At 59.8% G+C, this 112,482-nt stretch carries 107 protein-coding genes (2 of these 107 cut by a window edge); 53 read left to right on the forward strand and 54 right to left on the reverse strand.

Annotated features, from left to right (window positions below):
* From ACM6J5_RS22900 to ACM6J5_RS22915, 4 genes are all read right to left on the reverse strand, one after another.
* Nucleotides 1–34, reverse strand: the 5' portion of a protein-coding gene (locus ACM6J5_RS22900) for a DUF1120 domain-containing protein (RefSeq protein ID WP_414929394.1). Its footprint begins 1,109 nt before the window's first position; only the first 34 of its 1,143 coding nucleotides appear in the window; its start codon is at nt 32–34; its stop codon lies beyond the left edge, outside the window.
* Nucleotides 35–44: 10 nt separating this feature from the next.
* Nucleotides 45–2,528 (reverse strand): fimbria/pilus outer membrane usher protein, encoded by a 2,484-nt coding sequence (locus ACM6J5_RS22905; protein WP_414929395.1) that lies wholly within the window; start codon nt 2,526–2,528, stop codon nt 45–47.
* A gap of 109 nt (nt 2,529–2,637) precedes the next feature.
* Nucleotides 2,638–3,354: a fimbria/pilus chaperone family protein gene (locus ACM6J5_RS22910; protein ID WP_414929396.1), complete on the reverse strand. Its 717-nt coding sequence runs from the start codon at nt 3,352–3,354 to the stop codon at nt 2,638–2,640.
* A gap of 156 nt (nt 3,355–3,510) precedes the next feature.
* The gene (locus ACM6J5_RS22915) at nt 3,511–4,137 is read right to left on the reverse strand and encodes a DUF1120 domain-containing protein (protein WP_095943802.1); all 627 of its coding nucleotides are present in this window, start codon (nt 4,135–4,137) and stop codon (nt 3,511–3,513) included.
* Nucleotides 4,138–4,519: 382 nt separating this feature from the next.
* On the opposite strand from ACM6J5_RS22915, the gene ACM6J5_RS22920 reads away from it, so the two are divergent.
* The 4 genes from ACM6J5_RS22920 to ACM6J5_RS22935 all read left to right on the forward strand — a co-directional run bounded on the left by ACM6J5_RS22920 (nt 4,520) and on the right by ACM6J5_RS22935 (nt 7,108).
* Nucleotides 4,520–5,146, forward strand: coding sequence for a response regulator transcription factor (locus tag ACM6J5_RS22920; RefSeq protein WP_095943803.1), 627 nt, complete (start codon nt 4,520–4,522; stop codon nt 5,144–5,146).
* Between the two features lie 106 nt (nt 5,147–5,252).
* The gene (locus tag ACM6J5_RS22925; protein WP_095943804.1) at nt 5,253–5,723 is read left to right on the forward strand and encodes a nuclear transport factor 2 family protein; all 471 of its coding nucleotides are present in this window, start codon (nt 5,253–5,255) and stop codon (nt 5,721–5,723) included.
* 40 nt (nt 5,724–5,763) lie between these two features.
* Complete coding sequence (locus ACM6J5_RS22930) at nt 5,764–6,084, forward strand: GIY-YIG nuclease family protein (RefSeq protein WP_095943805.1); 321 nt, start codon at nt 5,764–5,766, stop codon at nt 6,082–6,084.
* A gap of 88 nt (nt 6,085–6,172) precedes the next feature.
* Nucleotides 6,173–7,108, forward strand: a complete 936-nt coding sequence (locus tag ACM6J5_RS22935) for a glutathione S-transferase family protein (protein ID WP_414929397.1) — start codon at nt 6,173–6,175, stop codon at nt 7,106–7,108.
* A gap of 98 nt (nt 7,109–7,206) precedes the next feature.
* On the opposite strand, the gene ACM6J5_RS22940 is transcribed toward ACM6J5_RS22935, so the two are convergent.
* Both ACM6J5_RS22940 and yejK read right to left on the reverse strand, forming a co-directional pair.
* A complete protein-coding gene (locus ACM6J5_RS22940) occupies nt 7,207–7,557 on the reverse strand; it encodes a glutaredoxin family protein (protein ID WP_095943807.1) in 351 nt (116 codons plus the stop codon).
* Nucleotides 7,557–8,561: a nucleoid-associated protein YejK gene (gene yejK / locus ACM6J5_RS22945; protein ID WP_008018580.1), complete on the reverse strand. Its 1,005-nt coding sequence runs from the start codon at nt 8,559–8,561 to the stop codon at nt 7,557–7,559. Before yejK ends, ACM6J5_RS22940 begins: the two co-directional genes overlap by 1 nt.
* Before the next feature lie 396 nt (nt 8,562–8,957).
* Between yejK and ACM6J5_RS22950 the strand changes: the two genes are divergently transcribed.
* A complete protein-coding gene (locus ACM6J5_RS22950) occupies nt 8,958–9,239 on the forward strand; it encodes an HU family DNA-binding protein (RefSeq protein ID WP_007905514.1) in 282 nt (93 codons plus the stop codon).
* A gap of 186 nt (nt 9,240–9,425) precedes the next feature.
* Here ACM6J5_RS22950 and rlmF read toward each other — a convergent pair whose 3' ends face one another.
* The 5 genes from rlmF to ACM6J5_RS22975 all read right to left on the reverse strand — a co-directional run bounded on the left by rlmF (nt 9,426) and on the right by ACM6J5_RS22975 (nt 17,346).
* The gene (gene rlmF, locus ACM6J5_RS22955; protein ID WP_414929398.1) at nt 9,426–10,448 is read right to left on the reverse strand and encodes a 23S rRNA (adenine(1618)-N(6))-methyltransferase RlmF; all 1,023 of its coding nucleotides are present in this window, start codon (nt 10,446–10,448) and stop codon (nt 9,426–9,428) included.
* A 246-nt stretch (nt 10,449–10,694) separates the two neighbouring features.
* Nucleotides 10,695–13,541: a valine--tRNA ligase gene (locus ACM6J5_RS22960; RefSeq protein ID WP_150672393.1), complete on the reverse strand. Its 2,847-nt coding sequence runs from the start codon at nt 13,539–13,541 to the stop codon at nt 10,695–10,697.
* Between the two features lie 168 nt (nt 13,542–13,709).
* Entirely contained in the window at nt 13,710–15,026 is a 1,317-nt protein-coding gene (locus ACM6J5_RS22965; protein WP_414929399.1) for an MFS transporter, read from the reverse strand.
* A gap of 262 nt (nt 15,027–15,288) precedes the next feature.
* Entirely contained in the window at nt 15,289–16,521 is a 1,233-nt protein-coding gene (locus tag ACM6J5_RS22970; protein WP_414929400.1) for a transporter associated domain-containing protein, read from the reverse strand.
* 12 nt (nt 16,522–16,533) lie between these two features.
* Nucleotides 16,534–17,346 (reverse strand): inner membrane protein YpjD, encoded by an 813-nt coding sequence (locus tag ACM6J5_RS22975; protein ID WP_056726163.1) that lies wholly within the window; start codon nt 17,344–17,346, stop codon nt 16,534–16,536.
* A gap of 210 nt (nt 17,347–17,556) precedes the next feature.
* Between ACM6J5_RS22975 and ffh the strand changes: the two genes are divergently transcribed.
* The 5 genes from ffh to rplS all read left to right on the forward strand — a co-directional run bounded on the left by ffh (nt 17,557) and on the right by rplS (nt 21,174).
* The gene (gene ffh / locus ACM6J5_RS22980) at nt 17,557–18,933 is read left to right on the forward strand and encodes a signal recognition particle protein (RefSeq protein ID WP_095943812.1); all 1,377 of its coding nucleotides are present in this window, start codon (nt 17,557–17,559) and stop codon (nt 18,931–18,933) included.
* A gap of 296 nt (nt 18,934–19,229) precedes the next feature.
* Complete coding sequence (gene rpsP / locus ACM6J5_RS22985; protein WP_007972721.1) at nt 19,230–19,481, forward strand: 30S ribosomal protein S16; 252 nt, start codon at nt 19,230–19,232, stop codon at nt 19,479–19,481.
* 5 nt (nt 19,482–19,486) lie between these two features.
* On the forward strand, nt 19,487–20,023 hold the full coding sequence (gene rimM / locus ACM6J5_RS22990; RefSeq protein WP_008014731.1) for a ribosome maturation factor RimM: 537 nt from the start codon (nt 19,487–19,489) through the stop codon (nt 20,021–20,023).
* Nucleotides 20,005–20,778 carry a tRNA (guanosine(37)-N1)-methyltransferase TrmD gene (trmD, locus tag ACM6J5_RS22995; protein WP_414929401.1) on the forward strand — a complete coding sequence of 258 codons (774 nt, stop codon included), beginning with the start codon at nt 20,005–20,007 and terminating at the stop codon, nt 20,776–20,778. The genes rimM and trmD overlap by 19 nt, the downstream gene beginning before the upstream one ends.
* Before the next feature lie 45 nt (nt 20,779–20,823).
* Nucleotides 20,824–21,174 carry a 50S ribosomal protein L19 gene (gene rplS / locus ACM6J5_RS23000; RefSeq protein ID WP_003175895.1) on the forward strand — a complete coding sequence of 117 codons (351 nt, stop codon included), beginning with the start codon at nt 20,824–20,826 and terminating at the stop codon, nt 21,172–21,174.
* Nucleotides 21,175–21,400: 226 nt separating this feature from the next.
* Here rplS and ACM6J5_RS23005 read toward each other — a convergent pair whose 3' ends face one another.
* Nucleotides 21,401–23,209 (reverse strand): cation:proton antiporter, encoded by a 1,809-nt coding sequence (locus tag ACM6J5_RS23005; RefSeq protein WP_414929402.1) that lies wholly within the window; start codon nt 23,207–23,209, stop codon nt 21,401–21,403.
* 107 nt (nt 23,210–23,316) lie between these two features.
* Between ACM6J5_RS23005 and xerD the strand changes: the two genes are divergently transcribed.
* The 6 genes from xerD (at nt 23,317) to ACM6J5_RS23035 (ending at nt 29,941) form a co-directional block, all read left to right on the forward strand.
* Complete coding sequence (gene xerD / locus ACM6J5_RS23010; protein ID WP_414929403.1) at nt 23,317–24,213, forward strand: site-specific tyrosine recombinase XerD; 897 nt, start codon at nt 23,317–23,319, stop codon at nt 24,211–24,213.
* A 159-nt stretch (nt 24,214–24,372) separates the two neighbouring features.
* Nucleotides 24,373–25,104 (forward strand): bifunctional protein-disulfide isomerase/oxidoreductase DsbC, encoded by a 732-nt coding sequence (gene dsbC / locus ACM6J5_RS23015; protein WP_095943815.1) that lies wholly within the window; start codon nt 24,373–24,375, stop codon nt 25,102–25,104.
* A gap of 133 nt (nt 25,105–25,237) precedes the next feature.
* Nucleotides 25,238–26,542: a homoserine dehydrogenase gene (locus tag ACM6J5_RS23020; RefSeq protein WP_150672390.1), complete on the forward strand. Its 1,305-nt coding sequence runs from the start codon at nt 25,238–25,240 to the stop codon at nt 26,540–26,542.
* A 66-nt stretch (nt 26,543–26,608) separates the two neighbouring features.
* Nucleotides 26,609–28,018 (forward strand): threonine synthase, encoded by a 1,410-nt coding sequence (gene thrC, locus ACM6J5_RS23025; RefSeq protein WP_056726157.1) that lies wholly within the window; start codon nt 26,609–26,611, stop codon nt 28,016–28,018.
* A gap of 118 nt (nt 28,019–28,136) precedes the next feature.
* The gene (locus ACM6J5_RS23030) at nt 28,137–29,492 is read left to right on the forward strand and encodes a transporter substrate-binding domain-containing protein (RefSeq protein ID WP_414929404.1); all 1,356 of its coding nucleotides are present in this window, start codon (nt 28,137–28,139) and stop codon (nt 29,490–29,492) included.
* A gap of 161 nt (nt 29,493–29,653) precedes the next feature.
* Nucleotides 29,654–29,941, forward strand: a complete 288-nt coding sequence (locus ACM6J5_RS23035) for a DUF3509 domain-containing protein (protein ID WP_095943818.1) — start codon at nt 29,654–29,656, stop codon at nt 29,939–29,941.
* Between the two features lie 169 nt (nt 29,942–30,110).
* Here the strand turns inward: ACM6J5_RS23035 and ACM6J5_RS23040 are convergent, their stop codons facing one another.
* Entirely contained in the window at nt 30,111–31,079 is a 969-nt protein-coding gene (locus ACM6J5_RS23040; RefSeq protein WP_095943819.1) for a TIGR02285 family protein, read from the reverse strand.
* Nucleotides 31,033–32,232 carry a CaiB/BaiF CoA transferase family protein gene (locus ACM6J5_RS23045; RefSeq protein WP_095943820.1) on the reverse strand — a complete coding sequence of 400 codons (1,200 nt, stop codon included), beginning with the start codon at nt 32,230–32,232 and terminating at the stop codon, nt 31,033–31,035. Before ACM6J5_RS23045 ends, ACM6J5_RS23040 begins: the two co-directional genes overlap by 47 nt.
* Nucleotides 32,233–32,378: 146 nt before the next feature.
* Between ACM6J5_RS23045 and ACM6J5_RS23050 the strand changes: the two genes are divergently transcribed.
* The 3 genes from ACM6J5_RS23050 (at nt 32,379) to ACM6J5_RS23060 (ending at nt 36,080) form a co-directional block, all read left to right on the forward strand.
* On the forward strand, nt 32,379–32,921 hold the full coding sequence (locus ACM6J5_RS23050) for a YaeQ family protein (protein WP_095943821.1): 543 nt from the start codon (nt 32,379–32,381) through the stop codon (nt 32,919–32,921).
* Nucleotides 32,922–32,987: 66 nt separating this feature from the next.
* Nucleotides 32,988–34,697, forward strand: a complete 1,710-nt coding sequence (gene recJ / locus ACM6J5_RS23055; RefSeq protein ID WP_414929405.1) for a single-stranded-DNA-specific exonuclease RecJ — start codon at nt 32,988–32,990, stop codon at nt 34,695–34,697.
* 276 nt (nt 34,698–34,973) lie between these two features.
* Complete coding sequence (locus tag ACM6J5_RS23060; RefSeq protein ID WP_414929406.1) at nt 34,974–36,080, forward strand: NADH:flavin oxidoreductase/NADH oxidase; 1,107 nt, start codon at nt 34,974–34,976, stop codon at nt 36,078–36,080.
* 67 nt (nt 36,081–36,147) lie between these two features.
* Here the strand turns inward: ACM6J5_RS23060 and glpD are convergent, their stop codons facing one another.
* From glpD to ACM6J5_RS23080, 4 genes are all read right to left on the reverse strand, one after another.
* Nucleotides 36,148–37,686 carry a glycerol-3-phosphate dehydrogenase gene (gene glpD / locus ACM6J5_RS23065; protein ID WP_150726796.1) on the reverse strand — a complete coding sequence of 513 codons (1,539 nt, stop codon included), beginning with the start codon at nt 37,684–37,686 and terminating at the stop codon, nt 36,148–36,150.
* 314 nt (nt 37,687–38,000) lie between these two features.
* On the reverse strand, nt 38,001–38,756 hold the full coding sequence (locus ACM6J5_RS23070; protein ID WP_007971301.1) for a DeoR/GlpR family transcriptional regulator: 756 nt from the start codon (nt 38,754–38,756) through the stop codon (nt 38,001–38,003).
* A 95-nt stretch (nt 38,757–38,851) separates the two neighbouring features.
* Nucleotides 38,852–40,357, reverse strand: coding sequence for a glycerol kinase GlpK (gene glpK, locus ACM6J5_RS23075; protein WP_095943824.1), 1,506 nt, complete (start codon nt 40,355–40,357; stop codon nt 38,852–38,854).
* 74 nt (nt 40,358–40,431) lie between these two features.
* The gene (locus ACM6J5_RS23080) at nt 40,432–41,283 is read right to left on the reverse strand and encodes an MIP/aquaporin family protein (protein ID WP_414929407.1); all 852 of its coding nucleotides are present in this window, start codon (nt 41,281–41,283) and stop codon (nt 40,432–40,434) included.
* 348 nt (nt 41,284–41,631) lie between these two features.
* Between ACM6J5_RS23080 and ybaK the strand changes: the two genes are divergently transcribed.
* Nucleotides 41,632–42,102, forward strand: coding sequence for a Cys-tRNA(Pro) deacylase (ybaK, locus tag ACM6J5_RS23085; RefSeq protein WP_007971306.1), 471 nt, complete (start codon nt 41,632–41,634; stop codon nt 42,100–42,102).
* A gap of 106 nt (nt 42,103–42,208) precedes the next feature.
* On the forward strand, nt 42,209–42,991 hold the full coding sequence (locus ACM6J5_RS23090; protein WP_414929408.1) for a PhzF family phenazine biosynthesis protein: 783 nt from the start codon (nt 42,209–42,211) through the stop codon (nt 42,989–42,991).
* A gap of 117 nt (nt 42,992–43,108) precedes the next feature.
* Here ACM6J5_RS23090 and ACM6J5_RS23095 read toward each other — a convergent pair whose 3' ends face one another.
* Both ACM6J5_RS23095 and argF read right to left on the reverse strand, forming a co-directional pair.
* On the reverse strand, nt 43,109–44,218 hold the full coding sequence (locus ACM6J5_RS23095) for an ABC transporter ATP-binding protein (protein WP_095943827.1): 1,110 nt from the start codon (nt 44,216–44,218) through the stop codon (nt 43,109–43,111).
* Nucleotides 44,215–45,135: an ornithine carbamoyltransferase gene (gene argF, locus ACM6J5_RS23100; RefSeq protein WP_095943828.1), complete on the reverse strand. Its 921-nt coding sequence runs from the start codon at nt 45,133–45,135 to the stop codon at nt 44,215–44,217. Before argF ends, ACM6J5_RS23095 begins: the two co-directional genes overlap by 4 nt.
* A gap of 474 nt (nt 45,136–45,609) precedes the next feature.
* Here argF and ACM6J5_RS23105 point away from each other — a divergent pair, with 474 nt between their 5' ends.
* Both ACM6J5_RS23105 and grxD read left to right on the forward strand, forming a co-directional pair.
* A complete protein-coding gene (locus tag ACM6J5_RS23105; RefSeq protein WP_414929409.1) occupies nt 45,610–47,718 on the forward strand; it encodes a molybdopterin oxidoreductase family protein in 2,109 nt (702 codons plus the stop codon).
* A 97-nt stretch (nt 47,719–47,815) separates the two neighbouring features.
* Nucleotides 47,816–48,157: a Grx4 family monothiol glutaredoxin gene (grxD, locus tag ACM6J5_RS23110; protein ID WP_064679482.1), complete on the forward strand. Its 342-nt coding sequence runs from the start codon at nt 47,816–47,818 to the stop codon at nt 48,155–48,157.
* Nucleotides 48,158–48,354: 197 nt separating this feature from the next.
* Here grxD and bfr read toward each other — a convergent pair whose 3' ends face one another.
* Complete coding sequence (bfr, locus tag ACM6J5_RS23115; protein ID WP_008053519.1) at nt 48,355–48,831, reverse strand: bacterioferritin; 477 nt, start codon at nt 48,829–48,831, stop codon at nt 48,355–48,357.
* 198 nt (nt 48,832–49,029) lie between these two features.
* Entirely contained in the window at nt 49,030–49,248 is a 219-nt protein-coding gene (locus tag ACM6J5_RS23120; protein WP_095943830.1) for a bacterioferritin-associated ferredoxin, read from the reverse strand.
* Between the two features lie 312 nt (nt 49,249–49,560).
* On the opposite strand from ACM6J5_RS23120, the gene ACM6J5_RS23125 reads away from it, so the two are divergent.
* A complete protein-coding gene (locus ACM6J5_RS23125) occupies nt 49,561–50,163 on the forward strand; it encodes a peroxiredoxin (protein ID WP_095943831.1) in 603 nt (200 codons plus the stop codon).
* A 195-nt stretch (nt 50,164–50,358) separates the two neighbouring features.
* On the opposite strand, the gene rnt is transcribed toward ACM6J5_RS23125, so the two are convergent.
* Both rnt and pyrC read right to left on the reverse strand, forming a co-directional pair.
* Nucleotides 50,359–51,036: a ribonuclease T gene (gene rnt, locus ACM6J5_RS23130; protein WP_007997489.1), complete on the reverse strand. Its 678-nt coding sequence runs from the start codon at nt 51,034–51,036 to the stop codon at nt 50,359–50,361.
* On the reverse strand, nt 51,033–52,079 hold the full coding sequence (pyrC, locus tag ACM6J5_RS23135; RefSeq protein ID WP_008053524.1) for a dihydroorotase: 1,047 nt from the start codon (nt 52,077–52,079) through the stop codon (nt 51,033–51,035). The genes rnt and pyrC overlap by 4 nt, the downstream gene beginning before the upstream one ends.
* Nucleotides 52,080–52,238: 159 nt before the next feature.
* Here pyrC and ACM6J5_RS23140 point away from each other — a divergent pair, with 159 nt between their 5' ends.
* Both ACM6J5_RS23140 and ACM6J5_RS23145 read left to right on the forward strand, forming a co-directional pair.
* On the forward strand, nt 52,239–53,144 hold the full coding sequence (locus ACM6J5_RS23140) for a flagellar protein MotY (protein WP_095943832.1): 906 nt from the start codon (nt 52,239–52,241) through the stop codon (nt 53,142–53,144).
* A 129-nt stretch (nt 53,145–53,273) separates the two neighbouring features.
* Nucleotides 53,274–54,491, forward strand: a complete 1,218-nt coding sequence (locus tag ACM6J5_RS23145) for an argininosuccinate synthase (protein WP_007985864.1) — start codon at nt 53,274–53,276, stop codon at nt 54,489–54,491.
* A 144-nt stretch (nt 54,492–54,635) separates the two neighbouring features.
* Here the strand turns inward: ACM6J5_RS23145 and ACM6J5_RS23150 are convergent, their stop codons facing one another.
* Nucleotides 54,636–55,334, reverse strand: coding sequence for a hypothetical protein (locus ACM6J5_RS23150; RefSeq protein WP_095943833.1), 699 nt, complete (start codon nt 55,332–55,334; stop codon nt 54,636–54,638).
* A gap of 542 nt (nt 55,335–55,876) precedes the next feature.
* Between ACM6J5_RS23150 and ACM6J5_RS23155 the strand changes: the two genes are divergently transcribed.
* On the forward strand, nt 55,877–56,503 hold the full coding sequence (locus tag ACM6J5_RS23155; RefSeq protein ID WP_008053528.1) for a response regulator transcription factor: 627 nt from the start codon (nt 55,877–55,879) through the stop codon (nt 56,501–56,503).
* An 80-nt stretch (nt 56,504–56,583) separates the two neighbouring features.
* On the opposite strand, the gene ACM6J5_RS23160 is transcribed toward ACM6J5_RS23155, so the two are convergent.
* The 8 genes from ACM6J5_RS23160 to metG form a co-directional block, all read right to left on the reverse strand.
* Nucleotides 56,584–56,763, reverse strand: coding sequence for a PA3496 family putative envelope integrity protein (locus ACM6J5_RS23160; protein ID WP_007972325.1), 180 nt, complete (start codon nt 56,761–56,763; stop codon nt 56,584–56,586).
* 106 nt (nt 56,764–56,869) lie between these two features.
* Complete coding sequence (nth, locus tag ACM6J5_RS23165) at nt 56,870–57,508, reverse strand: endonuclease III (protein ID WP_095943834.1); 639 nt, start codon at nt 57,506–57,508, stop codon at nt 56,870–56,872.
* A 25-nt stretch (nt 57,509–57,533) separates the two neighbouring features.
* Nucleotides 57,534–58,118 carry an Rnf-Nqr domain containing protein gene (locus ACM6J5_RS23170; protein ID WP_414929410.1) on the reverse strand — a complete coding sequence of 195 codons (585 nt, stop codon included), beginning with the start codon at nt 58,116–58,118 and terminating at the stop codon, nt 57,534–57,536.
* Entirely contained in the window at nt 58,111–58,722 is a 612-nt protein-coding gene (locus ACM6J5_RS23175) for an RnfABCDGE type electron transport complex subunit G (RefSeq protein WP_414929411.1), read from the reverse strand. The genes ACM6J5_RS23170 and ACM6J5_RS23175 overlap by 8 nt, the downstream gene beginning before the upstream one ends.
* Nucleotides 58,719–59,705 carry an RnfABCDGE type electron transport complex subunit D gene (locus ACM6J5_RS23180; RefSeq protein ID WP_414929412.1) on the reverse strand — a complete coding sequence of 329 codons (987 nt, stop codon included), beginning with the start codon at nt 59,703–59,705 and terminating at the stop codon, nt 58,719–58,721. The genes ACM6J5_RS23175 and ACM6J5_RS23180 overlap by 4 nt, the downstream gene beginning before the upstream one ends.
* Complete coding sequence (gene rsxB, locus ACM6J5_RS23185) at nt 59,692–60,705, reverse strand: electron transport complex subunit RsxB (protein ID WP_150672381.1); 1,014 nt, start codon at nt 60,703–60,705, stop codon at nt 59,692–59,694. The genes ACM6J5_RS23180 and rsxB overlap by 14 nt, the downstream gene beginning before the upstream one ends.
* Nucleotides 60,702–61,271, reverse strand: coding sequence for an electron transport complex protein RnfA (locus ACM6J5_RS23190; protein ID WP_095943839.1), 570 nt, complete (start codon nt 61,269–61,271; stop codon nt 60,702–60,704). Before ACM6J5_RS23190 ends, rsxB begins: the two co-directional genes overlap by 4 nt.
* A gap of 221 nt (nt 61,272–61,492) precedes the next feature.
* Nucleotides 61,493–63,544, reverse strand: a complete 2,052-nt coding sequence (gene metG / locus ACM6J5_RS23195; RefSeq protein ID WP_150672379.1) for a methionine--tRNA ligase — start codon at nt 63,542–63,544, stop codon at nt 61,493–61,495.
* Between the two features lie 186 nt (nt 63,545–63,730).
* Here metG and apbC point away from each other — a divergent pair, with 186 nt between their 5' ends.
* Nucleotides 63,731–64,825, forward strand: a complete 1,095-nt coding sequence (apbC, locus tag ACM6J5_RS23200; protein WP_095943841.1) for an iron-sulfur cluster carrier protein ApbC — start codon at nt 63,731–63,733, stop codon at nt 64,823–64,825.
* A gap of 121 nt (nt 64,826–64,946) precedes the next feature.
* Here the strand turns inward: apbC and ACM6J5_RS23205 are convergent, their stop codons facing one another.
* Complete coding sequence (locus ACM6J5_RS23205) at nt 64,947–65,705, reverse strand: SDR family oxidoreductase (RefSeq protein WP_095943842.1); 759 nt, start codon at nt 65,703–65,705, stop codon at nt 64,947–64,949.
* A 163-nt stretch (nt 65,706–65,868) separates the two neighbouring features.
* On the opposite strand from ACM6J5_RS23205, the gene ACM6J5_RS23210 reads away from it, so the two are divergent.
* The 4 genes from ACM6J5_RS23210 to groL all read left to right on the forward strand — a co-directional run bounded on the left by ACM6J5_RS23210 (nt 65,869) and on the right by groL (nt 69,380).
* Entirely contained in the window at nt 65,869–66,600 is a 732-nt protein-coding gene (locus tag ACM6J5_RS23210; protein ID WP_095943843.1) for a HugZ family protein, read from the forward strand.
* Nucleotides 66,601–66,666: 66 nt separating this feature from the next.
* Nucleotides 66,667–67,143: an FxsA family protein gene (locus tag ACM6J5_RS23215; RefSeq protein ID WP_414929413.1), complete on the forward strand. Its 477-nt coding sequence runs from the start codon at nt 66,667–66,669 to the stop codon at nt 67,141–67,143.
* A gap of 247 nt (nt 67,144–67,390) precedes the next feature.
* Complete coding sequence (locus ACM6J5_RS23220; RefSeq protein ID WP_095057064.1) at nt 67,391–67,684, forward strand: co-chaperone GroES; 294 nt, start codon at nt 67,391–67,393, stop codon at nt 67,682–67,684.
* Between the two features lie 49 nt (nt 67,685–67,733).
* Complete coding sequence (gene groL / locus ACM6J5_RS23225; protein ID WP_095943845.1) at nt 67,734–69,380, forward strand: chaperonin GroEL; 1,647 nt, start codon at nt 67,734–67,736, stop codon at nt 69,378–69,380.
* Between the two features lie 192 nt (nt 69,381–69,572).
* Here groL and ACM6J5_RS23230 read toward each other — a convergent pair whose 3' ends face one another.
* A complete protein-coding gene (locus ACM6J5_RS23230; protein WP_414929414.1) occupies nt 69,573–70,316 on the reverse strand; it encodes a phosphatase PAP2 family protein in 744 nt (247 codons plus the stop codon).
* 218 nt (nt 70,317–70,534) lie between these two features.
* On the opposite strand from ACM6J5_RS23230, the gene colR reads away from it, so the two are divergent.
* The 5 genes from colR (at nt 70,535) to ACM6J5_RS23255 (ending at nt 74,252) form a co-directional block, all read left to right on the forward strand.
* Nucleotides 70,535–71,218: a two-component system response regulator ColR gene (colR, locus tag ACM6J5_RS23235; RefSeq protein WP_007985839.1), complete on the forward strand. Its 684-nt coding sequence runs from the start codon at nt 70,535–70,537 to the stop codon at nt 71,216–71,218.
* Complete coding sequence (locus ACM6J5_RS23240; RefSeq protein WP_414929415.1) at nt 71,208–72,482, forward strand: sensor histidine kinase; 1,275 nt, start codon at nt 71,208–71,210, stop codon at nt 72,480–72,482. The genes colR and ACM6J5_RS23240 overlap by 11 nt, the downstream gene beginning before the upstream one ends.
* Before the next feature lie 153 nt (nt 72,483–72,635).
* Nucleotides 72,636–73,304, forward strand: a complete 669-nt coding sequence (locus ACM6J5_RS23245) for a class I SAM-dependent methyltransferase (protein WP_095943867.1) — start codon at nt 72,636–72,638, stop codon at nt 73,302–73,304.
* Between the two features lie 4 nt (nt 73,305–73,308).
* The gene (locus ACM6J5_RS23250; protein WP_095943848.1) at nt 73,309–74,022 is read left to right on the forward strand and encodes a lipopolysaccharide kinase InaA family protein; all 714 of its coding nucleotides are present in this window, start codon (nt 73,309–73,311) and stop codon (nt 74,020–74,022) included.
* Between the two features lie 2 nt (nt 74,023–74,024).
* Entirely contained in the window at nt 74,025–74,252 is a 228-nt protein-coding gene (locus ACM6J5_RS23255) for a hypothetical protein (protein WP_080925402.1), read from the forward strand.
* Nucleotides 74,253–74,453: 201 nt separating this feature from the next.
* Here the strand turns inward: ACM6J5_RS23255 and ACM6J5_RS23260 are convergent, their stop codons facing one another.
* The 7 genes from ACM6J5_RS23260 to ACM6J5_RS23290 all read right to left on the reverse strand — a co-directional run bounded on the left by ACM6J5_RS23260 (nt 74,454) and on the right by ACM6J5_RS23290 (nt 86,382).
* Nucleotides 74,454–77,480 carry a multidrug efflux RND transporter permease subunit gene (locus ACM6J5_RS23260; RefSeq protein WP_095943849.1) on the reverse strand — a complete coding sequence of 1,009 codons (3,027 nt, stop codon included), beginning with the start codon at nt 77,478–77,480 and terminating at the stop codon, nt 74,454–74,456.
* Nucleotides 77,481–77,493: 13 nt separating this feature from the next.
* Nucleotides 77,494–78,642 (reverse strand): efflux RND transporter periplasmic adaptor subunit, encoded by a 1,149-nt coding sequence (locus ACM6J5_RS23265; RefSeq protein WP_095943850.1) that lies wholly within the window; start codon nt 78,640–78,642, stop codon nt 77,494–77,496.
* A gap of 199 nt (nt 78,643–78,841) precedes the next feature.
* Nucleotides 78,842–79,942 carry a DUF1513 domain-containing protein gene (locus tag ACM6J5_RS23270; protein ID WP_095943851.1) on the reverse strand — a complete coding sequence of 367 codons (1,101 nt, stop codon included), beginning with the start codon at nt 79,940–79,942 and terminating at the stop codon, nt 78,842–78,844.
* Nucleotides 79,943–79,956: 14 nt separating this feature from the next.
* Nucleotides 79,957–81,021 carry an imelysin family protein gene (locus tag ACM6J5_RS23275; RefSeq protein ID WP_095943852.1) on the reverse strand — a complete coding sequence of 355 codons (1,065 nt, stop codon included), beginning with the start codon at nt 81,019–81,021 and terminating at the stop codon, nt 79,957–79,959.
* Between the two features lie 27 nt (nt 81,022–81,048).
* Nucleotides 81,049–82,476: a di-heme oxidoredictase family protein gene (locus tag ACM6J5_RS23280; RefSeq protein ID WP_095943853.1), complete on the reverse strand. Its 1,428-nt coding sequence runs from the start codon at nt 82,474–82,476 to the stop codon at nt 81,049–81,051.
* A gap of 281 nt (nt 82,477–82,757) precedes the next feature.
* Entirely contained in the window at nt 82,758–84,107 is a 1,350-nt protein-coding gene (locus ACM6J5_RS23285) for an imelysin family protein (protein ID WP_095943854.1), read from the reverse strand.
* Nucleotides 84,108–84,330: 223 nt separating this feature from the next.
* A complete protein-coding gene (locus ACM6J5_RS23290) occupies nt 84,331–86,382 on the reverse strand; it encodes a putative bifunctional diguanylate cyclase/phosphodiesterase (protein WP_095943855.1) in 2,052 nt (683 codons plus the stop codon).
* Between the two features lie 729 nt (nt 86,383–87,111).
* On the opposite strand from ACM6J5_RS23290, the gene ACM6J5_RS23295 reads away from it, so the two are divergent.
* On the forward strand, nt 87,112–87,375 hold the full coding sequence (locus tag ACM6J5_RS23295) for a DUF6124 family protein (RefSeq protein ID WP_095943856.1): 264 nt from the start codon (nt 87,112–87,114) through the stop codon (nt 87,373–87,375).
* A gap of 176 nt (nt 87,376–87,551) precedes the next feature.
* Here the strand turns inward: ACM6J5_RS23295 and ACM6J5_RS23300 are convergent, their stop codons facing one another.
* The 3 genes from ACM6J5_RS23300 to ACM6J5_RS23310 form a co-directional block, all read right to left on the reverse strand.
* A complete protein-coding gene (locus ACM6J5_RS23300; protein ID WP_008022038.1) occupies nt 87,552–88,148 on the reverse strand; it encodes a superoxide dismutase in 597 nt (198 codons plus the stop codon).
* Nucleotides 88,149–88,312: 164 nt separating this feature from the next.
* Nucleotides 88,313–88,915 carry a LysE/ArgO family amino acid transporter gene (locus ACM6J5_RS23305; RefSeq protein WP_095943857.1) on the reverse strand — a complete coding sequence of 201 codons (603 nt, stop codon included), beginning with the start codon at nt 88,913–88,915 and terminating at the stop codon, nt 88,313–88,315.
* A gap of 6 nt (nt 88,916–88,921) precedes the next feature.
* Complete coding sequence (locus ACM6J5_RS23310; RefSeq protein WP_150673675.1) at nt 88,922–89,323, reverse strand: ACT domain-containing protein; 402 nt, start codon at nt 89,321–89,323, stop codon at nt 88,922–88,924.
* A 96-nt stretch (nt 89,324–89,419) separates the two neighbouring features.
* Between ACM6J5_RS23310 and ACM6J5_RS23315 the strand changes: the two genes are divergently transcribed.
* The 4 genes from ACM6J5_RS23315 (at nt 89,420) to ACM6J5_RS23330 (ending at nt 93,287) form a co-directional block, all read left to right on the forward strand.
* Nucleotides 89,420–90,313, forward strand: coding sequence for a LysR family transcriptional regulator ArgP (locus ACM6J5_RS23315; RefSeq protein WP_056726114.1), 894 nt, complete (start codon nt 89,420–89,422; stop codon nt 90,311–90,313).
* A gap of 54 nt (nt 90,314–90,367) precedes the next feature.
* Nucleotides 90,368–91,360, forward strand: coding sequence for an NAD-dependent epimerase/dehydratase family protein (locus ACM6J5_RS23320; protein WP_095943859.1), 993 nt, complete (start codon nt 90,368–90,370; stop codon nt 91,358–91,360).
* A gap of 116 nt (nt 91,361–91,476) precedes the next feature.
* Nucleotides 91,477–92,349 carry an ATPase gene (locus tag ACM6J5_RS23325; protein ID WP_414929416.1) on the forward strand — a complete coding sequence of 291 codons (873 nt, stop codon included), beginning with the start codon at nt 91,477–91,479 and terminating at the stop codon, nt 92,347–92,349.
* 89 nt (nt 92,350–92,438) lie between these two features.
* Nucleotides 92,439–93,287, forward strand: a complete 849-nt coding sequence (locus tag ACM6J5_RS23330; protein ID WP_414929417.1) for a cache domain-containing protein — start codon at nt 92,439–92,441, stop codon at nt 93,285–93,287.
* 123 nt (nt 93,288–93,410) lie between these two features.
* Here ACM6J5_RS23330 and ACM6J5_RS23335 read toward each other — a convergent pair whose 3' ends face one another.
* Nucleotides 93,411–94,928, reverse strand: a complete 1,518-nt coding sequence (locus ACM6J5_RS23335; RefSeq protein WP_414929418.1) for an MDR family MFS transporter — start codon at nt 94,926–94,928, stop codon at nt 93,411–93,413.
* Between the two features lie 78 nt (nt 94,929–95,006).
* The gene (pobA, locus tag ACM6J5_RS23340) at nt 95,007–96,191 is read right to left on the reverse strand and encodes a 4-hydroxybenzoate 3-monooxygenase (protein WP_172435345.1); all 1,185 of its coding nucleotides are present in this window, start codon (nt 96,189–96,191) and stop codon (nt 95,007–95,009) included.
* A 190-nt stretch (nt 96,192–96,381) separates the two neighbouring features.
* On the opposite strand from pobA, the gene ACM6J5_RS23345 reads away from it, so the two are divergent.
* On the forward strand, nt 96,382–97,278 hold the full coding sequence (locus ACM6J5_RS23345) for a helix-turn-helix domain-containing protein (protein WP_095943864.1): 897 nt from the start codon (nt 96,382–96,384) through the stop codon (nt 97,276–97,278).
* A gap of 9 nt (nt 97,279–97,287) precedes the next feature.
* On the opposite strand, the gene ACM6J5_RS23350 is transcribed toward ACM6J5_RS23345, so the two are convergent.
* A complete protein-coding gene (locus ACM6J5_RS23350; RefSeq protein ID WP_007978514.1) occupies nt 97,288–97,464 on the reverse strand; it encodes a hypothetical protein in 177 nt (58 codons plus the stop codon).
* A gap of 205 nt (nt 97,465–97,669) precedes the next feature.
* Nucleotides 97,670–98,575 carry a LysR family transcriptional regulator gene (locus ACM6J5_RS23355; protein ID WP_414929419.1) on the reverse strand — a complete coding sequence of 302 codons (906 nt, stop codon included), beginning with the start codon at nt 98,573–98,575 and terminating at the stop codon, nt 97,670–97,672.
* A gap of 215 nt (nt 98,576–98,790) precedes the next feature.
* Between ACM6J5_RS23355 and ACM6J5_RS23360 the strand changes: the two genes are divergently transcribed.
* On the forward strand, nt 98,791–99,666 hold the full coding sequence (locus ACM6J5_RS23360; protein ID WP_414929420.1) for an MBL fold metallo-hydrolase: 876 nt from the start codon (nt 98,791–98,793) through the stop codon (nt 99,664–99,666).
* Nucleotides 99,667–99,712: 46 nt separating this feature from the next.
* Nucleotides 99,713–100,327 carry an NAD(P)-dependent oxidoreductase gene (locus ACM6J5_RS23365; protein WP_414929421.1) on the forward strand — a complete coding sequence of 205 codons (615 nt, stop codon included), beginning with the start codon at nt 99,713–99,715 and terminating at the stop codon, nt 100,325–100,327.
* A gap of 130 nt (nt 100,328–100,457) precedes the next feature.
* Here the strand turns inward: ACM6J5_RS23365 and ACM6J5_RS23370 are convergent, their stop codons facing one another.
* A complete protein-coding gene (locus tag ACM6J5_RS23370; RefSeq protein ID WP_095942822.1) occupies nt 100,458–101,339 on the reverse strand; it encodes a LysR substrate-binding domain-containing protein in 882 nt (293 codons plus the stop codon).
* 159 nt (nt 101,340–101,498) lie between these two features.
* Here ACM6J5_RS23370 and ACM6J5_RS23375 point away from each other — a divergent pair, with 159 nt between their 5' ends.
* From ACM6J5_RS23375 to ACM6J5_RS23400, 6 genes are all read left to right on the forward strand, one after another.
* Complete coding sequence (locus ACM6J5_RS23375) at nt 101,499–103,136, forward strand: 5-guanidino-2-oxopentanoate decarboxylase (RefSeq protein ID WP_095942821.1); 1,638 nt, start codon at nt 101,499–101,501, stop codon at nt 103,134–103,136.
* Nucleotides 103,133–104,581 (forward strand): aldehyde dehydrogenase family protein, encoded by a 1,449-nt coding sequence (locus ACM6J5_RS23380; RefSeq protein ID WP_414929422.1) that lies wholly within the window; start codon nt 103,133–103,135, stop codon nt 104,579–104,581. Before ACM6J5_RS23375 ends, ACM6J5_RS23380 begins: the two co-directional genes overlap by 4 nt.
* A gap of 297 nt (nt 104,582–104,878) precedes the next feature.
* Nucleotides 104,879–105,982 carry an extracellular solute-binding protein gene (locus ACM6J5_RS23385; protein ID WP_095942819.1) on the forward strand — a complete coding sequence of 368 codons (1,104 nt, stop codon included), beginning with the start codon at nt 104,879–104,881 and terminating at the stop codon, nt 105,980–105,982.
* Between the two features lie 195 nt (nt 105,983–106,177).
* On the forward strand, nt 106,178–107,086 hold the full coding sequence (locus ACM6J5_RS23390; RefSeq protein WP_150673674.1) for an ABC transporter permease: 909 nt from the start codon (nt 106,178–106,180) through the stop codon (nt 107,084–107,086).
* Nucleotides 107,083–107,928 (forward strand): ABC transporter permease, encoded by an 846-nt coding sequence (locus tag ACM6J5_RS23395; protein ID WP_095942817.1) that lies wholly within the window; start codon nt 107,083–107,085, stop codon nt 107,926–107,928. Before ACM6J5_RS23390 ends, ACM6J5_RS23395 begins: the two co-directional genes overlap by 4 nt.
* Nucleotides 107,929–107,946: 18 nt before the next feature.
* The gene (locus ACM6J5_RS23400; RefSeq protein WP_095942816.1) at nt 107,947–109,002 is read left to right on the forward strand and encodes an ABC transporter ATP-binding protein; all 1,056 of its coding nucleotides are present in this window, start codon (nt 107,947–107,949) and stop codon (nt 109,000–109,002) included.
* Nucleotides 109,003–109,155: 153 nt separating this feature from the next.
* Here the strand turns inward: ACM6J5_RS23400 and ACM6J5_RS23405 are convergent, their stop codons facing one another.
* Nucleotides 109,156–110,085, reverse strand: coding sequence for an AraC family transcriptional regulator (locus ACM6J5_RS23405; protein WP_150728061.1), 930 nt, complete (start codon nt 110,083–110,085; stop codon nt 109,156–109,158).
* 339 nt (nt 110,086–110,424) lie between these two features.
* Here ACM6J5_RS23405 and ACM6J5_RS23410 point away from each other — a divergent pair, with 339 nt between their 5' ends.
* Nucleotides 110,425–110,778: a putative quinol monooxygenase gene (locus tag ACM6J5_RS23410; protein ID WP_150673673.1), complete on the forward strand. Its 354-nt coding sequence runs from the start codon at nt 110,425–110,427 to the stop codon at nt 110,776–110,778.
* 41 nt (nt 110,779–110,819) lie between these two features.
* Nucleotides 110,820–111,050, forward strand: coding sequence for a hypothetical protein (locus ACM6J5_RS23415; protein WP_095942813.1), 231 nt, complete (start codon nt 110,820–110,822; stop codon nt 111,048–111,050).
* Between the two features lie 3 nt (nt 111,051–111,053).
* On the opposite strand, the gene ACM6J5_RS23420 is transcribed toward ACM6J5_RS23415, so the two are convergent.
* The 3 genes from ACM6J5_RS23420 to ACM6J5_RS23430 all read right to left on the reverse strand — a co-directional run.
* Nucleotides 111,054–111,677 carry a flavin reductase family protein gene (locus ACM6J5_RS23420; protein ID WP_095942812.1) on the reverse strand — a complete coding sequence of 208 codons (624 nt, stop codon included), beginning with the start codon at nt 111,675–111,677 and terminating at the stop codon, nt 111,054–111,056.
* A gap of 211 nt (nt 111,678–111,888) precedes the next feature.
* Nucleotides 111,889–112,080: a hypothetical protein gene (locus ACM6J5_RS23425; protein ID WP_095942811.1), complete on the reverse strand. Its 192-nt coding sequence runs from the start codon at nt 112,078–112,080 to the stop codon at nt 111,889–111,891.
* A gap of 224 nt (nt 112,081–112,304) precedes the next feature.
* Nucleotides 112,305–112,482, reverse strand: the end of a protein-coding gene (locus tag ACM6J5_RS23430) for an MFS transporter (RefSeq protein WP_414929423.1). 1,142 nt of this gene lie beyond the right edge of the window; only the last 178 of its 1,320 coding nucleotides appear in the window; its start codon lies beyond the right edge, outside the window — the gene reads right to left on this strand; the stop codon is at nt 112,305–112,307.

Here is a 112,482-nt window from a genome sequence, read left to right on the forward strand (position 1 = left end):
CGAAGGTCAGCATCAAAGGTGCGGACAGTTTCATGCAGTCATCCTTATGGCGTGCGGCATTGGGCGAGGGCGGTTTCGAAGTACGCCTGGGAGTCGGCCTTGGCCGGCAGCTCGAAGTGCAACTCACACCGGCCCAGGCCAGGTGCGGTTATCCACAGGGTGGGAGTCGCCAGGACATTGGGCAGAAATACCAGCCCGCCTTCCTGTACAAGCGTGACGAACTCGCCATCGCCAGTGTTCACCGTCGCGCCACGGGGCAGCAATGCGCCGTTGTCCTGGGTGACTTTGAGCAAGGCGCGGCGAGTCTGGATGACCCCGAACTCGACCTTGTCGACGGCGCCGCGCCCGGCGGATATCACCGCCAGACCGTTGTTGATATCGAGATTGCGCGGCAGCGAGCGGGTTTCGACTTCCACCGGGTTGCGGCCATAGGCCGTCACGTGTGGAACCACGGCTCGACCTTGCCAATCGGTCCACACCGGGCCGCTGGGGGTGGAGACTTTGATGGCGGCGGCATCGCCTACCGACAGCAACGCGAAGGTATCGCGCACGGGATAAGGCGACAGCGTCAGGCCATCGCCATGCAACACCGCCCCACCGCGTGCTCCCACCTGGTAACTGGGGCGCTCGGCATCAGTGCGGGTGTAGCTTACGTCCAGTTGGCTGTAGCGTGGCAGGATAGAAACACCGGCGGAAGACTGCACTTGTCTGTCGCGACTGTCATGCTCAACGCCGACCCGGTAACTCAAGTGATCGTTGAGTTGTTCGTTCAAACCCACACCGCTGCGATGTTCGCCGGCAGAGCTGCGAACCCAGGTTCGCCCCCGACGGTTTTCACCCAAAGGAATGCTGAGGTTCAGATAGGCACTGTCATCGATGTTCCGGGTGCCGCTGACTTGCCATTGCACCGTGGCAGAGACCGATACACCGCCGATGAGGGTGCCCCAGGATGCCATGGCGCGGCTGCTGCTTTGTCCGTCGAAGGACGTTGAGCGGCTGAGGCTGGCGCTGAGTGCACCAGTCCCGGGAGGCGACCACGACAGCCCCAGGTTTTGTTGATCGCGATAACGGGACCGGTTGCGCGGCGACTCGGTTTCGAGCATCGCTTGCGACAGTTCGCGATAACCGAAGGTTCGATGGGACATCCCGGCATTCATCGACCATTGCTCACCCAAGCGATGCGAAAGGTTCAAATCGGCCTGAATGCCTTTTTCGGGGTGACCGGAACTGACTTCGGAGGTTTGCAGACTTGTCTGCAGCTGCGTATCGGTCCAGGGCAGCAAGCCCACGCCTGCGGCCATTGCACGATAATCGGCGGAACCCGTGGCGCCCGTGCTGAGCATGACGTGCGGATTCAATGCCCCGCTCCAGCTCCCGCTGATCAGCCAGGGATCGTTGGTCTGTGAATCGCCGAGGTGACGTAGCTGGCCGGCAGTCAGCGAAAAGCCGGACGCCGGGAGGTCCATCCCGAGCAGAGACGCCGGGACGGTAAAGCGCTGCTCGCTGCCAGTGGTTTCCTTGACCACGACTTCGACATCGGAACGGCTGTCGAGACGCTGAACGTTGCTCAGGGAGAAGGGGCCGGCGGGCACCACGGTCGAGTGGATCAGCGACCCGTTCTGCCGAATTTCGATCCGGGCCTGGCCCTGGGCAATGCCTTCGATGGGCCTGCCTTGGCTTTCGGTCTGCAGCGCCTGCTCGGTCATCAGCTGCACGCCGGTAATCTGCGCAGTGGCCAGTACCGGGTTATAGAGGTTGATCTGACCGGCCTGAAGCACTGCTTGATGACCGGTGAAGGTTCGTTGGGCGTACGCCGCCAGGTGGCTGGTGCGGGACACATCATTGTGCCAGGTCTGCACCTGGCGGCTGCGGACGATCCAGTCGCCGGCATTGAAACCGACTTCGGTATTGGCCGTCAGGTAGCGATTCGATTGGTCACCGTATTGGCTGTAAAGGCTGTTGACGTCATAGTTGAGCAACCCGGCGACGCCACCGGTTTGATAACCCGAGAAGTCCCGAACCTTCGCACGCATGGCGTCCGTGGGCACGATCAATGACAGACCGAGATTGGCGGGGTCCTGTTCGATCAGTGTTTGCGGCCAAGTGCCGAGAACGTCAAAACAACGAGGGTCGTTGGTGGGAGCGGTGGGCTCGCTCAGGTTTGCCGCATCAAGCAAGGCATGGTCAAAGCACAAGTCGCCCTCATTGTTGAACGTAACGTCTACGCGTCCCTGGCGCTGACCATTAACTGTGAGTGTGATCGGATGGCGGCCGGCGGTGAATCGCGGGGCGTTCAGCAGCTGGGTCGCCAGCGCCGGATCGATACCGCGCTGGAGCAGCGTCTTCTGGTCGAACGAGGTCAGCAACGAAGCACTGCCGGGATCTTCGGCGCGGGCATCGAGCACCATCAGCGTGTTGGTCATCAGCAACACCACGCCGGTGCGCAGAGGCGGCAGTCGAGGACGAGTGTCGGCACGCCTGAAAGCAGGCATGGCTTCGCCACCACGGTATTTCAATACAGTGTTCATGGGGTTCATTTGGGTTGACCTTTGCGCTGGCCTGAACCACTACGGCATCAGGTTCGCGTTGGAACATCAGCGCCCGCTTTTCCCGGTTGGGGCTATCGGTGTTCCGGTTCTAAGGGGGGATCGGGGCGTCGTAGGGCGGCACTGCAAAGCCGTAGACGGTCGCCGGTTGAAAGCGTACCTGGGTGGCGGTTCTTGCTGGCACCGACACGCCGATCCGGTCACCGGGCAACAGGTAGGTTCGCGGTAGCAGTGCGCGGTCCCCGGAAGGCAGCATCTGTAGTTCCTGAGCCAGGCGTACGACGTAAGGTGTCTGGTTGCTCACGGTCAGTTGGCCATCTTGCAGCGACCATCGCAGGTCGGTCCACGGTGTGCGGTTAGGCGCCAGGCCGGCCGGGTGAAGGATGACGGGCAGGTTCTGGCGCACCGTTACACCCACTCGGGCATGCCCGGCCTCGGCAACGGGCTTGCCTTGGGGGATGCCTTCAAAGATCACGCGTTTCAACCGCTGGGTGAGCAGGGGCTTTTCCGATTGCAGGATGAAGCGGATCAACTGGGTCCTGGACGGTTCAACCCGTGCCAGCGGTGGCGTCACGAACACCAGAGGCTCGGTGTCTTCTGGAATGTTTTCAAGGGTGACGTGCAGCAATACCAGGCTGTCATCGGTATTGGTCACGGATACGGATGCCTCACCGTTGGCCTCGTTGACGATCACCACGGAGGTGTCGGGAACCATGCCGTCGGCTTGAGCCAGATGGGGCGGGAACCATGCAAGTGCACCGACACCGAGGGGGATCAAATGGCGTGCGAATTTTAAAAACATCGTCATGACGTGCCTTATTGATGGTCACGAAAAAAGATCGCTGACATGGGCCGTACTCGGGAATCACCGATAGCGCGAAAGGCAGAAGCGAGGACTTTGGCGGGAACCCTTCAGAGCACGGGCAACGGCTGGAGTCAGCCGTTGCCCGAAGACGCTATCAAATTACAGGTAGGTGATTTGCAGGGTTGCCGAACCGTCGATTTTCTGTTCGTCGGTCAGCGTAAGGCCGCTGGTTGGAGCTATGGCGGTCAAGAGCAAAATGTCCACAATGACATCCTGAACATCGTGGGGCGCCGTGACGCCCGCGTTACTGCTGCCGAATGAAAGCAGGTTGTCAGGTTTCAGTGCGGAGTCATCAGGTTCAAACCAGGTTTGGCCGTTGTCCTGAGACTGAATCGCCAACGAAGGAACATTTGCGACCGGATTCACGTAGTGCAAAAAATAACGTCCGAGCTTTTCGTTGCCGTTGATCAGGCCTAACCCGAAGGCACCGGCAGTAGACGAGGTGCCGGCTCTGTTGTCGACGGGAACAATTGCAAACTTCACAGGTGCGTCGCAGCTCACGGTCAGTTGGACGGTTCTGTCTTGAAACTGGGTGTGGGTGTCCGGATTCAGGTCCTTTGAAGAGATTTTTCCATAATCCACAACACCACCACCGGACAGGCTCGGTGTACAGGCAGCCGGTGTAATCACGCCCGTGACAGTCAAGTCGGTGCTGGAGCTACCGTAAGCGAACGAAGTCACGCTAAAGAGTAATGCAGTGCCTAGGGTCGTCAGTGTCTTGTTCATGTATTCACTCGTTCTTGAATAAAGGTTGGATGAGGTGACGCTGGGTCCGGCACAACGCCGGTGCAGACAGGCTGCTCGATAGGCACAACTTAGCGAGAAGGGTGTTTGGGAGGAATGCAACAAATACGAAAAGGGGCGACTGTCTGTATGAAAGAGTGTTGCGAGAAAAAAGTATTCTTTCGGAAGACGCTCAGGAGTTAGTCCAGCTCTGTAGCCTTTCGCGCGAAACGATGTAGGTTATTTCTGTTGTTTGACAGGTAAAAAGCCCTGGCCCTTGAATACATTGAGGAGAGTAAAAACGAGGGTTTTTCAGGGTGTTGTGGAGGGTGGAGAACAACGCTATTTTCCGACTCTTCCAGCCACAAATAGGAGGTTTCCCACAGTGCGAGTCGTAATTGCTGATGACCATTGCGTCGTTCGCATCGGTCTGCGGATGCTCATCAGTGCCAGCCGGCAATGTGAAATTGTGGGAGAGGCTGATGGTACGGACAGCCTGATGAACCTGCTCGCAGAAACGCCCTGTGATTTGCTGATTACCGATTTTGCCATGCCAGGCGGGCAGCATGCCGATGGTCTGAAAATGCTGAGTACGATTCAACGACGCTACCCGAAACTGCCGATCATTTTGGTGACGATGTTCAGCAGTGCGACGACGGCGAGGGCGGCATTGGCTCAAAGGGTGTCCGGAATCGTCACCAAAGACGACTCGGCAAACGAACTGCTCCTGGCAATCAGCGCTGTGAGTAACGGACGACGCTACCTCAGTGAGCGCTTGCGCACGATGTTGGCAAATACGAGCAACCCGTTGCGCGAGTCGCGGTTGTCGGCCAAAGAGCATGAAGTGGTCCGGATGCTGGCCAGCGGCATGACCGTCAGCGAAATCGCCAGCCACTTCAAACGCAGCGTCTCAACCATCAGCAAGCAAAAAAACATGGCCATGCTCAGGCTGGGCCTCTCTACGGATGTCGATCTTTTCTCCTATGCCCGTGACAACGGAATGTCGCTCTAGGCCTGTGGTAGATAGGCAGTCCCGATATTTGCGTGGCGAATGCCAATAGTGTTCAGCGCATTTACGGATTATCGTGCAGGCATTCTCGATTTTACGGAGCTTGTGCATGAGTGACGCCAACAGCGCATTGATTACCCGGTTCTATCAAGCGTTTCAGCGGCTGGATGCCGAGGCCATGAACGCCTGTTATACCGATGACGTGGTATTCAGTGATCCGGCGTTCGGTGAACTGCGTGGCCGGGATGCCGGCGACATGTGGCGGATGCTCGCCACCCGTGCCAAGGATTTCTCCCTGACATTCGACAACGTCCGCGCCGATGATCGTACCGGTAGCGCCCATTGGGTCGCGACCTATCTGTTCAGTCAGACCGGCAATACCGTGGTCAATGACATCCAGGCACGCTTTGTCTTTCGCGATGGCAAGATCTGCGAGCATCACGACAGTTTCGACCTGTGGGCATGGTCGCGCCAGGCCCTGGGTTTCAAAGGCCTGCTGCTGGGCTGGACGCCACTTGTTCGCAACGCTGTTCGCTCACAGGCCTTGAAGGGGCTGAAGGCATTCCAGGCCAGTCGCTGATAAGATCGCGGCTTGTTTCCCTTCAAGCCCTGATCGTTACGTGACCACCCTAAGCGAAAGCCCTGTCGACGCCGACACCCCCACGAGCAAAACCTGGTTCGTCTACCTCGTTCGCGCGGCCAACGGTTCGCTCTATTGTGGGATCAGCGATGATCCCGTGCGTCGCTTCGCCAAGCATCAAAGCGGCAAGGGCGCGCGATTCTTTCTTTCCAGTCCTGCCATGGCCCTGGTCTACACCGAGCGCTGTCGCGACAAAAGCGATGCGTTGCGTCAGGAGCGGCTGATCAAAAAACTCAAGAAGAGCGCCAAGGAATGCCTGGTGGCGAGCGCAGCGAGCGCAGCCCCTGGCCTATCACTCTGACTGATCAGTTCCCATCAGGCAGATCTGTAGGCTGCCAGGTGATTGCGCGCTAAGCTGCTGGCTCCTGATCCTTGCGGCGGAGCCGAGCATGTCCGAGTTGATTCTGCATCATTACCCGACGTCCCCTTTTGCCGAGAAGGCCCGCCTGCTGCTGGGTTTCAAGGGTTTGTCCTGGCGTTCGGTGAAGATTTCGCCAGTAATGCCCAAACCGGATCTCACGGCGTTGACCGGTGGCTACCGCAAGACACCGGTGTTGCAGGTCGGTGCCGATATCTATTGCGACACGGCATTGATTGCCCGGCGACTGGAGCAGGAGAAAGCCTTGCCGGCGTTCTTCCCGGAAGGTCAGGAAATGATCACCGCATCGTTTGCCGCCTGGGCTGATTCGGTGGTGTTCCAGCATGCGGTGAGCCTGGTGTTCCAGCCGGAGTCGATCGCGGTGCGCTTTGGCAATTTGTCGCCGGAAGCGATCAAGGCGTTTCTGGCCGACCGCGCCGGTTTGTTCAGTGGTGGTAGCGCGACAAAATTGTCTACCGAACAGGCGAAGCATCAGTGGCCAACGATCATGTCGCGCCTGGAGTTGCAACTGCAGCGCGAAGAGGGGGATTTCCTGTTCGGTGAGCCGTCGATTGCCGACTTCGCCCTGGCTCATTGCCTCTGGTTCCTCAAGGCCACGCCGGTGACGGCTCCGCTGGTCGAAGCTTATCCGGCAGTCAATGCATGGCATGCGCGGGTATTGGGCTTCGGTCATGGTGCATCCAGCGAGATGAGTTCCGAGGAGGCTCTGGCAGTGGTGCGTACGTCCACGCCAGCGGCCTTGCCGGATGAGCAGTTTGTCGATCCCAATGGATTCAAGGCGGGGCAGCAGGTAGTGATCGCCGCCACGGACTACGGCGTGGATCCGGTGGCGGGGGAGTTGCTGTTTGCCGGCCGCGAGGAGCTGATTGTACGGCGAGAGGACGAGCGTGGCGGGGTGGTGCATGTGCACTTCCCGCGGTTTGGTTTCCGGATCGAAGCCAGCTGACAAAAACCTTGTGGGAGCGAGCTTGCTCGCGATGGCGGACTGACATTCAACAAAATTGTTGGCTGTGTTGGCCTCATCGCGAGCTCGCTCCTACAGAGTTACTTCAACGCCGCCAGAATCGCATCCGGGTCATACCCGCGAATCAGCGTCCCGTTCACATCGATGATCGGAATGCCGCCACCGCCCAGCGCCTGATAGTCCCCGCGCGCGACGGCATCCTTCTCGATATCGAACTCCTTGTATGGAATGCCTTTCTGATCGAGGAAGCGCCGGGTCAGCTTGCAGTAACCACACCACTCGGTGGCGTAGAGCACGACGTTGGCCTTGGCCTGGGTCTGCTCCGGCAGCACTTGCGATGGGTTGAACACCCGCTCGATCTTGCCCCAGTTCTGATAGGCCACGACCACCAGCAGGATCAGCAGGAATTTCTTCAGTACGCCGCCGAGCATCAGTTGCGACGCTTCAGCTGATCGGTGAGCGAAGTGGGCAGGCCCTTTATGATCAACGTGCCGGCTTCTTCGTCGTACTCGATCTTCGAGCCCAGCAAGTGGGCTTCGAAACTGATCGACAGGCCTTCGGCGCGGCCAGTGAATCGGCGGAACTGGTTCAGGGTGCGTTTATCGGCCGGGATTTCCGGCGAGAGGCCGTAATCCTTGTTGCGGATGTGATCGTAGAAGGCCTTCGGGCGCTCTTCGTCGATCAGCCCCGACAACTCTTCCAGGCCCATTGGCTCACCGAGTTTGGCCTGGCTGCTGGCGTAATCCACCAGGGTCTTGGTCTTCTCGCGGGCGTCGTCTTCCGGCAGATCTTCGCTTTCAACGAAATCACTGAAGGCCTTGAGCAACGTGCGGGTTTCACCCGGACCGTCGACGCCTTCCTGGCAACCAATGAAGTCGCGGAAATACTCCGAAACCTTTTTGCCGTTCTTGCCTTTGATGAACGAAATGTATTGCTTGGATTGTTTGTTGTTCTGCCACTCGGAAACGTTGATCCGCGCGGCCAGGTGCAACTGACCAAGGTCGAGGTGGCGGGACGGGGTTACGTCCAGTTCGTCGGTCACGGCCACGCCTTCGCTGTGGTGCAGCAGGGCGATGGCCAAATAGTCGGTCATGCCTTGTTGATAGTGCGCGAACAGCACATGGCCGCCGACCGACAGGTTCGATTCTTCCATCAGCTTTTGCAGATGCTCGACCGCCACACGGCTGAATGCAGTGAAATCCTGGCCGCCCTCGAGGTACTCCTTCAGCCAGCCGCTGAACGGAAACGCGCCGGATTCCGGATGGAACAGGCCCCAGGCTTTACCCTGTTTGGCGTTATAGCTTTCGTTGAGGTCGGCGAGCATGTTCTCGATGGCCGCGGACTCCGCCAGTTCAGAGTCACGGGCGTGGAGAACTGCGGGTGTGCCGTCGGGTTTTTTGTCGATCAGGTGGACGATGCAATGACGGATCGGCATGGGCTTCTCGGCTGAATGAAGAGAGGAGGGCGTGCTCCCCCGAAAAAGCGCCCAGTGTACCGCAACCACTGGTTTTGGCGCGGTGCGAAGGGCAATTGACGGGCGACCGACGGCGCTTATGCGTTTTTTTCCTGTTTTAGCGCAATAAAGCTGACCAAATGGGTAGCTAGAGGCGGATATTTCCACGTCTGTGTGCTAGCTTTGCCCGGTCTTGCGCGAAGTCACTGCGTTAAGCGTGCAGTCAGCATTTGTCAGGTCGAACCAAACCCTGATTTCGGTATCTATAACCCCGATCCCGAGGTTATTTGGCCGAGGGTGCCAGATCCAGAAGATCGGGCTCGATGGCTGACATTGCACTCTGCAATCCATATGAATTTGATAGGGAAGGAACACTAAATGGCTCTTACTAAAGACCAACTGATCGCCGACATCGCTGAAGCTATCGACGCGCCGAAAACCACCGCGCGTAACGCTCTGGACCAACTGGGCCAAATCGTTGCCGATCAGCTGGAAAACGGCGGCGAAATCACTCTGCCAGGTATCGGCAAACTGAAAGTGACTGAGCGTCCTGCCCGTACTGGCCGTAACCCTTCGACTGGCGCTGCCATCGAAATCGCTGCCAAGAAAGTGATCAAGCTGGTTGTGGCCAAAGGCCTGACCGACGCTGTTAACAAGTAAGACTTGTTAAGAAAAAACCGTGCACCGGAGCGATCCAGGCACGGTTTTTTTGTGTCTGCGATTTATCGCAAACAACCTGCAACCATTGTGGGAGCGAGCCTGCTCGCGAATACGGTGTGTCAGTACCATCGAATTCGACTGACACAGCGCTTTCGCGAGCAGGCTCGCTCCCACAATTGATTTAACTCAGTTTTTGAGCGCCCAACGCTCACGCCAGGCCTGTTGCTGCGCTTTGGTCTGGAAGGTCCAGGCGACGAAGCGGCTCTGCTTTTGGCCCTGGCCCATTTCCACCACCTGAATGTCCAGTGCGCCAGCCTTGCTCAAGGCCGTCTGGATCGCTGGCAGGTTCGACGCCTTCGACACCAGCGTACTGAACCACAGCACCTGTTGTGCCACGTGCGCGCTCTCGCTGATCAGTTGCGTGACGAAACGCACCTCCCCGCCCTCACACCACAATTCCGCCGCTTGCCCGCCAAAGTTCAACACCGGCAGCTTGCGTTTCGGATCGGCTTTGCCCAAGGCGCGCCATTTGCGCGTACTACCCCGCGTAGCCTCGTCCAGCGAGGCGTGGAATGGCGGGTTGCACATGGTCAGGTCAAAGCGCTCAGTGCTCTCCAGCAAGCCTGTGAGGATCTGCTTGGGGTTGCTCTGCTGGCGTACCTGGATCGCTTTGTTCAGGCCATTGGACTGAATGATGGCCTTCGCCGCGGCGATGGCGGTCGCATCGATATCGGAACCGAGGAACTGCCAGCGATAGTCGCTGTAACCGATCAGCGGATACACGCAGTTGGCGCCCATTCCGATGTCCAGCACCTTCACGCAGGCGCCACGGGGAATCACACCGTCATTGCTGCTGGCCAGCAGATCGGCGAGGAAGTGCACGTAATCGGCACGGCCTGGCACCGGTGGGCACAGGTAGTCGGCCGGAATGTCCCAGTGAGCGATGCCATAGAATGACTTGAGCAGCGCCCGATTGAACACCCGCACGGCTTCCGGGCTGGCGAAGTCGATGCTTTCCTTGCCGTACGGATTGATGATCACGAACTTCTTCAGTTCCGGGGCGCTTTTGATCAGCGTCGGAAAGTCGTAGCGACCCTGATGGCGATTGCGCGGGTGCAGGCTGGCCTTTTCCTTCGGGGCGACGGCCGTGGCCGGAGTCTTCGGGGCAGGCTTTTTGCGCGCAGGCTTGGGGGAGCGGGGGGCGGTCATGGCGGTGGTCGATTCGGGTATGGCTGAAAGTGGTGGGCATTGTCCCACATCTGTGGGGCAACACCGATCAAATGTGGGGGCGAGCCTGCTCGCGAATGCGGTGGGTCAGTCGCCATCATCGGTGATTGATACACCGCCATCGCGAGCAGGCTCGCTCCCACAGGGGATCTGCATTGGATGCAGGAAAGTGAAAGGCATAAAAAAGGGAGACCATTGTTGGCCTCCCTCTTTCATCGCGATCTGCCGTTACAGGCTGGCAATCCGCGCATGCTGCTCGGCCAGCTTGCCCAGGGCCTGTTCGGCCTCGGCCAGTTTGGCGCGTTCTTTCTCGATGACTTCGGCTGGGGCCTTGTCAACGAAACCGGCGTTGGACAGCTTGCCGCCGACTCGTTGCACTTCACCTTGCAGACGCTGGATTTCCTTGTCCAGACGCGCCAGTTCCGCACCTTTGTCGATCAGGCCGGCCATTGGCACCAGCACTTCCATCTCACCGACCAGCGCGGTGGCGGACAGCGGTGCTTCTTCGCCGGCAGCCAGTACGGTGATCGATTCGAGGCGCGCCAGCTTCTTCAGCAGGGCTTCGTTCTCGGTCAGGCGACGCTGATCCTCGGCGCTGACGTTCTTCAGGAACAGCGGCAGGGGTTTGCCCGGGCCGATGTTCATTTCGCCACGGATGTTGCGAGTGCCGAGCATCAGGCCCTTGAGCCATTCGATGTCATCTTCGGCCGCCTGATCGATGCGCGTTTCGTTGGCCACTGGCCAGGGTTGCAGCATGATCGTCTTGCCATCGATGCCGGCCAGCGGCGCGATGCGCTGCCAGATTTCTTCGGTGATGAACGGCATGAACGGGTGCGCCAGGCGCAGGGCGACTTCCAGTACGCGCACCAGGGTGCGACGGGTGCCGCGCTGGCGTTCGACCGGTGCGTTTTCGTCCCACAGCACAGGCTTGGACAGTTCCAGGTACCAGTCGCAATACTGGTTCCAGATGAACTCGTACAAGGCCTGTGCGGCCAGGTCGAAACGGAACTGATCGAGTTGGCGGGTCACTTCGGCTTCAGTGCGTTGCAGCTGCGAGATGATCCAGCGGTCAGCCAGCGACAACTCGTAGGCTTCGCCGTTCTGGCCGCAGTCTTCGCCCTTGTCCAGCACGTAGCGCGCCGCGTTCCAGATTTTGTTGCAGAAGTTGCGATAGCCTTCGACGCGACCCATGTCGAACTTGATGTCGCGGCCGGTGGACGCCAGCGAGCAGAAGGTGAAGCGCAGGGCGTCGGTGCCGTAGCTGGCGATGCCTTCGGCGAACTCGTCGCGGGTCTGCTTTTCGATCTTCTTCGCCAGTTTCGGCTGCATCATGCCGGAGGTGCGTTTCTGCACCAGGGCTTCGAGTTCGATGCCGTCGATGATGTCCAGCGGGTCCAGGACGTTGCCCTTGGACTTGGACATCTTCTGGCCCTGGCCGTCACGCACCAGGCCGTGCACATACACGGTCTTGAACGGAACCTGCGGCGTGCCGTCTTCGTTTTTCACCAAATGCATGGTGAGCATGATCATCCGGGCAACCCAGAAGAAAATGATGTCGAAGCCGGTCACCAGGACGTCGGTGGAGTGGAATTTCTTCAGGAACTCGGTTTTTTCCGGCCAGCCAAGGGTGGAGAAGGTCCACAGGCCCGAGCTGAACCAGGTGTCGAGAACGTCGTTGTCCTGTTGCAGCGCAACGTCCGGGCCGAGGTTGTGCCTGGCGCGCACTTCGGCCTCGTCGCGACCGACATAGACCTTGCCCGATTCGTCGTACCAGGCCGGAATCCGGTGGCCCCACCACAGCTGACGGCTGATGCACCAGTCCTGGATGTCGCGCATCCACGAGAAGTACATGTTTTCGTACTGTTTCGGCACGAACTGGATACGACCGTCTTCAACGGCGGCGATCGCAGGCTCGGCCAAAGGTTTGGTGGACACGTACCACTGGTCGGTCAGCCAAGGCTCGATGACAGTGCCGGAGCGGTCGCCTTTCGGTACTTTCAGGGCGTGATCGTCAACGCTGACCAGCAGGCCGATAGAGTCGAACGCGGCCACGATCTGCTTGCGCGCTTCGAAGCGGTCGAGACCGGCGTATTCGGCCGGGATCTTGCCGTCGATGCTTTCGTTCAGCGTGCCGTCGAGGTTGAACACCTGGCACGCTGGAAGAACGGCGGCGTTCTTGTCGAAGATGTTCAGCAGCGGCAGGTTGTGACGCTTGCCGACTTCATAGTCGTTGAAGTCGTGGGCCGGAGTGATTTTCACGCAGCCGGTGCCGAATTCGGGGTCGCAGTAATCGTCGGCGATGATCGGGATGCGGCGGCCAACCAGTGGCAGCTCGACAAATTGGCCGATCAGGGCTTTGTAGCGTTCATCGTTCGGGTTAACGGCCACGGCGGAGTCGCCGAGCATGGTTTCCGGGCGAGTGGTCGCGACGATCAGGAAATCGTTGCCTTCAGCAGTCTTGGCGCCGTCGGCCAGCGGGTATTTCAGGTTCCACAGGAAACCTTTCTCGTCGTGGTTCTCCACTTCGAGGTCGGAAATCGCCGTGTGCAGCTTGGTGTCCCAGTTGACCAGGCGCTTGCCACGGTAGATCAGGCCGTCTTCGTGCAGGCGTACGAAAGCTTCTTTAACGGCTTCCGAGAGGCCGTCGTCCATGGTGAAACGCTCGCGGCTCCAATCTACGGACGAACCGAGGCGACGGATCTGGCGGCTGATGTTGCCACCGGACTCATCTTTCCATTCCCAGACTTTCTCGAGGAATTTCTCGCGGCCCAGGTCATGGCGGCTCTGGCCCTTGGCTTCGAGCTGACGCTCTACCAGCATCTGCGTGGCGATACCGGCGTGGTCGGTACCCGGCTGCCACAGGGTGTTGCGACCCTGCATGCGGCGGAAACGGATCAGGGCGTCCATGATCGCGTTGTTAAAGCCGTGACCCATGTGCAGGCTGCCGGTGACGTTCGGCGGCGGGATCATGATGGTGTAGGACTCGCCCGCGCCTTGCGGGGCGAAGTAATTCTCTGACTCCCAGGTGTTGTACCAGGAAGTTTCAATGGCGTGCGGCTGGTAGGTCTTATCCATGCGCGGCGGGACCCTATTGGCATTTATTCAGGAAAAGCCGGGAAGTATAGCGGGGATGAGCCGATGCGCGTAGAGCGAGGTGACAATGGGTGGGGGAAAAGTTGTGACAAATCGACCCACAGGGATACATCTCCCTGTGGGAGCGAGCCTGCTCGCGATAGCAATCTGTCAGGCGACGCGATTCAAATCGTTATGTCGAGTTTCTTTCAGGCACAGCACGGCAATCAAACTCAACACCGCTGCCCCGGACACGTACCCGCCGACATAACTCAAACCCCCCATCGCAACCAGCTTCTGCGCGAAGAACGGTGCCGCCGAAGCACCGACGATACCGCCCAGGTTGTAGGCCGCCGAGGCGCCGGTGTAGCGCACGTGTGTGGGGAACAGCTCCGGCAACAGCGCACCCATCGGCGCAAACGTCACGCCCATCAGAAACAGTTCGATGCACAGGAACAGCGCCACACCCCAGGTCGAACCTTGGGTCAGCAGTGGCTCCATGAGGAAACCGGACAGGATCGCCAGCACACCGCCGATGATCAGCACCGGTTTGCGCCCGTAACGGTCGCTGGCCCAGGCCGACAGCGGGGTGGCGGCAGCCATGAACAGCACCGCGAAGCACAGCAGGCCGAGGAAGGTTTCGCGGCTGTAGCCGAGCGTTGCCACGCCGTAACTCAGGGAAAATACCGTGGAGATGTAAAACAGCGCGTAGCACACGACCATCGCGCCGGCGCCCAGCAAGACGGGCAACCAGTATTGGCCGAACAGCTCGAACAGCGGGATCTTCACGCGTTCCTGGCGCGCCATGGCGTTGGCGAATACCGGGGTCTCATGCAGCTTGAGGCGAACGTACAGGCCGACCATCACCAGTGCGGCGCTGAGCAGGAACGGAATACGCCAGCCCCATGAGCGGAACTGTTCGTCGTCCAGTGCCACGGCCAAAGTCAGGTACAGGCCATTGGCCGCCAGAAAACCGATGGATGGACCCAGCTGCGGGAACATGCCGAACCACGCACGCTTGCCTTTGGGCGCGTTCTCCGTGGCCAGCAATGCCGCGCCACCCCATTCACCGCCCAATCCAAGGCCCTGGCCGAAGCGCAGGACGCAAAGCAGGATCGGTGCCCAGGCGCCAATGCTGTCGTATCCCGGCAGCACGCCGATCAGCGTGGTACAGACGCCCATCAGCAGCAGCGAGGCGACCAGGGTCGACTTGCGGCCGATACGGTCGCCGAAGTGACCGAAAAGGGCCGAACCCAGGGGGCGCGCAAGGAAGGCGATGCCGAACGTGAGAAACGCAGAAAGCATCTGGGCGGTGCCGGATGTCTGCGGAAAGAACACCGGACCGATCACCAGCGCGGCGGCGGTGGCGTAGACGTAGAAGTCGTAGAACTCGATGGCGGTGCCGATGAAGCTTGCGGTGGCCACGCGGGTGGCGGAGTTCGTCGGTTGCGCAGGTGTAGAGTCGCTGTAGCTCGTGCTGGTCGTCATGCGGTTATCCCTGACTGTCATGTGCTCCAGTGGAGCGAATTATTATGGTCGAGAACCCAGGGATGTGGGTGGAGGCACGGTCGCTGTTCAAGGTAGGAACAGTCGTCGGTTTGTTACGGACTTTGCGGGTGGACGGGCCGGAAGCTGCGAAGTGCGGGGTAAGCACGGGGGCCGGCGAGGCTTGGGTAAGCGCTACGATTATAGAAAGGTGGCTAACGATCGAACAAGTGGCTTGAGTGACCACAAAAGACTTGCCCGATAGTTAGATAACCACAGGCATCGAGCTGGTCTGCCAGATCAGCACCCGCGTGACACGGTTGTCCTCGGTCTCGAGAATTTCCAGGCGATACCGGCCGATCTTCAGGCACACCGCGCTTTCGGGAATGGTTTCCAGCGCCTCGGTGACCAGGCCGTTCAGGGTTTTCGGGCCATCGCTGGGCAGGTGCCAGCCGAGGCTCTTGTTCAGCTCGCGAATGGACGCGGCACCGTCGATCACCAGGCGCCCGTCGGCTTGCGGATGAATGTGCGGATTGTCCAGGCTCTGCTGGCTTTCGAACTCGCCGACGATTTCTTCGAGAATGTCTTCCAGGGTGACGATGCCCAGCACTTCGCCGTATTCGTCGACTACCATGCCCAGGCGCCGCTGCTGCTTGTGGAAATTGAGCAGTTGCAGCTGCAACGGGGTGCTTTCCGGCACGAAGTACGGCTCGTGGCTGGCCGCCAGCAACGCTTCCCGGGTCAGGCTCGCATCGGGCAGCAGGTGAAGGATGTGTCGGGTGTTGAGGACGGCTTCGACCTGGTTGATATCACTGTGGAACACCGGCAGGCGCGTGCGCCTGTTGTGGCGCAATTGTTCGATGATTTCTTCGATGGAGTCATCGAGATTGATGCCGTCCACGTCGCTGCGCGGTACCAGGATGTCATTGACGGTGATGTTGTCCAGCGCGTGGATGCCTGGCAGCGGGTGAGGGCGGCTTGCGGTTTCAGAGGGCGCATGCCGCTCCGTCAGCGTTTCGTCCTCACTCTGTTGCACCACTTTGGCCTTGCGGGCGAATGGCCGTGTCAGCAACTGGCTGATGCTATTGAGCAGCCATGCCGCGGGATAGATGATTTTCAGCGGTAGCCGCAGCAGGTTGTTGCCCTGGGCCAGGATCGCATCCGGATAGCGAGTGGCGAGGGCACGTGGCAAGTAGTCGGAAAACACCAGCAACATGGCGCCCGCTCCGAGGCAGGCGACCCACGGGCCGTTCTCGGCCCAGGTGAAAATGGCCAGCAAGGTACTGATGACCACCACCAGTGCACGGCACAGGGTGTTGCAAAAGATCAGGCTGGCCAGGGGAAAGCTGAGTTTCGCCACCGGTTTGTCGCTGGAACGCGTTGCGGTGCGCTGGGCCAGCAAATGCTGGTGCGCCGCTTCGATGGCGGTAAACAGCCCCGACCATAAAACCAGCAGGGTCACTACCGCGAGCATCGGCCCTATGGGCAAGTCGTCCATTAATGCCGCCCGTCAGATATGCAGGATGTATTCACGAACCAGCTTGCTGCCGAAATACGCCAGCATCAACAGGCAAAAACCGGCCAGGGTCCAGCGAATGGCTTTGTGCCCGCGCCAGCCAAGGCGATTGCGTCCCCACAGCAGCACGCTGAAAACGATCCAGGCCAGGCAGGCCAGCAGGGTTTTGTGCACCAGATGCTGGGCGAACAGGTTTTCGACGAACAGCCAGCCGGAAATCAGCGAGAGCGACAACAGCGTCCAGCCGGCCCAGAGGAAACCGAACAGCAGGCTTTCCATGGTTTGCAGCGGCGGGAAGTTCTTGATCAGCCCGGAGGGGTGCTTGTGCTTGAGCTGGTGGTCTTGAATCAGCAGCAGCAAGGACTGGAACACCGCGATGGTGAACATGCCATAGGCCAGGATCGAAAGCAGGATGTGGGCGAGGATGCCAGGCTCCTCATCGATGACCTGTACCGTACCGGCGGGGGCGAAATGCGCCAGCATCACGGTCAGGGCTCCAAGGGGGAGCAGCAGGACCAGCAGGTTCTCTACGGGAATCCGCGAACAGGCCAGCAGGGTCAGTGCGATGACCGCCACGGCAATCAGGCTGGCGGCACTGAAGAAGTCCAGGGCCAGGCCGGTCGGGGTCAGCAGGTGGGTGAGCAGGCTGACGCTGTGGGCCAATACGGCGAGCACGCCGAGCATGACCAGCAGGCGTTTGTTGACCTTGGCGCCGGACGCCAGGCGAGTGCCCTGGTAAATGGTCGCAGCGGCATACAAGCAGGCGGCGGCGAGGGTAGTTAGCAAGCTGGGTGACAAGGGGAGCATAAATCCTGTTAGGCAAGCCCGAAAGTCGCTGAGTTTGGCATAGAACCCCCACCGCACGAAAGACCGCGCAACCTGACAGCGAGGTGTCCGCCGGCCACAGTCTTCGCTATAATCCGCGACCTGCCCACGCCGCAGGCTCGCCGAGCACACGTTTAGTCCGGTCCGGGCCGCCATTATCCCGGTCTACACAGGGCCTGAAAGGATCGCGCAATGTTTGAAAACTTAACCGACCGTCTCTCGCAGACGCTGCGCCATGTCACCGGCAAGGCCAAGCTGACTGAAGACAACATCAAAGACACCCTGCGTGAAGTGCGCATGGCGTTGCTCGAAGCCGACGTCGCCCTGCCGGTGGTCAAGGACTTCGTCAATTCGGTCAAGGAACGCGCCGTAGGCACCGAGGTGTCGCGCAGCCTGACGCCGGGCCAGGCCTTCGTGAAGATCGTCCAGGCCGAACTTGAAAGCCTGATGGGCGCGGCCAACGAAGATTTGAACCTGAGCGCCGTACCGCCAGCGGTCATCCTGATGGCCGGTTTGCAGGGCGCGGGTAAAACCACCACCGCTGGCAAGCTTGCGCGCTTCCTTAAAGAGCGCAAGAAGAAGACGGTCATGGTCGTGTCCGCCGACGTTTATCGTCCAGCGGCGATCAAACAGTTGGAAATGCTTGCCGGTGAAGTCGGCGTTACCTTCTTCCCGTCCGACCTGAGCCAGAAGCCGGTCGAGATCGCGCAAGCGGCTATCAAGGAAGCGAAACTCAAATTCATCGACGTGGTCATCGTCGATACCGCCGGTCGCCTGCACATTGATGAAGAGATGATGGGCGAGATCAAGGCGCTGCATGCCGCGATCAATCCAGTCGAAACCCTGTTCGTGGTCGACGCCATGACCGGCCAGGACGCCGCCAACACGGCCAAGGCCTTCGGTGATGCATTGCCGCTGACCGGTGTGATCCTGACCAAGGTCGACGGCGACGCCCGTGGCGGTGCCGCGCTGTCGGTGCGCGCCATCACCGGCAAGCCGATCAAGTTCATCGGTATGGGCGAGAAGAGTGAAGCACTCGATCCGTTCCACCCTGAGCGTATCGCCTCGCGCATCCTCGGCATGGGCGACGTGCTCAGCCTGATCGAGCAGGCGGAAGCGACCCTCGACAAGGACAAGGCCGACAAGCTTGCGAAGAAATTAAAGAAGGGCAAGGGCTTCGACCTCGAAGACTTCCGCGACCAGCTGCAACAGATGAAGAACATGGGCGGCCTCGGCGGGCTCATGGATAAGCTGCCGAACATGGGTGGCGTGAATCTGGCGCAGATGGGCAACGCCCAAGGCGCGGCAGAGAAACAATTCAAGCAGATGGAAGCCATCATCAACTCCATGACCCCGGCCGAGCGCCGCGACCCTGAGATGATCAGCGGTTCGCGCAAGCGCCGGATCGCCATGGGTTCCGGCACCCAGGTGCAAGACATCGGCCGCTTGATCAAGCAGCACAAGCAGATGCAGAAGATGATGAAGAAATTCTCCGCGAAAGGCGGAATGGCCAAGATGATGCGCGGCATGGGCGGAATGTTGCCCGGCGGTGGCATGCCGAAAATATAGTGTCCTTTCACGCCAATACTGTTCAGTTTTGGCGAGAAAGGACACACGAATCCGCGCCGGCCATCAGGTCGGCGCTGCCCCACACGGACGTGGGATACACAGCAAACCCGCACTTGGCGGGAGCTGACCGGCCGTTTTCAACGACGGCTCTATAGCAAATCTGCATGGCGGCCGATAGACCGCCGGAAAAAGTCATTTGCAAAAGTCCGGATATTCCTTAGAATATGCGGCCTTTCGGGCACCCATGCCCGCTGTGCCTTTAGATTTGCAGCACCGACTACAGGAACGATGTTCACATGCTAACAATCCGTCTTGCCCTTGGCGGCTCCAAAAAGCGCCCGTTTTACCACTTGACCGTAACCGACAGCCGCAACCCGCGCGACGGTTCGCACAAGGAACAGGTTGGCTACTTCAACCCTGTTGCCCGTGGTCAGGAAGTTCGTCTGTCCGTGAACCAAGAGCGCGTAGCCTACTGGCTGAGCGTTGGTGCACAACCTTCTGAGCGCGTTGCTCAGTTGTTGAAGGAATCTGCCAAGGCTGCGGCCTGAGCAATATGAACGCGACGCCAGCTGTTGCCGATGATTTGATCGTTATTGGCAAAATTTATTCTGTTCATGGCGTTCGCGGCGAAGTGAAGGTGTATTCCTTTACTGATCCGACTGAAAACCTGTTGCAGTACAAAACCTGGACGCTCAAGCGCGAAGGCAATGTGAAACAGGTCGAGCTGGTCAGCGGACGTGGGAACGACAAGTTCCTGGTCGCGAAGCTCAAGGGTCTTGATGATCGTGAAGAAGCTCGTCTTCTGGCTGGTTATGAGATCTGTGTGCCGCGCAACCTGTTCCCTGAATTGACCGACGGCGAGTACTACTGGTACCAGCTGGAAGGTCTGAAGGTTATTGATCAACTCGGGCAATTGCTCGGGAAAATCGATCATCTTCTGGAAACCGGCGCCAATGATGTAATGGTGGTCAAGCCTTGCGCTGGCAGCCTGGATGATCGCGAGCGCCTATTGCCCTATACGGAGCAATGCGTGTTGGCTGTCGACCTTGCCGCAGGCGAGATGAAGGTGGAATGGGATGCGGATTTCTAAACGTGGCTAACCTGCGCGTAGAAGTGATCAGTCTGTTTCCCGAGATGTTCTCCGCCATCAGCGAGTACGGCATCACCAGTCGGGCGGTGAAACAGGGGCTCTTGCAGCTCACCTGTTGGAATCCGCGAGACTACACGACGGATCGACATCACACTGTGGACGATCGCCCGTTTGGCGGTGGTCCGGGCATGGTGATGAAGATCAAGCCCCTGGAAGATGCTCTGGTTCAGGCCAAGGCAGCAGCCGGGGAGGCGGCGAAGGTAATTTACCTGTCCCCCCAAGGCCGTCAACTGACTCAGTCGGCGGTACGCGAGTTGGCGAATCTGGATGCATTGATCCTGATTGCCGGCCGCTATGAAGGCATTGACGAGCGTTTTATTGATGCTCATGTCGATGAAGAGTGGTCGATTGGCGACTATGTACTGTCTGGCGGCGAGCTGCCGGCGATGGTCCTGATCGATGCGGTTACACGACTGCTGCCTGGAGCTTTAGGGCATGCGGACTCCGCCGAGGAAGATTCCTTTACGGATGGTTTGCTGGATTGCCCGCACTACACCCGACCGGAGGTGTATGCGGATCAGCGTGTTCCCGACGTATTGCTAAGTGGCAATCACGCGCACATCCGGCGTTGGCGTTTACAGCAGTCCCTTGGTCGGACCTTTGAACGACGCGCCGATCTTCTGGAAAGCCGCTCGCTTTCTGGAGAAGAGAAGAAGCTGCTCGAGGAATACATCCGCGAGCGGGACGATAGTTAACAACGTATCGATGGTAGATCCGACGATTTACCTTAGGAGCACAGCATGACTAACAAAATCATCCTTGCACTCGAAGCAGAGCAGATGACCAAAGAGATCCCTACCTTTGCCCCGGGCGACACCATTGTCGTTCAGGTGAAAGTGAAGGAAGGCGACCGTTCGCGTCTGCAAGCGTTCGAAGGTGTTGTTATCGCCAAGCGTAACCGCGGCGTAAACAGTGCATTCACCGTTCGTAAAATCTCCAACGGTGTTGGCGTAGAGCGTACTTTCCAGACCTACTCCCCGCAAATCGACAGCATGGCTGTCAAGCGTCGCGGTGACGTACGTAAAGCCAAGCTGTACTACCTGCGTGACCTGTCGGGTAAAGCAGCTCGCATCAAGGAAAAACTGGCTTAAGTCCAGCTTCCGATGCAAAAAAAAGCAGCCTGCGGGCTGCTTTTTTGTTGCCTGCGATTTGATGATGGCCAGGGTCTGCGCGAAACCCTGTAGGAGCGAGCCTGCTCGCGATGGACGTCAACGATAACGCGTCCTTTCTGGATGGCCGCGTTATCCAGACGTTTTTCTCGAGCAGGCTCGCTCCCACAAATACGCGTGGCCCTGGAGGCTGCGATCTTTCAGCGATTCAGGATTGCTGAGTCTCTGGCTGAATCAACGCCAACAACGTCCACCCCGCTGCGGGCTTGATCGTGCTGTCCGGCGTCACTACATGCACCCAACCGCTGTCGTCGCGCACGAACAACAAGGTCGCACGCTCGCCATGCAGCGCGCGGTAATCGTCCCAGCTGAAACCATCCGTCAACGTTGTGCTGTACAGTTCGGCGCCCTGGCTCAGCTGGCTGGCGAGTTTGGCGTAGGTCAGCGCTTCGCTGCCCAGTTGATTGCCGCGATGTTCCAGGCTGGTACGGTGCTTGTCGGTGCGGCGGCTTTCCTGGCCACTGGCCAGGCCGAACATGCGCTGATGGCCCAGTTCATGTCGAAAGCGCATCAGCGCCAGGGTGTTCATCTCGCCGGAGGGTGACAGCGCCAGTAAATGCCCGAGGCCGACCAGGTCCAGGTGCGCATCGGCATGTTGCGACGCCGGGTTGCCAAAATAGGTCGACAAGCCTTCCATCCGCGCTGCACTAATGTTTTCCCAGCTCGAATCCGTCAGCAGCACCCGGCTGCCCAGTTGTTGCAGTGCCTTGCCCAGTGTGCGCGCAGGCCCGTTGGCGCCGATGATCAGGAAACCGCTCGGTGCCGGTTCCGCCACCTTCAACAGGCGAGCCAGCGGTCGTGCCGTCGCGCTTTGCAATACCACCGTGCCGATGATCACCGCAAAGGTGAGCGGCACCAGCAGCAACGCTCCCTGATGACCGGCCTCATGCAGGCGAATGGCGAAGATGGCCGACACCGCCGCTGCCACGATGCCCCTTGGGGCAATCCATGCCAGCAGCGCTCGCTCGCGCCAACCCAGGCTGGAGCCCGCCGTGCTCAGCAGCACATTCAAAGGGCGGGCGATGAACTGAATGACCAGCAGCAAAATCAGCACCAGAGGCCCGAGGCCGATCATGGCGTTCAGGTCCAGCCGGGCCGCCAGCAGAATGAACAGGCCGGAGATCAGCAGCACGCTGAGGTTCTCCTTGAAGTGCAGGATGTGCCGCACGTCCACGCCTTTCATGTTGGCCAGCCACATGCCCATCAAGGTCACGGCCAGCAATCCGGATTCGTTGGTGACTTCGTTGGAGCCAATGAAAATACCCAGTACTGCCGCGAGCGCTGCCAGGTTGTGCAGGTATTCCGGCAGCCACTGGCGGCGAATCAGGGTGCCGAGCAACCAGCCACCAAAAACACCGAACAGGCTGCCGCACAAGATCACGCCACCGAAGGTCAGCAGGCTTTCCTTGAGGCCGTTACCTTCGGAGCTGGCGATGATGAAGCTATAGACGACCACCGCCAGCAAGGCCCCGATGGGGTCGATGGCAATGCCTTCCCAGCGCAGGATGTTGGCAATCGACGCTTTCGGGCGCACGACGCGCAGCATCGGTACGATCACGGTCGGCCCGGTCACCAGGGTCAGACTGCCGAACAGGATGGCCAGCATCCAGTCGAAATCCAGCAGCCAGTGAGTGGCGACAGCAATGACCACCCAGGTAGAGAGGGCGCCAATGGTGACCAGGCGATGGACGACGCTGCCGATTTCGCGCCACTCGGACAGATGCAGTGTCAGGCTGCCTTCGAACAGAATCAGCGCCACCGCCAGGGACACCAGGGGCATCAACAGTGGCCCGAACATCTCCTGCGGGTCGAGCAAGTGCAGCACGGGGCCGGCCAGGATACCGGTCAGCAGCAGAAAAAGAATCGCCGGCAGTTTCAAGCGCCAGGCCAGCCATTGGCAAAGCAGCGCCGCCGCGCCTATCCCGCCAAATGCCAATAAAATCTGCTGCTCGCTCATTGCTGCTCCCTGTTCCTTGAATTGGCGGCCTATGAAAGACTAGCGGCCGTTTCCATGTCCAATTTTAATTTTGTGCGCGGCCTCCAGGCTGCGTGATTCGAGTACCCATGCCTGCCATCGATCACCCGCTGATAGACCAATTCCTCGATGCCCTGTGGCTGGAGAAAGGCCTTTCCGATAACACCCGCGATGCCTATCGCAGTGACCTGGCGCTGTTCAACGGCTGGCTACAGGACAAAGGACTGGAGTTGGTCAATGCCGGGCGCGAGTTGATACTCGACCACCTGGCCTGGCGCCTGGAGCAAAACTATAAGCCTCGTTCCACGGCGCGATTTCTCTCGGGTGTGCGTGGCTTCTATCGCTATCTGTTGCGGGAAAAGATGATTGCCGTCGATCCAACGCTACGGATTGATATGCCGCAACTCGGCAGGCCGCTGCCAAAGTCCTTGTCCGAGACCGATGTGGAAGCCTTGCTGAAGGCACCTGATTTGAGCGAGGCCATTGGCCAGCGCGACCGGGCCATGCTTGAAGTGCTGTACGCCTGTGGCTTGCGGGTGACCGAGCTGATCAGCCTCACCCTGGAACAAGTCAATTTGCGTCAAGGCGTGTTGCGAGTGATGGGCAAGGGCAGCAAGGAGCGGCTGGTGCCGATGGGCGAGGAGGCGATTGTCTGGGTCGAGCGCTACATGCGTGATGCCCGCGGCGCACTGCTTGGCGGGCGTCCCAGCGATGTGTTGTTCCCGAGCCAGCGTGGCGAGCAGATGACCCGCCAGACCTTCTGGCACCGGATCAAGCACCAGGCCAAGGTGGCCGGGATCGGCAAGTCGCTGTCGCCCCACACCTTGCGCCACGCCTTCGCCACGCACCTGCTCAACCACGGCGCAGACCTGCGGGTGGTGCAGATGCTGCTGGGGCACAGCGATTTGTCGACGACGCAGATCTATACCCATGTTGCCAGGGCACGGTTGCAGGACCTGCATGCCAAACACCATCCCAGAGGTTGATGCAGAACCTGTGGGAGCCACAAATGTCTTGCATCAGGTGCATTCGGCCATGCGGACCTTATGTGATAGGCTGGGCCGGTTTGCACGATGGGCGGTTATGACCCGGTGTTTCGGCACGGGCGTTCTGATCGTCCCATATGTTCGCCTTCAGGAGTTCTCATGCGTCTGACCCAGATTTTCGCCGCCGCAGCCATTGCGTTGGTCAGCACCTTTGCCGTCGCCGATGACGCGGCCGACAAAGCCATTCGTAAAAGCCTGGAAAACCTCCAGCTCGAAGTGCCGGTAGAGACCATCACCGCCAGCCCCTTGCCAGGCCTGTATGAAGTCAAACTCAAGGGCAGCCGTGTGCTGTACGCCAGCGCCGACGGCCAGTACGTGGTCCAGGGCTACCTGTTCGATCTCAAGGACGGCAAGCCGGTCAACCTGACCGAGAAGACCGAACGCCTGGGCATCTCCAGGCTGATCAACGCCATCCCGGTTGCCGAAACCGTTGTCTACCCGGCCATTGGCGAAACCAAGTCGCACATCACCGTATTCACCGACACCACCTGCCCGTATTGCCACAAGCTGCACGCCGAAGTACCTGAGCTGAACAAGCGCGGCATCGAAGTGCGTTACGTCGCGTTCCCGCGCCAGGGCCTGGGCTCGCCGGGTGACGAGCAACTGCAAGCGGTGTGGTGCTCGAAAGACAAGAAAGCGGCCATGGACAAAATGGTCGACGGCAAGGAAATCAAGGCCGCCAAGTGCGATAACCCGGTTTCCAAACAGTTCGCCCTCGGTCAGTCCATCGGCGTGAACGGCACACCGGCCATCGTTTTGGCCGACGGTCAGGTCATTCCGGGCTACCAGCCTGCGCCACAAGTCGCCAAACTGGCGCTGGGCGCGAAGTAAATTCGCATCGTCACGGCAAGCCTTGACGATCATGGTCCGGCAGCGACATTCGCCGGGCCATCAATAGAGAGCCGCGAGTATGCGGTTGTTTTCACGGCCGGCCTCGAGTCGGCCGTTTTATGGGGAGTTCACAGTGAAACCGGTCAAAGTAGGCATCTGTGGGTTAGGAACCGTCGGTGGCGGTACCTTCAACGTACTTCAGCGTAACGCCGAGGAAATTGCTCGTCGTGCCGGGCGTGGGATCGAAGTGGCACAAATTGCCATGCGCACGCCAAAGCCTCAGTTCCAAACGACCGGTATTGCGATTACCAACGATGTCTTCGAAGTGGCCACGAACCCTGAGATCGACATCGTTATAGAGCTGATGGGCGGCTACACCGTTGCCCGCGAGCTGGTACTCAAGGCCATCGAGAATGGCAAGCATGTGGTCACCGCGAACAAGGCGCTTATCGCCGTTCACGGTAATGAAATTTTCGCCAAGGCCCGCGAGAAGGGCGTGATCGTTGCGTTCGAAGCGGCGGTGGCCGGTGGCATCCCGGTGATCAAGGCGATCCGCGAAGGCCTGTCCGCCAACCGCATCAACTGGGTGGCCGGCATCATCAACGGCACCGGCAACTTCATCCTGACGGAAATGCGCGAGAAGGGTCGCACCTTCGAAGACGTTTTGGCCGAAGCCCAGGCACTGGGTTACGCCGAAGCCGATCCGACCTTCGACGTCGAGGGTATCGACGCCGCCCACAAGCTGACGATCCTGGCGTCCATCGCGTTCGGTATTCCGCTGCAGTTCGACAAGGCCTACACCGAAGGCATCACCAGGCTGACCACCGCCGACGTGAACTACGCCGAAGCGCTGGGCTACCGCATCAAGCACCTGGGCGTGGCGCGCAGCACCGCGGCCGGTATCGAACTGCGCGTGCACCCGACGCTGATCCCGGCCGATCGTCTGATCGCCAACGTCAACGGCGTGATGAACGCGGTGATGGTCAACGGCGATGCTGCCGGTTCGACCCTGTTCTACGGCGCCGGCGCCGGCATGGAGCCGACCGCTTCGTCGGTGATCGCCGATTTGGTGGACGTGGTTCGCGCCATGACTTCCGACCCGGAAAACCGCGTGCCACACCTGGCGTTCCAGCCGGATTCGCTGTCGGCTCACCCGATCCTGCCGATCGAAGCCTGCGAAAGCGCCTACTACCTGCGCATCCAGGCCAAGGACCATCCGGGCGTATTGGCTCAGGTCGCGAGCATCCTCTCGGAGCGCGGCATCAACATCGAGTCGATCATGCAGAAGGAAGCCGAGGAGCACGACGGCCTGGTGCCGATGATCCTGCTGACCCACCGCGTGCTGGAGCAGCGCATCAACGATGCCATCGCTGCGTTGGAAGCCCTGGCGGGTGTGGTCGGTCCGGTCGTACGGATCCGTGTCGAGCACCTGAACTAAGCCGATATCGTTGACCGGGCTCGCTAGCGGGCCCGGCACTACGAACACTGTCCATTGGAGTCAGTCATGCGTTACATCAGTACCCGCGGCCAGGCACCGGCCCTGAATTTCGAAGACGTCCTGCTGGCAGGCCTTGCCACCGACGGCGGTCTGTACGTCCCGGAAAACCTGCCACGTTTTACCCAGGAAGAAATCGCTTCCTGGGCCGGCCTGCCGTATCACGAGCTGGCCTTCCGCGTCATGCGCCCGTTCGTCACCGGCAGCATTCCGGATGCCGATTTCAAGAAGATTCTCGAAGAAACCTACGGCGTATTCGCCCACAGCGCCGTTGCGCCGCTGCGTCAGCTGAACGGCAACGAATGGGTGCTGGAGCTGTTCCACGGCCCGACCCTGGCGTTCAAGGACTTCGCCCTGCAACTGCTCGGTCGTTTGCTCGACTACGTGCTGGAAAAGCGCGGCGAGCGCGTGGTTATCGTGGGTGCCACCTCCGGTGATACCGGTTCGGCCGCCATCGAAGGCTGCAAGCACTGCGAAAACGTCGACATCTTCATCCTGCATCCGCACAACCGGGTGTCCGAAGTGCAGCGTCGGCAGATGACCACCATCTTCGGTGAGAACATCCACAACATCGCCATCGAAGGCAACTTCGATGACTGCCAGGAAATGGTCAAGGCGAGCTTCGCTGACCAGGGCTTCCTCAAGGGCACTCGCCTGGTCGCCGTGAACTCGATCAACTGGGCGCGGATCATGGCCCAGATCGTTTACTACTTCCACGCGGCCCTGCAACTGGGCGGCCCGGCGCGTTCGGTGTCGTTCTCGGTGCCGACCGGCAACTTCGGCGACATCTTCGCCGGTTACCTGGCGCGCAACATGGGCCTGCCGATCAACCAGTTGATCGTCGCCACCAATCGCAACGACATCCTGCACCGCTTCATGAGCGGCAACCAGTACGTCAAGGAAACCCTGCACGCCACGCTGTCGCCGTCCATGGACATCATGGTGTCGTCGAACTTCGAACGCCTGCTGTTCGACCTGCACGGTCGCAACGGCGCGGCAATCGCCGGGCTGATGGACTCGTTCAAGCAGGGCGGCGGCTTCAGCGTCGAGCAAGAGCGCTGGACCGAAGCCCGCAAGTTGTTCGACTCGCTGGCCGTGGATGACGCGCAAACCTGCGAAACCATCGCCGAAGTCTACGAGCAGACTGGCGAAGTGCTGGATCCGCACACGGCCATCGGCGTGAAAGCTGCGCGGGAATGCCGTCGCAGCCTGGACATTCCAATGGTGATCCTGGGCACCGCCCACCCGGTCAAATTCCCGGACGCCGTGGAAAAAGCCGGTGTAGGAAAAGCTCTCGAGCTGCCGGTACATCTTTCTGATTTGTTTGAGCGAGACGAACGTTGCACCGTATTGCCAAATGACCTGAAGGCCGTGCAGGCCTTTGTCAGCAAGCATGGCAACCGCGGCAAGCCGCTGTAACCTTCAGCGCTGTAACATTTTGAAGCCCGTCTCCTGACGGGCTTTTTCATTTCTGCATGCACACTTGTCGTGTTATCGCCGCGAAGGGACTGGCGAGTGGATCACCAAGGACGTGGGAATGCTGTTTACAAGTGTGTTCAAGCCAGTTGTGCGCTGGCTGTTTTTATTCGGCATGCTGGGAATCGCCGAATGGGGAGGGGCGAACCCTGCATCGATTCCGGAACGCGGGATGTCTACCCCCCGCACAAAGGTCGTGCTGAATGACCAGGAGTTGCAATGGATGGCCAGCCATCCACGGGTCGTGGTCACGGCACTGGAATACCCGTTGTACCTGTTCAAGGATGAACATGGCCAATGGACGGGCTTGAACAGTGACCTGCTCAAGCGCATCAGTGACATGACGGGGTTGCGGTTCGTTTACCAGGAGTCTTTTTCCACCGATCAGATGCTGGCCCATCTGGAAAGCGGCACCGCGGATTTGAGTACGACCCTGGCGATGAATGACGAGCGAAAGGCGTTTCTCGATTTCAGCCATGCGTTCGGCGGTGCAGGATGGGTCTTTGTCGGGCAGGCCGGGGCACCGCCGGTGCAGTCGCTGGAGGATATGGCGAAGCGGGTGCTGGTGCTGCCGACCCGGCATGCACTGGAAGCGATGGTGCGTCGCAATTACCCGTCCATCGAGTTGCGTTCGGTTAAAACCTACGCCGAAGCCCGTGCCTGGGTGGAAAGCGGCGAAGCCTACGCCACCCTCGAAAGCGAAATCGGCGCCCAGCTTATTCCGTCGGGTCGGCTACAGATCGGCGCCGTGGTGCCGGGCAAATGGGATGCGGATTATCTGGCGGTGCGCAAAGGCCAGCCGCAGCTGCTGAGTATCCTCAACAAAGCGCTTGAGGCGTTTCCTGAACAGGAGTTGCGCGACCTTCGCCGGAAGTGGTTCGGCGGCGCTGCCGTGCCACAGGCGCCGGGCCTCTGGCAGCGGATCGACCAGTGGGTTTGCTGGGGCGTGTTGGTGGTCAGCCTGTTCGGGCTGTTGTCCCTGCTCTGGAATCGGCGGTTGGCGGTGGTGGTCAGGCAACGGGGCGAGGCCCAAAGCAGCCTGCGCGATCAGCTCGCCTTCCAGCACGCCCTGATGGATGCCATGCCTGACCCGATGTTTGTCCGTGATCTGCAAGGGCGCTTGATCATGTGCAACAAAAGTTATGAGGACGCCTTGTCGATGCGCTTTGACCAGATGCAGGGGCGGCAGTTGATCGAGGTCGACGCCATGCCCAGACAAACCGCGGAACTGCTGCATGCCGAGTACATGGCGCAATTGAGTACACGCAGGACGCGCTTTTTCGAGCGTCAATTGATGTTCAAGGACGGTGCCAGGGATATCTACCAGTGGACAGTGCCGTTTTATACGGCTGATGGCCAGCTACGAGGATTGTTGGGAGGCTGGGCCGATATCGCCCGGCGCACCCGACAGACGTGATGGTGGCGTTTTTTCTCTGTCATGTTCGCCGTGCATGCTCACTTGACTGGGTTGCAGGTTCGCCTGCGGTCAGTATCCAGAACTTTCTTCTCGGGCCAGCGGTCATTTGTTGCAGGCCTGCCCCAGGCACGTTGTTTTTGGACTATTGAGTGGTGATCGGGATGGAAAGTATCAGTCTGTTGCTCGGTGAGGCGCTGAGCCCGTATCAGGTTACGTTGACCCCGTCGGGCATTCGTGGCGAATGCCGGGTGACCCTGAAGAATGCTATCGGCGCGACCGTGGTCGAGCGCGAGTTCAATCAGACCCAGTTGAACGACAAACGCCTGCTGACGGATGTGGTCGACGGTTTGCATCGCGACGTGCTGATCGCTGAAGGACGCCTTGAGCCTTGTGTCATCGCGGCATTGCGTAATGCGGCGCAGGACAAGTTGTTGGCCAGCCGCAATTGAACGGATTTTTGTGGGAACCTTCCCGCGCCCAGGTCAGTCAGACTTTGTAACAGCAGGATCAAGCATTGTGCTCCGGTGCTTGTAGCTTGCTGCTACTGGTCTGCAAACAGACCACGTTTAACCCCGAGTCGTCTCCCCACTTCTCGGGGTTTCTTTTGCCCGGCATTTGTCAGGGTTGCGCCAGGTTGTCGAAAAACGCCTTGGTGTCTTTCAGGTAATCGCTGCGACTCTCCGGATCCAGCCAGGCGGCGTAGGCCTCGTCAAGACGTTCACGGGGAAGGGTGCGCAGCACCTGGTTGATCTCGACAATGGCCTGCCGGCCCTTTGGTGTGTCGGTGCAACCGATGTAACCGGACAGGTATTTGCCTGTGCCACGTATCGGATAGAACTGCAATTCATCCTCGGCAATGCCTTGCAGCGAGGCCTGGTAGCGAATTTCCGGGCGATAGCCCAACAGCAGGCGCAAGCGACCCAGGCGCTGCATCTGCAGCAGGCTGCCCAAGGCATCATTACCGTAATGAGCGGTCAGCGCGTCGGCTGGCGCTTGCTTGAGCAGTGCGTCGAGGTATTCGCCATAATTGCGCTCGGCAATGACCCCCAGTTTTTCATTGCCGCTGGCGAGCAGCGCTGCGAGGTCCACTTCGCCGTCCTTGATAAAGGGCGCCAGTACTTTCTGGTCGACGCGCCGCACGGCCAGGCCATTGCTCATGGCGCGGAAGACCGGGATGGAAAAGGCGATCCACTGTTCCCGCTCCTTGCTCCAGTTCAGTGCCGCGTCGCAGACGAGGGACGGCTCGTGGAGCATTTGCAGTCCACGTGCGCGATTGACCCTCATCACGTTGTGTTGGTATTGCGGCATGCCGGCAATCAACAGTGGAAGCAGTTGATCGATAACGCCCTGGCCCTTTTTCGGCCCGTCGAAGATTGTCAGCGGCGGCAGGTCGCGCTTGAGCCAGATCAGGGTTTCCCTGGTTTGCGCCAGAGCTGAGGGGGCCGGTTCAAGGAGCAGGAGCGAAATCGCCAGTACACACAGCCACCACCCGCCCCGTGACGGGCAGTGCCCAACGGCCCATGCAGGCAGGCGCCTCAGTTCAGATGGCTCCGTCTTTGCGCAACTGTGCGATCTGCGTCGCGTCATAGCCAAGTTCCTGGAGTACCTGTGTGTTGTGCTCACCCAGTTGTGGCCCGACCCATTCACATTCCCCGGGTGTCTCTGAGAGTTTCGGCACAATGCCCGGCATCTTGAAGTCTTTGCCGTCCGGCAGCTTGGCTTGAAGGAACATTTCCCGTGCCAGGTACTGAGGGTCATTGAACATGTCTTCGGCGCTGAAGATCCGGCTGGCCGGCACTTCGGCCTGATTGAGCTGCGCCAGCACCCTGTCCAGCGGCAACGAATTGACCCAGCGATCGATGACGCCATAAATCTCGTCGCGTCGGGCATCGCGGCCATCGTTGCTGGCAAGCTGGAGGTCGTTGGCCAGGTCTTCCCGGCCAATGATCAGCATGAAGCGTTTGAAGATCGCGTCGCCATTGGCGCCGATCTGCACGTGCTTGCCATCGGCGCTGGTGTGGATCGAGGACGGGGTGATGCCGGGCATGATATTGCCCGTGCGTTCGCGGATGAAGCCGAACACGTCGAACTCCGGGACCATGCTTTCCATCATCGCGAAGATGGCTTCGTACAGCGCTACGTCCACCACTTGCCCCTGGCCGCCGTTGACTTCGCGATGACGCAGGGCCATCAACGCGCCAATCACGCCCCAGAGCGCGGCAATCGAGTCGCCGATGGAAATGCCGGTGCGCACCGGAGGCCGGTCTTCGAAACCGGTGATGTAGCGCAGGCCCCCCATGGACTCACCGACCGCGCCAAAGCCGGGCTGATCTTTCATCGGGCCGGTCTGGCCGAATCCCGAAAGCCGCACCATGACCAGTTTCGGGTTCAGGGCGTGCAGGACGTCCCAGCCCAGGCCGAGTTTTTCCAGGACGCCGGGACGAAAGTTCTCGATCAGAATGTCGGCTTCAGCCAGCAGCTGTTTCAGGATCGCCTGGCCGTCGGGATGCTTGAGGTTGAGGGTCAGGGACTTTTTATTGCGGGCCTGGACGAACCACCACAATGAAGTGCCTTCATACAGCTTGCGCCATTTTCGCAACGGATCACCGCCGTCCGGGGATTCGATCTTGATCACATCGGCACCGAATTCCGCGCAAATGCGCGAGGCAAACGGGCCGGCAATCAAGGTGCCCAATTCGATGACTTTCAGACCGGAAAGCGGTTTGGCGGTGAGCGGCATGCTGGATCCTGTGGGGCAAAGGTGAGCGGATAGAGCGTTTTAACATAGCCGACTGTCAGACGCTCCCGCTTGATTGTGTTCAATTCGTGGATTGCCCGTCGCATCGGTTAGACTTGCCGCCTTTCCTCGTATCAAGAAGCCCGTTCATGGCCCAGCCGTCCACGACCTACAAGTTTGAACTGAACCTCACCGACCTTGACCGCAGCGTCTATGAGAGCGTGAAGCAGACCATCGCCCGTCACCCTTCGGAAACCGAAGAGCGCATGACCGTGCGCCTGCTGGCCTATGCCCTCTGGTACAACGAGCAGTTGTCTTTTGGCCGTGGTCTGTCGGAAGTGGATGAGCCGGCCTTGTGGGAAAAAAGCCTGGATGACCGCGTGCTGCACTGGATCGAAGTCGGCCAGCCGGATGCCGAGCGCCTGACCTGGTGCTCGCGCCGCACCGAGCGCACCAGCCTGCTGGCTTACGGCAGCCTGCGAGTCTGGGAAACCAAAGTGATTCCGGCGATCAAGAACCTGAAAAACGTTCACATCGCCGCCGTGCCCCAAGAAGTGCTGGAAACCCTGGCCAAGGACATGCCCCGCGTTATCAAGTGGGACGTGATGATCAGCGAAGGCACGATTTTCGTCACCGACGATCGTGGTCAGCACGAAGTCCAGTTGCAATGGCTGAGCGGTGAACGCGGCTGATTTTTCGCCGCTGCCCCGCGTCACCCGGTTTTATCCTACGTATTGAAGAGAAGCATCTTTCACCCCATGCGCATCGAACCTCGCCTGCTGCCCGACACCCTGCCATTCCTCGGTGATATTCCGCCGCTGTTGACCCGCCTGTACGCGGCTCGGGGCGTGCAGTCCGAGGCGGAACTGGACAAGAGCCTGGCGCGGTTGATTCCGTTCCAGCAACTCAAGGGCATCGATGCGGCGGTGGATCTGCTGGTGATTGCGCTCGAACAGCGCCAGCGCATTCTGATCGTTGGCGACTTCGATGCCGACGGCGCGACGGCCAGCACCGTGGGCACGCTGGGCCTGCGTTTGCTGGGAGCGGCACATGTCGATTACCTGGTGCCCAACCGATTCGACTACGGCTATGGCCTGACACCGGAAATCGTCGCAGTGGCGCTTGAGCGTCAGCCGCATTTGCTGATCACCGTCGACAACGGCATCTCCAGCGTCGAAGGCGTGGCAGCGGCGAAAAAGGCCGGACTCAAGGTGCTCGTCACCGACCACCACTTGCCCGGCGACGAGCTGCCGCTGGCCGATGCCATCGTCAATCCGAACCAGCCCGGTTGCGAATTTCCGAGCAAGGCACTGGCCGGTGTCGGGGTAATTTTCTATGTGCTGATGGCCCTGCGTGCGCGGTTGCGCGAGCTGGGTTGGTACACAAGCAAGCCGCAGCCGAATATCGGCGAACTGCTCGATCTGGTGGCTCTGGGCAGTGTGGCCGACGTGGTGCCGCTGGATGCCAACAACCGGATTCTGGTGCATCAGGGCCTGGAACGGATTCGTGCCGGACGTGCCCGGCCGGGGATCAAGGCGATTCTCGAAGTGGCCAAGCGTGACCATGCGCGCATCACCTCCACCGATCTGGGTTTCATTGTCGGCCCGCGCCTGAACGCGGCGGGGCGTCTGGATGACATGAGCCTGGGCATCGAATGCCTGCTGACCGACGACGCAGGTCTGGCCCGTGAGATGGCGGCGCAACTGGACGGCATGAACCAGGATCGCAAATCCATCGAGCAAGGCATGCAGCGCGAAGCGCTGGCGCAGCTCAAGGATTTGCCGGTGGAGTCGATGCCGTTCGGCTTGTGCCTGTTCGATCCCGAGTGGCATCAGGGCGTCATCGGTATCCTCGCGTCACGGATGAAAGAGCGCTACTTCCGCCCGACCATCGCCTTTGCCGATGCCGGGGATGGCCTGCTCAAGGGCTCGGGGCGTTCGGTCCAGGGCTTTCACATTCGCGACGCCTTGAGTGTGGTGGCGGCGCAGCACCCGAATCTGATCACCAAATACGGTGGCCACGCGATGGCGGCCGGCCTGACGCTGCCGGAAGCGAATTTCCCCTTGTTCGCCGAAGCCTTTGACGCTGAAGTGCGCCGGCAGATGCGCGAAGAAGACCTGACTGGCCGGCTGTTGTCGGACGGCACCCTGGCGGTGGAGGAGTTCCACCTGGAGCTGGCCCGTGCCCTGCGGCATGCCGGCCCTTGGGGGCAACACTTCCCGGAACCCTTGTTTCATGGGGTATTCCAGTTGGTCGAGCAGCGTGTCGTTGGCGAGCGACACCTTAAAGTCGTGCTCAAAAGTGAATGTGGCTCGGTAAAGCTCGACGGCATTGCCTTCGGGATCGACCGGGACATCTGGCCGAATCCGACCATCAAGTGGGTGGAACTGGCCTACAAGCTCGACCTCAACGAGTTTCGCGGCAACGAGACGGTCCAGCTGATGATTGCCCACATCGAACCGCGTTGACCCCCTGTAGGAGCGAGCTCGCTCGCGATGGTCGTGAACGATGGCGCTGGGGACCTGACACCCCGCGGTGTCCTGTCGTCCATCGCGAGCGAGCTCGCTCCTACAAGAGGGCGACATCCCCCGATGTCGACTAGGCTCTAAACACTGCTTGATTTTGGCCTTGTGACGTCTTGTCGAATTTTTTGCCCGCGGGGGCGGGTGTTGTACCTTTTTCCTGTCACTCGTCGACTATTCAAACAGAACCTGGAGCCTGCCCACTGATTCGAGAGGTGCCCCATGAGTCTGCTGCTTGAACCCTTTACCCTTCGCCAATTGACCCTGCCCAACCGCATCGCGGTATCGCCGATGTGCCAGTACTCCAGCGCCGATGGCCTGGCCAATGACTGGCACCTGGTCCACCTCGGTAGCCGCGCTGTCGGCGGGGCCGGGCTGGTGTTTACCGAAGCCACGGCGGTCACCGCCGACGGGCGTATCACGGCCGAGGACCTCGGTCTGTGGAATGACGAACAGATTGAACCCCTGCAACGCATCACCCGCTTCATCACCGCCCAGGGAGCCGTTGCCGGCATTCAGCTGGCCCATGCCGGGCGCAAGGCCAGCACCTACCGGCCGTGGCTCGGCAAACATGGCAGCGTCAAGCCCGAGGAGGGCGGCTGGGTGCCGGTCGGACCTTCACCGATTGCATTCGATCCACAGCACACCCAACCCAGACAACTCGATGACGACGAGATCGCCAAGGTCATCCAGGCTTTTGTCGAGGCGGCAAAGCGCTCACTGACGGCCGGTTTCAAGGTGGTCGAAGTGCACGCGGCCCATGGTTACCTGCTGCATCAGTTCCTGTCGCCGTTGAGCAATCAGCGTCGCGATCAATATGGCGGTTCGTTCGAAAATCGCATTCGGCTGGTGCTGCAAGTCACCGAAGCGGTGCGTGCGGTGTGGCCTGAAGAGTTGCCGGTGTTTGTCCGGGTCTCGGCCACCGACTGGGTGGAAGACGGCTGGAACCCTGATGAAACGGTGGAGCTGGCACGCCGCCTCAAAGCCCTGGGGGTCGACCTGATCGACGTCTCGTCGGGCGGGACGGCAGTGAATGCCGAGATTCCCACAGGGCCGGGTTACCAGACCCGCTTCGCCGAGCGTGTGCGCAAGGAGTCGGGCATGGCCACGGGCACAGTCGGCATGATCACCGAGCCGGCCCAGGCCGAGCACATCCTGCGCACTTGTCAGGCGGACATCATCTTCCTGGCCCGTGAGTTGTTGCGCGATCCGTACTGGGCGCTGCACGCGGATGACGACCTGGGAGGACACAAGGCCGTGTGGCCGGCGCAGTATCAGCGGGCGACTCACCGTGAGCAGCCGATTCACGAATCGGATTTGCGCGACTGAAATCCATCGATACGAAAAAGCCCCTGAATCGTGAGATTCAGGGGCTTTTGTTTATGCCGGTGACTGATCAGGCCGCTTCGATCTTGCTGCGGTTCTGTTCGACCTTGTTCAGGTAATCCTTGAGCTTTTCCTGTTCCGCCACCGTCGTGAACAAACCGAGCTTGCTGCGACGCCAGAGGATGTCGTGGGCGCTGGTGGCCCATTCTTCGCTGCACAGATAGTCGACTTCACGGGTGTAGAGACCGCCGCCGATGTGCTCGCCCATATCGCTGAGGTCCTGTACGCCTTCGAGCATGCGCCAGGTGCGGCTGCCGTAGGTGGTGGCCCAGCGGCGCGCGATCTCGCTCGGTAGCCAGTCGAATTTGTCGCGGATACGCGAGCTCAAGGCTTGCGGGGTGGTCATGTCTTCACCCCCCGGCAGCGTGGCGCTGGCGGTCCAGCTTGGCTTGATGTGCTTGAAGTAGGGTGCCAGTTGCGCCAGCGCCGACTCGGCCAGTTTGCGATAGGTGGTGAGCTTGCCGCCGAACACCGACAGCAACGGAGCTTCTTCGCCAGTGCCAGACAGCGCCAGGGTGTAATCGCGGGTCACGGCCGACGGGTTGTCGGATTCGTCGTTGCACAGCGGACGCACACCGGAATAGCTGTGCAGGATGTCGTCGCGGCTGATTTGCTTTTTGAAATGGGCGTTGACCACGTTCAACAGGTAATCGGTTTCGCCATCGGTAATTGCCACTTTCGCCGGATCGCCGGTGTACTCGCGGTCGGTGGTGCCGATCAGGGTGAAGTGATTCAGATACGGAATGGTGAACACGATACGCTGATCTTCGTTTTGCAGGATGTGCGCGTGTTCGCCTTCGTACAGTTTTGGCACGATCAGGTGGCTGCCCTGGATCAGGCGGATGCCGTATGGCGATTCCATCTTCAAGTCATCGCGAATGAACCTGGCGACCCATGGCCCGGCCGCATTGACCAATGCCTTGGCGCGGATCGAAAACAGGCTGCCATCGGCGCGTTCCAGGTGCAGGTGCCACAAACCCTTGGCGCGGCGCGCGCTGACGCAGCGGGTCTGGGTGTGAACGTGGGCGCCTTTTTCCCGGGCGGTCATGGCGTTCAATACCACCAGGCGTGCGTCGTCGACCCAGCAATCGGAGTATTCGAAACCCTTGGTGATCTCGCTTTTGAGCGCGCTGTCGGGGCCGAACTTCAGGCTTTTCGAGCCTTGCAGTTGCTCGCGCTTGCCCAGGTTGTCATAGAGGAACAGACCGGCGCGGATCATCCATGCCGGGCGCAGGTGCGGGCGGTGCGGCAACACGAAACGCATTTGCTTGACGATGTGCGGAGCCTTGGCCAACAGCACTTCACGTTCGGCCAGGGCTTCACGCACCAGGCGGAATTCGTAATGTTCGAGGTAGCGCAGGCCGCCGTGGATCAGCTTGCTACTGGCCGATGAGGTATGGCTGGCCAGGTCGTCCTTTTCGCAAAGGAACACCGACAGGCCGCGGCCGGCGGCATCCGCTGCGATCCCCACGCCATTGATCCCGCCACCGATGACGGCGATATCGTAGACCTCGGCGAGAGGGGGCGTAGGCAAGGTGGAAGTGGGCATCGGCACGGCCTCGGAATTTTTTGATGTTCTGTATTTGAATTCGAACATTAATGTTCATTTGCGAAAATACTAGCCCATAAAGACACGCACAGCCAGTCAGCTTCGATTGAAAATACTCATCGAAGGGCCGTTAAAGGAAAATTTACGAACATTTTGCTGTGTGTTGGCGACCGCCATCGTCGGAACGCCGCCCGGAGCAAGCTCGCTCCCGCAGGGTATTGATTCGGTCACAAAACCTGTGCGCACCATCAAACACTGTGGGAGCGAGCTTGCTCGCGATGGCGGCAGTGCAGGCGCCGTAGATAGCGGTGAGGTTAAACGACTTCCAGCCGAACCTTGTGCTGGTTCAACAACTGAGCCAGCGCCGGGGAAGGCTGCTGATCGGTGACCAGGCAATCGACCAGGCTGATCGGCCCCAGGCGAATCATGGCGTTGCGCCCGAACTTGCTGGAGTCGGCCGCGAGGATCACTTGCCGGGCATTGGCGATGATCGCCTGGGATACCCGCACTTCCTGATAATCGAAGTCCAGCAGGCTGCCGTCCTCATCGATGCCGCTGATGCCGACCAGGGCGAAGTCGACCTTGAACTGATTGATGAAATCGACACTGGCCTGACCCACCACGCCACCATCGCGCCGCACGTTGCCGCCGGTCAGCAGGACATCGAAATCGTCCTTGGCGCTGAGCATGGAGGCGACGTGCAGGTTGTTGGTGATGATTTTCAGGTGACTGTGGTTGAGCAGTGCCCGGGCAATGGATTCGGTGGTCGTGCCGATGTTGATGAACAACGAGGCATGGTCGGGAATCTGCGCGGCAATGGCTTCGCCGATACGCTGTTTCTCATCGCGCATCTGATCGGCGCGCATGGCGTAGGCGGTGTTTTCAACGCTGGAGTCGTAAGCCGCGCCGCCATGGTAGCGACGCAACAAATTGGCTTCCGCGAGCTGATTGATGTCGCGGCGAATGGTCTGCGGGGTTACTACGAACAGAGTGGCCATTTCCTCGATGCTGACATAGCCGCGCTCGCGGACCAGTTCGAGGATTTGCTGCTGACGGGGAGGCAGATTCATGGGGCGTCCTTTGGGCTGCCGTGCAAAATTTGCCCATGATGCCGCAGGAATCCGCTCCCGACCAGTTACATACAGATACGAGCTTGCGTCCGGGCTTATTCAGCCTCGTCTTCAGCCGCCCAATCGCGGGTACGACTGACCGCTTTTTTCCACCCTGCGTAGAGTTTTTCCTTCGCCGTTTCATCGAGCGTCGGTTCGAACTGGCGCTCGATCACGGCCTTGCCGCGCAACTCTTCCAGGCTGCCCCAGAAGCCACAGGCCAGGCCTGCCAGGTAAGCTGCGCCCAGTGCCGTGGTTTCGCGCATTTGCGGACGCTCGACCTGTGTGCCGAGGATGTCGGCCTGGAACTGCATGAGGAAGTTGTTGGCCACCGCGCCGCCATCCACGCGCAGGGCCTTGAGGCGTTCGCCGGAGTCCTGCTGCATGGCGTCGAGTACGTCGCGGGTCTGGTAGGCAATCGACTCCAGCGCGGCACGAATGATGTGATCCACGCGTACGCCGCGGGTCAGGCCAAACAGTGCGCCACGGGCGTACGGGTCCCAGTAGGGAGCGCCAAGACCGGTAAAGGCCGGCACCAGGTACACACCGTTGCTGTCCTTGACCTTGTTGGCGAAGTATTCGGTGTCGTGGGCGTCGTTGATGATTTTCAGCTCGTCACGCAGCCACTGCACGGTAGAACCGCCGTTGAACACAGCGCCTTCCAGTGCGTAGGCCACTTCGCCACGTGGGCCGCAAGCGATGGTGGTGAGCATGCCGTGTTGGGATTTCACGGCTTTGTCGCCGGTGTTCATCAACAGGAAGCAGCCAGTGCCGTAAGTGTTTTTCGCCTGGCCTGGTTCGACGCACATCTGGCCGAACAGGGCGGCTTGCTGGTCGCCAGCGATGCCGCCGATGGCGATGCCGCTTTTGGTACGGCCATAAATTTCCGAGGACGATTTAACTTCCGGCAGCATTTCGCGCGGAATATCCAGCACCTCCAGCATCTTCGCGTCCCACTCCAGGGTGTGGATGTTGAAGAGCATGGTGCGCGAAGCGTTGGTGTAGTCGGTGACATGCACCTTGCCGCCGGTAAATTTCCAGATCAGCCAGCTGTCGACGGTGCCGAACAACAGTTCACCGTTGCGCGCGCGCTCGCGGCTGCCTTCGACGTTGTCGAGGATCCACTTGAGCTTGGTGCCGGAGAAATACGGGTCGGTGACCAGGCCGGTGGTGTCGCTGATGTATTGCTCGTGGCCATCGCGCTTGAGCTGCTGGCAGATCTCGGTGCTGCGTCGGCACTGCCAGACGATGGCGTTGTAGATCGGGCGGCCGGTGTTCTTGTCCCAGACCACGGTCGTTTCGCGCTGGTTGGTGATGCCGATGGCCGCCACCTGGTCGTGGTGCAGACCGGCTTGCGCCAGGGCCTCGACCATCACGGCGCTCTGGGTAGCGAAGATTTCCATCGGGTCGTGTTCGACCCAGCCGGCTTGCGGGTAATGCTGTGCGAACTCCCGTTGGGCGGTGCAGACCACGTTCGCGTCGCGGTCGAAAATGATCGCGCGGGAGCTGGTCGTACCCTGATCGAGGGCAATGATGTAGTTCTTATTCTGTGTGTCGGTCATGTCGATTGCCTTGGACGAAATAAGGGAGTGAGGTCTGGCGCGCGATCAAAGGGCAGGGGCACGCGCCAACGGTATCAAGAAGTTCTGGGTTTGCCGTCAATGGCAGCTGTTGCATCCTTTGTAGCAGGTACGGCGCTGGGCAGATGGCGGGCAATCAACCCACGATAGGCTGCAGCACCGAGGCAGGCACCGACAATCGGTGCAAAAACAGGAATCAGGAAATACGGAATATCGCGTCCGCCGGTGAAGGAAATTTCACCCCAGCCAGCGAAGAAAGTCATCAGTTTAGGGCCGAAGTCTCGCGCAGGGTTCATGGCAAAACCGGTCAGTGGTCCCATCGAACTGCCGATCACCGCAATCAGCAGGCCGATCAGCAGCGGTGCCAGCGGGCCTTTTGGCAGACCATTGTTGTCATCGGTCAGGGACATGATCACGCCCATCAGGATGGCCGTGATGATCACCTCGACCAGAAATGCCTGGGCGGTGGTCAGCACAGGATTCGGGAAGGTGGAGAACACGGAGGCCAACTCAAGGCTGGCTTGAGTGCCGCGAACCATGTGGTGCGTTTGTTCGAATTCGAAGAATAGATTGCTGTAGAGCGTGTAAACCAACAGCGCTCCACAGAAGGCACCCGCCACTTGGGCGAATACGTAGAAAGGCAATTTACGTTTTTCGAAGTCCGCGAAAATGCTCAGGGCAATGCTGACGGCAGGGTTCAGATGAGCGCCGGAAACCCCGGCGGTAAGGTAGATCGCCATGCTGACGCCGACGCCCCAGATAATGCTGATTTCCCACAAGCCAAAACTGGCACCCGCGACCTTGAGCGCGGCAACGCAACCTGTACCGAAAAAGATCAGCAGCGCCGTACCCAGAAACTCGGCCATGCATTGGCTCGAGAGCGACGGTTGTTGTAAAGCAGTTGTCATTGAAACCTCATTTTTTTTGTTGTCTGGCGCTTTTTTCCATCATGGTCGGAGCGCGTTTTTCGCCGAGGCAGGATCCCCATCCTGATCGCGGTTTACTGCTGGGTGCAGCGGTAGGACGTTTCGTGCAGTTTCAGAAACGAAAAAATATAGACAAGAAACGCTGCTGTCAAAGGTCGAAAGTGAACCATCGGTCACAAAAAAACTATTCGTTGCATGAATGAATTAGTTGCTGCGCAATTGGATGGCCAGGCATTGGCGTTATGGATGCGCCGCCGTAGAGCCTTTTAACGGTCAATGTCCTAGAATCGGGCGCAGTATTTTTCTTCTGCCGCCCAGTCTGGAGCTGTCATGACCCCCGCATTGGATTTGTTGAAAAAGGTTCGGGCCGAACATCGCGTACACAGTTACGAACATGACCCCAAGGCCGCTTCCTATGGGTTGGAAGCGGCGGAAAAACTCGGGCTCGATCCGGCGCAGGTGTTCAAGACCTTGCTGGCGGCCAGCGAGAAGGGCGAGTTGCTGGTGGCCGTGGTGCCGGTTGTCGGCAGCCTGGACTTGAAAGGGCTGGCCCACGCCGCGGGCGTGAAAAAGGTCGAAATGGCCGACCCGGCTGCAGCGCAGCGCTCTACTGGCTATCTGTTGGGTGGGATCAGTCCGCTGGGGCAGAAAAAGCGTTTGCGTACCTTCATTGATAATTCGGCTCAGCCCTTCGCCAGCATTTTTGTCAGTGCGGGCCGACGTGGGCTGGAAGTCGAACTGGCACCGGCGGTGCTGGCCGAACACACCCAGGCGAAGTTTGCCGATATCGGCCGTGCGTGAGCTTCGAAGCAGGTGCAGCGCTGTATGGTGAAAATCAGTCGGCTCTGTCACTGGTGCCGGCTGAGCCAGCGCGGCATGCTCGGTGGTCTGACAAAGGGAGAAGGTTATGCAGCTTGAGTTTCATCAGGTCGACGCGTTCAGCAATCAGCCATTCAGCGGCAATCCGGCGATGGTCTATCGACTCGATACCTGGCTCGCCGATGAGTTGATGCAAAAGATTGCCGCCGAGCACAACCTTGCCGAAACGGCGTTTGTCGTGCGTGAAGGGCGGGGCTGGCACATCCGCTGGTTTACGCCGACCACCGAGGTGCCATTGTGCGGTCACGCGACGCTGGCCAGCGCCTATGTACTGTTTGAGATCTATAAGGAGCCTGTCGAACGACTGGACTTCACCTGCAAGTCCGGCCCGTTGAGCGTAACCCGTGAAGGTGGCCGCCTGTGGCTGGATTTCCCGTCGATCACTGCGTCGCCGGTGAACCTGATCCCGGACATCGAGCGTGCACTGGGTGTGAAGGTTGTCGAGGTACTGGGTTCAAATGAGCTGTTCGTGGTGCTGGAGTCGGAGCAAGCCGTGCTCGACTGCCAACCGGACATGGTGGCCCTGGCGAAACTGCCATGGCTGGGCGCGATCGTGACGGCGCGGGGCGAACAACACGATTTCGTTTCCCGCTACTTCGCCCCGGCAATCGGCATCAACGAAGATCCGGTCACTGGATCGACCCATTGCCTTCTGATTCCGTACTGGTCAAAGCAATTGGGCAAGTCGAGCCTGACGGCTTTCCAGCGTTCGACGCGGGGTGGGGAATTGTTCTGTCGGCTGGAAGGGGAGCGGGTGAAAATCGGCGGCAATGCGACGCTCGTGGCAAGCGGAACGCTGATGCTGGGCTAACACTGTAGGAGCGAGCTTGCTCGCGATGGACGTCAACGATAACGCGTGCAACCGGAATGAACGCGTTATCCAGACGTTTTTCGCGAGCAAGCTCGCTCCTACAGGTTTTTTTGTGTATCAGTTGGCCGTGCTGTAGCGGCGGACACCGGATTCAGCCACCGGAATCTGCGCCGCCGTGCTGCCGGACGCCTGGAACAGCACCAGGTGTTCAGCCGCGACACGAATCCCCACATCCGCCCCAACCTGACGGTCGACATGGCTCGGGAAGATCGATTCCAGCTGTGCGCCTGTCGGCAGTTGCAAGCGATACAGGGTCGATGCACCCAGGAACGTCTTGCCGGCGATTCGCGCCTTCAGTGCGCTGTCCGGCGCATAGACGATATCGTCCGGGCGCAGCAGTACGTCCACTGCGCCGCCTACCGGCCAGGTGTAGGCCCGATTGCCGCGCAATTCACCCAACTCGGTTTGCACTGATTCCGGGCTGCTCAACTGACCGCGAATGAAATAGCCCTGGCCGATGAAGCTCGCGACAAAGGGTGTCAGCGGTTCGTGGTACAGGTTGTAGGGCGTATCCCACTGTTCCAGGCGACCTTCCTTGAACACGCCAACGTGGTCGCTGACCGCGAAGGCTTCTTCCTGGTCGTGAGTCACCAGAATTGCACTGGTGCCTCGGGCCTTGAGGATGTCGCGTACTTCATGGCTGAGCTTGCGGCGCAATTCGCCATCAAGGTTGGAGAACGGTTCGTCGAGCAGCAGCAGTTGCGGTTCCGGCGCCAGGGCGCGGGCCAGGGCGACACGTTGCTGCTGACCACCGGAAAGCTCGTGGGGGAAGCGCTTGCCGAGGTTCTTCAGGTTTACCAGTTCCAGCAGCTCTTCGGTCACGCGATCCTTTTGTGGATGCTTGCGAATGCCGAAGGCGATGTTGTCGGCCACGCTCAAATGCGGAAACAGCGCGTAGTCCTGGAACACCATGCCGATGCGACGTTTCTCCGGCGCAAGGGTGAAGCCGGCGCTGGAGATGATCTCGCCAGCCAGCTGGATTTCACCTTCGTGAACCGGTTCGAAACCGGCAATCGCCCGCAGGGTGGTGGTCTTGCCGCAGCCCGACGAGCCCAGCAGGCAACCAATGTCGCCTGCGTTCAGGTGCAGGTTGAGGTTCTGCACCACGCGCTGGTCTTGATAGCCGCAGGCGAGGTTGCGCAGGTTAAGCAGTAATGGCTGGCTCATGCGTGGTGATACGAAGGTGGGACGAGGAACTCGAGCAGGGCTTTTTGCGCGTGCAGACGGTTTTCGGCTTGATCCCAGGCCACCGAGCGTTTGTCATCGAGCAGGTCGACGCTGATCTCCTCGCCACGGTGCGCCGGCAGGCAGTGCATGAACAGCACGTCGTCAGCGGCCAGGTCGAGCAGGGCGCGGTTGACCTGGTACGGTGCGAACAATTGCAGACGCTTGGCGGTTTCCTCTTCCTGGCCCATGGAGGTCCAGACGTCGGTGCTCACCAGGTGTGCACCCCGCACGGCTTCCTTCGGATCGCGAACGATGGTGACCCGGTCGCCAGCCTTGGCCAGGAACACCGGGTTGGGCTCGTAGCCTTGCGGGCAGGCAACGCGCAACTGGAAGTCGAACTGGATCGCCGCTTCTATATAGCTGTTGCACATGTTGTTGCCGTCGCCGATCCAGGCCACGGTCTTGCCCTGGATGGAGCCGCGGTGTTCGAGGAAGGTCTGCATGTCGGCCAGCAGCTGGCACGGGTGCAGGTCATCGGACAGGCCATTGATCAGAGGAACGCGCGAATTGGCGGCGAACTCGGTCAGAGTGCTGTGGGAAAACGTACGGATCATTACCGCATCGAGCATGCTCGACATGACAATCGCGGCGTCGCCGATCGGCTCGCCACGGCCCAGTTGGGTGTCACGGGGCGACAGGAAGATCGCCTGGCCACCGAGCTGGATCATGCCGGCCTCGAAGGAGATCCGGGTACGGGTCGAGGATTTCTCGAAAATCATCCCCAGGACGCGGTTTTTCAGCGGCTCGAACAGTACGCCGCGGTTACGCAGGTCCTTGAGCTCAACGCCTCGACGGATCACGCTGACCAGCTCTTCGGGCGTGCAATCCATCAGGGAGAGAAAGTGCCTTGCGCTCATCATTGACTACCTTTTGCTACAAACCGCAGATGCTCAAAGCCTTGTTTAACGGAACAACGGGCGAGACCTGCGGCGTAAGCCGCACGGGGCGACGAAATAGGGGAAGGCGCGATCTTATAATTAAATGTCGCGTCTTACCAATAGGGCTACAGTTTTTAGGGAGTTTCAGAGGTGCTACGGGTTCACCGAGGTAGCGCTTTTGAAGCCTGTTTCCTGATAGCAGCGGTTCATTTGTACACCGGCCCCTCGGGGCTTGGCAATCAGGCAGGGCGGCAATGGTGCGCTGACAGTCGGTTTGCGACCTGTCATTCATCAGTGCCGGGCTCGACGGTCGAACTGAACTCGGGTGGCCATCGGCTGGCCTGATAACCCTCGATTCACAAGACGAACGTCGCTGGCGTGGCGGCGGCTCCGGCGCCATAGTTTTGTTTCCGCGGCCGACGTCGCCCGCCCAAAACAAGACAGAGACTGGCCATGACCAAGACTCTCCATCACCGTGCGTGCCATTTGTGCGAAGCCATCTGTGGCCTGACCATCGAAACCACCGAGGTCGAAGGCGGTAACGTCCAGATCACTTCGATCAAGGGCGACTCCCAGGACACGTTCAGCCGTGGGCACATCTGCCCCAAGGCCGTAGCCCTGCAAGACATCCAGAACGATCCGGATCGCCTGCATCAGCCGATGCAGCGGGTGGGCAATGAGTGGCAGCCCATCGAGTGGGAAGCGGCATTCAATCTGGTCGCCGAACGCCTCGCCGCCATTCAGGAGCATCACGGGCAAAACGCCGTGGCGGTCTATCAGGGCAACCCGAGCGTGCACAATTACGGGCTGATGACCCACAGCAATTACTTTCTCGGCCTGTTGAAAACCCGCAACCGGTTTTCCGCGACGTCGGTCGATCAATTGCCCCATCACCTGACCAGTCATTTGATGTACGGCCACGGTTTGTTGCTGCCGATCCCGGACATCGATCACACCGATTTCATGCTGATCCTGGGCGGCAACCCGCTGGCTTCGAACGGCAGCATCATGACCGTGCCCGATGTGGAAAAACGCTTGAAGGCGATACAGGCCCGGGGCGGCAAGGTGGTGGTGGTCGATCCGCGCCGTAGTGAGACGGCGGCGATTGCCGACCAGCATCTGTTCGTGCGCCCGGGCGGTGATGCCGCGCTGTTGTTCGGCCTGCTCAATACCTTGTTCGCTGAAGGTCTGACCCGCGACAGCCATCTGCCGGTGGATGGCCTGGAGGACGTACGGGAGGCCGTCGCGCCGTTCACCGCCGAGGCCATGAGTCCGTTGTGCGCCGTACCGGCCGAACAGATCCGCCAATTGGCGCGAGACTTCGCCGCGGCACCGAGTGCAGTCTGCTATGGCCGCATGGGCGTTTCGACCCAGGCCTTCGGTACGCTGTGCCACTGGGTGGTGCAGTTGATCAACCTGGTCACCGGCAATCTCGATCGTGTGGGTGGCGCCTTGTGCACCGAGCCTGCGGTGGACCTGGTGGCGACGACTTCGGGCGGGCATTTCAATCTGTGGCAGAGCCGGGTTTCCGGGCGCCCGGAGTACGCCGGAGAGTTGCCAGTGTCGGCGCTGGCGGAGGAGATGCTCACCGAAGGGGAAGGGCAAGTCCGCGCGCTGATCACGGTGGCGGGCAATCCGGTGCTGTCCACACCCAATGGCCGAAAGCTCGAGCAGGCGCTGGACGGGCTGGAGTTCATGGTCAGTATCGACCTGTACATCAATGAAACCACGCGTTACGCCGACTTGATCCTGCCATCCACATCGGCGCTGGAAAACGACCATTACGACACCACGTTCAACCTGTTCGCGGTGCGCAATGTCAGCCGTTTCAACCGCGCGATCCTCGCCAAACCCCAAGGTGCATTGCACGACTGGGAAATTTTCGTCGGGCTGGCCAAGGCGTTTGCCGCCAGAACCGGCAAAGAGTTGAAGCCCACCATCGCCCCAGCGCAAATGATCGATCGCGGCCTGCGCATGGGGATGTACGGCGACAATTCAGAGCACAAACTGTCGCTGGCGACTTTGTTCGATTATCCCCATGGCGTCGATCTGGGCGCGCTCAAGCCTAACCTGACGCCCCGCCTGAAGACTGCCAGTCAACGCATCCAGGCCGCACCGGCCGCGATTCTCGCTGATCTGGTGCGCTTCGCAGCCTTGCAGGCACCGGCCGCCGACGAGTTGTTGATGATTGGCCGCCGGCATGTACGCAGCAACAACTCATGGATGCATAACTATCATCGGCTGGTGAAAGGCAAGCCACGCCACCAGTTGCTGATGCATCCGGACGACCTGGCCAGTCGCGGGCTCAGTGACGGGCAGCGCGTTCGGGTCAGCTCGCGGGTGGGTGTGATCGAAGTCGAAGTGCTTGGCAGTCTGGACATGATGAAAGGTGTGGTCAGCCTGCCTCACGGCTGGGGTCACGCGCGGCCGGGCGTGCAAATGACGATTGCCAGCAGCCAGCCAGGCTCCAGCGCCAACGACCTGACCGACGACTGCCAGCTTGACGAGTTGTCGGGAAATGCTGCACTTAATGGTGTGCCGGTGACCGTGGCGGCGGCTTGAGTCAGTCTGACGGAGAGACCGAGCAGGGCGCTCGGCTTTCCGTTACAATGCGCCACCGTGCCGACCCATGAGTCGGAAAGTTCAGCCGAGGTGCTCCATGGATATCATCGAAACGATTAAAGAGCAGATTGCCAACAACACCATTCTGCTTTACATGAAAGGCTCGCCGAATGCCCCGCAGTGCGGCTTCTCCGCGAAAGCCGCGCAGGCCGTGATGGCGTGTGGCGAAAAGTTTGCGTACGTGGACATCCTGCAGAACCCGGAAATCCGCGCCAACCTGCCAAAATACGCCAACTGGCCAACCTTCCCGCAACTGTGGGTCGGTGGTGAGCTGGTCGGCGGCAGCGACATCATGACTGAAATGGCGGCTGACGGTTCGCTGCAAGCCACCATCAAGGCTGCTGTCGAAGCCGCTGCTGCCAACAAGTCCGAAGCCTGATTCGCTTCCTGCTTCCTGTAGGAGCGAGCATGCTCGCGATGGTCGTTAACGATAACGCTGGGAGCCTGGTTCCCCGCAGCGCTCTCTAGTCCATCGCGAGCATGCTCGCTCCTACAATAAAAGCAGCAGGCACAAAAAAGCCCCGCCTCTTAAAAGAGAGCGGGGCTTTTTATAGCATCGAGATTAACGGAACGAAGTTACTCGTCTTCGCCCATCTGCGATTGCAGGTAGTTTTCAAGACCCACTTTATCGATCAGCCCTAACTGGGTTTCCAGCCAGTCGATATGTTCTTCTTCGGACTCGAGGATATCTTCAAGCAGTTCACGGCTACCGAAATCGCCAACTGTTTCGCAATGCGCGATGGCTACTTTCAGATCGGCATGACCGGTTTTTTCGATACGCAGGTCGCACTCCAGCATTTCCTTGGTGTGCTCGCCGATGTGCAGCTTGCCCAGGTCCTGGACGTTCGGCAGGCCTTCAAGGAACAGGATGCGCTTGATCAGCTTGTCCGCGTGCTTCATCTCGTCGATGGATTCGTGGTATTCGTGCTTGCCGAGCTTGTTCAGGCCCCAATCTTCATACATGCGCGCATGCAGGAAATATTGATTGATCGCGACCAGCTCATTGGCAAGGATCTTGTTGAGATGCTGGATGACTGTAACGTCGCCTTTCATGATGGGGTCCTGCCCTGTATTAGCTGTCAATAGAGCAGAGTTTGAGCCGGGTATTTAATAGTGTCAAACCTAAGTTATTGAAACTTAAATGAAAATTAATCGGAATAAGAATGTTTGTGTTCCGCGTCTGGAGCATAACTAGTTGATTTTGAGGCATAAAAAAACCGGACATATGTCCGGTTCTTTGAAATTCGATATTTAAGCGGCTGTAAATTCTGCTGGAAAAGGAATTGCAGCCTGGGCCGATTGCAGTTTGGTCAAGGTCTCGCGGACCACTTCCTTGGCGAGGCAGGCACATTTGCCGCACTGACTGGCAACGCCGGTAGCCACACGGACTTCCTTGTAGCTGCAGCATCCTTCATAGATCGCATCGCGGATTTGACCGTCGGTGACGCCAGTGCAGAGGCAAACATACATAAGGAAGGTCCGTCGCTGATTGTGACTCAATTGCGATGGATCTTAATGTTAACGAGAATGATTGTCAAAGTGGTTTCAGAGCACTTTTCGCCATAAGCGGGTATGGCTGACGAACGGTCGGCCTGGCAAATCGGTGATCCAAAACCGTCGGGGATTTCATCGGACGGGGAAAAAAACAGCTAAGCCAGCTCAAACACGCGGTGTATGATGGTCGGTCTTTTGCGACCGGGGATCGTGTCACAGGGCTGTCGCCTCAGGGTGGCAGGCTGATGCGAACCCTGTTTCTCACGCTATTACACCAGGAGATATCCAATGAGCGTACTCGTAGGCAAACAAGCCCCTGACTTCACCGTACCGGCCGTACTCGGCAATGGCGAGATCGTTGACAGCTTCACCCTGTCCTCGGCGATCAAAGGCAAATACGGCCTGGTGTTCTTCTACCCGCTGGACTTCACCTTCGTTTGCCCGTCCGAGCTGATCGCTCTGGACAACCGCATGTCTGAGTTCAAGGCACGCAACGTTGAAGTGATCGCTGTTTCGATCGACTCGCACTTCACCCACAACGCATGGCGCAACACTCCAGTGAACAGCGGCGGTATCGGCCAGGTTCGCTACACCATGGCTGCCGACATCAAGCAGGACATCATGAAGGCCTACGACGTTCAGTCCGCTGACGGCGTGGCATTCCGTGGCGCGTTCCTGATCGACGACAAAGGCGTTGTCCGTTCGCAGATCATCAACGACCTGCCGCTGGGTCGTAACATGGAAGAGCTGATCCGTCTGGTCGACGCTCTGCAATTCCACGAAGAGCACGGCGAAGTCTGCCCTGCCAACTGGAAAAAAGGCGACAAAGGCATGAACGCTTCGCCAGAAGGCGTTGCCGCTTACCTGACCGAGCACGCTGCCGCTCTGTAAGGCGTACGCTCCCGCTGTAAAAAGCAGGTATAAAAAAACCGGCCGTCGAGGCCGGTTTTTTTATGGGCGTTTTTTGCTCTCTGTAGGAGCGAGCTTGCTCGCGATGGACTTGAGAACACCGCGGGGTGTCAGGCTCCCAGCGTCATCGTTGAAGACCATCGCGAGCAGGCTCGCTCCTACAAAGAGCCAGCAACATCAATCGTTGAAGTCTTCCCAGCCACCCATCTGTTTCCAGCGATTGACGATGCCGCAGAACAGCTCTGCCGTCTTCTCGGTGTCATAGCGAGCCGAGTGAGCCTCGCGACCGTCGAAGTCGATGTCCGCTGCCTGGCAAGCCTTGGCCAGTACGGTCTGGCCGTAAGCGAGGCCGGCGAGCGTTGCGGTATCGAAACTGGAGAACGGATGGAACGGGTTGCGCTTCATGTCCAGCCGCGCAACCGCTGCATTGAGGAAGCCCAGGTCGAAGCTGCTGTTATGCCCGACCAGAATCGCCCGTTTGCAGCCATTGGCCTTGAGGGCCTTGCGCACGCCACGGAAGATATCGTTCAGGGCTGACTCTTCGCTCACCGCCATGCGCAGCGGGTGATCGAGCTTGATCCCGGTAAACTCCAGGGCCGCCGCTTCGATGTTCGCGCCTTCGAACGGCTCGACACGGAAGAAGTAGGTGTGATCCGGGTAAACAAAACCCTTTTCATCCATGGCGATGGTGGTCGCGGCGATCTCCAGCAGGGCGTCGGTGGCCGAATTGAAGCCACCGGTCTCTACATCGACGACAACCGGCAGGTAACCACGGAACCTTGCCGCCATTGGATGACGAGGGCCGCCTCCGCCGCCATTGCCTTCCAGTTCGTCGTCGAAATGGTCTTCACTCACGCGTGTTCCTCCAGCAGGCGCCAGCGCAGTTTTTCACCGGCGCGCAGCGGGATAACGGTCAGCTCGCCAAATGGCAGGCTGGTCGGGGCGGTCCACTCTTCGCGGACCAGGGTGATGCGATCGGTGTTGGCCGGCAGGCCATAGAAGCGCGGGCCGTTGAGGCTGGCGAAGGCCTCGAGCTTGTCCAGCGCATTGCGCTGTTCGAAGGCCTCGGCATACATCTCGATGGCCGCATAGGCGGTGTAGCAACCGGCGCAACCGCAGGCCGCTTCCTTGGCGTGCTGGGCGTGGGGGGCCGAGTCGGTGCCGAGGAAGAACTTCTCGCTGCCGCTGGTGGCGGCGTCGAGCAGGGCTTCCTGGTGGGTATTGCGCTTGAGGATCGGCAGGCAATAGAAGTGCGGCCGAATCCCGCCCACCAGCATGTGGTTGCGGTTGTACAGCAGGTGATGCGCGGTGATGGTCGCGCCCACGTTGGCCGAGGCCGAGTTGACGAACTGCACGGCGTCCGCGGTGGTGATGTGTTCGAAGACCACTTTGAGGGTCGGGAAACGCTCGACCACACGACGCATGTGCTCGTCGATGAAGATTTTTTCGCGGTCGAACACGTCGACATCGCCCCGGGTGACTTCACCGTGGACCAACAATGGCATCCCGACTTCGGCCATGGCCTCGAGTGCAGGGAAGATCTTGTCGATGCTGGTGACGCCAGAATCCGAGTTGGTGGTCGCGCCGGCCGGGTACAGCTTGGCGGCGTGAATGAATCCGCTGGCCTTGGCCTCGCGAATTTCTTCAGGCTGGGTGCGGTCGGTCAGGTACAGGACCATCAGTGGCTCGAACAGGCTGCCGGCCGGGCGGGCAGCGAGAATCCGCTGGCGATAGCCGTCGGCTTCGGCCGCGTTGCGCACTGGTGGAACCAGGTTGGGCATGATGATGGCGCGGCCAAAGGTGCGCGCGACATCCGCGACGGTATTGGTCAACACGGCACCATCGCGAAGATGAATATGCCAGTCGTCGGGACGCAGCAGGGTCAGGCGGTCGGACATGAGGGGATTCCAGGCGGGTCAAACTCAAGGGAATGCTACCGGAAAAGACTCTTGCAGGCACTCGCTATCAAGTTTTGCAGGAAGCTTCCGATATCCAACAGGTATGCCGTAAACATGTGTGTGTCAGTCTTTTTGTTGTAGAAGCCAGTGGAGCCTCCCGTGCGCCAGCGTTATTTAGCCTTGCTCAGTGTGTTTGCCAGCCTTCCGGCGATGGCGCTCACTTTCCAGACCCGTCTGGAGAACATTGAGTGGACGGTAGAAGGTGACAAGTTCGAATGCCGCCTGACTCAGCCGATCACCGATTTCGGTTCGGGCGAGTTCGTGCGTCGTGCCGGCGAGCAGGCGACGTTTCGTCTGAAGGCCTACAACCCGATGATTGGCGGTGGCTCGGCGACGCTGCTGGCCGCTGCGGCGCCGTGGCAACCGGGGCGTGAAGACATCAACCTGGGCACCGTGAGGATTGGTAGTGGCAACGTATTGTTCAACAGCTCTAAGGTTCAGGCCGGGCGCCTGATCAGTGGCCTGATGGACGGTCGCAGCCCGGTGGTTCGACATTCCTCGGGGGATGGGCGGGTGTCGGAAGTACGCTTGTTGCCGGTCAGGTTCACGAAAGCGTTTGCCGACTATCAGGGGTGTGTCGCGAAACTGTTGCCACAGAATTTCGAACAGGTGAAACAATCCGAAATAGGCTTCCCCGGCGGCGGAATCGAACTCGACAGCGCCGCAAAAGCCAAATTGCAGGTGATGCTGGAGTACATGAAGGCCGATCCGACGGTCAATCATATCGAGCTCGACGGTCACTCCGACAACAGCGGCAACCGCCTGACCAACCGCGACCTGTCGCGGCGCCGAGCCCTGGCAGTGATGGAATTCTTCAAGGCCAACGGCATCCAGGAATCGCAAATCACTATGCGTTTCCATGGCGAGCGTTATCCGGTGGCGCCTAACACCAACAACACCAACCGCGCGAAGAACCGTCGAGTGGCGGTGCGCCTGGAGCGCGGAGCACCAGTGGAACAAGTCGCCCCGCAAGCGACGAAAGCGGCCGTTTCGGCAACTTCCTGACTATTTGGTCATCGTCGCGCCCTCGACATAATCTGTCGCTTCGTCGTCATAAGCTGTCGCGCCACTGTAAATTATTCTGCATGAGCGGTAGACTTCACGGCTTTCCGTAGAACCCCGTGGAGTGATGGCATGGCGGACGTAAACAAGGTCGTTCTGGCGTATTCCGGCGGCCTGGACACTTCGGTGATCCTCAAGTGGCTGCAGGATACTTATAACTGTGAAGTGGTGACCTTCACCGCTGACCTGGGTCAGGGCGAAGAGGTCGAACCTGCACGCGCCAAGGCTCAGGCCATGGGCGTCAAAGAGATCTACATCGACGATTTGCGCGAAGAGTTCGTGCGCGATTTCGTTTTCCCGATGTTCCGCGCCAACACCGTTTACGAAGGCGAGTACCTGCTGGGTACTTCCATCGCTCGTCCGTTGATCGCCAAGCGCCTGATCGAAATTGCCAACGAAACCGGCGCTGACGCCATTTCCCATGGCGCCACCGGCAAGGGTAACGACCAGGTTCGTTTCGAGCTCGGTGCATACGCCTTGAAGCCTGGTGTGAAAGTGATTGCCCCTTGGCGCGAATGGGACCTGCTGTCCCGTGAAAAGCTGATGGACTACGCCGATAAGCACGCGATCCCGATCGAGCGCCACGGCAAGAAGAAGTCCCCGTACTCCATGGATGCCAACCTGCTGCACATCTCCTATGAAGGCGGCGTGCTGGAAGACACCTGGACCGAGCACGAAGAAGACATGTGGCGCTGGACCGTTTCCCCGGAAAACGCTCCAGACAAACCGCAGTACCTGGAACTGACCTACCGCAACGGCGACATCGTCGCGCTGGACGGCGTCGAAATGACTCCGGCCACCGTACTGGCGACCCTGAACCGTATCGGTGGTGAGCACGGTATCGGCCGTCTCGACATCGTCGAAAACCGTTACGTGGGCATGAAGTCCCGTGGCTGCTACGAAACCCCTGGCGGCACCATCATGTTGCGTGCCCACCGTGCGATCGAATCGATCACCCTGGACCGCGAAGTGGCTCACCTCAAAGACGAGTTGATGCCCAAGTACGCCAGCCTGATCTACACCGGCTACTGGTGGAGCCCTGAGCGTCTGATGCTGCAACAGATGATCGATGCGTCCCAGGTCAATGTGAACGGCGTTGTGCGCCTGAAGCTGTACAAGGGCAATGTGATCGTCACTGGCCGCAAGTCCGACGACTCGCTGTTCGATGCCAACATCGCTACCTTCGAAGAAGATGGCGGCGCGTACAACCAGGCGGATGCAGCGGGCTTCATCAAGCTCAATGCCCTGCGCATGCGCATTGCGGCGAACAAAGGCCGGAAGCTGTTCTGAGACCTTTGAAATCGTGATGGATACCTGACCTCGTCCTCGACGGGGTCAGGTACCTGAAAACGGGGTATGACACCAGTTACTGCGTGGTCGGGTGTTTTCGTTTGCGCTGATGATTTCCTGTTTTTATCCTTCCAATAGCCTGTTCTATGGGTTGTTGTTTGCCGGTTGCCCGGCCTGATCAATGACCGACAACCTGTGCGAGTCCGGATTGTAGGCCACATGAAAGTCGGCACTGCGCTTGCTGGCCTGCTTTGAATGTACAAGCGCACTGGCTTTCAGTAATTTCTCCGAAACGGCACAAGTGACAAACAGAATCACGTACGCCGTCTTTTCCCGTGGCCTCTGGATTTTCTCCAGCAGCGCTCCAAACTCGACCTCTTCGCTCATCCAGCGTACATCAACGATGTACAGGTCTTTTACCGGTTCCGGTAACTGAAGGTGATGCTGAACGGAGACAGTGGTTTGCAGACCGATCCCGGTTGGCGGGTCCTGCGCGCCACAGGGCATGCGAGCTGACTGCCAGTCATTCGTCGACGTTTCCAGACCGGGGTTTTCAGACGGCTTTGCGCACGCTTTTTTTTCCGAGCGCCCAACATCATCCATAACCTTCATGAAGTGCTTGCCCTTTTCAAAGTCCGAGGGCGCATAAAGTGATTTATAGTTGAAGTTGAGTGTCGCGAAAAAAAGTAAAAGCAGATAGAACGGAAAACTGATCAGGAACCAGACGTAGAGTTCTCTTTCTTCCTGATCAAGGAAGGGTAGAGAGACGGCTGCCGAAGTCTCAGAGAGCGCTGCGAATATCGCGATAATTGTCATTGGGTTGGTGATTCGTTTTTTTATCATGTTCTGTACTCATGCCGGATTGTCTGTTCTCGAGTGGTTTATGGGGTTGGTCTGATGTGGTGGTTATTGTAGTGATTTTTATTGCTTGTTGGTTTTTGACTGGTTTTATTTGTTTTCTGTATTGCTCTTCGAATTCTTGAATGGGGGGTGTTTTAATGATTGCTCAAAAAATATTATTTTCTGTAAGAGTAATTGGATGCTGGGTGTGTGATATTTCTGGTGTGAGTGTTGAACACGAAAATATCAGTTACGTTTTAACGGGGAGATAGCGGCTAGTGTTTGTCGGGGCACGACCGATCAAACTGGCACTCGGAAAATTTTGGTCGTAAATCGACAGGGATGGCTGCTGGAAAGTGCGACACACTGACGCTGATACAGTTTTCAATTCACTCTGTTCGAGGGATTTTTGTAGGAGAAATCCGTGTTGTTTGTAGGGTATGTCTCTTGGTGTGGGTGGCCGGGAGGGGCGACATGCCATGGGTGAAACGACTAGGCTATTGTGCGGGCTCTAAAAATTCGAACAGCGAAAATTGGACTTGCCCATGAATAAAGTGCTGATCGTGGATGATCACCCCGTCATTCGTCTTGCGGTACGTATGCTAATGGAGCGTCATGGCTACGAAGTTATTGCAGAAACCGATAATGGTGTGGATGCACTGCAACTAGCCCGTGAACTTATGCCGGACATTGTCATTCTGGATATCGGGATTCCGAAGCTGGACGGGTTGGAAGTCATCGCACGTTTGTCTTCGACTTCAATGCCGATGAAAGTGCTGATTTTGACTTCCCAGGCGCCGGGACATTTTTCGATGCGTTGCATGCAATCCGGTGCAGCCGGTTATGTCTGCAAACAACAAGACCTCACGGAGTTGCTCAGTGCAATAAAGGCCGTGTTGTCAGGTTACAGTTACTTTCCTAATCAAGCCTTGCATACCGTGCGTTGCAGTTTGGGGAATGCCAGTGAGGCCGATATGGTTGATCGCTTGTCGGGACGGGAAATGATGGTCCTGCAACAGTTGGCCCGAGGAAAGACCAATAAAGAGATTGCCGATGGGATGTTTCTCAGTAATAAAACAGTCAGTACTTACAAGACTCGCCTGTTGCTCAAGCTGAATGCGCGGTCTCTGGTCGATCTGATCGAGCTGGCACAGCGCAATGGTCTGGTGTGATGGCGTAACGGCGCGACAAGGAGCGCCTGGCGGGGTATGGCACTTAGAAAAAAGCCTCCGTTTCGGGAGGCTTTCAGGTGTCATAAGTCAAAATCGTAATCGGCCAATTGCTTTTGCAGTCGGCGCTCCTCCAGCAGGTTGTCGATGGTGCGGCGTTTGCTCAGATTAGTTTTCGCAACTTCAACCACCGGCTCAGCGTCATCGGTTTCGGCGGTGGTGAAATCGTCTTCTACGTCCAATTGCTCTTTGCCAGTACTCATTTAGTTGCTCCAGGCTAAGAAGGCCTTTGGCGCTCCTTATATCGACAATCTCCCGGCGGGTAAAAAAGATTTTTTCAATCGACAAATCAATAAACCTAATAGCGCCTCAATCGTCGGAGGTTTTGTGCTTGTATTCGCACAAGTCCTCGATCCGGCAGCTTCCGCAACGGGGCTTGCGGGCCAGGCAAACATAGCGGCCATGAAGGATCAGCCAGTGATGGGAGTCGAGCAGGTACTCCTTGGGCACGAATTTCATCAGTTTCTTCTCGACTTCCACCACATTCTTGCCGGGAGCAATACCCGTCCGGTTGCTGACCCTGAAGATATGCGTGTCGACGGCCATGGTCAGCTGACGGAATGCCGTATTGAGCACCACATTGGCGGTCTTGCGGCCGACGCCGGGCAGTGCTTCCAGCTCTTCGCGGGTTTGTGGCACTTCACCGGCGTGACGCTCGACCAGCAAGCGGCAGGTTTCGATCACGTTTTTCGCTTTGCTGTTGTACAGGCCGATGGTCTTGATGTACTCCGACAACCCCTCTACACCCAGGGCATGGATCGCTGCCGGGGTATTGGCGACCGGGAACAGCCTGGCTGTGGCTTTGTTGACGCCGACATCGGTCGACTGCGCCGAGAGAATCACGGCAATCAGCAATTCGAACGCTGAGGAATAGGCCAGCTCGGTCTTTGGTTCCGGGTTGTCCTCGTGCAGTCTGCGGAAAATTTCCAGACGTTTTGCGGCATTCATGGGCAGTGCATTTCCTCGAAGGCAATCAATGTGTGGGCGTGGGGCGCCAGGCCTGCCAGGCGGCGATCAGCAGTCCGAACAGAATGAACCCGCCAGGGACCAATGTGGCCAGGCGCAGGCCACCGTCAGCCACCAGTACCCAGCCTTGCCAGTCAGTTTGTGTTGCGTCGAACAGCCACGATAGATGGTTTCCAAGTGTTCCGTTGCCGATGAGTTCGCGCAGCAGGCCCAGCGCGATCATTAGCGCGGCAAACAGGCCGTTGAGTCGCAGACGTTGACGCCAATCGTTCTGAAAGAACCCGGTGTGTTCCAGTACGACGCATTGCAAGGCGATCAAGGCGCTGTACAACCCCAGATGCTGCTGCCATTGCAGCGACCAGGCTTGTGCCATGAGTTCCGCGCAACTGGTGAGCGTGGCCGCCAACAGGATGCTGGCCAGCAAGCGGGTCGCCGGGACCAGTCGGGATCGCAGGGCGCCCATGGCCAGACTGAACAGCTGAGTCACCACCATGAACATCAGGCACAGACCAACCGCGGCCATCAGCGAGTGAGTGGCGCCGATCAGTGGCGTCAGCATCAAGGCGTTGCGCAGAGTCGATGAATTATCCATGGGCAGGGATTCCAAGCAGATGTTGCCGGTGTTCATCGAAGTAGCGCAAGGCGTCGTGGACGGCATTGATCACCGCTCTTGAAGTGATGGTTGCGCCTGCGATCTGATCGAATTGCCCCTGATCCTTTTTCAGCGCCCAGCCGCTGTCACCGGGTTCTGTTCGAGACTTGCCGGAAAAAACCTGGAGCCAGGCATTGGGCCAGTCGGCGATCCGCGCGCCCAGTCCTGGTGTTTCCGACTGTTTGAGGGTTTTGACGCCCAGCAACCTGCCATTGGCGTCGACAGCGATCAACAGGTCGATGGCACCGGCGTAGCCAAGGGTTTGACTGCGCAGCAACACCACGACGGGTTGATCGCCCCGGGTCGCCAGATAACCACCCAGCAAGGTGCTGTTGGTCAGTGCGGCTGCTTCAATTTTTATCGGGTGTTCGAGTGGTTGATTGTCGTAGCTGTCCGGCGCGATCAGGTCCAGCAGATGACGGCTGTCGATCAGGTGCTGTTCGGCTGCAATGCGTGGAGCGCTGCCGAGTTGCACGAAGTAGGTCATGCCAGGGCCCAGTGCGGCCAAAAGCACCACAAGCGCGAAGCTTGATGTCCGGCTCATGGCGCCTCCGGCTGTTGCCTGGCCGCCACGAACCGCTCCAGCGCCGGCACGCACAGGTTCATCAACAGCACGGCGAAGGCGATGCCGTCCGGGTAGCCACCCCAGGTACGAATCAGATAAGTCAGAAGCCCGACGCCGACGCCGAACAGTAACTTCGCGAGAGGGCTTCTGGCGCCGGACACCGGTTCGGTAATGATGAAGAACGCCCCCAGCATGGTCGCGCCGGTCAGCAAATGAAACAACGGCGAGCCATGGGAGTCGGAGCCCGAACCGTTCCAGAACAGCAGGCTGATGATGAACAGGCTGGCCAGCATGCCGACCGGTGCATGCCAACTGATCACCCTTCGCTGCAGCAGAAACATTCCACCCGCCACAAAGGCCAGGTTCACCCATTCCACTCCCCGACCGCCTAAGTGGCCGAATGCCGGGTTGCCGGCAAACAGTTCATCCATGGTCAGGCTTTTGTTGATCCGCAGACTGTCCAGTGCCGTGGCCTGCACCCACGCATCCGGCGCGTGGCCGACGTCGAACACGTGCTGTAAACCGCTCAGCAGATCCATGCCATGGGGCGATGGCCAAAGGGTCATTGGTTGGGGAAAGGTCACCAGTACCAAGGCAAAACCGAGCATCGCCGGGTTGAAGGGATTCGAAGCGACGCCGCCATACAAGTGCTTGCCGAACACCATCGCAAAAGTGGCAGCACTGAGGGTCAGCCACCATGGGCAGTAAGGCGGCAGCGCCAGAGCCAGCAATGTGGCACTGACCAGCGCGCTACCGTCACTCAAGGTTGGCCCCGGCGGTCGCTGGCGCAAATGCACGACGGCGGCCTCGACGGCCAACGCGGCAGTGGCCGCCAGAACCAGATTGATCAACACGCCCCAGCCATACAGCCAGAACGCCGCCAGAATTCCCGGCAGCGTGGCCAACAGCACCAGTATCATCGCCTGTTGCAGGCGATCATCCACGGCATCAAGGGCTGGCATGGGCGTCCACCAGGCGTTCGGCTTCACCGAGTGCGCGCTCCAGGGCTTCGATTTGCTGCGCCGGTGCTTCGTTGGCCCGAGCCTTCTTGAGTTCGGCGCGGCGCATGGCCAACTGGATCTTGGCCCGTTTCAGATCGGCATCATTTGACGACACAACTGCGGCCGTCGGCGCCGGGGCAGCTGGGGCGACGCTTTCCAGTTGCGCCAGGTTTTGTTCGGCGGCTTCGAACTGCTGTTGCAGGACGATCAACTGCGATTGCTGTTCAAAGGTCGGCGGATGCCCAAAGGCCTTCAGCGATTTGTGCAACTGCGCCCGACTCATCGCTACATCGATCTTGGCCTTTTTCAGCGCGGCATCGGCATTGGCGGTTTTCTGTGCGCGGACGCGCTCGAGAGCCGCCTGCACCGGGTCGGCTGCCGCCGCCGCAGGTTGCGCGGCTCGTTGCCTTGCCTGGCGCTCGGCGATTTTCTGTTGCTCCTCACGCTGCAAGCGAGCATTGCGTTGTTCGAAGCGGCGCCGTGCATGATCGCGCTTGAGGGTACGGGCCTGCCGCGCCTGCGGTGTGAGGGCCAGGCCCCCGACAACGGGCAGTACCGTGTTCGGCAGCAACGGGCGCATTTCGATACAGTCCACCGGACAGGGTGCCACGCAGAGGTCGCAACCGGTGCACTCATCGATGATCACCGTGTGCATCAGTTTGGCCGCGCCGACGATGGCATCGACCGGGCAGGCCTGAATGCACTTGGTGCAACCAATGCACTCGGCCTCGCGGATGTAGGCGATCTGCGCCGGGGCCGAGCCACGGCTGACATCCAGCTCCAGCACCGGCACCTTCAGCAGTTCGGCCAGGGCATTAATGGTTTCGTTGCCGCCGGGCGGACATTTGTTGATCGGCTCGCCATTGGCGATGCCTTCGGCGTACGGCTTGCACCCGGGGTGGCCGCACTTGCCGCATTGGGTTTGCGGCAAGAGTGCGTCGATGCTTTGAATCAGACTCATGTTTTGATCAGTCCGCTGAATCCGAGAAAGGCCACTGCGATCAGGCCGGCGCCGATCAGGTCGATCGGCAAGCCGCGAAAGGGCAGGGGAACATCGTTGTCGACCGTGCGTTCACGCAAATCGGTGAACAGGCTCAACACCAGCCAGAAGCCCAACCCTGCACCGAGGCTCAGGGCTGTGGCGTGAAAGAAGCCCTTGTCTTGCTGAGCATTGAGCAAGGCCACGCCGAGCACGCCGGCATTGCCCAGCAGCAACGGCCAGAGGCCTTCGAACGGCAGTGTCGAAAACACCCGTGCCAGCAACTTCAGCAGCGGGCTGATCAGCAACACGCTCAAAGGCAGAAATACAAACAGACGCAGCGGCGTCAACTGCAGTGGCACCAGCAGCCATTGATAGAGCGCGTAGCCGAGCATGCCCACGACCAGCATCAGGCAGGTCGTCGCAATGCCCAAGGCATGGACCTGACGGCGCTGACCGGCCAACAGCGGATCGACGGCCAACGGCCAATGCAACACGATATTGTTGATCAGGGCGGCGCTGATAAGCGTAAGAAGTGCTTCGGTCATGATCGTGCCGGCAAGAACGGTAGTTTTTGTAGGAGCGAGCTCGCGATGGACTCAGGAGCGCCGCGTTCAACCTGTGGGCACGCATTATCGTTGACGACCATCGCGAGCAAGCTCGCTCCTACAGGAGCTTAGGCATTATCCGGCAAGGACGGAGGGTGGGCCAGACATGAAAATCCCACAGCCGCGCCAGGCACGACTGTGGGATCGATTTGCCGCAGACCTTACTTGATGCGCTGGCCCGGTTTGGCGCCGCTATCAGGGCTGAGCAGGTAGATCTCTTCACCGCCAGGGCCGGCCGCCATCACCATGCCTTCGGAGATGCCGAACTTCATTTTCCGTGGCTTGAGGTTGGCGATCATCATGGTCAGGCGACCATCGAGCTTCGATGGATCCGGGTAAGCGCTCTTGATCCCGGAGAACACGTTGCGCTGCTCGTCACCGATGTCCAGGGTCAGGCGCAGCAGCTTGTCGGCGCCTTCCACGTGTTCGGCCTTGACGATCAGGGCGACACGCAGGTCGACGGCGGCAAAGGTGTCGAACTCGATTTCCGGCGACAACGGATCCTTGGCCAGTTCGCCATTGCCGGCAGGCGCGGCTGCGCCGGTGTCGGTCTGGCTGGCGGTCAGGTCTTCTTTCGAGGCGTCGGTCATGGCTTGCACCTTGACCGGGTCGATCCGGGTCATCAACGGCTTGAACTCGTTCAGCTGGTGGTTGCCGAGCAAGGTCGCGTGGTCGTTCCAGGTCAGCGGCGCGACGTTCAGGAACGCCTCGGCGTCGGCGGCCAGCAGCGGCAGCACTGGCTTGAGGAAGATCACCAGTTGGCGGAACAGATTGACGCCGGTGGCGCAGATGGCCTGGACTTCATCCTGTTTGCCTTCCTGCTTGTTCAGCGACCACGGTGCCTTGTCGGCGATCCAGGCGTTGGCGCGATCGGCCAGGCCCATGATTTCGCGCATGGCGCGGGCGAAGTCGCGAGCTTCATAGGCGTCGGCGATGCTTGGCGCGGCGGCCAGGAAGGCTTCGGTCAGCTCAGGCGCGGCATTGGTGTCGACCATCACGCCGGCATTGCCCTTGTTGATGAAGCCGGCACAACGGCTGGCGATGTTGACGACCTTGCCCACCAGATCGGAGTTGACCTTCTGCACGAAGTCTTCGAGGTTCAGGTCGAGGTCGTCGACGCCGCGGCCCAGCTTGGCCGCGTAGTAATAGCGCAGGTATTCCGGCGACAGGTGGTCCAGGTAGGTCCGGGCCTTGATGAAGGTGCCGCGGGACTTGGACATCTTCTGGCCGTTGACGGTCAGGTAGCCGTGCACGTTGATCCCGGTCGGCTTGCGGTACCCTGCGCCTTCGAGCATGGCTGGCCAGAACAGGGCGTGGAAGTTGACGATGTCCTTGCCGATGAAGTGGTACAGCTCGGCGGTGGAGTCCTTGCCCCAGAACGCGTCGAAGTCCAGCTCCGGCGTGCGGTTGCACAGGTTCTTGAAGCTGGCCATGTAGCCGATCGGCGCATCCAGCCACACGTAGAAGTATTTGCCCGGCTCGTCGGGGATTTCAAAACCGAAGTACGGCGCATCGCGGGAGATGTCCCACTGTTGCAGGCCGGCATCCAGCCATTCGGCGATCTTGTTGGCCACGGCGTCTTGCAGGGAGCCGCTGCGGGTCCAGGTTTGCAGCATTTGCTGGAAGTCTGGCAGCTTGAAGAAGAAGTGCTGGGAATCCTTGAGCACCGGGGTGGCGCCGGAGATTGCCGACTTCGGATCCTTCAGGTCGGTCGGTGCGTAGGTCGCGCCGCATTTTTCGCAGTTGTCGCCGTACTGGTCTTCGGTGCCGCATTTCGGGCAGGTGCCCTTGATGAAGCGGTCGGCCAGGAACATTTTCTTTTCCGGGTCGAAGTACTGGGTGATCGAGCGCGTGGCGATGTGCCCGGCGTCACGCAGCTTCAGGTAGATCTGGCTCGACAGCTCACGGTTTTCTTCGGCGTGAGTGGAGTGGAAGTTATCGAAGTCCACCAGGAATTCGGCAAAGTCGGCGCTGTGTTCAGCCTGGACGTTGGCGATCAGTTGTTCCGGGGTGATGCCTTCCTTTTCCGCGCGCAGCATGATCGCCGATCCGTGGGCGTCGTCGGCGCAGACATAAATGCATTGATTGCCGCGGTGCTTCTGGAAGCGCACCCACATATCGGTCTGGATGTACTCCAGCATATGGCCAAGGTGGATCGAACCATTGGCATAGGGCAGGGCGCTGGTGACGAGGATCTTGCGTGGCTCGGACATGGGGCTCGGCTACTTGATGAAACGGAGGTCGGCCACTATAAAGCGCCGGCGCATATTTTTCACCCTGTGAGCCTGTTTCATTGGATGAGTAACAGGTGAAGGCTGCGATCTTTTCAACATCCCGCCAAACGTCTGGAACAGGTACGATACCCTCTATCTTTTCCAGTCCTGTTTTCGGAGTTGCCCATGAGCGCCGTCAATCGCGCAGCGGTGGAAGCCGTCCTTCGCCAATACACCGACCCTTACCTGAACCAGGACCCGGTCAGCGCCGGGTGCGTGCGCAACATCGAGATCCAGGGCGAGCGCGTCAGCGTTCAGCTTGAACTGGGTTACGCCGCCGGTCTGTTCAAGAGTGGCTGGGCGCAGATGCTGGAAATGGCCATTCAGGGTCTGGATGGCGTGGCGAGTGCCAAGGTCGAAATCACCAGTGTGATCGCCGCACACAAGGCCCAGGCACAGATTCCGGGCCTGGCGAACGTGAAAAACGTGGTGGCCGTGGCCTCCGGCAAGGGCGGCGTGGGCAAATCCACTACGGCGGCCAACCTGGCCCTGGCCCTGGCCCGCGAAGGCGCCAAGGTCGGGATCCTCGATGCGGACATCTACGGCCCGAGCCAGGGCATCATGTTCGGCATCCCCGAGCGCACCCGCCCCGAGGTCAAGGACCAGAAGTGGTTCGTTCCACTCAAGTCCCATGGCGTCGAGGTGATGTCCATGGCCTTCCTGACCGATGACAACACGCCGATGGTCTGGCGCGGGCCGATGGTCTCCGGCGCCCTGCTGCAACTGGTGACGCAAACCGCATGGGGTGACCTGGATTACCTGGTCATCGACATGCCGCCAGGCACCGGTGACATCCAGTTGACCCTGGCGCAGAAAGTCCCGGTGGCCGGTGCGGTCATCGTGACCACCCCGCAGGACCTGGCATTGCTGGACGCACGCAAGGGCGTGGAAATGTTCCGCAAGGTCAACATTCCGGTGCTGGGCGTGGTGGAAAACATGGCCGTGCACATCTGCTCCAACTGCGGACATGCCGAGCATCTGTTCGGTGAAGGCGGGGGCGTGAAGCTGGCCAACCAATATGGCGTCGAACTGCTGGCTTCGCTGCCGCTGTCGATGGTCATCCGCGAACAGGCCGATGGCGGCAAGCCAACGGTGATCGCCGAGCCTGATAGCCAGATTGCGATGGTCTACCAGGAACTGGCCCGTCACGTTGGCGCGCGGATCGTGTTGCAGGAAGCGTTGACGCCGGCGATGCCGAATATCAGCGTCAGCGACGACTAAATAAACTGAAATACGAATCCCTGTAGGAGCGAGCCTGCTCGCGATGGTGTATCAGTCGACACCGCGGTGCCTGACACACCTTCGCGAGCAGGCTCGCTCCTACAGTTGTTCTTTGTGCGTCTTAGATCCGCAACCCGCCATCCATCTCCAGGATCCGACCGGTGTAATAGTCGTTCTCGAAGATGTAAGCCGCCGAATGGGCGATTTCCTCAGGCTTGCCCATGCGCTTGAGCGGAATCCCGGCGGTCATCTTTTCCAGCGCTTCAGGCTTCATGCCCAGGGTCATTTCGGTTTCGATGAAACCCGGTGCAATGCCGGCCACGCGAATGCCGTAGCGTGCCAGTTCCTTGGCCCAGGTCACGGTCGCCGCGGCAACACCGGCCTTGGCCGCGGAGTAGTTGGTCTGACCGACGTTGCCGGCGCGGGAAATCGACGAGATATTGATGATCGCGCCGCTGTTGTTCAGCTCGACCATTTTCGCTGCGACTTCGCGAGTGCAAAGGAACACACCAGTCAGGTTGACGTCGATGACGGCCTGCCACTGGGCCAGGCTCATCTTGGTCATTTCGCCATCCTTGACCTTGAGCAACAGGCCGTCGCGCAGGATCCCGGCGTTGTTGATCAAGCCATGGATCGCGCCGAAGTCTTCAGCGACCTGGGCAACCATGTGGGTCACTTGCTCTTCGTTGGCCACGTTGCACAGGTAGGCGCGGGCCTCGACACCCCGGGCCTTGCAGGCCGCGACGGCGTCGTCGAGTTTTTCCTGGTTCAGGTCCACCAGCGCGAGCTTCGCGCCCAGGCCTGCGAAATACTCGGCCATGGAACGGCCTAAGCCCTGGCAACCGCCAGTGATAATGATTACTTTGTCAGTGAGTTGCATTCGCATGCCCCGGTAGCAGGTCTGAGTAGTTTCCTTTAGAGAGCCTCTCGATCTGCGCCTGACCTGGCTTGGCTGCACATGAGAACTGCCCCGATGGCGTGCTGGAACTTACCACCAGCAGCCCGTCCGTTTTTCTGACGGATTCTATATAAGGAGTCATAAATTGAGCGTAGAAGCGGCTAAGCATGCACGAGAATTGCTTCTCAAGGAATACCGCGGAGTGCTCTCCACGCACTCCAAATCGATGCCCGGCTTTCCGTTCGGCTCCGTGGTTCCGTACTGCCTGGACGAGAAGGGCCGGCCGCTGATCCTGATCAGCCGCATCGCCCAGCACACGCATAATCTGCAAAAAGATCGGAAATGCTCGCTCTTTGTCGGCGAACGTGGCGCCGAAGATGTCCAGGCCGTTGGTCGACTGACTTACCTGGCCGAGGCCCGGCAGCTCGAAGACGAATCTGCCATCGAAGCCGCCTCCGAGCGTTACTACCGCTATTTCCCGGAGTCGCAGGGTTATCACAAGGCCCACGATTTCGATTTCTGGGTGCTTGAGCCTGTACGCCACCGTTACATCGGCGGTTTTGGCGCAATTCATTGGGTCAACGACCTGACCCTGGCCAATCCGTTCGCGGGCAAGGCCGAAGTGAGCATGGTCGAGCACATGAACGCCGATCACGCCAAGGCCATCGCCCATTACGTCGACCTGGCCGGGCTGCCGAAAAACGTGCCGGCACAAATGGTCGGTATCGATACCGAAGGCATGCACCTGCGTATCGGTCAAAGTCTGTACTGGTTGCCGTTTCAAGGGTCTTGTAATACGCCGACACAAGTTCGTGAAGCCTTGGTTTCTCTGGCCCACGCCGATCATTGGCCTCAAAATGAAGTGACCGACGCTTGAATTCACGAAACGGCGACGTCATCTAAGGTGAACTGGCAAGGCATTCTTGCGTTGAGGAACCATTTGATGCGCCCTTTTTTGTTGCTCTTTCTGCTGTTCCCGGTGTTGGAGCTGTTCGTATTCGTCAAGGTGGCAGGGTCCATCGGGTTTTTCCCGGCTCTGCTGCTGATCATTCTCGGCTCGATGTTCGGCGTGTTTGTGCTGCGCATCGCCGGCCTGGCGACGGCCCTGCGTGCCCGTGAAAGCCTGAGCCGCGGCGAACTACCGGCCCAGACCATGCTCGAAGGCCTGATGCTGGCATTGGCCGGTGGCCTGCTGATTCTTCCTGGTTTCATCAGCGATGTGATCGGCCTGTTCTTGCTGCTGCCGTTCAGTCGTCGCCTGCTGGCCAATAAAATGCGCCAGCGCGCCGAAGAGCAGGCGATGCGTCAGCGAGCGTTCGCCGACGACCTCCAGGCCCGTGGTGGCCCGGCGCCTCGCGAGCCGCTTGGCCGTGAGCCCAACGTGATCGAAGGCGAGTTCGAACACCGCGATACCAAGTAATACGCACATCGACACGGCACCTTCGGGTGCCGTGTTCGTTTGCGGGGTATCGACATGAAATTTTTTCGATGCCCGCCCTTGTAATCAGCTTGTGCGCCCTTATGTAACGGTCACCGCAAGGTTTCTGGCGAACACGCCAGACAGACTTCCGCGGTTCGTTGACGAACCGCACCCGGCACCGCCGGACTTTGTTAAACCCGCCGGGACTACACCGGCCGATGAAAACCACAATTAGGAGAGATCGACAATGAAGCTTCGTCCTCTGCATGACCGCGTCGTCATCCGTCGCAGCGAAGAAGAAAAGAAAACCGCTGGCGGTATCGTCCTGCCAGGTTCGGCTGCTGAAAAAGCCAACAGCGGCGAAATCCTCGCTGTAGGTCCAGGCAAAGCACTGGAAAGCGGTGAAGTGCGTGCACTGTCCGTGAAAGTGGGCGACAAGGTTGTGTTCGGTCCTTACTCCGGCAGCAACACTGTGAAAGTCGACGGCGAAGACCTGCTGGTAATGAGCGAGAACGAAATCCTCGCTGTTATCGAAGGCTGATACCCCCGTTCATTTTCCGCTACTACAAAGTATTTAAGGAATATCGATCATGGCTGCTAAAGAAGTTCTGTTTGGCGATTCCGCCCGCAAGAAAATGCTCAAAGGCGTCAACGTCCTGGCTGACGCGGTAAAAGCGACCCTGGGCCCGAAAGGCCGTAACGTGATCATCGAGAAGAGCTTCGGCGCTCCGACCATCACCAAGGACGGCGTTTCCGTCGCCAAAGAAATCGAACTCGAAGACCGTTTCGAAAACATGGGCGCGCAGCTGGTCAAAGACGTTGCCTCCCGTGCCAACGATGACGCTGGTGACGGTACGACCACCGCTACCGTTCTGGCTCAGTCGATTGTCAACGAAGGCCTGAAAGCCGTCGCTGCCGGCATGAACCCGATGGATCTGAAGCGCGGCATCGACAAGGCGACCATCGCCATCGTCAAAGAGCTGAAAAACCTGTCCAAGCCATGCGCTGACACCAAGGCAATCGCTCAGGTCGGTACCATCTCGGCCAACTCCGACAACTCCATCGGCGACATCATTGCCGAAGCCATGGAAAAAGTCGGTAAAGAAGGCGTGATCACCGTTGAAGAAGGCACTGGCCTGGAAAACGAACTGTCGGTTGTAGAAGGCATGCAGTTCGACCGTGGCTACCTGTCCCCGTACTTCGTCAACAAGCCGGAAACCATGGTTGCCGAGCTGGACAACCCGCTGGTGCTGCTGGTCGACAAAAAGATCTCGAACATCCGCGAAATGCTGCCAGTTCTGGAAGCCGTTGCCAAAGCCGGTCGTCCACTGCTGATCGTTTCCGAAGACGTTGAAGGCGAAGCCCTGGCGACTCTGGTCGTGAACAACATGCGTGGCATCGTTAAAGTCGCAGCCGTCAAGGCTCCAGGCTTCGGCGACCGCCGCAAGGCCATGCTGCAGGACATCGCCGTTCTGACCGGCGGTACCGTTATCTCCGAAGAGATCGGCCTGAGCCTGGAAGCAGCCACCCTGGAAAACCTGGGCAGCGCCAAGCGCGTGACCATCTCCAAGGAAAACACCATCATCGTTGACGGTGCTGGCGTAGCAGGCGACATCGAGTCCCGTATCGCTCAGATCCGTGCTCAGGTTGCCGAAACTTCCTCGGACTACGACCGTGAAAAACTGCAAGAGCGTCTGGCCAAGCTGTCCGGCGGCGTTGCGGTGATCAAGGTTGGCGCTGGCTCCGAAGTAGAAATGAAAGAGAAGAAAGCTCGCGTTGAAGACGCCCTGCACGCAACCCGTGCAGCCGTTGAAGAAGGCGTGGTACCTGGCGGTGGCGTTGCGCTGATCCGCGCTCTGCAAACCCTGAACGATCTGAAAGGCGACAACGCTGATCAGGACGTGGGTATCGCTGTTCTGCGCCGTGCCGTTGAAGCACCGCTGCGTCAGATCGCTGCCAACAGCGGTGACGAGCCAAGCGTTGTGGTCAACGAAGTCAAGAACGGCAAAGGCAACTTCGGTTACAACGCTGCGACTGGCGAATACGGCGACATGATCGAAATGGGTATCCTGGACCCAACCAAGGTCACCCGTTCCGCGCTGCAAGCTGCATCGTCGATCGGCGGTCTGATCCTGACCACCGAAGCTGCTGTTGCTGACGCACCGAAGAAAGAAGGTGCATCTGGCGGCGGTATGCCAGACATGGGCGGTATGGGCGGCATGGGCGGCATGATGTAAGCCAGCCTTACCCCCTGTACGAAAAAACCCCGCCTGCGAAAGCCGGCGGGGTTTTTTATTGCCCGGACTTTGAAGCCTGTATCAGTTCATTGTGGGAGCGAGCCTGCTCGCGAAAGCCATGTATCAGTCAACATCATCATTGAATGTTGAACTGCTTCGCGAGCAGGCTCGCTCCCACATTTGATCTGCATATCAGACGGCTACAGGTACTGCACTGGCCCCGCGTTCAGCCCTCAAGGCCGGTCGATACAGAACGAAGTAATACGACCCCAGACAAATCAGCCAGCAGAACACCGCCGTCCACACGTTGTGCGAGAAGAAATGCGCGCCCTGCATCATCCGGCCGATGGAGAACACCGAGCCGAGGGCGAAGGCGAAGACAAACGCTGCGCGAGCCATGCGCGGGCGACGGTCACGCAGTACGAAAAACATCGCAAACAGGGTGAAACCGGTGGCCGCATGGCCGCCGGGCCAGCAACGCCCCGGTTTTTCGGTGGGCGGGCGAGGGCTCAGCAGTTCGCTGTAGGTCTCGTGACCGCCGAATTGCTCGAGGCTCCATGGGCATTGCACCGCGGTCACCGCTTTCATGGGCGTGACAAAGGAAGTTGCCAGCCCGAGGGACAGCACCAGGCAACCCAATTCCCGTTTGAGCGGTTTGAGCCTGGTCGTGAAGAACGAAGCAATGAAGCCGAGGATGGCAAACACCGAGAAGGCGATCACCACTTGCTTGGCGCGATCGTGCAGGATGTCCTCGAGGAAGTAACTGTGGCGACCGATGAATTCCCCGGCGACCGGATCGTAAAACAGCTTGGCCAGGTCCATGTCCAGACTGGTCAATTCGAGCAATACCAGAATGATCGCAGCTACGGCGGGAACCCCAAGGCACACCCAGAAGTTGAGCGGACGAGGGGCAGGGCGGGCAAGGGTCGAAACCATGCTAGTTCCTTGATCAGTGAAATGTTCTCAAATGCGCAGCCGCGCAGAGTTTGGACCCGAATCTGTCGCTTGTGTGTGAATCCCGGGTGAAAAACTTGTTAAGGCTGCAATCGGTCAATTTCCACGCTTTTGCACTTTACTCAGCCCTAGCCGTGCGCTGAACTTCGCCTTAAGCTGCGCGGGCCACGACGGCCGTTACTGTGGACGGAGAGATACCCATGCGAATTCTATTGGTTGAAGACAACCGCGATATCCTGGCCAACCTGGCCGATTACCTGGGGCTCAAAGGCTATACCGTGGATTGCGCGCAGGATGGTTTGTCGGGCCTGCATCTGGCGGCCACCGAGCACTACGATTTGATCGTGCTCGATATCATGTTGCCCGGCATCGATGGCTACACCCTGTGCAAGCGCCTGCGCGAGGATGCTCGCCGCGAAACGCCGGTGATCATGCTCACGGCCCGCGATCAGCTGGATGATCGTCTGCAAGGCTTCAAGTCCGGCGCCGATGACTACCTGATCAAACCGTTCGCCCTGTCGGAACTGGCAGCGCGTATCGAAGCGGTCATGCGCCGTACCCAAGGCGGTGGGCGGCGGACCTTGCAGGTCGGCGACCTGAGCTACGACCTCGACACCCTGGAAGTCACTCGCGAAGGCCGCTTGCTGAAACTCAACCCGGTCGGCCTGAAGTTGCTGGCGGTGTTGATGCAGAAAAGCCCTCATGTGCTGCGCCGTGAAATCCTTGAAGAAGCGCTCTGGGGCGACGACTGCCCGGACAGCGACAGCCTGCGCAGTCATGTCCACCAACTGCGCCAGGTGATCGACAAGCCGTTCGCCAAGCCATTGCTGCAAACCGTGCACGGTGTGGGGTATCGCCTGGCCGAGGGCCGTGATGGAGTTTAAGCAGAGCCTTGCTCAACGCATCATCATTGCCTTTGCGCTGATGAGCGCACTGGTGGCGGGCGCTTTTGCCATGGGCATCGTGGCGACCGTGCACCTGGTGGAGGAAAAGCTGATTTCCGCCGGCCTGGGCGGCGATTTGCAGCGCCTGCTGCTGATGGACAATGTCACGGACTGGAGCCACCGCCCCGAACCGGATCAATTGTTCTACTTCAGCAATGGGCCAGGCGATTTCAGGTTGCCCAAGGATTTGCGGCACCTGGAGCCGGGTTTCCACGAAGTGTTCCGTGAAAACCTGTCGTACCACGCCATGGTCGAAATCGTCGACGGCCGACGTTACGTGCTGTTGCAGGACCAGAGTGACTTCGAAGAGCGTGAACGGGTGCTGTTTGCCGTGGTGCTGGTGGGTTTCGTATTGAGCCTGGCACTGGCGGTGTTTCTTGGCTGGGTCCTGGCACGCAGGGTCATGGCGCCGGTGGTTCGGCTGGCCCGTCAGGTACGCCATCGTGATCAACTGCTGGGTTTGGCTCCCCCCTTGGCGCCGGATTATGCCGCCGACGAAGTGGGCGAACTGGCCGTGGCCTTCGACGCCACCCTCGGGCGTTTGCGTCAGGCCCTGAGCCGTGAGCGATTGTTCACCAGCGACGTCAGCCACGAATTGCGCACGCCCCTGATGATCCTGGCCAGTTCCTGCGAGTTGTTGCTGGAAAACCCTGGTCTGGATCAGCGTGGTCGCGCCCAGGTCGAGCGCATCGCCAGGGCCTGTGAAGAAATGCGTGAACTGGTGCAAACCTTCCTGATGCTGGCCCGTACCCAGCGCGACGACACCAGCATGTCGCCGCAGCAGTCCCTGGGCCAGGTAGCCGAGGGCCTGGTCGGTTTGTGGCGCGAGCCCATTGAAAGCAAAGGGCTGAAGCTGATCTTCGAACCGGGCAACCCCGAGGCCAATAGCTACAATGCGACGCTCCTGCACGCAGTGATGGGTAACTTGCTGCGCAACGCCTTGCACTACACCGAACGGGGCTTCATTCGCCTGAGCCTGTCGGGCACGGGATTTCTGGTCGAAGACAGCGGTGTGGGCATTCCCGAGGAAAAACGCGAGGCGATGTTCGAACCCTTCGTTCGGGGCACTGAAAAACGCGGGGAAGGTCTGGGCCTGGGGCTTTCACTGGTGCAACGGATCTGTGAAAACCAGGGCTGGAGCGTCAGCCTGACTACGATGGAGCCCAGTGGCTGCCGTTTTCAGGTGGAGCTGTCCCGAACTTGATCTATTGAGTCAGGCGTCCAGCAAACCCTGTCAATTCTGAAAAACCCTGTAATACTTCCGGGTTCCCCTAACGATATTTTCACAAATGGATGACCAGTCGCCGACACTTCAAAATCTAAGGTAGCTGCTATCAGAAGTTCAGGAGACCTGATGATGGACGGCCCGATCAAGCTCGATTTTTCGGAAAAATACGACGATCAACACGCGAAACGCTATTTGCGCAAACACCAGGAAGGTCTCGGCCGTCGATTGTCCCATTGGCGTGACGAGCAACTGGCGCGTAAGGCGCTGGCTCTGGTTGGCGAGCCTGGTCTGGTCCTCGATTTGCCTTGTGGTGCAGGGCGTTTCTGGCCCTTGTTGGCGGAAAAATCCAACCGCGTGATCATCGGTGCCGATAATTCGGAGTCCATGCTGAAGATCGCAACCCAGGCGCAACCTGCCGATGTGGTGAAACGGGTACAACCCTTGCACACATCCGCATTCGACATCGCCTTGCCGGACAACGCCGTCGACAGCATTTTTTGCATGCGCTTGCTCCACCACATCGGTGAAGCCGAGCATCGCATGGTTATTTTGCGTGAGTTCGAGCGGGTTACCCGTGATAGCGTGATCCTTTCGCTGTGGGTCGATGGCAACTTCAAGGCGTGGAAACGCAAGCGTTCGGAGAAAACCCGTGGGCAGGAAGGTTACCAAAACAGGTTTGTGTTACCGGCCGCTACCGTAGAAAAGGAATTTGAGCAGGCGGGTTTCCGCATCCAGGAACAACTGGACTTTTTGCCGCTCTATGCCATGTGGCGAGTTTACGTATTACGCAAGAGGTAACAGGATGGCAGTGCAGTGTGCAGCAGAAACGGAAGTCGTTCCCCAGGACCGCTTCGATTACTTCTGGAGTCAGCGTGGTGAGTGGGTAGAAGAACCCAACGTCCGTCGCGGCGGGGAAAGCGGCGTTCAACGCCTGATGGGCAGTGATGGTCAACTGCTCTACGTCAAGCGCCAGACCGGGCATATCCATCGTAGCTTGCAGCACCCTTTCGGGCGGCCTACGGTAATGCGTGAGCATGCTGCGCTCATAGGCGTGACCGCGCTTGGCGTACGGGTTCCGGAAATCGTTTTCTGTGGCGCACAGCCCGATCCTGTTCACAAGTGGCGTGCCTTGTTGGTCACCAAGTCGCTGGACGGCTACGAGGAAATCGATCGCTGGTACGACGGTGGCGGTCGCGAGCGTCATGGTGCAGCCATAAACGACCGAGTGCTCAATGACCTGGCTGAAAACCTGGCTCGCATGCACAAGGGCCGCTGGCAGCACGGTTGCCTTTACGACAAGCATGTTTTCGTTCGTGTGACCGGTGAGGGCGAGACGGCCAAGGTCGAAGTGGCCCTGATCGATCTGGAGAAGTGCCGAAAGCGTTTGACGGCCTATCGCGCAGCTGTCCATGACTTGAAACAGTTGCGCCGCCACTCGTCGTTCAACGACGCAGACTGGAAAAAGCTCATCTACTTTTATGAGACGGCGTTTGGCAGCGCTATCAAGGGTTTATAACGATGAAACTCGAAATTGCACGAGGTTTGTTTCTGGTAGGAGCCTTGGCAGTTGCATCGATCGCGATGGCAACCTGGGAGCAACCACGCCCCCAGGTTCTCAGCTCGATAAACGCAGAAGAACATTGTCCGTTGCCACGGGTTGCCAAGGCATCCGTGGCCACTCGACCCGATCATGACTTGTTGCTGTTCATGTTCGGACTTTCTCAGGGATTGAGGCCGCAGAGTTGAAACGATTGAAGCCAAAATGAAAGGCCTCGTTGATGCGAGGCCTTTTTTTTGTCTTTGGAAATCTACCGGAGTGCATAGGGTCTTTGTGGGAGCGAGCCTGCTCGCGAAAGCGATGTATCAGTCAACATCCCTGTTGAATGGTAAGCCATCTTCGCGAGCAGGCTCGCTCCCACAGGTTCTACTCCCACAGATGCATCTGTGTCAGCGCTTATCGGGTTTAGCCAGCAAGGTGTAGACGCAAGGCAACACAAACAGGGTGAACAACGTCCCGATTGACATGCCCGTCGCGATGACCGTTCCGATGTCGAACCGGCTGACCGCACCAGCACCGCTGGCGATGATCAATGGCACCATGCCGAACACCATCGCCGCGGTGGTCATCAACACCGGACGCAGCCGGATCGCCGCCGCTTCTTCCACCGCTTCCCGTGCGGTCAGGCCCTTGGCCTTGCGAAGCTGGTTGGCGAACTCGACGATCAGAATGCCGTGCTTGCTGATCAGCCCGATCAAGGTCACCAGCCCGACCTGGGTATAGATGTTCATGCTCGACCAGCCCAGGAACAGCGGAATCAATGCGCCGCAGATAGACAAGGGCACGGTGACCAGGATCACCAGCGGGTCGCGGAAGCTTTCGAACTGGGCCGCCAGCACGAGGAAAATGATCGCCAGTGCCAGGGCAAAGGTGACCCACAGGGCACTGCCTTCCTGAACGTACTGCCTCGATGCGCCGGCGTAGTCGAAGGCAAAGCCGGGGGGGGCCTCTTCCCGGGCGATCTGGCGCACGAGGTCGATGGCTTCCCCCATGCTCACCAGTGGCACGCCGGACAGGATGGCCGAATTGAGTTGCTGGAACTGGTTCAGCTGTCTCGGTCGAGCGCGGTCGGTGACGGTGATCAGGGTCGACAACGCCAACAGTTCGCCCTTGGTGTTTTTCACGTAGTAATTGTTCAGCCAGTCCGGATTGTCACGGAACGGCCGCTCGACCTGGGCAATGACCTTGTAACTGCGACCTTCAATGGTGAATCGGTTGATCTCGCCTTCACCCAGCAGGGTCGCCAGGGTTCCCCCCAGATCCTGCATGGAAACCCCCATCTGCGCGGCCTTGGCGCGGTCGATATCCACCACCACCTCCGGCTTGTCGAAGGCCAGGTCAACGTGGACAAAGGCAAACTTGCCGGATTCCTTTGCACGTTTTTTTACCCGGTCGATCACTTGCAGCAGCAATTCGTAATCATTGGCGGAGTTGATGACGAACTGGAACGGCACGCCTTCGCCGGTGCCCGGCAGTGACGGCAGGTTGAAGCCGAAAATCTGCAGCCCCGGGATCTTTTCCAGTTTGGCCTGCACCTCGGGCAGGATCGCCATTTGCGTGCGACTGCGATCGTCCCATGGTTTGAGCAGGAAACCGCCGATGCCCGATTGCACGCCGTTGAAGCCGTTGATCTGGAACGACGAGTAGTACTCGGGAAACGCCTTGAAGATCGAGACGAACTCGTCGGTGTAGGTGTTCAGGTAGTCAAGGTTGGTCGGTTGCGGGGCGTTGGCAATCATGAAAATGATGCCCTGGTCCTCATCCGGCGCCAGTTCCGATTTGGTGAATTTGAGAAGGACCGGAATCAGGCACAACACGATCACGGCGAACACCAGCACCACCGGCCGGGTGTTGAGGGTGCCGTGAAGCAGGCTCTGGTAGCGGCGCTTGAGGCGTTCGAAAATCATGTCCAGGCGATGGGCCAGGCCACTGGGGTTCTCGTCGTGACGCAGCAGAAACGCACACATCATCGGCGACAGGGTCAGGGCGACGATACCGGAAATCACCACCGCGCCGGCCAGGGTCAGGGCGAACTCCTTGAACAACGCCCCGGTCAGGCCGGTCAGGAAACCGATCGGGGCGTACACCGCCGCCAGGGTGATGGTCATCGAGACCACCGGCATGGCGATTTCCCGGGCGCCTTCAATGGCGGCTTCGAGCGGTGTCTTGCCTTCCTCGATGTGACGGTGAATGTTTTCCACCACCACGATGGCGTCGTCCACTACCAGGCCAATGGCCAATACCATCGCCAGCAGGGTGAGCAGGTTGATCGAGTACCCCATCATCTGCATGAAGAACATCACGCCGATCATCGACAGCGGGATGGTCACCACCGGGATCACCACCGAGCGCAGGGCACCAAGGAACAGGAACACCACCACGATCACGATCAGCACCGCTTCGAACAGGGTTTTCACCACTTCGTCGATCGAGGCCTGGATGAACAGGGTGGCGTCGTAGGCGATTTCACCTTTCAGGTTCGGCGGTAGCTGGGCCTCAAGGTCCGGCATGATCTTGCGCACTTCCTTGATCACTTCCAGCGGGTTGGCACCGGGCGTCCCCTTGATGCCGATGTACACCGAAGGGGTGCCACCGAACGAGCTGATGGTGTCGTAGTTTTCCGCACCCATTTCCACGCGCGCCACATCCCGCAGCAACACCCGGCTGTCGCCATCGACCTTGAGCGGAATTGCCCCGAAGGCTTCGGCGGACTTGAGTTCGGTATTGGCGTTGATGCTGGTGACCACGTATTCGCCTTTCACCTCGCCGGCAGCCGAGAGGAAGTTGTACTGGCGCACCGCGTTGGTCACATCACTGGCACTGAGGCCGAAACCCGCCAGCTTCATCGGGTCCAGCCACAGGCGCATGGCAAAGACCTGGTTGCCGAGGATCTCGGCTTCGGCCATGCCGGGCAAGGTCGCCAGTTTCGGCTGGATCACTCGCGACAGGTAATCGGTAATCTGCGGGTTGCTCAATTCCTTGCTGAAGAAGCTCATGTACATCAGCACTGACGCATCGGCAGATTCTTTGCTCAGCACCGGGTCTTCAGCGTCCTGGGGCAGCTGGCTCTTGACCTCGTTGGCCTTGGCCAGCAGTTCGGTAAACAGACGGTCGCTGTTGGCGCCGATGCGCGCGTAGATCGAGATCACCGAGAAGTTCTGGCGACTGACCGAGGTCATGTAGTCGATGCCCTCGGCGCTGGCCAGGCTTTGCTGCATCGGTTGGGTGATATAGCCCTGGATGGTTTCGGCGTTGGCCCCGGGGTAGGCGGTGGTCACCGTGATCAGGGCGTTTTCCATTTGCGGGTACTGGCGCAGCGGCAACTTGCCCCAGGCCTGGAAACCCAACAGCACAATCAGCAGGCTGACCACTGTTGCAAGAACCGGGCGACGGATGAACGGATCGGTAAAAGCCATGGGGATTCCTTGATCAGTTCGCGCGTGGCGGGCTGTTCTGCCCGGCCAGGGTCTTGTCGTCGCTGATGGCAACGCGTGAGCCGTTATCCAGTTTGAGCTGGCCGGCGGTCACCACTTTTTCGCCGCTCTGCACGCCTTTGGTGATCATCACTTGCCCGTCGCGGCGTTCGCCGGTCTCGACAAAACGCCGTTCGGCGATCAGCACCGGTTGGCCCTTGTCGTCCTTTACCAGGCTGCCATCCTCGGCCTTCCTGGGTACGGCCACATACACCGAGTTGCCGTAGAGCGTGTAGGTAATCGCGCTTTCCGGCACCACGATGCGCGGCTGCGGGTCGGGCAGGAGCACCTGGAGGCTGGCGAACATGCCTGGCATCAACTTGCCATCGGGGTTGGCCAGGGTGGCGCGGACCTGCACGTTACGGGTGCTGTTCTCGACCTTGGGGTTGATTGCACTGATGGTGCCGGGGTACTCCTGGGTCGGATACGCCGCGACAATGACCTGCACTGGCTGGCCGAGCGCAATCTTCGGCACCGACTGCTCAGGCACGAAAAAGTCGACATACAGGCTACTGAGGTCTTGCAGGGTGGCGATCATGGTGCCGCTGGCCACATAGTCGCCGACGTCCACCTGACGAATGCCGATGGTGCCGCTGAACGGCGCGATGATGCGTTTTTTCTCGAGCGCGGCCTTGAGCTGATTGACCGTGGCCCTGCTCTTTTTCAGGACCGCCGAGAGTCGGTCGAATTCGCCTTTGGAAATCGCCTGGCTGCCCACCAGCTGGCTGCCACGGTTGTAGTCCAGCTGGGCCAGCCCGAGGTCGGCCAGGGCGGTTTCGAGCAAGGCGCTTTCCACGGCGCTGTCGAGCCGGACGATGGGCTGACCGGCCTTGACCTTCTGCCCTGACTCGAACTGGACATCGATGACGGTGCCATCGGTCTCCAGGCTCAGGTCCACGCCCTGCAATGCCTTGAGCGTACCAACAGTAGGCAGGCGGACTTGCCATGGGCGTTCGGTGGCGGTGGCCACGGCAACGCTGATGGCCGGCCTGGGCGCAGAGAAGCCTTGAACCATCGTGTAGATCGAGAAGGCTTTGTACGCAGCCAGGACCAGCACAATCAGTAGAACAACACCCAACATGATCAGCATGCGGCGACGCAGCATATCCAGTTCCTTGGAGAAAATCAGGTGAGACAGTGGGGCACACTACCGGGAGTGTAGAGGGTAATCCAACTGCCGTTTTTACAGGTTGTGAGGTATTAGAGGGGTGAAAGCCTGAAAAGATTCGCCGCCTCGGGTCGCGTCTGCGGGGTGTATGTCATCCCGATACTGGCGCGGCCGAGGGCGGCGATCTTTTAATGATTCAGGCCATCAGATGCAGATGGTTGTCCCAGAGCCCTGCGGGTAGCTCCAGTGGTTTTGCGACGAGGTTTGTCTGGCGGCAGTCGTAGTAGCGGCAGCGCCCCTGGCCCGAGGTCACGACAAAACCATCGGCCACGGCGCCGACCCCGGCGCAATCGGGCAGTGGCGCGTCCAGGCGTACCTCGCCGCTGTCCAGGTCCCAGATGAAAAAGCGGTTGCCCCGCGGCGCAGTCAATGCCACCAGGCGCAAGTCGCTGTGTACCGCGACGCTGGCGGTGTAGTGTCCCATGGCCTGCAACTGATGCTCGGGCACCGGGAACGCGACGAAGGGCTGGCCGGGCCGCTTGATCGCCAACAGCTCCGACGACTCGTGGGCCGCGCCCATGAACTGCTGGCTGGCGACGATGGTACCGTCGCTGGCGATGGCCAGATGGCGCACGCTGTTCATCTGCTGGGCGAGGGTTTCCTTGCTCAGCAGGGTGCCGTCGCGGTGCATCAGGACCAGGCTCGGTTCCATGGCGTTGAGGTTCATCTCCACCCGGCTTTCGGCCTCGGTGCGAATTCCGCCGTTGGCCACCACCAGGGTTTCGCCATCGGGCATCCACGACACCTGGTGCGGACCGAGGCCGTGGGTGGAAATCTCACCGCTGTGCACCAGCCGTTCGCCTTCGAATCTGTACACGCCGAGCAGGCCGCGACCCGGATCGGTGGTGTCGTTTTCGGTGGCGTACAGCCAGTCGCCGCTGTGGTGAATGACCGCGTGCCCGTAGAAGTGCCGGTTCGGCTGCGACGCCACGGTTTGCAGGAGCGTGCCGTCGCGCAGATCGATCAGGTAGCTCTCGGTGCCCGGACGGCGAGCGACGAACAGCGCAATCGGCAGTGTCGGGTGGTTGACGATGTCGTGACAACGCTGGCCGACCCGGGTGGCGAACACCTGGGTACCATCCAGACGATAACCGACGGCGTAATGCTGGCCGTCGGTGTCGTCCCGTGCCGAAAGCAACAACGGACTCTTGTCTTTTTGCCTGAACAGCTTCCAGCCGCCCAGCGTCACTGCACCCAGCAGCAAACTACCTAATGTCAGAACCTGGCGTCGCAGCATGGAACCGGCCCTCATCAGTCACCGTCGTTGGCGTTGAAGCCCAGTTGGATGCCCAGTGCCTTGGCCAGATCGGCCTCGTGCAGGCGATGGACAACGTTGAGGCTGTCATACAGCTCGTTGAGTTGCTGGCGGCCGGCTTCGTCATTGAGCATGTCGGTCAGCGAACGCTGGTTGCCGGCAAACAGTTTCAACGAGGCGGCATAGGCCGCATCGATCTTGTCGGCCAACGGCTTCTGCTCGCTCGGCAACAGGCCGCGCAGGCCTTTGTTGTCCACGCCTTCCCAGACCGTTTTGGCGGCCGCGAGGCTGGCTTCGAGGCTGGTCAGGGATGCCTGGCTGCGCCATGCATCGGCCTGGAATGGTTGCGGCACGCCCTTGCTCTGGCGGCCCATCGGCGTGCCGAGTTTTTTCTTCAGGGTGTCGATGGCCGTGACTTGTACGCGCAGCAGATCGGCGATCGCTTCGTGGGAGTCCGCATAACGCTGGTTCGGGAATTTGCTCATTTGCGCGAGCATGCCGTCGGTGTTGTTCCAGGTTTGCAGAATATCTTCAGCCAATTGCTTCTGGCGTTCGCCGATGGCGATCAGCAGCGGGCAATATTTGCTCTTCTGCTCAGCGTTGGCCACGTCAGGCTTGCTGTCGAACAGAATATATTCGTAGGCCGAGAGCCCCTGTACCACAACGCTGGACTTGGCCAGGGCGGCGGCATCGATTTGCGGCTGGGCGGTGACCAGTTGCTCGACCTGACGGCCGACCAGGTTTTTCTTGTCCGGCCAGAACTGCACTTGCCACGAACGGTTGCCTTCGGCCAATGGCCCGATCAGCAGCGGTTGCAATTCGGCCCAGGCTTTTTGCGCATGCAGGAAGTCGGCACGGGCGGTTTCCAGGGTTTCCTTGCCTTCGCAGTAGGCGAGGGCGCTGACCGCCAATTGACGGTCGGCTTCAACCCAACGGGTGTAGGTCGGCAGGATCACCGACTTGGCGATGGCCGCCGACGTGACCGCTTGCGGGTCCTGGGGCGAGCAGGCGCCCAGAGCGAGGGCGGCAAGGCTGGTGAACAACAGTTTGGGACGGAACATGTCGGGCTCCCGCGAGTGGAATGCGTGTTAAAGGGAATTCAGGAACGCCAGCAACGCAGCGCGTTGCTCGGCATTGAAAGACAAAACCTGTTGCTGCGCCGCTTGTGCCTCGCCACCATGCCAGAGCACGGCTTCGAGCAGGTTGCGGGCACGGCCGTCGTGCAGGAACTGGGTGTGGCCGCTGACCGCCTGTGTCAGGCCGATGCCCCACAACGGCGGGGTACGCCATTGGCGGCCGCTGGCCTGGAATTCGCTACGGTTGTCGGCCAGGCCATCGCCCATGTCATGCAGCAGCAGATCGCTGTACGGACGAATCTCTTGATTGGCCAGTTCAGGTTCGGCGGCATTGGCGGCGGTGGTGTATTTCGGTGTGTGACAGGTTTGGCAACCAGCCTGATAAAACAGGGTCTTGCCGGCCAGCACTTCTGGCGCGTTGACATTACGGCGGGCAGGCACGGCGAGGTTACGGCTGTAGAACAGCACCAGGCGCAGGATGTTGTCGCTGACTTCCGGCTCGCCATTGGGGCCGTTGCCACTGGGTGCCTGTTTGCAGGCCGTTTGCGCGTCCGTGCAGTCATCAATGGGTCTGAGGCTGGTCGTGAGCCCCATATCACCCGAAAACGCGTGGACATTCTGCTGGTTGAGGTTCGGTTGTCCGGCTTTCCAGCCAAATCGCCCCAGAACGGTCTTTTGCTGGGCGTCATCCCAGACCCGGTTCGGTTGTCCGCTGACGCCCTTGTTCGCCTTGGCCTGTGCCTCGGCGTTGGCCAGGATTGCTTCCTCGGGGATCGCTTCGAGCAGGCCCAGGCCAATCATCGGCGGCGCCACGCGGGCCGAGAAGCGGGTGTCGGGGTGCATCGGGCCGTAGCCCAACTGGGTGATGTTCAGGTTCGGTTTGCGCAACTCGACTTCGGTGCCGTCCTTGAAGCGAACCGGCACGGCGGTGTAATCGACCCGTACTTTGCCTTCGGGGGCCACACCGGGGACAGCCATGTCCTGGAACTGGCCGCCGTAGACGGGCTCCGGCACCACTCCCAACTGTTCGATGACCTTGGCATACGCCGGGGCGTCGGGAATCGACAGGCGTACCAGCATCGACACGGCGTTCACATCGTCGGGAGTCGGCGGATGGCCGCGGCCGTCCTTGATGTGGCAGCCCTGGCAGGCATTGGTGTTGAACAGTGGGCCGAGGCCATCGCGAGCGGTCGTCGTCGATGGAGCGATCACCCAGGGGCTGCGGAAGAAGCTGTTGCCGACGCTGAAATCCACGCGCCGTGACGGCGGCAGGTTCGCCGAGGGCATGGAAAACGCGTTCTGATCGGTCTTGCGCACCGTCGCACTGCCGCCGGAGCGGGCTTCACCGGGTTCGGCCCGGGTGAATTTCGGGGCGTCATCGCAGGCACTCAGGCCCAGGGCCAGAAACAGTGCGGACAAGCGAAGAGGCAGCGAGGGCATCAGACATCCTGTAAGACGAGCAAAACAAGGGCGCAAAGTCTAACAGGGGATGGGAATTTGAATAAGAGGAATTATCGTTTGCTTGATGTGGGACAGGTAGTTTGGCTTGCCCATAACCCCCTGTAGGAGCGAGCCTGCTCGCGATTGCAATGTGTCATCCAAAACTGATGTCGACTGACATGGCCCCATCGCGAGCAGGCTCGCTCCTACAGTTGTTTGTGTTATGGCCGACAAAAAAGGCGACCCGAAGGTCGCCTTATTACTCACTCAGCCAGCGTTGATCAGAATTCGTGATCAGCGTTGTCCGGGTTCAGGTCGTTGATGCCCAGTTTGCCAGCGGCGGCTTCGATCGAACCGGTCTGCTTGACCAGGGAAGCGATGGCGTCACGGACGATCTGGTTGCCAGCGGTGTTGCCGGCTGCGATCAACTGGTCGTAGTGCTCACCCTTGTTGGCGTGGTCGACCATGATCTGAAGCTTGGCTTCGGTGGCGGCCAGGTCGTCTTTCAGCGCGGTGTCGGCAGCCGGATCGGCTTTGGCCACCAGGGACGACAGGCTGGCGCCGGTCATTTTGGTGCCGTCGACGCGAGTGTATTCGCCCAGGTACACGTTACGAATGCCTTTGGCATCGTAGAAGTGCGAGTTGTGGGTGTTGTCGCTGAAGCAATCCTGTTCGTCTTCCGGGGAGTTGGCTTCCAGGGAAACCTTCATGCGCTCGCCCGCCAGTTCGCCCAGGGACAGGCTGCCCATGCCGAACAGCATTTTGCGCAGGCCGGTTTCGGCCGGTTCAGCTTCCAGGGTGGCGCGGTAGTTGTCGGCCACGTTCGGCTTCCAGTTACCGACCATTTCTTCCAGGTCGCTGACCAGCAGCTGAGTCACGGACTTCAGGTAGGCACGACGACGATCGTTGTGACCGCCGGTAGCGCCTTTGCCTTCCAGGTAGTCCGAAGCCGGACGGTTGCCGGCGCCAGGGCCGGTGCCGTTCAGGTCCTGGCCCCAGAGCAGGAATTCGATGGCGTGGTAGCCGGTGGCGACGTTGGCCTCGGAACCGCCCAGCTCGTTCAGGCTGGCGAGTTTTGCCGGGGTGATGTCTTTGACATCGACCTTGTCTTCGCCGATCTGCACTTGAGTGTTGGCGATGATGTTGGCAGTGGCACCCGGGTTGCCCAGGGCGTGTTCGTAGGACTTGTCGACGTAGTCGATCAGGCCTTCGTCCAGCGGCCAGGAGTTCAACTGACCTTCCCAGTCGTCAACGATGGTGTTGCCGAAGCGGAACACTTCGCTCTGCAGGTAAGGTACGCGAGCAGCAACCCAGGCAGCCTTGGCGGCTTTCAGGGTGTCGGCGTTCGGCTTGGCGAGGAAGGCGTCTACGGCGGTTTGCAGGGTCTTCGCGGTGGATTCGGCATCGCTATAAACGGCGAACACGATGTCGGCGTAATGGGCGACAACGGCTTTGGCGGCGGCTTCGTCGACTTTACCGACGGCAGCAGGCGCAGCGGCTGGAGCAGCCGGGGCAGCCGCAGTGCTGGCAGCTGGCGCGGCAGCTTTTTCTTGGTCTTTGCCTTCGCCGCAACCGGCGAGGGAAATAGCGATGGCCAACAGACTGGCGGTAGCCAGAGGCATACGAATCATGGCGAACATCCTGCTTCGATAGGGGTGGAGTCGTGCTATGCACACGTAAAACTGCGACATAATGCAAATCTTTCGCATTATGTGTAAAGGGTTGTACCTGTAAATATTTCTTATTCACTGTGGGAGCGAGCCTGCTCGCGATGGACGTGAACGATGACGCGTTCATTCTGAATGAGCGTATTGCTCTCAGGTTCATCGCGAGCAGGCTCGCTCCTACAGGGGATTACAAAATAGCGGCGTTGCTGCGTTGGGCCTGCTTGAGGTAAACGGCCAGTTCCCGTGCCGGCAACGGCTTGCTGTAGTGATAGCCCTGACCTTCGTGGCAGCCTTCGGAGATGATGTAGGCCTCTTGCTCGGCGGTTTCCACGCCTTCGGCAATCACCTGCATGCCCAGGCTCTTGCCCAGCTGGATGATGGCGCGAACGATGGTCGCATCGTCGTCGTCATCGAGCAGGTCCTGGACGAAGCTCTTGTCGATCTTGATCTTGTCCAGGGGCAGGCTCTTGAGATAGCTCAAGGACGAATAGCCGGTTCCGAAATCGTCGATGGCGATCAGCGCGCCGGAGCGGCGCAGGCTGAGCAAGTGCTGGGCCGCGGTGCTGATGTCTTCCATCAGGCCGGTTTCGGTGACTTCCAGTTCCAGGCTGCGCGGTGGCAGGCGGTACATCTGCAGCAGGTTGTTGACCACCCGTGGCAGTTCGGCGTGGTGCAATTGAACCGTAGACAGGTTCACCGCCATGCGCAGGTCGGAGAAGCCCTGGTCATGCCACTCGCGGAGTTGTTTGCAGGCCTGGTCCAGCACCCATTCGCCGATGGCAATAATGGTGCCGTTCTGCTCGGCCAGCGGGATGAACAGGTCCGGCGGCACCATGCCGTGCTCGGGGTGTTGCCAGCGAATCAGGGCTTCGACGCCCACCACGCGGTTGTCGCGGTAGCTGATCTGCGGCTGGTAGACGAGGTAGAACTGATTGCGTATCAACGCATCGCGCAGGTCTTTTTCCAGTTCGCGGCGGCGGCGCATTTCGGTGTCGACGCTGGCGATGTAGAACTGATAGCGGTTGCGCGAGCGGGTCTTGGCCAGCGTCATGGTCTGCTCGGCCTTTTGCAGCAACTTCTCGGTGCTGTCGCCGTCCTCGGGGAACAGGGTGATGCCGATAGTGGCGCGCAGGCGGATCTCCTGATGGTCGAGGGCAAACGCCGCTTCCAGGTCATCGAGAATGCTTTGCGCGAGCTCGGCGGCTTCGTAGGGCTGCTCGATATCGGCCTGGACCAGGGCGAACTGGTCGCCACCGAGGCGGGCGAGGGCGCCCAGGCGACCGCTGTGACCGCGCAGGCGATCGGCCAGGGCCAGCAACAACTGGTCGCCGGTCTGGTAGCTGAACTGCTCGTTGATGCCCTTGAAGTCATCGAGGCCGACACACAGCACCGCGACCCGGCGCTGCAATTTGCCGGCGTCGATGAGGATCCTGTCCAGTTGCTGCTGCAATTGCTGCCGGTTCGGCAGTCCCGTCAGGAAGTCGTACTGGGACATGCGCAACAGGCTGTTTTCCGCTTCGTGACGCAGATGGGTATTGCGTTCGATGGATTCGAGCAACTGGTTGGCGGTGTTGATCCATATGCCCAGTTCGTTTTTCTCGTGCCCCTTGAGCAGCGGAATCTTGTGTTCGCTGGGACGATCCGGATTGATTTCCGTGAGGTGCTCGATGATCCGCGACAGCGGCTTGGTCAGCAGCCAGTGGTAGACCAGGTACAACACCAGCCCCATGGCGAGTGCGCGCAGGACGCCCGAGATGAAGATGATCACCGAACTGACAATGAATCCTTGGCCGTAGGTGGCGGTATCGAGGGTGATGCTCAGGTCGCCGTAATACTCGCTATAAGGCCCGCGACCGACCAGTTGGGTGGTGAAGGTGCGTTCCTTGCCAAGAATCGGGTCGGTCAGCCAGCGGCTGTGGGAGTGCTGCAATTCGCGTTTTTTTTGCGCGAGCATGGCTTCGTTGGGATGGCCGATGGACGCCTTGCGCACGGCGGCGTCCTGAAACAGGCCTTCGATCACTTGCATGCCCATTTCCCGGTCCAGGCTATAGACGGCCTGGGTCGAGGGGTCGCGAAACATGTCGAGGATCCGTTCGGCATCGCTGGCGACGGCCTGGCGTGTTTTATAGGCATCGAACACAATCTGCGCGCAGCTCAAGACCACGCCGACGATCAATGCCGACAGGAGCACGACCCGGAGCAACTTCACCGACAAGCTGTTCTTGAGTTCCAGCTTCAAAGGGTTATTCCTTGTTCCGTGCGGGTAGCATCAAGTTGCCATGAGTATTGGCAATCCCGTGATGGCAGTCAAAGGGACAATCATCCTTGTGGGATTTTGCCTGCAGCTTGGCCGATTTGCAGGTGTCCTGGCGAGTTAGCCTATTCGTACTGTGTCGGTTGTCGAGTCCTTCAACTTGAGGGGCGGGGTGTAGATATTTTCCTTCTGTTTGATGTTAGCCGTCTGTGGCGGTGGGGCAAGGGGGTGGCGGCTTATGGTTTCGCCCTTACGGCGAGTCCCTTTTAACAAGCGCCCGGCCCTGTAGGAGCGAGCCTGCTCGCGATGGACGTCAACGATAACGCGTGCTGCCTGAATGCCCGCGTTGTCCTGGCGTTTTTCGCGAGCAGGCTCGCTCCCACATGGGATGGCGCGGTGTAGGAAAGCGCCAGAAGTTTCCCACGCAGTTTTCAGGTTGTCCGTCGGAAGCGGGCTGAATAACCTTTGGTGATCGCTGAAATGCTTCAGCGATCGGGTGTGAGAACCCGCAAGAGAGTGTTAATCCAGCGCCAGTACCACCATAATTGCCGCCAGCTTATCCGCTGCCAGCAATGCTTTATGGCGGCTGTGTGCGGGCAGACCTCGGTCTGGCCGGATTGCTCTCTTGCCGGTTTCTCACTCCGCACATAGCTGCCACCTCTTCGCTCGCGTGAGAAACGGCGAGAGATGGCTCCAATCGATAAGGAGCATGTTTTGGATAAGTTAATCCCTGATCCGCCCTACACCACCACCAAACCCTACAGCCCTCGCACCATGTTCATGATCGTCCCCGACATGGACACTGAAAGCCTGCTTGCCCATGCCTGTGAATCACTGGCTTCAGCCAATGTCATGGCGAGTGATTTCGCCACCTGCCTGACTGGCCCCCAGCGCAACACGGCGCTGGCCATTTCGCAGATTGTCATGTTGGCGGAGTTGGCGGTGAATCGCGCGTTGGATAACGTCGATCCACGGTAGCTGGCAGGCTGACCGCGTCATCGTTCATCGCGAGCAAGCTCGCTCCCACAGTAGTCCGGTGTAGACCGATCCAATGTGGGAGCGAGCCTGCTCGCGATGGGGCTCTGCCGAACGCTGAAAATCCCGGGCAATAAAAAACCCGGCTAAAAAGCCGGGTTTTTTGTCTGGCATCGAGCTTAAGCGGTGAAGGTTTTGCCTTCGAACTGCTCAGCCACGAATTTCCAGTTGACCAGGTTCCAGAACGCTTCGACGTACTTCGGACGCAGGTTGCGGTAGTCGATGTAGTAAGCGTGTTCCCAGACGTCGCAGGTCAGCAGCGGGGTGTCGCCGTTGGTCAGCGGGTTGCCGGCGCCGATGGTGCTGGCCAGGGCCAGGGAACCGTCAGCCTTCTTCACCAGCCAGCCCCAACCGGAACCGAAGGTGCCGATGGAAGTCTTGCTGAACTCTTCCTTGAACTTGTCGAACGAACCGAAAGCTGCGTTGATGGCTTCAGCCAGAGCGCCGGTTGGTTGACCGCCAGCGTTTGGCGCCAGGCAGTTCCAGTAGAAAGTGTGGTTCCAGACCTGAGCGGCGTTGTTGAAGATACCGCCCGAGGAAGTCTTGACGATTTCTTCCAGGGTCTTGCCTTCGAACTCGGTGCCTGGCACCAGGTTGTTCAGGTTCACGACGTAGGTGTTGTGGTGCTTGTCGTGGTGGAACTCCAGGGTTTCCTTGGAGATGTGCGGCTGCAGGGCATCGTGTGCGTACGGCAGTGGCGGCAATTCGAAAGCCATGATGATTCTCCTAATCAGGTCAGTTGCGGTGAGCGCAAGGCCGATCACGGGCGGCCAGACAAGCGCCGGGGAGTTTGTACTCTTTGCGGCGCAGGGAGTCGGATCATAGCACCGGGGGGGCGGCATAACCACGCAACAACTGTGTGGAATAGAGGTTCCGCCAATCAGATGGCCGCGATCAATTGCAGCGCTACGGCAAACATCATCACCGCCACCAACAGATCGAGAATTCGCCAGGTGCTGGGGCGAGCGAGCCAAGGTGCAAGCCATGCTGCGCCGAGTGCCAGGGTGAAAAACCACAGCAGCGAGGCACTGGCCGCACCTACGACATAGGCGCCGGGCTCGGTTTGTTGGGCGCCCAGAGAGCCGATCAGCAAAACGGTGTCCAGATAGACGTGCGGGTTGAGCAAGGTCACCGCCAGCGCGCTGAGCATGACCGCTCGCAGTGAGCGTACGGTCTGGCCTTCGCCCTGCTCAAGGCTCTGCCTGGAAAAAGCCCGGCGCAGCGCCTGGCTGCCGTACCACAACAGGAACGCTGCGCCGCCCCAGCGGGCGATGGCCAGCAGCGTCGGGTTCTGCGCCAGCACGGTCGCCAGGCCAAACACCCCGGCGGCCACCAACAGGGCATCGCAGGCCACGCAGAGCGCCGCCACCGGCAGGTGATGTTCACGCCGCAGGCTTTGCGCCAGGACAAACGCATTCTGAGTGCCGATCGCCATGATCAGGCCGAAGGCCACAAGCAGGCCGTTCACATAACTTTGCCACATGATTTTTTACTCCGCGTTGGCTGCCAGATCCCGCAGCACTTGCAGGGCTCGGTCGGCGTCGGCCTGGCCGACGAACAAATGGTCGTGGTAGTAGCCGGCAATCACGTTGCAGCTGATTCCGGCCTTGCCCAGTGCCGTGGCGAACGCGGCGGTCAGGCCGACCGCTTCGAGGGCCGAATGTACGTTCAGGGTGATCCAGGCGGCGATGTAGTCGAAGCTGAATCCGGCTTTTTCGGCGTGGGAACGTTCGAGGATCACGGTCAGGCCTTCCTGCTCGCGAAAGCAGCCGACAATCTCCAGATCCATGGGCAACTTGCCGTCACGCAGGGTGCAGAACACGTATTCGCCGGCGTTGAGTTGCGGGCTCATGCTGCGCAGCAGCGTTGCCAATGAAGTTTCGCCAGCCATATGGGTGATCCTTGTTCAAGAGTTCTTGCTGGCCATTGTCCTTGTGAAGCCTGTATAAGAAAAACCAATCTTGCTGATCGCTCATTAGGAAAACTGATGTTCGACTATAAATTGCTTTCTGCCCTCGCTGCCGTGGTCGAACAGGCCGGTTTTGAACGGGCGGCCCAGGTGCTGGGCTTGTCGCAATCGGCGATTTCCCAGCGCATCAAGCTGCTGGAAGCGCGGGTTGGCCAGCCGGTGCTGGTGCGGGCCACGCCGCCAACGCCGACGGAAATCGGTCGGCGATTGCTCAACCATGTGCAGCAGGTGCGATTGCTAGAGCGGGATTTGCAAAGCCTGGTGCCGGCGCTGGATGAAGAGGGTTTGCCGGAGCGCCTGCGGATCGCCCTGAACGCTGACAGCCTGGCCACCTGGTGGGCGCAGGCGGTGGGCGAGTTTTGCGCCGAGCAACATTTGTTGATGGACCTTGTGGTCGAAGACCAGACCGTCGGCCTCAAGCGCATGCGCGCCGGTGAGGTGGCGGCCTGTGTCTGTGCCAGCGAGCGCCCTGTGGCTGGCGCGCGCAGCGTGTTGCTGGGGGCCATGCGTTACCGTGCGCTGGCTAGCCCCGCTTTTATTGCCCGGCATTTTCCGCAGGGCGTACGCGCCGATCAGTTGGCCCGGACCCCGGCGCTGGTGTTTGGTCCGGACGACTTCCTGCAGCATCGCTACCTTGCATCCCTCGGCGTCGAGGGTGGATTCGAACACCATTTATGCCCGTCCTCCGAAGGGTTCATTCGTCTGACGGAAGCCGGGCTGGGCTGGGGTCTGGTCCCGGAGCTGCAGGTGCGCGAGCAACTGGAAAGGGGCGTATTGCAGGAGCTGCTGCCAGATAAGCCGATCGATGTGCCGCTGTACTGGCATCATTGGCGTAATGGCGGTCAGTTGCTGGGGCTGCTCACCGATCAATTGGTCAGCGCATCGAAGCAATGGCTGGTGCCCTTGGACTGACGCGCAGCGTCAAGACCTCACGTAATACGCAAAACGAAATATTCGGAGCAATTCATGAAGATTCTGGTTACCGGCGCAAGCGGCTTCATCGGCGGGCGCTTTGCGCGTTTTGCCCTGGAGCAGGGCCTGGACGTGCGGGTCAACGGTCGCCGGGCCGAGAGTGTGGAGCATCTGGTACGCCGCGGTGCGGAGTTCATCCAGGGTGACTTGAGCGATCCGGAACTGGCGCGCGAGCTGTGCTCGGACGTCGAGTCCGTGGTGCATTGCGCCGGTGCTGTCGGTTTGTGGGGGCGTTATCAGGACTTCCATCAGGGTAACGTCCAGGTCACCGAAAACGTGGTCGAAGCCTGCTTGAAGCAACGGGTTCGGCGGCTGGTGCATTTGTCGTCGCCGTCGATCTACTTCGATGGTCGCGATCACTTGGGCCTGACCGAAGAACAGGTGCCCAAGCGCTTCAAACATCCTTACGCCGCCACCAAGTACCTGGCCGAGCAAAAAGTCTTCGGTGCCCAGGAGTTCGGCCTCGAAACCCTGGCCTTGCGCCCGCGTTTCGTCACCGGAGCCGGCGACATGAGCATCTTCCCGCGCCTGTTGAACATGCAACGCAAGGGACGCCTGGCAATCATCGGCAACGGTCTGAACAAAGTTGACTTCACCAGCGTGCAAAACCTCAACGAGGCATTGCTCAGTAGCTTGCTGGCCAGCGGTTCTGCGTTGGGCAAGGCCTACAACATCAGCAATGGCACGCCGATACCCCTGTGGGACGTGGTCAATTACGTCATGCGTAACATGGAAGTCCCACAGGTCACCCGCTACCGTTCCTACGGCTTGGCCTATAGCGTGGCGGCGCTCAATGAAGGCGTGTGCAAGGTGTGGCCGGGGCGTCCCGAACCGACGTTGTCACGCCTGGGCATGCAGGTCATGAACAAAAATTTCACCCTGGACATCAGCCGCGCGCGGCATTATCTGGATTACGATCCCAAGGTCAGCCTCTGGACGGCGCTCGATGAATTCTGTGGCTGGTGGAAAGCCCAGGCTGTTCGCTGACGCTGGAACAACGTCCCCTGACTGAACCGGATTCGGCCTTGGGGGTCAATGGTTGCGGCTGTGGGGTTTATACTGCGCGGCATAAAGCCATTATGTGATTCACTAAGGTTGATTCAATGTCCATGCGAAACGATGCCAACGACGACTTCGATGATGTGCCGAGCTTGCGTGCAGACGTTCTCGATGACGACTTTGCGCCCACCGCCCGCACGGTCGTGCACTCGCGCACGGCGCCGGTGGTGAAGGTCAAGGCGGTGAGCACCGGTGCCTTGTGGGCGCTGGTCGGGGCGTTGTTCTTTGCCTTCGCGGGCCTGGCCTGGTGGAGCTTTCAGCAGATATCCCTGATGGAACAGCAACTGGTGGCGACCCAGGAAAGCTTCGCGCGAATCAGTGAGGAAGCGGCAGGGCGCCTGCAGGATATTTCCGGCAAGGTTGTCGCCGGCCAGACCAGTGTCAACACCGACAGCGAGGCCTTGAAGCTGCAGATCCGCCAGCTGGAAGGCAAGCTCCAGGACCAGAATGCCCGGCAGCAGGGTGTTGCCGGCCAGGCCTCGGACCTGGACAAGCGACTGGCGCAAATGACCGCGCAAACCACCGAACTGGACAAACGCCTGGCGCAATTGACTGCCCAGGACACCGAACATCAGACGGCCAATACGCAGTTGCAGGCCCAGGTCAAAGCCTTGAGCGCTGAATTGGCCGCCCTGAAAAGCGCCCCGTCGGACTCGGAAAAACTCGATGCACAGTTGAAAAGCCTGGGTGCCGATATTGTCGCACTGAAGAAACAAGGCAACCCGAGCGCAGCGATCGAACGTCTCGAGCAAGACATGATCGTGCTCAAGAGCGTGCAGGACAACCGTCCGGCGGTCGCGCAGGGTTCGGCCAACACCGCCGAGTTCGATGCCTTCCGCAGCCAGGTCACCCGTAACATCAATACCCTCCAGGCGCAGATCCAGAACCTTCAGCAGCAACTTCGCGCCCGGCAGTAATTGACCGCTACAGGAACATCAAAAGGATCCATACATCCCCCCATTGCCGTCTACGCTCCTGAAACACCATCAGGAACGAGGGATGCGCAATGGGGTTTGTGTACAGGTTCACCTTGCTGTGCGGCATGTTTTTGTTGTGCCTGGGCCAGGCGCAAGCCTCCGGGACGGAAAAGGACGACAGCAAGGCGGCCATTGCCCTGCTGGAAAAAGCCCTGGCCTACTACCACCAGAATGGCGACAAGGCCCTGGCGGCGTTCAGTCGCCAGGGTGAGTTTGTCGACAAGGACCGTTATGTCTTCGTGCTCGATACCAAGGGCGTGATGCTTGCCAGTGGCGGGCCGTCGTCGGCGCTGATTGGCCGGGACGTATCGCAAGTGCTCGGGCCGGATTTGCAGAAAACCTTCAAGGACGCCCTGAAGGTACCGGAAGGCAATGGCATTCAGCAGGCGGAATATCGCTGGCAGAACTGGAACGACGGCAAGGTCGAGCGCAAGCACGTCTACTACCAGCGCATCGGCCAGCGGATTCTGGCGGTCGGTTATTACTTGCCACGGGCTTCCGCCGAACAGGCCATGGCCTTGCTGAACAAAGCGGCGACCGATCTGGCCAAGGACGAAAAGGGTACCCTGACGGCGATCAATTCCCTCAAGGGCGGCTACCTGCAGGATGACCTGTATGTGTTTGTCGTCGACCTGGACACCCGGCGTTACGTGGCCCACGGCACCAACCTGCGGTTGATCAATACCGACTTCAGCAAGATCGTGGACCCGGAAGGCAAACCGGTGGGCGAGCCGATTCTGGCATTGATGGCCCAGCAGGATAACGGCGAATATGAATACCGCTGGAAAAACCCGGTGACCGGCAAGGTCGAGAACAAACATGCCTACCTGAAGAAGGTCGGGCATTTTCTGGTGGCGGTCGGGTATTACAGCCCTTGAATGGTAGTGACTGTTAGACCGCCTTCGCGAGCAGGCTCGCTCCCACATTAGACCGAGTTGTCCATAAGTACGCGGTCATCTGTGGGAGCGAGCCTGCTCGCGAAGGCGGGCGACTCGGTCTGGCTACCGAACCTTGTCCTCACGCCCACGCAACAGCATGTTCGGCATGGCAATCGCCGCCACCAGCCCCAGCAATGAAACGGCCGCGCTGACCGTCAGCAAGTGCCGGAACGTCAACAACAACTCGGCACGCAAGGCGTTCTGCGTATCACCTGGCGCGGCATTCAAACCGTCCAGCAGCACATTCCCCGAACTGCCTTCGGCAATCAGCGACGAACCGGCCAGGTGCGCGAAACTCGAATCCTGCAACAACGCCAACAACAGCGCCGACATCAATGCCACGCCGACCGCTCCACCCAGCGAACGGAACAGATTGGTGGTGCTGGTGGCGACGCCGATGTCCCGCTGTTCTACCGAGTTCTGCGTGCCGACCAATGACGTCGGGAACTGCATGCCGGAGGCAATCCCGCAGAGCAGCATGAACAGACTGCTCACGAGAAACGCCTGCGGCGGGCTGAACGCCATGCCGATAATCGAGACAGGCATCAGCGCCGCACCGGCAAGGATCATCGGTTTGTAGCGCCCGGTCACCGAGGTGCGACGGCCGGCGAAATACGCGCCGATCGGCAAGCCCATGGCCAGGGGCAGCAGGTGCAGGGCGGCGCTGTCGGCACCGGCGCCGGTGACGCTCTGGAAACGCAGCGGCATCAATACAATCAGCGAGATGGCCTGGAAACTGGTGAAGAAAATCGTGCACCAGCACAGGATCGCGTTGCGGTTGGCGAACAGATGCATGGGCAACAACGGCTCCCGCGCCCGCCGCTCATGCACGACGAGCAGCCCCAGTACCAGCACCGCACAAGCCAGCAGCGCCAACACTTCGGCGCTGCGCCACGAATGGCCCTGGCCGACCTGGGTGATGCCCAGCAACAATGCGGTCAGCCCGATGATCATCAGCACGGTGCCCAGGTAATCGATGATCGGTTTGCGTTGCGGAATCGGCAGCCCCACCAGCGTGCGATGGGCCACCAGCCAGGCACCCAGGCCCAGTGGCAGATTGATCAGGAACACCCAGCGCCAGGACAGGTATTCAGTCATGTAGCCGCCAAGCACCGGGCCGGCTACGCTGGCCACGGCATACATGCTGCTGAAATAGCCCTGATAACGACCGCGCTCCCGTGGCGGTACGATGTCACCGATGATCGCCTGGCTCACCGAAATCATCCCGCCGGCCCCGATGCCCTGGAGGATCCGCGCCAGCACCAGTTGCTCCATGCTCTGGGCCATGCCGCAGAACACCGATGCCAGGGTGAACAGGCCCATGCCGAACAGCATCAGCTTGCGCCGCCCGTACAAATCGCCCAGTTTTCCGTAGATCGGCACCGCCACGGTCATGGCCACCATGTAGCCGGAAATCACCCAGGCCAGAAGGCTGACGTCCTTGAATTGCGCGGAAATGGCCGGCATCGAAACGGCGACGATGGTCTGGTCCAGCGCTCCGAGAAAGATCGCCAGCATCAGGGCGATCAGCACGCTGCGAATGGCCGGTTTGGGCGTTTCAGGCTGGTGGAGATTGGTCACGGGAAAACCTGCGGGCAGTGATTGACCCGCAAGTTGCAAGGCGAGCGGGGATGCTCGCCAGTGTAAGTCGATAGCAAGCTATTCGATAGCCTCGTAGGGAAGCCCGACGTAGTTTTCTGCAATGGTTTTGCGACCCGCTTCGGAGCCGACAAAATACTCCAGCTCCGACTCGGCAATGCGCTGGCTAAAGGCATCGTGGTCGTCGAAACGGTGCAGCATCGAGGTCATCCACCAGGAAAACCGTTCGGCCTTCCACACGCGGCGCAGGCAGATTTCCGAGTATTTCTCCAGCAGATCAAGGCGATCTTCGCGGTAAACCTTGAGCAGGATGTTGAACAGCGTACTGACGTCACTGGCCGCCAGGTTCAGGCCCTTGGCGCCGGTGGGGGGGACAATGTGTGCGGCATCACCGACCAGGAACATCCGCCCGTACTGCATGGGTTCGACGACGAAGCTGCGCAGCGGCGCGATGCTTTTTTCGATGGACGGACCCGTTACCAGTTTGTCCGCCAACTGTTGTGGCAGTCGCGATTTGAGCTCGTCCCAGAAGCGTTGATCCGACCAGTTATCCACATGATCGCTGGTGGGCACTTGCAGGTAGTAACGGGTGCGTGTCGGTGAGCGCATGCTGCACAGGGCAAAACCGCGCTCGTGGCGGGCGTAGACCAGCTCTTCGTGGACCGGCGGGGTATCGGCCAGGATCCCGAGCCAGCCGAAGGGATAGATCCGTTCGAAGACTTTCAGGCTGTCGGCGGGAATCGATTGTCGCGCCACTCCATGGAAGCCGTCGCAACCGGCGATGTAGTCGCAATCGAGACGATACCGTTCGCCGTCTTTCTCAAAAGTGACAAACGCTTCGTCGGTTTTCATGCCGTGGGGAACGACGTTGTCGGCTTGATAAATCGTCTGCGCGCCGGCCTCCCGACGAGCGGCCATCAGGTCACGGGTGACCTCGGTCTGGCCATAGATCATCACCGTCTTGCCGCCGGTTAACGCTTGCAGATCGATGTGTACCTGGCGTCCGTCGAGGGCCAGTTCGAAGCCGTCGTGGACCAGGCCTTCTGCGTCCATGCGCTGACTCACGCCAGCCTGACGCAACAGCTCTACCATGCCTTGCTCAAGCACGCCGGCGCGGATTCGGCCGAGTACATAGTCCGGGGTCTGACGTTCGAGAATGAGGGTGTCGATGCCGGCGTTGTGCAGCAATTGGCCAAGCAACAAGCCAGAAGGGCCAGCACCGATAATGGCAACTTGAGTTTTCAGCGTTTTCATTGTTTTTATGACTCGCAAGCTTCACGTGGCCAGGGCCGGTGAATGATTTTTATGGATCGAGTGCTTGCATTTTTCCCTTGCGGGTCTGTCAATTGAAGGTGAAAACTGAGCCGATAGCTGTACATTCTGCCAATCGGTGCGATTATCGCCCGTCATCTACTCCGAGGCCTGGATTGAAGTGATGAACAAGCCTGACCTGCCTTCGATTCCAGTGTTCAAGCTCTACGGTGAAAGCCTGGATTGGCCGACCCCGGACTTGCTGCACTGTGAAACCATTTCCAAACGCAGTCGCGAACATCATTGGGAAATCAAACCCCACCGCCACGCTGATTTGTGCCAGTTGCTCTTCGTATTCAAAGGTCAGGCCGAGCTTGAAATCGAAGGCAAGCGAACGCAGCTGGTGGAACCGGCCATCCAGATCCTGCCACCGCTGTCGGTGCACGGCTTTCGCTTTTCCGAGGACGTGGAAGGGTTTGTCGTGACCCTGGCCGCGCCGCTGATCGCCCACCTGCAGATGCAGTTGGGGCAATCGGTCAATGCCTTGGCCCAGTCCGAAAGCTACCCGGCAGGCAAGGACGCCGAGTACCTCAACAGCTTGTTCAGCGCCTTGCAGAACGAATACACCAGCCACCAACCGGCGCGGGAAATGCTCATGCATTCGCTGGTCAGTGTGATCGTGGTGTGGGTCAGCCGCCAGGTGATCCAGCGTCGCACCGCCATGGCGCGACCGCAGCGGGCCCGGGAATACCTCAACGGGTTTATTCAGTTGGTGGAAGAGACCTATCGCCAGCACGTCAAGGTCGAGGATCTGGCGCACCGGCTGGGGATTTCCGTGTCCCACCTCAACGGCACCTGCCGTGAGCTGGCGGGGCAACCGGCGTTGCAGATCATGCACGAACGGCAATTGCTGGAGGCCAAGCGTTTGCTGACCTACACCAGCATGACCATTTATGAAATGTCCGACGTTTTGGGGTTTTCCGATCCGACCAACTTCACGCGCCTGTTCCGGCGTCGTGTGGGAATTTCGCCCAAGGCGTTCCGCGACCGCCTGAAGGCCGATCAGGGCAATGAAGCCTGACCCCCTTCGTTACCGGAGGGCGTTGAGGGTGGCGTTATGGGGGATGCAGCGTTCGAAGTTGCAGCTCGCGGCTTCGCGGGGCAGGTTGCGCAGTTGCTCGACGCGCCAGGCCGCAGCGCCATAAAGCCCGAGCGTGACCGCACAGGTGATGAAAATCGCGAGGTATCTTCTTGTTCTGATGTTCATGGCGTTGACCTCTGAACGAATACCTTTCGGTATTACTTTGAGCATAGGTCAGTGCCATTGAGTTGCCAGCAATAGCGCGGTATTCAGAACACTGATCACCCCTGTGGGAGCGAGCCTGCTCGCGATGGCGTCGTGTCAGTCAGCAACCCTTTTTGAATGATCCACCGCTATCGCGAGCAGGCTCGCTCCCACATTTTCGATCCGGTTACAGGCCGATATCCCACGCCGGTTCCTCCGGAAACCTCACTACCAGAAAATCCAGCAAGCTGCGCAGCGCCGCCGGCATGTGCTTGCGCGAGGCATACACCGCATACACGTTCATTTGTCGGGGTTCGGCCGTCGGCAGCAGGCGAATCAACTCGCCGCTGTGGATATGCACGCCAGCCTGATACGTGGGCAGCATCGCCACCCCGGCACCGGCGATCGTTGCGCGCAGCAGCGTGCTGGCCTCGTTTGCGCTGATGTTGCCCTGCACCGGTACAGAAACCTGCTCGCCGTCCTGCTCGAAATGCCACAGGCTTTTGCCGAAGTAGGAATGGGTCAGGCAATTGTGCAGGCTCAGGTCCTCGACCCGTAGCGGCGCAGGGTGCTCGCGCAGGTAAGCGGGGGAGGCGCAGATCACCGAGCGGCAAACCGTCAGGCGGCGGGCGATCAGGTTCGGATCCAGGTCGTTGCTGGTGCGGATCGCCAGGTCGATGCGCTCATCCACCAGGTTCACGGTGCGGTCGAGCATCTGCATATCGATGCTGACACCGGGGTAACGCTTGACGTAGGCGGCCATGGCATCGGCCAGTTGTGCCTGACCGAACGAAGTGCTGACGCTGATCCGCAGCAATCCGCGCGGTGCGTCATCCGGTTCGCTGACGGCGGCTTGCATGTCGGTGGACAAATCGAGCATCTGCCGACAGCGGGGCAGGATCTCGTTGCCGGCGGCGGTCAGGCTCAACTTGCGCGTGGTGCGATGCATCAGGCGCGCGCCGACCCAGTCTTCCAGTTCCGCCAGATACCGCGACACCACCGGCCGTGACAGCTCCAGATGATCGGCGGCGGCCGACTGGCTGCCGAGGTCGACCACCGTGACGAATACACGCATTGCTTGAAGACGATCCATGATTTGCCCGCTTTCAGAAACAAACTATGTTCAAGCATCGCATTTTTTGTACTGAGTCAGGCAACTAAGCTCTGTTCCACTGTAGGAGCGAGCTTGCTCGCGATGGTCGTTAACGATAACGCGGGTTACCGGTTAAACGTGGCGTCTTCGAATCCATCGCGAGCAAGCTCGCTCCTACAAAGGACTACGACAACTATTGGATTACGGAGCAACAGATGATCGGTTTCACCACCCTCAAGCGCGTTTTACTGACCACCGCTCTCGGTTTTGCCGCCCACGCCAGTGCATCTACGCTGACGCTGGATGTCTACAACCCCGGCGAAAAAGCCATCTTCCCGGTGACCTCGGTGCTGGTCAGTGGTGAGAAGGAAGCGATCCTGGTGGATGCGCAATTCGGCAAATCCCAGGCCGAACAGGTGGTGGAAAAAATCCGCGCCAGCGGCAAGCAACTGACCACCATCTACATCAGCCACGGTGACCCGGACTATTACTTCGGCCTCGATACCCTGACGGCTGCGTTCCCCAAAGCCAAGGTCCTTGCCTCGCAGCCGACCGTCGACCACATCAAGCGAACCGTCGACGGCAAACTGGCGTTCTGGGGTCCGAAAATGGGCGCCGATGTGCCGACCAAAACCATCGTGCCGGGTGTGCTCAAGGGCGACAGCCTGATCCTCGAAGGGCAGAAGTTGCAGGTGGTGGGTCTTGAGGGCCCGCAGCCTGATCGCAGTTTTGTGTGGATTCCGTCGATCAAGGCGGTGGTCGGAGGCGTGGTTGTGGCAGAAAACATCCATGTCTGGATGGCCGATACCCAAACTCCGCAGTCCCATGCCGATTGGTTGGCTACGCTGCATGCCATTGAAACCCTGAAACCGCAAACCGTGGTGCCGGGCCACTACCTCGGCGAGAGCGATCGCTCCCTGGCAGGCGTGCAGTTCACAGCCGCTTACATCAAGGCCTTCGACGAGGAAACCGCCAAGGCCAAGGATTCCGCCACGCTGATCGCGGCGATGAAAAAGCGCTTCCCGACCCTGGGTGATGAAAGCTCCCTGGAACTGAGCGCCAAGGTCGCCAAGGGCGAGATGAAATGGTAACCCGCCTCAACTGAAATCCAAGAAGCTCAACCCACTGGAGAACGTCATGAGCAAAATCGCAATCATCGGTGCCACCGGTCGTGCCGGTAGCCAACTGCTGGAAGAGGCGCTACGTCGTGGCCACAGCGTTACCGCCATTGCCCGCGACACATCGAAAGTCGATCCGCGTGAAAGTGTGGTCGGCAAGGCCGTCGATGCCCTTGATGCCGCTGCGTTGCAAGCTGCAATTGCGGGCCATGACGTGGTTATCAGCGCGGCGCATTTCGCCACGCTACCTGCCGGCGCAGTCGTTGGCCCGGTGAAAAAAGCCGGGGTCAAACGCCTGCTGGTGGTGGGCGGGGCGGGTTCGCTGCTATTGCCCGATGGCACTCGAGTGATCGATAGCGAAGGTTTCCCTGAGGCTTACAAGGCAGAAGCCAGTGCCGGTGCCGAATTCCTCGCCAACTTGCGTGAAGAACGGGATCTGGACTGGACCTTCCTGTCGCCATCGGCCGAATTTGTCGAGGGTGAGCGCACCGGGAAATTCCGCCTCGGTCAGGATGATTTGCTGGTGAGCAGCGAAGGGCGCAGCTGGATTACCTTTGCCGACTACGCAATTGCAATGCTCGACGAAGTGCAAGCGCCGAAGCATTCGCGGCAGCGGTTTACTGTCGGGTACTGAGTTCACTGATCACCTGTAGGAGTGAGCCTGCTCGCGATGGCAGCGGAGCAGCCAACATTGATTTTGAATGTGAAGCCGTCATCGCGAGCAGGCTCACTCCTACAATGTGGGGCATCAGAGTTATACGGTTTTACCGCGACTGCGCCTGCTCCACCAACCAGCCCATCAATTCACGCAATTTCGGCGAAGGCCCGGGTTTGTCGGGGAACACCAGGTAATACGCCAGTCCCGTTGTTACCTTCAAATCGAATGGCATGACCAGCCGCCCGGCGTTCAGGTCATCGCCGATCAGCGACCAGTCGCCAATCGCCACCCCCGTTCCCTGGGACGCCATCGACATCGCCAGGTCCAGTGTTTCGAAATGCTGGCCCTTGCCGACATTGGTCAAATGCACATCCGCGGCTTTCAACCAGGCCTTCCAGTCCCGCTCGTCGCGGGTCGGGTGCAGCAACAGGTGCTGCTGCAGATCGGCCGGGGTCTGCAGGGGCATGGGGCCTTCGAGCATCGGTCTGGAACACACCGGCGTGAGTTGTTCGTCGAAGAGTTTTTGCGACATCAATGAATCGTCCGGCGGTGCGCCGTACATCACCGCTGCATCGAACTGCTCGCGATGAAAGTCGACCCCGTGCTTGACCGTGGTGGTCAGTTCCACCGGCACGTCCGGGCGTTCCCTTTGCCATTGCAACAGGCGCGGCAGCAACCAGCGCATGACGCAGGTCGGTGCCTTGAGCTGCAGGGTTTCACGCTTCTCGCCGATCTGCTCAACGGCCTCGTCGATCAGGCCGAAAATCTGCTGGACCCGGGGCAGCCATTCCCGTCCCTCGGCTGTCAGATCCAGGCCTCGGGCCAGGCGGATGAACAACTCATAACCCAGATGATCTTCCAGCCCGGCGATCTGCCGACTCACCGCGCCCTGGGTGATGTGCAGCTGTTCGGCGGCCCGGGTGAAATTGCAGCACTGCGCGGTAATCAGAAAGGTGTGCAGCGCCGGCAGGGGAGGCAGTCGTTTCATTGGGATCCAAGGTATGACGTGAGGACATGGCTAGTATGACTTTTTATCCATTGTTGCGGCTACCTGTCGCCCGTTCCAATGAGGCCATTCCCGGGCCTGCGAATCCATCATAAACACAGCGCACGCCCGGCGTCTCAAACGAACAAAAAGGGCAAAGACATGGCGACGTGCGGCGAAGTATTGGTCAAGTTACTCGAAAACTACGGGGTCGAGCAGGTGTTCGGCATTCCGGGGGTGCATACCGTGGAGCTGTATCGCGGGCTGGCCCGTTCGAGCATCAACCACGTCACGCCGCGCCATGAACAGGGCGCCGGCTTCATGGCCGACGGCTATGCCCGCACCAGCGGCAAACCGGGTGTGTGCTTCATCATCACCGGCCCAGGCATGACCAACATCACCACCGCCATGGGCCAGGCCTACGCCGATTCGATCCCGATGCTGGTGATCTCCAGCGTGCAATCGCGCAGCCAGTTGGGCGGCGGTCGCGGCAAGCTGCATGAGCTGCCGAATCAGGGCGCACTGTGTGCCGGTGTCGCGGCGTTCTCCCACACCCTGATGTCGGCGTCGGAATTGCCGGGCGTGTTGGCCCGTGCCTTTGCGCTGTTCCAGGCGGGTCGTCCGCGTCCGGTGCACATTGAAATTCCGCTGGATGTCCTGGTTGAAGAGGCCGACGACTTGCTCGCCAGCCTGCCGGTCAACATCGACCGCGCCGGTGCTTCGCCGAGCGCCGTGTCGCGCATGACTGAATTGCTGGCCGGTGCCAAGCGTCCGCTGATTCTCGCCGGTGGCGGTGCCATCGACGCGGCTGTCGAGCTGACTGAACTGGCAGAGCTGCTGGACGCGCCGGTCGCCCTGACCATCAATGCCAAGGGCATGCTCGCCTCCGGCCACCCACTGCTGATCGGCTCTACCCAGAGCCTGGTCGCCACCCGTGCGCTGGTCGCCGAGGCCGACGTGGTACTGGCCATCGGCACCGAACTGGCCGAGACCGACTACGACGTGACCTTCGCCGGTGGCTTCGAAATTCCTGGCAAATTACTGCGCGTCGATATCGACCCGGACCAGACCGTGCGCAATTACCCGCCGCACGTGGCACTGGTGGCCGACTCGCGCAACGCCGCCCAGGCTTTGCTCAGCGCGCTGTCGCACAAATCCCTGGCCGAGCGCAGCAACGATTGGGGGCAGGTACGCGCTGCTCGTCTGCGTGAAGACCTCGCCGCGAACTGGGACGCACCGACCCTGGCCCAGACCCGCTTCCTTGAAACCGTTCTGCAGGAATTGCCGGACGCGGTGTTCGTCGGCGATTCGACCCAACCGGTGTACACCGGCAACCTGACGTTCAACCCGGAGCGTCCGCGTCGCTGGTTCAACTCGTCCACCGGTTACGGCACCCTCGGCTACGCCTTGCCGGCGGCGATTGGCGCCTGGCTGGGTGGCCGCGTCGAAGGTGGCGCGCGTCCTCCGGTGGTGTGCCTGATCGGCGACGGTGGCCTGCAGTTCACCCTACCGGAACTGGCCAGCGCCGTTGAAGCGCGCACTCCGGTGATCGTGCTGCTGTGGAATAACCAGGGCTACGAAGAGATCAAGAAATACATGGTCAACCGCGCCATCGAGCCGGTGGGCGTGGACATCTACACCCCGGACTTCATCGGGGTGGCCAAGGCATTGGGTTGCGCCGCCGAAGCGGTCAGCAGTGTCGAGCAACTGCGCGGCGCATTGCGTGTGGCCACCGACCGCCAGGGCCCGACCCTGATTGAAATCGACCAGACCCAGTGGATGCAGGCGGTGTCGAAATGACTTTCCCTACGACCCTGGATGGCCTGTACATCAACGGCCAATGGTCGGCCGGCAACGAACACCTGCGGGTGATCAACCCGGCGACCCAAGCCCTGTTGACCACCGTCAATGGCGGCGATGAGCGCGCCGTTGATCAAGCCGTGAGCGCGGCGACCCAGGCGTTCGCCGACTGGTCGAAAACCACGGGCGCCGAACGCGGCGCGATCCTGCGCAGAATTGCCGCGGGGGTGCAGGCCAATCGCGAAAAACTGATGTACTTGCAGTCGAGCAACAACGGCAAGCCGCAATTCGAAGCCGCGATCGACGTCGATGATGTGATCGCCACATTCGAGTATTACGCCGGTCTGGCCGAAGGGCTGGATGCGAAACAGGACAGCGCCATCGAGCTGCCGACCGACGACTTCAGCGCGCGTTTGCGCCGCGAGCCGTGCGGTGTGGTCGGCCTGATCGTGCCGTGGAATTTCCCGATGGTCACCACCGCCTGGAAACTCGCCCCGGCCCTGGCCGCCGGTTGCTGCGTGGTGCTCAAGCCTTCGGAAGTGACGCCGCTGCCGGAGCTGGAACTGGCGGCGATCATCGCGCAAGCCGGGTTGCCTGCGGGCGTGTTCAACCTGGTGTGCGGCACTGGCCTCGCGGTTGGCGCTCCGCTGTCGGCAGACTCGCGCATTGCGAAAATTTCCTTCACCGGCAGCAACGCAGTCGGCGTACAGGTCATGCAACGAGCGGCGGAAACCGTCAAGGGCGTGAGCCTGGAACTGGGTGGGAAATCCTCGCTGCTGGTGCTGGCCGATGCCGATCTCGACCTGGCGGTGGAAGTGGCCTGTGGCGGTGGTTTCTTCAACGCCGGGCAGATGTGCTCCGCCACCAGCCGCGTGCTGGTCGCCGATGAACTGGCCGATGAATTCCTGACCCGCGTGAAGGCCCGTGCCGAAGCGATCCGCGTGGCCGACCCGTTCGACCCGAACGTGGAAATGGGCGCGCTGGTCAATCAAGCGCAATACCAGCGCGTGCTCGGTCACATCGATCGTGGCTTGAGTGCCGGTGCCAAGCTGGTTTGCGGTGGCAATCGCCCGGCCGACCTGCCACGCGGATATTTTTTGCAGCCGACGGTGTTCACCGAAGTGCCCCTCGACAGTGCGCTGTGGTGTGAAGAGATTTTTGGCCCGGTGATCTGCGTGCGCCGTTTCGCCTGCGAGGCCGAAGCGATTGCTCTGGCCAACGACAGCCAGTTTGGCCTGGTTGCCAGCGTGGTGACGCGCAATGCACAGACCGCTGACCGCGTCGCCAACGCCTTGCAGGCGGGGCTGGTGTGGATCAACGCACCGCAAGTGATCTTTCCGCAGACCGCCTGGGGCGGCTACAAGCAGAGCAGCATCGGCCGTGAGTTGGGGCCGTGGGGCTTGCAGGCTTTCCAGGAAATCAAACACGTGATCCGGGCCGTCTGACGCCTGTCACTGTGTAGGAGCGAGCTTGCTCGCGATGGACGTCAACGATAACGCGGGGAGTCAGACAGCCCGCGTCGTTCATGCCTCATTCGCGAGCAAGCTCGCTCCTACAGGAGGCATGCGCTGGCGTCATGGCTTCAATGAGTTTTTATCGATAGTCAGGTGTTTTACACGACCTCAGGATGAACTCGCTGGTTCAACCAAACCCCCGAAAATAGAGGGGCTAACGCTGATCCAGTCGCGCGGATGCAACAGTTTCGACCTGCCTTATACCTACAAAAACAAAGGGAGTCCGTAATGGGCGAGCATGATCTGAACAGACGTCAATTTATCAAGACCGTGGGCGTAGCCTCGGTTGCAGCGGCCGCCATGAGCATGCCGTTCATCAAGGCCAATGCCAGCGACACACGTTTTGCCGGCAAGACTCTGCGTTTGCTGACCTGGTCCGATGACACCGGCCTGGCCGCACTGCGTAACATCGCCGCGACTTTCGAAGACAAGTACGGCTGCAAGGTCATCGCCGACCGCACCGGCAGTACCTCGGAAATGGTCGCCAAGCTCAAGGCCGGCGGTGATCGTCCGCAGTACGACATCATCACCCTGGCAGGCGTCGGCGCCGAAGGTCTGGCCGCCGCGAACCTGCTGGAAAAACCCGACCTCAACCGCATTCCCAATCTCGTCGATGTACCGGAGAAATACCGCACCGGCGCCAATGGCCACGGTATCGGTTACCTGCTGTGGTGCAACAGCCTGGTCTACAGCACCCGCACCCAGAAAGAAGCCCCGACCAGCTACGCCTCCCTGTGGGATGCCGACGCGGCGCCGAACATTTTCCTGCCGCCGCCGAACTGGACCGAGGCCATGGACCTGATCATCATCGCCGCCAAACTGGCCGGTGGTGACGAACACAACATCGAACCTGGCTTCAAGAAACTCGCCGAGCTGAAGGATCGTGTGGTGACCCTGGGCGAAAACCCGAACCAGATCGCCGAATTGTTCCGTACCGGTTCCCTGGACATGGGCGGCCTTTACGCACCAGCGTTCTTCCCGAAACAGATCCGCGATCCGGCCTACGGCCTGGGCGCCACCTTTGGCATGAAGGAAGGTTTCTACACCGACCTGATGCTGTCGGTGATGCCGAAGAACCGTCCGGGCGATACCGACATGGCCTACGCCTTCATCAACCACTCCCTGGACCCGCTGGTGCAAGGCAAGATGGCTGAAGACATCTACAACGGCCCGGTCAACGCCAAGGCGATCATCTCCGCTGAAGCACGCAAGAGCCCGTACATCCTCACGCCGGAGCAAATTGCCGAGAAGGCGATCATGCACGACAACGCTTTCCTGGCGACTGTGCATGACCAATGGATTCGTCGTTACACGGAAATCTTTTCTTCCTGATCGAGTGACGTACACAGGATCTTCAAACACTGAAGATCCCCTGTAGGAGTGAGCCTGCTCGCGATTGCGCACTGACATTCACCAACAATGTCGGCTGACAGATCGCCATCGCGAGCAGGCTCACTCCTACAAGGGGCCGGGGTGTCCTGAGGACCTGTGTCTGTCAGCTGCTTTCCATTGACGAGACCCTTTGCTATGGAACACCAACCTTTGACCCATTCGGTCAGCGCCGCTGAGTCGCGCCCGAGTCGGGGTGTTTCGCCGACCGCGCGCGCCTGGTTTTTCCTCTCGCCGTCGATGCTGTTTCTCGGCGTGCTGATCGCCGCGAGCCTCCTGGTACTGCGCATGAGCGTGGGCACCAAGGGCGCGGAGTGGTCCGGGTTCAGCCTGGCCAGTTACGCCCAGTTGCTGGAACCCTATTACCTCAAATCGCTGATGCTGACCCTGCGCCTGGCGCTGATCAGCGCGGTGATCGCAGTGATCCTGGCGATCCCGGTGGCCTACACCATGTCGCGCCTGACCTCGCCGTTCGTGCGACGGATCTTCCTTGCGGCGGTGTTGTTGCCATTGCTGGTCAACCTGTTGCTGCAAAGCTATGGCTGGCTGGTGATCCTCGGCCCTGGCGGCATGCTCAACCAGGCACTGATGGGCCTGGGCCTGATCAAGCGCCCGATCATGCTGCTCTACAATCAGAACGGCGTGTTGATGGGCCTGGTGCAAACCGCTTTCCCATTGGCCGTGTTGCCGATTGCCAGCGCCATGCGCGGCGTCGCCCGCAGCTACGAAGAAGCGGCCGCCACCCTGGGCGCCAGTCGCTTCCAGGTGTTTCGCCAGGTGGTACTGCCGATGAGCCTGCCGGGGATCATTACCGGTGCGACCCTGGTGTTCGCCTATAACGCCAGCAGTTTCGTGGTGCCCTTGCTGCTCGGTGGCCGGCGCGTGCCGATGCTGGCGGTGATGGTGCATGACCAGATTGCCCCGCTGATGAACTGGCCCGCCGCCTCCGCTGCCGGCGTGGTGCTGATCGTCACCACCCTCGCGATCATGACCCTGTCCGAATACATCACCGGCCGTCGTCGGCGCATGCTGGAGGCTTCGCAATGAGTACCCTGACCAAGAAGCGTCAGCTGTTGCCGGGTGATACCGGCAAGTTTGCCGGCATCCTTTCCGGCTTCATCCTGCTGCTGGCGGTACTGCCGATCCTGACCATGATCGTGATGTCGTTCAGCGGCGCGTCGAACCTCGACTTCCCGCCGAGCAGCTACAGCCTGCAATGGTACAAGGCCGCCTGGCACACTTTCGTGTCGCCGGACGCCAGTGACGTCCTGAGCCTCGGCCAGGCCATGAGCACCAGCCTGCTGGTGTCGTGCCTGACCATGATTTTCGCCACGATCATCGCGGTGCCGGCGGCCTACGCGCTGACCCGTTGCGAGTTCCGCGGCAAGGCCGTGGCACTGCAACTGATGTCGCTACCGCTGGTGTTCCCGATGGTGGTGCTGGGCCTGGCGTTGCTGCTGGTGTTCGACAGCCTGCCGTTCCACATGACCACCTCGCGCCTGGTGATCGCCCACGTGATCCTCGCGTTGCCGTTCGTGGTGAAAAACTGCACGGCGGCGATGCTCTCCATCGGCAGCGAAGTCGAAGAGGCCGCGCAAATGCTCGGCGCTTCACCGCTGCGGGCGATTGTCGATGTGGTGGTGCCGTTGATGAAGTCGGGGATCCTGGCGGGCATGCTGCTGGCGTTCATCGTCTCGTTCAACGAATTCACCGTGACCTACTTCCTCTACACCATCGATGTGATGACCGTGCCGATCTGGATGTACAGCCGCACCGTGTCTTCGCTCGACCCAACCGTATTTTCGTTTGCCGTGCTGATCGTGCTGATCGACTTCGTCCTGATCTGGGCGCTGGAGAAGCTGGTTGGTGAAGGTGGCGTTTCGTTCTGATTTCTTGAGGTGATTCACATGTCTGGTCTGATTCTGGAAAACGTCGAGAAACATTACGGCTCGGCCTGCGCGGTAACGGATGTGAACCTGCATTTGCCCGAGGGCAAACTGGTGTGTTTCCTCGGCCCTTCGGGCTGCGGCAAGACCACCTTGCTGCGCATGATCGCCGGCCTTGAAACACTGACCGCCGGCGAGATCCGCCTGGACGGCGAAGACATCGGCAACACCCCGGCGCACCTGCGCAACTTCGGCATGGTGTTCCAGTCCCTGGCGCTGTTCCCGCACATGACCGTGGGCGAGAACATCGCCTATCCGCTGAAACTGCGTGGGGTCAGCAAGGCTGACCAGCAGGCGCGGGTGGTGGAGTTGCTGGAACTGATCCAGCTGCAACAGATGATCAATCGCCCGGTAGCCAAGCTGTCCGGCGGCCAACGCCAGCGTGTGGCGATTGCCCGGGCGATTGCCTCGCACCCGAAAATCCTCCTGCTCGACGAGCCGTTGTCGGCACTGGACGCCAAGCTGCGCGAGTCGATGCAGGTGGAAATCCGTCAACTGCAACAACGCTTGAACATCACCACCATCATGGTGACCCACGACCAGCGCGAGGCCATGACCATGGCCGATATCGTGGTCGTATTGGGTGAGCACAAGGTGCAGCAGGTGGGCACGCCGATCGAGATCTACCGGCACCCGGCCAACGAATTCGTCGCGGACTTCATCGGCTCGGGCAACATCTTCCCGGCCACGGTGCTGGGCAACGGCAAGGTCAGCTTGCCAGGCGGCGATGCGCTGCAAGTGCCGATCTGCAGCAGCATTGTGGTCGGTGAAAAGGTGAAGATGTTGATTCGCCCGGAAGACCTGCAACTGTCGGCTCCGCAGGCGACCGCGGGCAACCGCTTGCTGGGCAAGGTGACGTTCGTGCGGGATATCGGTGCGACCATCGAGACCACGGTGGAGTGTTCCGGGGTGTCGTTTACCGCGCTGAGCACGCCGTGTCAGGGCTTTGGCTTGAGCGTTGGGCATCCGGTGTCGGTGACCTTGCCGGTGGAGGCTTGCCGGGTACTTGGGGCCTGATCCGGATTTGATGTTGGCTTCACTGGCCTCATCGCGAGCAGGCTCGCTCCTACAATGGATCTGAGGTGTTCACGAATGTTGTGTTCACTGGAGATCAATTGTGGGAGTGAGCCTGCTCGCGATAGGGCCGGCACAACCCACACAAATTCTGGATCAAACTGACAACCGCAACCGCGCCAGATCCCTTAACGGTGGAGCCCCGAACAACCGGCTGTACTCCCGGCTGAACTGCGACGGACTTTCATACCCGACCCGATACCCCGCCGCCGAAGCCTCCAGCCCTTCGGCCAGCATCAACCGCCGTGCTTCCTGCAGGCGCAATTGCTTCTGATACTGCAACGGACTCATCGCCGTCATCGCCTTGAAACGGTGATGCAGCGTCGACACGCTCAGGTTCACTTCCTTGGCCAGATCATCGATGCGCAACGGCTGTTCGAAATTGCCGTTGAGCCATTTGATCGCCTGGCTGATGCGGTGGCTCTGACTGTTGGCGATGGCGATTTCGTACAGCCGATGTCCCTGTTTGCTGCGCAACAGTCGATAGAGAATCTCCCGGCGAATCAGCGGCGCGAGCATGGCGATGTCTTTTGGCGTGTCCAGCAACCGTGCCAGGCGCAGCACGGCGTCGAGCATCGCGGTGTCGAGTTTTTCGACATACAACCCGCGCCCGGTCGGCCGGGTGGGCACGCCGAGGGGCCCGGCGTCGGCGATCAGTGCAGTGATTTCAGTTGGGTCGATGTCCAGGCGCAAGGCCAGGATCGGTTCCTCGGGCGAGACATCCACCACCCGTCCACTGAGCGGCATCGAGACCGAGACCACCAGGTAGTTCAACGGGTCGTAATTGAAGTACTCGTTGGCCAACTGAACTTCCTTGCGCCCCTGGGCCATGATGCACAGCGCCGGTTGCGCGAGCACCGGGGCGAACTCGTGGGACTGGCTGTGGCGGGACATGAACAGCGAGCCGATGGCCGTGGCATAACTGCCATCTTCGGCGGTGTTGCGGCGGATGATGGCCGCCAGTTCCGCGCGCTGTTTTTCCATGTCGGTGTCCAGCGGGGCTTGAAAGTGATCGAGCGACGACATGCGAGGCATCCTCGGCAAGGCATGGAAGGAATGGAGCAGAGCATAAGTTTGTGCAAGCGGCAGCGGTAGACACATCCTGCCAGATGCTTGCCTGATTCTGCCCGGGGTCCACCGGCGGTGTAGCTACCAGAGCCATGTGCCTGAAAAACTTGCTTGAAACTCGTATGGCAGAACCGTGACAGGGTTTTACAGCTTGTTACAGGCTGGCGATGCAGTTTCGCAGGATTGTGCAACGCACCGGCAGGAATCGACTAACGAGACAGGCGCCTGCGCCCTTAACCTTTGATCCTGTCGCAGCCCGTCCCCCGGCTGCCACGCAACTCCCCGGGAGGGTTGAACATGTCCACGCAAATCCCCGTCAGTCATATGGCCTTCGTTCGAGCGCGCGCCGGGCGTTCGGCGGAACTCGGTGTGCGCCTCAGCGCCCTGATCGAACCGTCCCGCGCAGCGCCAGGCTGCCTGAGCTTTGCCTTGCAGCATTCGCAATGCGATCCGGAGTTGTGGCTGGTGTCCGGTTTCTGGAGCAATCAACAGGCCATGACCGCGTACTTCAGCACGCCTGCGATGGAGATTTTTGCCGAGCTGGTGCAGGAGCTGGTGGTCAACAGTCTGGATTTCCACACCTTCAAGGATGTCTCGGCGGCGCAGGCTCTCGGTCAGTCTGGACTGGCGGTACACAAACTGGCCGGTTGAGGGTTTAATGACGGCATTCTCAACCAGCCAGGATGCGCGACATGGCACGTAAAGCCTTTGAACACTTCGAAGCTGTTTCCGCTGTAGTACCGGGCGAGGGTGGTTACCACGCCGCTATCGCCGTCAAGGCGCTGGGTGGTTCCGGCGCCCCGCGTTTTCACAAAGTGCTGGAAGGGCAGATCTTCAAGACCGCTCACGAGGCCGATGATGCGGCCGCCAAGGAGCTGACCCGCCTCAAGGACGTCAAGGAAAACACCGACCTGCTCTGGTGATTCTCACCGTCCCGGGCGGTACATCTTGAACAACGCCTCAGGCCCCAGCTGGAAATAATCCGCCGGCCCGCCGCCGCGCAGAATCGGTTCTGCCGCGGCGGTGTCGTACACCCCGTCTTTCAAAAGCCACTTGGCGATATGCACGGCGACCACTTCGCCGAGGATCAGCCAGCTCGGCACCACATTGCCGTCCGCCCGTTGCAACTGGATGATCTGCGTGACCCTGCACTCGAAGGACACCGGGCTCTCGGCCACCCGCGGCACCTGAATGACCTTCGAGGCAGCGGTCGTCAGCCCGGCGAGTTCGAACTCGTTGACCTCAGGTTTGACCATGGCGCTGCTCTGGTTCATCTGCTCGGCCAGCGGCCGGGTGGCCAGGTTCCAGGCGAACTCGCCGGTCTGTTCGATGTTGTTCAGGCTGTCTTTGCGCCCGACGCTGGAAAACCCAATGATCGGCGGGATGTAGTTGAAGGCGTTGAAGAAACTGTAGGGCGCCAGGTTCAAGCGGCCCTCGGCATCCTGTGAAGAGATCCAGCCGATGGGGCGCGGGCCGACGATGGCGTTGAATGGATCGTGGGGCAGGCCGTGGCCGTTGGCGGGTTCGTAGAAGTGGATGGCGTCGGGCATGGGGATTTCCAGAACTTGCGGGAGACGTTCATGGTGCAAGCATGCGCCGCAGATTTCCAGTCAGATGAAGATCACTGTAGGAGCGAGCTTGCTCGCGATAAACCTGAGAGCGCCGCGGGGCACCTGCCAACCAACGTTATCGTTGACGACCATCGCGAGCGAGCTCGCTCCTACAGGGTTTTGAGGTCGAGCTGTGAATTTCCCTCCACGATCAGCCGATAGCTTCAGCGCTACCGGTTTTGTCGAAACCGTCCGAGGCATAGGTGCCCGAGTGGCTGCGTTCGATGGCGGCGCTGGCATCGGAGCCGAAAGAGGCCGAGCCGGTTTTGTCGTAACCATCGGCTGCAAAGGTATTGGCAGCCAGCAAGGAAAGGGTCAGAGCAAGGATCAATCGGATATTCATGACAGGTACTCCAGGTACGTTCGCTTTGGATACGTTCAGGCACTCTTTCGAGACCTGTAACGGATATACGTGCGTCCTGTCGATAGGGATGCACTCAGCAGCAGGCTGCTGCCGGTGCATTAACCGATGATTATCCTGGTGGAGGCGCAGACGAACGGTGCCCTTCGCGAGTTCGTTCGCGAAGGGCCTTGGTGCTCACCGTTGCGGTGAGCGTCGATTGGCGATCAGTCCGTCACGATCCGCGAATGCTTGCGGGTGTCTTTCATGGTGACGTACACCAGCAACGACACGGCGATGCACGCGGTCACGTACCAGTAGTAACCCGTTTCCATGCCGATGCTCTTGAACCACAGCGCGATGTATTCAGCGGTGCCGCCGAAGATCGAGACGGTCAGTGCGTAC

The sequence above is a fragment of the Pseudomonas sp. IT-P74 genome (assembly GCF_949768175.1).
Lineage (GTDB): Bacteria > Pseudomonadota > Gammaproteobacteria > Pseudomonadales > Pseudomonadaceae > Aquipseudomonas.

Excerpts from the sequence above, each read along its gene's own strand:
- ACM6J5_RS22905 (WP_414929395.1), bottom strand. The coding sequence starts at position 2,528 with ATGAACACTGTATTGAAATACCGTGGTGGCGAAGCCATGCCTGCTTTC.
- ACM6J5_RS22910 (WP_414929396.1), bottom strand. The coding sequence starts at position 3,354 with ATGACGATGTTTTTAAAATTCGCACGCCATTTGATCCCCCTCGGTGTC.
- ACM6J5_RS22915 (WP_095943802.1), bottom strand. The coding sequence starts at position 4,137 with ATGAACAAGACACTGACGACCCTAGGCACTGCATTACTCTTTAGCGTG.
- ACM6J5_RS22925 (WP_095943804.1), top strand. The coding sequence starts at position 5,253 with ATGAGTGACGCCAACAGCGCATTGATTACCCGGTTCTATCAAGCGTTT.
- ACM6J5_RS22935 (WP_414929397.1), top strand. The coding sequence starts at position 6,173 with ATGTCCGAGTTGATTCTGCATCATTACCCGACGTCCCCTTTTGCCGAG.
- ACM6J5_RS22940 (WP_095943807.1), bottom strand. The coding sequence starts at position 7,557 with ATGCTCGGCGGCGTACTGAAGAAATTCCTGCTGATCCTGCTGGTGGTC.
- yejK (WP_008018580.1), bottom strand. The coding sequence starts at position 8,561 with ATGCCGATCCGTCATTGCATCGTCCACCTGATCGACAAAAAACCCGAC.
- ACM6J5_RS22950 (WP_007905514.1), top strand. The coding sequence starts at position 8,958 with ATGGCTCTTACTAAAGACCAACTGATCGCCGACATCGCTGAAGCTATC.
- rlmF (WP_414929398.1), bottom strand. The coding sequence starts at position 10,448 with ATGACCGCCCCCCGCTCCCCCAAGCCTGCGCGCAAAAAGCCTGCCCCG.
- ACM6J5_RS22960 (WP_150672393.1), bottom strand. The coding sequence starts at position 13,541 with ATGGATAAGACCTACCAGCCGCACGCCATTGAAACTTCCTGGTACAAC.
- ACM6J5_RS22965 (WP_414929399.1), bottom strand. The coding sequence starts at position 15,026 with ATGACGACCAGCACGAGCTACAGCGACTCTACACCTGCGCAACCGACG.
- ACM6J5_RS22970 (WP_414929400.1), bottom strand. The coding sequence starts at position 16,521 with ATGGACGACTTGCCCATAGGGCCGATGCTCGCGGTAGTGACCCTGCTG.
- ACM6J5_RS22975 (WP_056726163.1), bottom strand. The coding sequence starts at position 17,346 with ATGCTCCCCTTGTCACCCAGCTTGCTAACTACCCTCGCCGCCGCCTGC.
- ffh (WP_095943812.1), top strand. The coding sequence starts at position 17,557 with ATGTTTGAAAACTTAACCGACCGTCTCTCGCAGACGCTGCGCCATGTC.
- rpsP (WP_007972721.1), top strand. The coding sequence starts at position 19,230 with ATGCTAACAATCCGTCTTGCCCTTGGCGGCTCCAAAAAGCGCCCGTTT.
- rimM (WP_008014731.1), top strand. The coding sequence starts at position 19,487 with ATGAACGCGACGCCAGCTGTTGCCGATGATTTGATCGTTATTGGCAAA.
- trmD (WP_414929401.1), top strand. The coding sequence starts at position 20,005 with ATGGGATGCGGATTTCTAAACGTGGCTAACCTGCGCGTAGAAGTGATC.
- rplS (WP_003175895.1), top strand. The coding sequence starts at position 20,824 with ATGACTAACAAAATCATCCTTGCACTCGAAGCAGAGCAGATGACCAAA.
- ACM6J5_RS23005 (WP_414929402.1), bottom strand. The coding sequence starts at position 23,209 with ATGAGCGAGCAGCAGATTTTATTGGCATTTGGCGGGATAGGCGCGGCG.
- xerD (WP_414929403.1), top strand. The coding sequence starts at position 23,317 with ATGCCTGCCATCGATCACCCGCTGATAGACCAATTCCTCGATGCCCTG.
- dsbC (WP_095943815.1), top strand. The coding sequence starts at position 24,373 with ATGCGTCTGACCCAGATTTTCGCCGCCGCAGCCATTGCGTTGGTCAGC.
- thrC (WP_056726157.1), top strand. The coding sequence starts at position 26,609 with ATGCGTTACATCAGTACCCGCGGCCAGGCACCGGCCCTGAATTTCGAA.
- ACM6J5_RS23030 (WP_414929404.1), top strand. The coding sequence starts at position 28,137 with ATGCTGTTTACAAGTGTGTTCAAGCCAGTTGTGCGCTGGCTGTTTTTA.
- ACM6J5_RS23035 (WP_095943818.1), top strand. The coding sequence starts at position 29,654 with ATGGAAAGTATCAGTCTGTTGCTCGGTGAGGCGCTGAGCCCGTATCAG.
- ACM6J5_RS23040 (WP_095943819.1), bottom strand. The coding sequence starts at position 31,079 with ATGACGCGACGCAGATCGCACAGTTGCGCAAAGACGGAGCCATCTGAA.
- ACM6J5_RS23045 (WP_095943820.1), bottom strand. The coding sequence starts at position 32,232 with ATGCCGCTCACCGCCAAACCGCTTTCCGGTCTGAAAGTCATCGAATTG.
- ACM6J5_RS23050 (WP_095943821.1), top strand. The coding sequence starts at position 32,379 with ATGGCCCAGCCGTCCACGACCTACAAGTTTGAACTGAACCTCACCGAC.
- recJ (WP_414929405.1), top strand. The coding sequence starts at position 32,988 with ATGCGCATCGAACCTCGCCTGCTGCCCGACACCCTGCCATTCCTCGGT.
- ACM6J5_RS23060 (WP_414929406.1), top strand. The coding sequence starts at position 34,974 with ATGAGTCTGCTGCTTGAACCCTTTACCCTTCGCCAATTGACCCTGCCC.
- glpD (WP_150726796.1), bottom strand. The coding sequence starts at position 37,686 with ATGCCCACTTCCACCTTGCCTACGCCCCCTCTCGCCGAGGTCTACGAT.
- ACM6J5_RS23070 (WP_007971301.1), bottom strand. The coding sequence starts at position 38,756 with ATGAATCTGCCTCCCCGTCAGCAGCAAATCCTCGAACTGGTCCGCGAG.
- glpK (WP_095943824.1), bottom strand. The coding sequence starts at position 40,357 with ATGACCGACACACAGAATAAGAACTACATCATTGCCCTCGATCAGGGT.
- ACM6J5_RS23080 (WP_414929407.1), bottom strand. The coding sequence starts at position 41,283 with ATGACAACTGCTTTACAACAACCGTCGCTCTCGAGCCAATGCATGGCC.
- ybaK (WP_007971306.1), top strand. The coding sequence starts at position 41,632 with ATGACCCCCGCATTGGATTTGTTGAAAAAGGTTCGGGCCGAACATCGC.
- ACM6J5_RS23090 (WP_414929408.1), top strand. The coding sequence starts at position 42,209 with ATGCAGCTTGAGTTTCATCAGGTCGACGCGTTCAGCAATCAGCCATTC.
- ACM6J5_RS23095 (WP_095943827.1), bottom strand. The coding sequence starts at position 44,218 with ATGAGCCAGCCATTACTGCTTAACCTGCGCAACCTCGCCTGCGGCTAT.
- argF (WP_095943828.1), bottom strand. The coding sequence starts at position 45,135 with ATGAGCGCAAGGCACTTTCTCTCCCTGATGGATTGCACGCCCGAAGAG.
- ACM6J5_RS23105 (WP_414929409.1), top strand. The coding sequence starts at position 45,610 with ATGACCAAGACTCTCCATCACCGTGCGTGCCATTTGTGCGAAGCCATC.
- grxD (WP_064679482.1), top strand. The coding sequence starts at position 47,816 with ATGGATATCATCGAAACGATTAAAGAGCAGATTGCCAACAACACCATT.
- bfr (WP_008053519.1), bottom strand. The coding sequence starts at position 48,831 with ATGAAAGGCGACGTTACAGTCATCCAGCATCTCAACAAGATCCTTGCC.
- ACM6J5_RS23120 (WP_095943830.1), bottom strand. The coding sequence starts at position 49,248 with ATGTATGTTTGCCTCTGCACTGGCGTCACCGACGGTCAAATCCGCGAT.
- ACM6J5_RS23125 (WP_095943831.1), top strand. The coding sequence starts at position 49,561 with ATGAGCGTACTCGTAGGCAAACAAGCCCCTGACTTCACCGTACCGGCC.
- pyrC (WP_008053524.1), bottom strand. The coding sequence starts at position 52,079 with ATGTCCGACCGCCTGACCCTGCTGCGTCCCGACGACTGGCATATTCAT.
- ACM6J5_RS23145 (WP_007985864.1), top strand. The coding sequence starts at position 53,274 with ATGGCGGACGTAAACAAGGTCGTTCTGGCGTATTCCGGCGGCCTGGAC.
- ACM6J5_RS23150 (WP_095943833.1), bottom strand. The coding sequence starts at position 55,334 with ATGATAAAAAAACGAATCACCAACCCAATGACAATTATCGCGATATTC.
- ACM6J5_RS23155 (WP_008053528.1), top strand. The coding sequence starts at position 55,877 with ATGAATAAAGTGCTGATCGTGGATGATCACCCCGTCATTCGTCTTGCG.
- ACM6J5_RS23160 (WP_007972325.1), bottom strand. The coding sequence starts at position 56,763 with ATGAGTACTGGCAAAGAGCAATTGGACGTAGAAGACGATTTCACCACC.
- nth (WP_095943834.1), bottom strand. The coding sequence starts at position 57,508 with ATGAATGCCGCAAAACGTCTGGAAATTTTCCGCAGACTGCACGAGGAC.
- ACM6J5_RS23170 (WP_414929410.1), bottom strand. The coding sequence starts at position 58,118 with ATGGATAATTCATCGACTCTGCGCAACGCCTTGATGCTGACGCCACTG.
- ACM6J5_RS23175 (WP_414929411.1), bottom strand. The coding sequence starts at position 58,722 with ATGAGCCGGACATCAAGCTTCGCGCTTGTGGTGCTTTTGGCCGCACTG.
- ACM6J5_RS23180 (WP_414929412.1), bottom strand. The coding sequence starts at position 59,705 with ATGCCAGCCCTTGATGCCGTGGATGATCGCCTGCAACAGGCGATGATA.
- rsxB (WP_150672381.1), bottom strand. The coding sequence starts at position 60,705 with ATGAGTCTGATTCAAAGCATCGACGCACTCTTGCCGCAAACCCAATGC.
- ACM6J5_RS23190 (WP_095943839.1), bottom strand. The coding sequence starts at position 61,271 with ATGACCGAAGCACTTCTTACGCTTATCAGCGCCGCCCTGATCAACAAT.
- metG (WP_150672379.1), bottom strand. The coding sequence starts at position 63,544 with ATGTCCGAGCCACGCAAGATCCTCGTCACCAGCGCCCTGCCCTATGCC.
- apbC (WP_095943841.1), top strand. The coding sequence starts at position 63,731 with ATGAGCGCCGTCAATCGCGCAGCGGTGGAAGCCGTCCTTCGCCAATAC.
- ACM6J5_RS23205 (WP_095943842.1), bottom strand. The coding sequence starts at position 65,705 with ATGCAACTCACTGACAAAGTAATCATTATCACTGGCGGTTGCCAGGGC.
- ACM6J5_RS23215 (WP_414929413.1), top strand. The coding sequence starts at position 66,667 with ATGCGCCCTTTTTTGTTGCTCTTTCTGCTGTTCCCGGTGTTGGAGCTG.
- ACM6J5_RS23220 (WP_095057064.1), top strand. The coding sequence starts at position 67,391 with ATGAAGCTTCGTCCTCTGCATGACCGCGTCGTCATCCGTCGCAGCGAA.
- groL (WP_095943845.1), top strand. The coding sequence starts at position 67,734 with ATGGCTGCTAAAGAAGTTCTGTTTGGCGATTCCGCCCGCAAGAAAATG.
- ACM6J5_RS23230 (WP_414929414.1), bottom strand. The coding sequence starts at position 70,316 with ATGGTTTCGACCCTTGCCCGCCCTGCCCCTCGTCCGCTCAACTTCTGG.
- colR (WP_007985839.1), top strand. The coding sequence starts at position 70,535 with ATGCGAATTCTATTGGTTGAAGACAACCGCGATATCCTGGCCAACCTG.
- ACM6J5_RS23240 (WP_414929415.1), top strand. The coding sequence starts at position 71,208 with ATGGAGTTTAAGCAGAGCCTTGCTCAACGCATCATCATTGCCTTTGCG.
- ACM6J5_RS23245 (WP_095943867.1), top strand. The coding sequence starts at position 72,636 with ATGGACGGCCCGATCAAGCTCGATTTTTCGGAAAAATACGACGATCAA.
- ACM6J5_RS23250 (WP_095943848.1), top strand. The coding sequence starts at position 73,309 with ATGGCAGTGCAGTGTGCAGCAGAAACGGAAGTCGTTCCCCAGGACCGC.
- ACM6J5_RS23255 (WP_080925402.1), top strand. The coding sequence starts at position 74,025 with ATGAAACTCGAAATTGCACGAGGTTTGTTTCTGGTAGGAGCCTTGGCA.
- ACM6J5_RS23260 (WP_095943849.1), bottom strand. The coding sequence starts at position 77,480 with ATGGCTTTTACCGATCCGTTCATCCGTCGCCCGGTTCTTGCAACAGTG.
- ACM6J5_RS23265 (WP_095943850.1), bottom strand. The coding sequence starts at position 78,642 with ATGCTGCGTCGCCGCATGCTGATCATGTTGGGTGTTGTTCTACTGATT.
- ACM6J5_RS23270 (WP_095943851.1), bottom strand. The coding sequence starts at position 79,942 with ATGCTGCGACGCCAGGTTCTGACATTAGGTAGTTTGCTGCTGGGTGCA.
- ACM6J5_RS23275 (WP_095943852.1), bottom strand. The coding sequence starts at position 81,021 with ATGTTCCGTCCCAAACTGTTGTTCACCAGCCTTGCCGCCCTCGCTCTG.
- ACM6J5_RS23280 (WP_095943853.1), bottom strand. The coding sequence starts at position 82,476 with ATGCCCTCGCTGCCTCTTCGCTTGTCCGCACTGTTTCTGGCCCTGGGC.
- ACM6J5_RS23285 (WP_095943854.1), bottom strand. The coding sequence starts at position 84,107 with ATGATTCGTATGCCTCTGGCTACCGCCAGTCTGTTGGCCATCGCTATT.
- ACM6J5_RS23300 (WP_008022038.1), bottom strand. The coding sequence starts at position 88,148 with ATGGCTTTCGAATTGCCGCCACTGCCGTACGCACACGATGCCCTGCAG.
- ACM6J5_RS23305 (WP_095943857.1), bottom strand. The coding sequence starts at position 88,915 with ATGTGGCAAAGTTATGTGAACGGCCTGCTTGTGGCCTTCGGCCTGATC.
- ACM6J5_RS23310 (WP_150673675.1), bottom strand. The coding sequence starts at position 89,323 with ATGGCTGGCGAAACTTCATTGGCAACGCTGCTGCGCAGCATGAGCCCG.
- ACM6J5_RS23315 (WP_056726114.1), top strand. The coding sequence starts at position 89,420 with ATGTTCGACTATAAATTGCTTTCTGCCCTCGCTGCCGTGGTCGAACAG.
- ACM6J5_RS23320 (WP_095943859.1), top strand. The coding sequence starts at position 90,368 with ATGAAGATTCTGGTTACCGGCGCAAGCGGCTTCATCGGCGGGCGCTTT.
- ACM6J5_RS23325 (WP_414929416.1), top strand. The coding sequence starts at position 91,477 with ATGTCCATGCGAAACGATGCCAACGACGACTTCGATGATGTGCCGAGC.
- ACM6J5_RS23330 (WP_414929417.1), top strand. The coding sequence starts at position 92,439 with ATGGGGTTTGTGTACAGGTTCACCTTGCTGTGCGGCATGTTTTTGTTG.
- ACM6J5_RS23345 (WP_095943864.1), top strand. The coding sequence starts at position 96,382 with ATGAACAAGCCTGACCTGCCTTCGATTCCAGTGTTCAAGCTCTACGGT.
- ACM6J5_RS23350 (WP_007978514.1), bottom strand. The coding sequence starts at position 97,464 with ATGAACATCAGAACAAGAAGATACCTCGCGATTTTCATCACCTGTGCG.
- ACM6J5_RS23355 (WP_414929419.1), bottom strand. The coding sequence starts at position 98,575 with ATGGATCGTCTTCAAGCAATGCGTGTATTCGTCACGGTGGTCGACCTC.
- ACM6J5_RS23360 (WP_414929420.1), top strand. The coding sequence starts at position 98,791 with ATGATCGGTTTCACCACCCTCAAGCGCGTTTTACTGACCACCGCTCTC.
- ACM6J5_RS23365 (WP_414929421.1), top strand. The coding sequence starts at position 99,713 with ATGAGCAAAATCGCAATCATCGGTGCCACCGGTCGTGCCGGTAGCCAA.
- ACM6J5_RS23370 (WP_095942822.1), bottom strand. The coding sequence starts at position 101,339 with ATGAAACGACTGCCTCCCCTGCCGGCGCTGCACACCTTTCTGATTACC.
- ACM6J5_RS23375 (WP_095942821.1), top strand. The coding sequence starts at position 101,499 with ATGGCGACGTGCGGCGAAGTATTGGTCAAGTTACTCGAAAACTACGGG.
- ACM6J5_RS23380 (WP_414929422.1), top strand. The coding sequence starts at position 103,133 with ATGACTTTCCCTACGACCCTGGATGGCCTGTACATCAACGGCCAATGG.
- ACM6J5_RS23385 (WP_095942819.1), top strand. The coding sequence starts at position 104,879 with ATGGGCGAGCATGATCTGAACAGACGTCAATTTATCAAGACCGTGGGC.
- ACM6J5_RS23390 (WP_150673674.1), top strand. The coding sequence starts at position 106,178 with ATGGAACACCAACCTTTGACCCATTCGGTCAGCGCCGCTGAGTCGCGC.
- ACM6J5_RS23395 (WP_095942817.1), top strand. The coding sequence starts at position 107,083 with ATGAGTACCCTGACCAAGAAGCGTCAGCTGTTGCCGGGTGATACCGGC.
- ACM6J5_RS23400 (WP_095942816.1), top strand. The coding sequence starts at position 107,947 with ATGTCTGGTCTGATTCTGGAAAACGTCGAGAAACATTACGGCTCGGCC.
- ACM6J5_RS23405 (WP_150728061.1), bottom strand. The coding sequence starts at position 110,085 with ATGTCGTCGCTCGATCACTTTCAAGCCCCGCTGGACACCGACATGGAA.
- ACM6J5_RS23410 (WP_150673673.1), top strand. The coding sequence starts at position 110,425 with ATGTCCACGCAAATCCCCGTCAGTCATATGGCCTTCGTTCGAGCGCGC.
- ACM6J5_RS23415 (WP_095942813.1), top strand. The coding sequence starts at position 110,820 with ATGGCACGTAAAGCCTTTGAACACTTCGAAGCTGTTTCCGCTGTAGTA.
- ACM6J5_RS23420 (WP_095942812.1), bottom strand. The coding sequence starts at position 111,677 with ATGCCCGACGCCATCCACTTCTACGAACCCGCCAACGGCCACGGCCTG.
- ACM6J5_RS23425 (WP_095942811.1), bottom strand. The coding sequence starts at position 112,080 with ATGAATATCCGATTGATCCTTGCTCTGACCCTTTCCTTGCTGGCTGCC.